The sequence below is a fragment of the Desulfovibrio sp. genome (assembly GCA_016208105.1).
In the GTDB taxonomy this organism is placed as follows: Bacteria; Desulfobacterota; Desulfovibrionia; order Desulfovibrionales; family Desulfovibrionaceae; genus Fundidesulfovibrio.
Genome location: JACQYS010000022.1, coordinates 286490 through 401832, shown reverse-complemented (window position 1 = coordinate 401832; position 115343 = coordinate 286490). Strand labels below are relative to the sequence as shown.

The following is a 115343-nucleotide window of genomic DNA, read 5'->3' as shown; positions in this document are numbered from 1 at the left end:
TTCTCCGGCCAGTAAACGCAAGAAGGTGGACTTGCCGCAGCCGTTGGGCCCGACCACGGCCAGACGCGTGCCGGCCACGGCTTCCAGGCTGAAGTGCGCGAGCAGGTCACGTCCGCCGAGCGACTTGGAAAGATTCTGAATGGTGATTTTGGACATAGCGGCAAATTGCGGGCGGAATATGCGCCCACCCAGAGCCCTTGTCAAACTCCGAAGCTTCAAAAATTATTCGTCTGGAATTCAGGTGGTTCGGTGCCGTTCGAGCGCCCGACAGCTTCAAATTTGTAACATTGGCATTGCGTGAAACCCTCCCCCTCTGCTACGGGTAAATCGACTTCGGCTACATATGTAAACTGACCTTGAACCGGCACCGCTGCTGAAAAAGAAGTATGACGCAAGCATGCCCCGCCACATCATAATCCTTGTTAGCGCTGTCCTTCTTCTGGCCGTCTGGGCCGTCGAAGACAAGACGCACTTTATGTCAAAAGGGTTTAGCAGCCTGTCACTTCTGCTCGCCCCTTCATCCACCGGCTCGAAGATAACCAAGAACGGCCCGCCTTCTCAGCGCGATCGCCAGTTCTCCCCTGTGGAGGCGCCCCCAGGCGATCCCCAGGAGATGTCCCCCTTCCAGTTCGCCGAGGTTCTCGGCCCGAATTTCAACAAGAACGACCTGCCGCGCACACAGGCTTTGTTCGAGAGAGTCCGCGTGGTGCTGCGTAACTTCATGCACCAGCCAACAATGCCACCTCGCCAGCAGGACACCTGGCCTTCGAATAGCGCGAACCAGCCGCAGAAGGGCCAACCCGTCGTGGCCGTTGCCGACAAGCATGGAACCTGGGGACATTTGGTGGCCATCATCCTGGCCAACGAAGTGCCGGAAAAGGCCGATGAACTCCACATAAAGGCAAAAGCCCTGGCTTCCGGTCCAGCCTTGGATATCCCTCTCCAGGGGGAACCCGAAAGAGCGGGCAGGATTGCCGCATCGCTCATCGCGTCGTTTCTGTTTCAGGAGAACGATTTCTTGAACGATTTCGAGAAATCCAAGCAGGAAACACGCCTGGCTCTCGGCTATCTCTAGTTCTTTCTTCATCCCACTTCCGCTCACGTTTTTTACGTGCGGTCCTCCTGGCTTTTGTCATTCCCCTGGCCCGCCACTCCCCTTGCTTCGCTCCTTGCGCCATAAAGCCAACCGCCAAGGCCCGCCTCTGCCAAGAGTTCCGGATGTGACAGCCACTGTCACGCAGGTCACCACGTTTGCCTTCCCGTGCCCCTTGCCGGGCCGGAAAACGTGCGAAAGTCAATTGACTTTGAAAGTCATTTTCAATAGTCAAAAACAGACCTGTGAAAGGAGACACCATGACACCAACACGGCGTAAGCTCTGGGAACATGAAGACTACCAATGCCCTATTCTGGGTACATGCCTGAGCATGACGGAGCTTAAAAAACTGGCCAGGAAACTGAGCGTCATCGTGACGCCGGCGGCAAGCGACTACGAACTGCACGGCTTTTTCGTGCGCGAGTGCAGACAGGAAAACTCAGTATCCACTTTCATCAACAAGTATCTGGACAAGAAATACCGCAAGGACATCCGCAACTTCGCCAAAGCCACGGATGAGACTTCGCTGGAAGCGATGTGGAAACACTCGGTGAGCATCGGAGACATCCCCGGCCCCTTCTGGGCACTGATGTCGCACCCGGCGGCTGAAATGGCGCTCCGGCACCGGGCATTCGGGGAAATCCACATGCTTTCGCACCTCATGGGCGCGGCCAACCGCGCGGACATAAAGCGTCTCGGCAAGCTTGAGAACCGGGTGAATGAATTGAGCCAGGCCCTGTTCAGGGTTCAGGCCGCACGGAGCACCCAAAAACTGGAGTGGACGGTGCGCATGAAAGAGATGGAGGACAAACTGGAGAACGAACGCACCGAGCGTCTGAAACTGCTCAGGCAGGTTCGCGAGGCCGCTCTGCCAAAAACCAGCCCCAGCGTGGCTCCGGATGCCCACCGGGAGCAGCTTGAGACCATGCAGAACGAATTGCGGAGACAGGCGGCCATCATCGAGGAATTGTACACGGAGAACACCCGGCTGCGCGAGCGTCTGGACGAGACGACCGCCGACCTGGAGCGCGCTGAAAAGGAACTCGTGCGGGTGATGCCCTGCGCCCAGGGCGGGGGTTGCACGGAGTCCGGTGAATGCCGCGAGGGCGGAACCTGCCAGCATGCCCAGTCTTCCGGCAACGGCGACTCGTACTCCTGCCCGGCCCTTTCGGGAAAAAACGTGCTCTACGTGGGCGGGCGCTGCAATCTTGTGCGTCATTACCGGGAGATGGTCGAACGCAAGGGATGCAGATTCCACCACCATGACGGGGGCGTGGAAAATTCTCCCTCGGAACTCTACGGCAAACTGTCCTCGGCGGACGTGGTGATCTGCCCGGTGGACTGCGTGAGCCATGAAGCGTGCCTTTCCGTGAAAAAAGCGTGCAAGCACTGCATGAAGCCGTTTCTCATGTTGCGCAGTTCCGGGCTTTCCGCCTTGGCCCGCTCGCTGGATCAGCTGGAGACAGGCGTGCAGTGAACCGGCCTGGAACTGCCCAGGATTTCTCATGAACTTAGAGGGCAAAGACACCGAGAGCGATCGATTGGTTTTACAAGGTGCGCGCACATGCTGTAGTGGCTTGAAAAACCCTGGAGGGTCGCCATGCGCTTCGTAAACCGCCCGCTTCTGCTCTTTCTCCTGCTTCTGCTGCCCCAGCAAGGCTTAGCCGGGGAAACGTTTTTCGTCACCCGTGAGCAGATAGACTTCTCCAGGCTGCTGGCTCCCCCGCCCGCTGTCGGCTCAGCGCACCAGCAACAGGAAATGGCTTACCTTCTGGAGTTGCAGAAAAACCGGACCCAGGCGCAGGAGGCCTTTGCCCAGGCCGACATGGAGCGGTCGGTGTTTCGTTTCGCGGACGTCCTGGGAGAGGCGTTCACGGCTGAAAAGCTGCCAAAAACCAAGGCCTTCTTTGACAAGGTGAAGAAGGACGGGGACTACCTCCTGGACCCGGCCAAGAAGCATTGGGACCGCCCCAGGCCGTACACTACCAACCCCGACATCCACCCCTGCGTGAGAAAACCGGAGAACACCTCCTATCCCAGCGGACATTCCACCTTCGGAACCCTCACGGCCATCGTTCTGGCCAACATGGTGCCGGAAAAGAACGCCCAGCTCTTTGCCCGCGCCGAGCTGTACCGGAAGAACAGGGAGATCGGCGGGGCGCACTACCCGAGCGATGTCGAGGCCGGGCGCATCTGCGGCACGGTCATCGCGGCCTTCATGCTCCAGAGCCCTGCCTTCCTGGAGGAGTTCGCCGTTGCCAAGGCCGAATTGCGAGGCGTTCTGGGACTCAAGTAGGAAGCATCGCACATGCGATCATCCAAAAGCCATCCCGGGATGGACTTTTAAATGAAAAAGGGCCGTCTGGCCCTTTGTCATTTTGCGTTCCGCTGAAAATCCGCTTGACCGGTGTGGCCAGATTCGCCCGCGCCGGTATTCGCCGACTGGCCGCCTCCCCGCTCAGCGGGCAGCCTGCCGGTTCCTGGTCTTGTATTTGGGGTCGATCACCTCTTCCAGCCTGTCCGTGGCCGTAGGGGGCGCAATGGAAAGCCGGGTGATCTCGTCGTACATTTCAGGGCTCATTTCGAACTCGGCGGCGGCCAGGGAATCCTCCAACTGGGCGAGGTTCCTGGCCCCGATGATCGGCGCGGTGACCGCCGGATGGGACTTGACCCAGCTTACGGCCAGGGTCACCGGGTGCATGCCCTGTTTGTTGGCATACTCCACGAACCGCTCGGAGACTTCGTAATAGACCGGGTCGCTGTAGCGGGTGTTGTACATCTTGTTTTCGACGATCCGCCCCTCATTCGGCAAGGCATCCTTCAAATACTTTCCGGTCAAAAGCCCTGCCGCCAGGGGATTGTACGGTATCACGCCCAGCTGTTCCTAAGCGGCCATGGGGAGTATCTCCACCTCGGCCTGGCGCTTCACCAGGTTGTACATGGGCTCGATACACTCGAACCTGGCAAGCCCCAGCATGCCCGATATCCCGAGCGCCTTGGCTATCTGCCAGGCGGCCCAGTTGCTGGCTCCGAGCGAGAGCACCTTCCCCTGGCGCACCAGGTCGTCCAGGGCCCGCAGCGATTCGTCCATGGGGGTCAGGGGATCGAAATGATGGATGAAGTAGAGGTCGATGCGGTCGGTATTTAGCCTGGCCAGGCTTTTGTCCACTTCGAGCATGATGTGGCGCCTGGACGCTCCCAGGGCGTTGACGTCCTTGCCCGCGAGCTGGGCGACCTTGGTGGTTATCACCAGGTCGTCCCGGCAGCCTGACATGAGCTTTCCCAGTATCTTTTCCGCCAGGCCGTCGCTGTAGACGTTGGCGCAATCGAAAAAATTGATGCCCACGTCCAGGCACCGGCGAAACATCCGGGCCGACTCCGCCTCGTCTGCTTCCTTGCCGAAGGTCATGGTTCCAAAGCAGAGCTCGGAAACAAGCACGCCCGTTCTTCCCAACGTCTTGTACTTCATACGGCCTTTCCCCATTCGGACTGATCGTGGAGAACCAGAGACAAGGGGCTTTCATTCAAGCCGCCCTTGCGCGGCATCTCGCTCATACGGGCGCCCCCGGCCAACCGAAGGCGCCCGTACGAACAGACGAGAATGCAATACTCATTTGTTGCAGGTTTGGCTTACAGCCCCTTGTCCGCCATGAGCTTGATGAGGTCCGCCACGCGGCAGGAGTAGCCCCACTCGTTGTCGTACCAGGCCACCACCTTTGCCAGGACCCCGTCCTGGACCATGCAGAATTCAGCCTCCACGATGCCCGAGCGAGGATCGCCCTTGAAGTCGGAAGAAACCAGCGGGTCCTCGCTGTAGCCCATGATGCCCTTGAGCGGGCCATCAGCCGCAGCCTTCAGGGTGGAGCGCAGGGTTTCTGTGTCCGTGGGCTTTTCCAGAATGGCCGAGAAGTCCACCACGGAAACCGCCGGGGTGGGCACGCGCAGGGAATAGCCGCTGAAGCGCCCCTTGAGTTCCGGAATCACCAGGGCCACGGCCTTGGCCGCACCCGTGGAGGTGGGAATGATGTTGCAGGCGGCGGCCCTGGCCCGGCGCAGGTCCTTGTGCGGCAAATCCAGAATGCGCTGGTCGTTGGTGTAGGAGTGGATGGTGCACATGGTGCCGCTTTTGATTCCGAAAGCGTTGTGCATCACCAGGGCCACGGGCGCCAGACAGTTGGTGGTGCAGGAGGCGTTGGAAATGATGTTGTGCGCGGCTGGGTCGTAGGCATCGCCGTTCACGCCCAGCACCACGGTGATGTCCTCGTCCTTGGCGGGCGCACTGATGATGACCTTCTTGGCTCCGGCTTCGCGGTGCATGTTGGCCTGGGGCCCGGCGCGGAAAATACCCGTGGATTCCACCACCACGTCCACCCCGGCCGCAGCCCAGGGGATGTTGCGCGGATCACGCTCCTTGGAGTTGGCCACCCGCCAGTCGCCGACCACCATGTCTTCGCCATCCGTGCTCACCCCCACGGACCAATGGCCGTAGTTGGTGTCGTAGGCCAGAAGATGGGCATTGGTGGCGGTGTCGAAGAGATCGTTGACCGCGACCACCTCCGCGATGTCGTGGTGGCGTTCGTACAGAGCCTTGAGGACCTGTCGGCCTATGCGGCCGAACCCGTTGATACCGACTTTAACTTTGTTCATGTCAGCTCCCTCAATCCTCGAAGGTTTGGTACTGGAAAGCGGTCAGCAGTTCGTAGTCGGACTTGAGAGCCTGATGAAGCCTGGCATTCTCAATGGCGATGGCCGAGAGGTTGGCCATGATGATCAGAAACTCCACCTCGGAGTCGCAGAAGGTGCGTTCCGTGCCTGAGTACACGCGCATAACGCCTATTATCTTGTTGTCCTCGATCTTTAAGGGCACCACCAGGATGGAGATGATGCCCTCGGTCTTGGCCGCTTCCTGGTATTGAAAGCGGGGATCGGTGGCCGCGTCCTTCACGTACACGGTCTTGCCCTGCAGGGCCTCCTTATCCAGCTTGCTTTTGGCCACCTCCACCTTGCCCTTGCGCAGATACCCCTTTGAAAGCCCGAAGGATGCTCCGGGAAGAAGGTTGTGCTTGGCCTTGTCCAACAGGCGCAGCGAACAGGCCTTGACCTCGAGGGCCTTTGCCGTTTGTTCCGCGATCTTGTTAAGCAGATCCATGGGTTCCAGACTGGAGTTGATTACCCGTACGGCTTCGTAAAGGCTACGGTAGTAGTTGCGTTCGCAGTCGCTCATTCGTGGCTCTCCTTGGGATTAAGCCAGTGTTGTACCGGTCCGCTTCACACGCGGCCCGAAACGGTCACAGCATGCTTCTGGTTCCAGATGTCCAACCGGGGGGAATTGACGTTTAGCCTCCCGGATGCGCCTTCCGGCTTGCCCTCAGGGTGCTTCAACGCCTGGGGTTAACAGCTTGATAATCCATAACCAATTCTAAAGTAAAATGTTTCCGTTCAAACTGCGTAAAAATATCCTGGCCATACCACCGGACAAAGAAAAAGGGGGCCGCGGGGCCCCCTTCAAATCGCATGCAATCGGCTGTTCTTACAGGCGTTCGGCCACCAGATCGCCCATCTTGACGCAACCAACCAAAGTTTTGCCGGGCTCCATGATGTCGCCGGTGCGGTAGCCTTCCTTGAGGATCATGGACACGGCGTTCTCGATGGCGTCCGCCTCGGCGGCCATGGAGAACTGGTAGCGGATCATCATGGCCACGGACAAAATGGTGGCCAAGGGGTTGGCCTTGTCCTGGCCGGCGATGTCCGGAGCGGAGCCGTGGATCGGCTCGTAGAGTCCCGGCCCGGAAGCGCCCAGTGAAGCCGAGGGCAGCATGCCGATGGACCCGGTGATGACCGCGGCCTCGTCCGAGAGGATGTCGCCGAAAAGGTTCTCGGTGACGATGGTGTCGAACTGGCCGGGGTTGCGCACCAGCTGCATGGCCGCGTTGTCCACGTACATGTGGGAGAGCTCGACGTCCGGATACTCCTTGGACACTTCGATGACCACCTCGCGCCACAGCTGGGACACGTCCAGCACGTTGGCCTTGTCCACGGAGCAGAGCTTCTTGCCGCGCTTGCGGGCGGTCTCGAAGCCTACCTTGGCGATGCGGCGGATTTCGGTCTCGGAATAGATCATGTTGTTGTAGGCCACGCGTTCGCCGCCGCGTACTTCCTGGCCCCTGGGCGTGCCGAAGTAGGCGCCGCCGGTGAGTTCCCGGATGACCATCACGTCAAGACCCTGGCCGATGATGTCCGGACGCAGGCAGCAGGCGGCCTTGAGCTCGGCGAAAAGCTTGGCCGGGCGCAGGTTGGCGAAAAGCCCCAGTTCCTTGCGGATGCCCAGAAGGCCGCGCTCGGGGCGGATGGACTTCTCAATGGTGTCCCACTTGGGGCCGCCCACCGCGCCCAGGAGCACGGCGTCCGCTTTCTTGCAGGCGTCCACCGTGGCTTTGGGCAGAGGGTTGTTTTCGGCGTCAATGGCCGCGCCGCCGATCAAATGATAGCTGGTCTTAAATTCGTGGCCGAACTTCTCCCCGATCTTGGCCAGGGTCTTCTCGGCCTGGACCATTATCTCCGGCCCGATGCCGTCGCCAGGCAGGATGACGATATTCTTGATCATCTTCTTCATCGCTCCTTCACGTCGCTTATAAAAATCTACGCAAACATTCTCAAAAAAACTATGCCTCGTTATCGACAACCATGATGCAGGCAATGTTCGAATACGGAATGAACACACCGGCCAGAGAGATTCCATTGACCATGACGTCTATGATGATGTCATCGTCATCACAGACATAGTCAATCTCGTGAATCAGGGTAATCTCCAGCAGATCGTCATCTTCAATGAACAGTCCAAGATGCTCCGAAATACGATCCTGCATGATCTTGTCTGTTTCCGGCTTGTATTTCCAGCCAACGCGGATCGTTTTCATGGAAGTTTCTCCTGAACCTGCGTTTCACATGCTTGTCAGAAAAAAGGCCACCCTCGCGGGCGGCCTTTGGCTGTCCACTGTCGCTTACTTCTGGCGATCCTTCACGTAATTGACCAAGCCGCCCTTATCCAGAATCTCCTGCATGAAGGCAGGCACCGGAGCGGTCTTGATGGTCTCCTTGCTGGTCAGGTTCTTGATGAGGCCCTTGTCGGCGTCGATCTCGAGCTCGTCGCCGTCGTTTATCTTGGCCGCGTCGTCGCCCACTTCCAGGAGGATGAGCCCCATGTTGAAACTGTTGCGGTAGAAGATGCGGGCGAAGCTGTGGGCCACCACCACCGGGATTCCGGCGCCCAGAATGGCCAGCGGCGCGTGCTCGCGCGAGCTGCCGCAGCCGAAGTTCTCTCCGGCCACGATGATGTCGCCCTTCTTGACCCGTCCCACCCAACCGGCTTCCAGGCCTTCCATGCAGTTCTTGCCCAGTTCCTCGGTGTCCGTGGTCACCAGGAAGCGGGCCGGGATGATGGCGTCCGTATCGATATGAGCGCCGACTTTATGCGCGCGTCCCTTGTACATGATCGTTATCCTCTTACAGCTTGCCCGGATGGCGGATTTCGCCCGCGACAGCCGAAGCGGCGGCCACGGCCGGGTTGGACAGGTACACCTCGCTCTCCAGGGAGCCCATGCGGCCCTTGAAGTTGCGGTTGGTGGTGGCGATGGAACGCTCTCCGGCGGCCAGGATGCCCATGTGGCCTCCCAGGCAGGGGCCGCAGGTGGGCGGGCCCACGATGCACCCGGACTCCATGAAGATTTCCAGCAGGCCTTCCTTGAGCGCCTGCTTCCATATGGTGGGCGTGGCGGGCAGCACGATGCAGCGCACGTGCTTGGCCACCTTTTTGCCCTTGAGCACCTTGGCGGCCTCGCGCATGTCCTCGATCCTGCCGTTGGTGCAGGAGCCGATGATGGACTGGTCGATGCGGATGCCCTTGCACTCGTCCACGGGTTTCACGTTGTCGGGCAGGTGCGGGCAGGCCACGCGGGGGGTGAGTTTGGAGCAGTCGATGACCACCTCGCGCTCGTAGTGGGCGCCCTCGTCGGCGTGGACTTCCTTGTCCCCGGTGCGGCCAGCGGCCTTGGCATAGGCCAGGGCCTTGGCGTCGGCCGGGAAGATGCCCACCTTTCCGCCCGCCTCGATGGCCATGTTGGACATGGACAGGCGCTGCTCGATGGAGAGCTGGTCCACCACGGGGCCGGTGAACTCCAGGGCCTTGTACAGAGCCCCGGACACGCCGATCATGCCGATGAGCTCAAGGATCAGGTCCTTGCCCACCACCCACTCGGGCAGCTTGCCGTCCAGCACCACGCGGATGGTGGGGGGCACCTTGAACCAGGTTTCGCCAAGCACCATGGCTCCGGCGATGTCCGTGGAGCCCATGCCCGTGGCGAAAGCGCCCAGGCCGCCGTAGGTGCAGGTGTGCGAATCCGCTCCGACCACCACGTCGCCAGGGCCCACCAGGCCGATCTCGGGCAGCAGGGCGTGCTCCACGCCGCAGTCGCCGCCTTCGTAATAGTGGGTGACGTTCATGAGCTTGGCGAACTCGCGGACCACCTTCACCTGTTCGGCGGAGTCGATGTCCTTGTTGGGGGTGAAGTGGTCGCAGACCAGGGCGATCTTGTCCTTGTCGAAGACCTTGGTGGCGCCCATCTTGGTGAAGCTCTTGATGGCCAAGGGGGCGGTGATATCATTGGCCAGGACGAGGTCCACCCGGCAGCGGACGATCTGTCCGTCCTGGGTGATGGTCTCGTCCGTGTGGCTCTGCAGGATTTTCTGAGCTAAAGTCTGGCGCATTCCCTCTCTTCCTCCTTTTTGGCCAACCGGTTGAGGGCGTTGACGAAGGCCTTGGCGCTGGCGACGATGACGTCAGCGTCAGAACCACGGCCCACGGACTTGTGTCCGCCCTCCTCCAGACGCACGGTCACCTCGGCCTGGGCGTCGGTGCCGCCGGTGACTGCGTTGACCGCGTACTGCTTGAGCACGGGGCTGCGGCCCGTGAGTTGGCTTATGGTGTTGAACACGGCGTCGATTGGTCCGACGCCGAAACTCGAAAGCTTCTTCTCCTCGCCGTCGATCTCCATGACCAATGCGGCCATGGGCTGCATGGCCAGGTTGCCCGAGAGCACGGTGAGGAACTTGAATTTGTACTTGTCCGGCAGGCGGTAGATCTCTTCCAGAACCAGGGCCTCCACGTCCTCGGAGAAGATGTGCTTCTTCTTGTCGGCCAGGTTCTTCACGGCCTCGGTCATCTGGGTGACCTGCTCCTCGGTGAGGGCAAACCCCAGTTCCTCCAGGCGCGCCTTCACGGCGTTGCGCCCGGAATGCTTGCCGAGCACCATCTCGTTGCCTGCCCGGCCCACGGACTGCGGGGTCATGATCTCGTAGGTCTCGGCGCACTTGAGCACACCGGCCTGGTGTATGCCGGACTCGTGGGCAAAGGCGTTGCCGCCGATGATGGGCTTGTAGGGCGGGATGGGCTGGCCGATGATCATGGAGAGCAGGCGCGAGGAGGGATAGATCTGCTCGCCCTTGATGCCGGTCTCCAGGTTGTAGTAGCAGGCCCTGGTTTTAAGGGCCATGACCACTTCCTCGATGGAGGCGTTGCCGGCGCGCTCGCCGATGCCGCACAAGGTCACCTCGGCCTGGCGGGCTCCTGCGGACAGGGCGGCCAAAGTGTTGGCGGCGGCCAGGCCCAGGTCGTTGTGGCAGTGCACGCTGAAGATGGCCTTCCCCGCGTTGGGCACGGTTTTTATAAGAAACGAGATGAGCTCGTAGAACTCCTGCGGCTGGGCATAGCCCACCGTGTCCGGGATGTTTATGGTGGTGGCCCCGCAGGCGATGGCCTTTTCCACGGCCACGGCCAGAAACGGCCGTTCGGACCGGGAGGCGTCCTCGCAGGAGAACTCTACATTGGGCGTAAGCTTCACCGCGAAGCTCACGGCCTTCTCTATCATGTCCAGGACCTGCTCGGGGGTCTTGTTCAGCTTGTGCTGCATGTGCAGGGGCGAGGTGGCCAGGAAAGTGTGGATGCGCGGATTGCGCGCCTCCTTGATGGCCTCGAAGGCCCTGGTGATGTCGGACTCCAGGGCGCGGCACAGGCCGGCCACCTGGACGTCCTTGACGGTGCGGGCGATGGCCCTGACCGACTGGAAATCACCCTCGCTGGCTGCGGGGAACCCCGCCTCGATCACGTCCACCCCGAGCTTTTCCAGCTGCTGCGCCAGGCGGATTTTCTCCTCCTGGTTCATGGTAGCGCCGGGGGACTGCTCGCCGTCGCGCAGGGTGGTGTCGAAAATGACGACACGCTCTGACATGGTCTTCCTCCGCTTGGAATGGAACAAAGTGGGGGTCAATGACCGGACACGCCTAGTTAGCCGAGACGCTTCCGGTTGACAATTGCCTAAATCGCAAAAAAGAGGGGTGCAGTTATGATGAGAGCTCTTCGGAGGGCTCTCGTAGCGCGGCGCGGCGGGGCAGAATCACATACGTGTAGACGATGCCGGAGAGGATGTATCCGGCAAAGATCACGAATCCAAGCAGCTTGGGCTGGGAAGCCACCAGGACGAAGAACAGTATGGCCGTGACCATCATGGAGAAGGGATGGGCCTTAATGAGCCCATACTCCTTGAAGGACGCGTAGCGCACCCGGCTCACCATCAAGAAGGACAAGACGTACACCATCCCAAGGCAGACCTTGGGCATGTAGGCCTGCCACTGCACGGGCAGGTACTGGGCGAAGAGGTAGAAAGTGGCCACGGTGCACGCCTGGGCTGGAATGGGCAGCCCCAGGAAAAATTTCTTGTTGCTGGATTTGGTGATCACGTTGAAGCGCGCCAGCCTGAGCGCTCCGCAGGCCACCAGCAGAAACGAAGCCATGAGCCCCAGGTGGCCGAACTGGGCCAACTCCCACTGGTAGACCATGATGGCTGGCGAAACGCCGAAGGCCACCAGGTCGCACAGGGAGTCGAACTGCACGCCGAAATCGGAGCTGGTGTTGGTCATGCGGGCCACCTGGCCGTCGAGCCCATCCAGGACGCAGCTGACCAGGATGGCCACGGCGCAGTTCTCGAACTGCCCGGAGATGGCCCAGAGAATACCCAGGAAGCCTGAAAAAAGGCTGCCGGTGGTGATCAGGTTGGGGAGGATGTACACTCCCCGCGCTGGCGGTTTGCGTTCAGGCTTATCCATATAGTGTGTGCAACCGGAATGATCCGGCTGGGCAAATGCTAGTCTATTTCATGTGAAGGTCAAGTGACAAAAGCGTCGGGATCGTCACACGCGTCTGGCGATCACCGTCTGCCCGGCGGCGGTCCTGTCGCCCACGGCAACGGCGGGCTCATACCCGGCAGGCAGGTACACGTCCACGCGCGAGCCGAACTTGATCATGCCGTAGCGCTGGCCGCGGGCCAGCTTGTCGCCCGCTTCGGCCCAGGGGATGATGCGCCGCGCGATGAGCCCGGCGATCTGCACCATGGTCCAGGTGGAACCGCCCTCGTCGGTCAGCTGCACGCCAAGGCGCTCGTTGTCCTCGGAGGCCTTGTCGAAGCTGGCGTTTATGAACTTGCCTTCCCAGTAGCGCATGGCGCTCACCGTGCCCTCCACGCAGGCCCGGTTCACATGGACGTTGAACACGTTCATGAAGATGCACACCACGGTCCGGGTTTCGCCGCTTAGGGGGTCCACGGCCGGGCAGACCTTGATGACCTTGCCGTCCGCCGGGGCCACGGCCAGGCCCGGTTCGCAGGGGGTGAACCGTTCAGGATCGCGGAAAAAATTCACGAGCAAAGCCAGGACCACAAGGCCAAGCACTGCCGGAACCGGCCAGCCGAGCAGCGCGAAGACGAGGGTGGCGGCCCCGGCAAGAATGATGGAAGGCCAGCCTTCGGGCGTCAGCGAAATGTATGGTCTACGCATCTTAATCCTTGTTGGTGAGAGCTATCGGGCACAGCCGCGCCATGTCCGCCTCGAAGCCTTCCCGGTTCGTGTAGAGCACGGCGTGCATGCCAAGGTCGCGGGCGCGCTCCACATTGCCTGGGTTGTCGTCCACGAACAGAGTCCGCTCCGGTGAAAGCTTCAGTTCTTGCAGGGCCAGTGAAAAAAAAGCCGGCTCCTGCTTGGTCATGGCGTGGTCGAAGCTGTTGAACACTTTGTCGAAATGCCTTGAAAAAGCGTGCCTTTCATCGAGAAGCCTGAGCCAGTCGGTCTGGTCCGAAAGGATGGCGGTCACCACGCCGAACTCGCGGAGCCTGTCGGCGAACCGGCGCATGAAGGGCCGCACCACGAAGAGCGACAGAATGTCCTCGCGCCAGCGGTTTTCATCGCCCTCTATGCCGGTGCGTGCCTTGAAGAGCTTCCAGAAGTCGCCCTCAAGGCAGCGGCCGTATACGTAACCGCTGTCCCACACGGCCTCAAGCCCCACCCGCCAGATCTCGCCCGGGTCCCGGCCGGCGGCGCTGGCGATGGCCTTCACGCCAGCGGCGAACCCTTCCTCGGCAACTACTCCGCCGAAATCCAGAAGCGCCGCATCGAACTGACAATTGCGCATCACGCTGTTTCACATTCCTCGGAAATGAAGTAAAGATTGGGCCAGTACCGCTTTCCACTAGCCTTTGCAAGGAGACCACATGGCATTTCTCCCGGTGCCCCAGGACCGCCTGCAGCAGTTCAAGGAACTGCTCGGCCTCTCCACCTCTCAAGATAATCCGCTGGCGAAATGGGCTCCTGTTTTCTTGCCCAAGGCGGCCGAACTGGCGGGCCGCGTCGAGGACTTCGTGCGCTCCAGGCCCCAGCTGCGCATCATCCTGGAGAACCAGCCGGCCGGCAAGCTCAACAAGAACTGGCGCAGCTGGCACACCCTCATATTCACCGCGGGCGTGGGCGAGGACTTCATGAACCACGTCTGGATAAGCGGCCAGGCGCACGTGATCCACAACGTGGACCACCGCTACGTGAACCTGGCCTACAACATCGCCAGGGCCTTCCTGCACCAGACGGCCATGGACAGTTTGGCTCTGGAAGAACAGCCCCTGGCCATCACCTCCATCGACCGGGCCGTGGACTTCTCCCTGCTGGTGGAGACCGACGCCTTCGTGACCTACGCCACCCAATGCGAACTGGAAGTCATCCAGGGGATTTCGCACCAGGTCCGCAATCCCGTTTCCATCATCGGCGGCAGCGCCCGCAGGCTGATGCGCCTGCACCCCGAGGACGACGCCAGCCGGGAAACCGCCGAGGTCATCCTTTCCGAGGCTATCCGGCTGGAGCACATGGCCAAGAACGTGAACGCCTATGTGGACATCACCCAGCATCAGGCGGCCTTCCAGCGCGCGGAGCTCGCCGCGCTCATCGAACGCGCGGCCGCCAAGGTTCAGCCCGCAAGTCCGGTGCCCGCTTCCGCCTTCCAGGTGTTTCTCTCGCCCGAGGCCAAGGTGTTATCAGGCGACCCGACAGAGCTGTGCATCCTCTTCGCCTGCCTTCTGGAAAACGCCTTCCAGTACGCCGACCCGAGCGAACCCAACGTGAACGTCACCTCCATGCCAAGCCCCACCCAGGCCGGCTTCGCAGTTATCACCATCATCAACAACGGGGTGAGCTTCGACCAGGACAAGATGGGCCAGGCATTCAGCCCTTTCCATTCCTCTCAGGCCACGGCCACCGGCTTCGGCCTTCCCATGGCCAGGGTTATCGCCAGCAAGTACTTCGGGAACATCACCCTGGCTCCGCTGGAAGGACACGGCACCCGCTGCGTGGTGACCCTGCCTCTGTACCACGACCTCAAGCATCAGGAATAAAACCATGGACAGCCCCTTACGCATTGGCGTGAGCGCCTGCCTGCTCGGCCAGCCCGTCCGGTTCGACGGAGGCCACAAGCACGACCGATGGATCACCGGCGAACTCGGCAAGCATGTGGAGTTCGTGCCGGTGTGCCCGGAAGTGGAAGCCGGGTTCGGGGTTCCGCGCGAGGCCATGCGTCTTGTCGGAGATCCGGACGCACCCAGGCTTGTCACCGTCCGTTCCGGGCGGGACATGACCGCCCCGATGGAGAGCTGGGCCGCCAGGCGGGCCGAGGAACTGGCCAGGGAAAACCTGTGCGGGTTCATCTTCAAGAGCAAGTCGCCCTCGTCGGGCATGACCCGGGTGAAGGTCTACTCCGAAAAAGGGGGCATGCCCGCGCACAAGGGCGTCGGGCTTTTCGCCAAGGCCTTCATGCGCCGCTTCCCGTCGCTGCCTGTCGAGGAAGACGGCAGGCTGTGCGACGCCAAGCTGCGCGAGAATTTCATCGAACGCATCTTCGTTCTGCGATCCTGGAGAAAGGTGCTGGAGAACTGCCGGGAGAACGCCTCCGCCCCACAAGCCAAGGACGACACTCCGGCCTGTTCCAACGGATCGCGCCCGGCAAAAGCCGTCATGGAGTTCCACGCCCGCCACAAGCTGCTCATCATGGCGCACAGTCCGGGCCACACGAAGCTTCTGGGGCAGCTGGTCGCCCATTCCAAGTCCGCCCCTGTGGGCGAGCTTACGGCCAGGTATGAATCCCTGCTCCTTGAGGCTTTGGCGAAACCGGCCACCGTGGCCCGCAACGTGAACGTGTTGCAGCACATGGCCGGCTACTTCCGCAAACTTGTCAGCCAGGACGAACGCCATGAGCTGGCGGAAGTCATCGAGGCTTACCGGACGGGCCTCACGCCGCTCATCGTGCCCATCACGCTCATAGGCCACCATGTCAGAAAACACGCTGTGGACTATCTGGCCGGCCAGGCCTACTTGAAGCCCCATCCCCTGGAATTAAAGCTCAGGAACTACTTCTGAAGCGGCGCCTCATAAGTACAACGCAAAAAAAGAAAGCCGGAGGGATGTTCCCCCGGCTTTCAATTCTTTCATCCCGCTGGTCGCTTACGGCGCGATCTTCAAGAGATACGCCTTGGACGGATCCAGGTATTTCCCGGCCACTTCGGTGATCTGCGCTCCCGTAAGGATACGGACGCGCGACAATATCTCTCGCTCGAAGTCCAGAGGATAGCCCATGGCCAGGTTCTGGGACGCTTCCTGGCTTCTGCTGCCAAGGCTCTGGCGCTCCTGGTAGTAGTCGCCTTCCAGGGAGCTCTTGGCTCTGTTGATCAAGGCGTCTTCCAGACCCTTCGAGGCCAGTTCGGCGGCCACCCGCTTGAATCCGTCCATTGCCTGGGCCTCCTTGTCCGGGGTGGTGCCTATGTAGAAGGCCAGAAACCCGGTGTTCGGGGACTGCCAGAGAAACGCGGTGACGGAATAGCCCAGGCCCTGCTTGTCGCGAAGGTCCTGGAACAGAAGGCCGCCCTGGCCGGCCAGCGCTGTTTTCAAGACCTCCAGCGCCGGGGTGTCGGAACTGAGCTTGCCCGGCAAGGGGAAAATCCAGAACAGATGGGTCTGGTTCCGTTCGGCAAGGGTCAGGCTCATGTCGTGCTTTGCAGACCAGGCCGGAGCGGGAAACCCCGGAGCGATGGCGGCCGGCCCGGCGGCAAGCTTGGAGGCCAGATCGAGCACGGCCTTGCGATCGAACACGCCGCACACGGCCAGTACCCAGGGCATGGCTCGCTGCTTTTCCCAGAAGGCGCGCGCGTTGCCCGGCGTGAAGGCGGCCACTTCCTCGGGCAGCCCGGCCCGGAAATACCCGTAGGTGCTCCCGGGATACAGGAAGGGAAACAGATGCCTGAAAGCCAGACTGGTGGGGCGGTCGCTGGCTTCGGCTATCTGGGCCAGCTGCATCTTCTTGGCGCGGTCCACCTCGGCCTGGGCAAAGGCGGGTTCGCCGACAACTTCCGCCAGAAGATTCAGGATGTCCTTGGAGAAGCGCTCAGGGTACCTGGCGCTTATGGAGAACGTGTCCCGGCTGGAAGATGCCGCTATAGAGGAAGCCCGGTCCTCCAGATAGGCGTTCAGTGCCGGTGCGCTCCGCTTTTGTGTGGACCGGGTGAGGGCCTTGGCCGTCAGTTCGCCCAGCCCTTGCTGTTCGGGAGTGAGGAGCCCATCGCCCCCCCTGTAGGTAAGGTTCACCGAAGCGTACGGCATGGTCGGGTCCGCCAGGAGCACCACGGTGCGCCCGCCTCCCAGGTCCACCACTTCGGGGGTCTGGGACGCTCCCCCGGCTTGCTTGGCGGCCTGGGCCACGGCCGGCTGTGGCCAGCCGCCCTTGAGTTCGGCCAGCATCGTTTCCGCGGCGGCGTCCGCGCCGGCCTGGTCGACTCCCGGCATGAGCAGGGACAGGCTCGCGTTGCCGGGCTTCAGATACGCATCCAGAAGCCCCTGGAGCTCCGCGGCGTCCGTGTGGCGAACGTTGTAGAGAGCATTGGCTTCGCCTTCCAGGCCGAAGCCGAAGAACTGATAGTAGGCCAGTTTGGTGGCCAGGCCACGCAGCGTTTCCTTGGCCCGGAAAAGCTGGTCCTCGATGTTCAACTTGGACCGCTCCAACTCCTCGGGGCCGAAGGTCTTGGCAGTAAGCCCGGCCAGTTCCTTGACCAGCGCCCCCCAGAAGGCCTGGACCTTGTCCTGGTCGAGCGTGGCCTCGATGCTGAACATGCCGCCGCGTTCAAGCGTGATGGCGGAGACGTCCAGGCTGTCGGCCAGCTGCTCTTCGTACACGAACTTGCGATAGAGCGTGGACGTTTTGCCGCCGCCCAAGAGGTCGGAGAGGACTTCCAGGGGGACGTCCTTGGCCGAGTGCATGCCCGGGACAGCGAAGTCCAAACGCAGGTAGCACTTGTTCCAGTTGCCTCCTGCCGCCTTGGCCGAAGGACCGGCCGTGTTCGCCGGCAGGTCCTGGATGTCCGGGGGAATCACCGGGCGGTCGTTACTCAGCCCCCCGAAAACGGCCACCGCTTCCTTGTAGACGTCCTGCGCGTTCACGTCGCCCACAACCACCAGAAGCATGGACTGGGGCTGATAGAGGCGCTTGATGTACGCCCGCATGTCTTCAGGTGTGACAGCGTTCACGGTTTCCCGGAAACCGATGATCGGGTGTTTGTAAGGTATAGAATGCCACACCTGCCCCTGGCTCATCTGGAACAGGCGTTGCCCCGGCTCGTCCTGGCCCCGCTCCAGTTCGGAGATGACGACTTTCTTCTCCTGCTCGAGTTCGGCCGGGTCGAACTTCGCCCCGAAGATCATATCCTGGAGCACGTCCAGGCCGAGCTTCCAGCTGGCGCTGGGCAGATCGGCCATATACTGCGTGTAGTCGAAACTGGTGGCGGCGTTGGTGTCGCCGCCGGCGCTTTCGATGGCGCTGGCCACTCCGCCCTTGGGGCGCTTGGCCGTGCTGTTGAACACCATGTGCTCCAGAAGGTGGCTTATGCCCTCCTGCCCCTTGGCTTCGTACGCGGACCCCGCCCTGACGTAGAGGCGTTCGGCCACCAATGGGAAACGTTTGTCTTCCAGCACCAGCACCGTAAGGCCGTTGGGAAGCTTGGCCAGAAGACGCCCGTCCTTTACCGGAATCCCATCCTGCTTCGCCTGGCTTTGCTGGACACCGGCAGGGGCGTTGGCGGCCGTTTCCGTGCGCGGCGGCCCTTGCTGAACCCGGACATGGTAGAGGTAGCCCGCAACGAGAGCGGCGGCCAAGAGGATGTATCCAAACAACTTACGCGTCATGATTCCAACCTTATGTTTTGGACATACCACACGATTCCCGCGCGAAATGGCGGGCCGGGCGTCCTGTCTAATTAGTCATCCTTTTCGATCAGGCTAGGGCGTGGGAGGAAAAACCATGCGAGCGGTCATACGCCTCACTGGGATGTCCGGATAAACAGGCTCTCCATCTTCTTCTGGGTGGACGCGAGAATCTGTTCCATCTGGTCGGGCTGGCGCATGAAGGCCGCGAAAGAACCCAGCCCTATGTCGGCCGCCTGGGGCGGGGTGGCCAGATCGTAATTGAACGCCCAGTTCGGTGTTTCCTGGACACAGAGCAATATCCTCTGTCTGAGACCGCTGTAGAACGTCCGGGGGACCTGCACATTGGGAGCAAGCGCTCCCGAGCCCCTGCTCATCTCCATCTGCGGTTGTGCTCCCGAAAAGAAGGACAAGGCCTTTTTGCTGGCCACGGCGCCGTCCGCTCTGGATGCGACAAACACGTCAATCGGCCCAAGCGCGGTTGGCGGCACTCCCTTCTCAATCTCCGGAAACGGGAAGAAATCAAAACCGGTCTCCTCGTCCCATTTGAGCTGCCCGGTGTAGAGCCCGATGATCCAGGTGCCCATGAGCGTCATGGCCGCCTTCCCGTCGCGGACCTGGGCGGCGGCTCCGGCCCAATCGGTCTTCTCCGGTGCCGCATTGAAATATCCATGTTGCAGGAGATCACGCCACAACGTGAAAGCCCTTTGAACCTGCGGATCTGTGAACGAGGCCTGCCCGTTCACCAGCGCTTGGCGGTAGGCGGGGCCCGCGGTGCGCAGCAAGAGATAGTCAAACCAGAATTGCGCGGGCCACAATTCGCGAGAGCCGATAGCCACAGGGGTGATTCCTGCCAGTTTTATGCGGGCGCAAACCTCGAGAAAGTCCTTCCAGTTTGCCGGGACTTTCAACCCCAAGGCTTCGAAGATGCTTTTGTTATAGAAAAATCCCACCACGTGTTGCGTCACGGGCACGGCGTATTTGTGCCCGTTATACGTGCAGGCTTCGGCGACCGAAGGTGAAAACCGCGAGTCGAGTCCGGAGGCGGACCAGACGTCGTCTAAGTTTTCCAAATAGCCGGAATCCACCAGGGACTGAACCCGGGCACCCGCCCAATACGAAAAGACGTCAGGAGCCTTGCCGCTGTGCAGCATCCCTTTGATGCCCACCTTGAAGGACTCGTGCTCCATCCCTGAAGCCGATACTTTGTCAGCGGGATTCTGCTGGTTGTAGGCGGCTACCAAGGCATCTATGCCGCCACTCATGGCACCGGTCCAATAGTGAACCAGGCTCACCGGGGCTGCTGGTTCCACGGCCTCACCGCGACCGGGCCCGAGAACAAAAAACACGGCGAACAAGAAGGGGAGAACCGCCACGCCGCGTGCAAAAAACCGCCCGATCCCGGCACTCCTCATCGCCACCTCACATTCATAAGACATGTACCACCCTTGCCAGTACCCCGATAAACCCTAGTGACCGCAGTGGCGCATACGGACCGGCGAGAAATACCGGCCAGCCGTACCAGCTGGGTTTCTCTTCCAGCTGGCAATCTAACACAGCAAAACGGGAATGCAAGCGAAAGACTCCCGCATCATACGTTCGGCAGGTGCTCGCCGCACACAACTTTCAGCCCCCCCTTTCGCTGCGCGGCCTCTAAAAAACTTTCTTATCTTCGTATCTTGATTTTTCCCATTGCATCATCTACCCATTCGATAGAGAATCAGTTTATACAGTACACTTTTACTTCGCCACATTTATCGTACCATGAAGAACAGAAGGCCTTCCGTCCCCCTCATAATAAATCTCAGCCTCATTGCTGTGACGACAGCAGTTCTTGTAACTTTTGGATTTGTCGATTTCACACAACAGCGCGACAAAAGGTTCCAAGACCTTCAAACAGACCTCGCGACCATAACGGAGCAGCTTGGTTCAAGCCTTGCGCTGCCATTCTGGAACTTTCAAGACGATCAAGCCATAAAGATCGTCGAGAACGCCATGCGGGACAAGTATGTCGCGGCGATAGTCGCCAGAGATACCATTACGCAACGTGTTGTTGTCGCAAGAATGCGAACGGCTGACGGCACTCTGGAACATGCTGAATTACCCTTTGCCACAGATGACTTGATACACAGACAGGGAAACATCACTTTTAATTCTCGCGATATCGGCCTTGTCGATGTCTATGTCACCCCACAATACGTCCGTCTTGCCCTTAAAGAGACATTGTTTCGTCTGGTGTTAAGCATTGCGCTGGTCAACGCGATAATGGTCTTACTGCTTTATTTCATTCTCAGCCGCAATGTCATGCTCCCATTGAAAGCGGTGGAAACATATGCGCTTACCGTGAGTTCCGAAGAATACGCCGATGCCAGCGTGCCGCATGGAAAATTTCTCCAGGAAATCGGGAATCTGCGCGATTCCATCGTCATCATGGTGGAAAAGCTCCGGCATAGGTATGAGGAACTGAAGCAATCCCAAATCGGACTGGCCGAAGCCGAAGCAAGATACCGCAATCTCTACGAAAATGCCCTGGCAGGCATATTCAGATGCACTCCTGACGGACGTTTTTTGTCAGCGAACTCCGCCATGGCCAGCATTCTTGGCGTGGAGCCGCCCCTTACTGTAATCGACAGCGCCACTGATTTTTTCGGCAAGGTCCTCATCGACGATCCCGAGAGAAAAGAGTTCATCTATCTCCTGGATATTTACGGCGAAGTCTCCAAATTCCTGGTGCACTTCAGGCGTTCGGACGGAGACGTCAGGATCGGAACCCTCCACGCCAGGACCGTCACCGACGATAAGGGCGTCCCCCTGCACATAGACGGCATGCTCGAGGACATAACTGAACGCACCCGTGCCGAGGCGTTACTGCTCGATGCGCACGAGTTCATCCAGAACATCCTGGACTCCATGCCCTCCATGGTCATCGGCATCGACGACGCCATGCGCATCACCCATTTCAACAGGACCACGGAGACCTCCACCGGCGTGGGACATGGCCACCTGCTCGGCATGACGCTGACCGAAGTGCTCCCCCGGCTGTCTTCCCAGGCCGAGGCCATACGATCGGCCCTTCAAGAGGGCGTTCCGGTATCCTTGCCGAACCAGCCCTACATCCTGGACGAACAGATCCGCCAGGAGAACATACTGATATTTCCCATTGTCCGGGAGGGCGTGCGCGGCGCGGTCATCCGCCTTGACGACGTGACGGACCAGGCACGCATGGAAGAACTGATCCTGCAGACCGAGAAGATGATGTCGCTCGGTGGCCTGGCAGCGGGCATGGCCCACGAGATCAACAATCCTCTGGCGGGCATCCTTCAAAGCGTCCAGAACATCACCCGCAGGGTTTCTCCCGGCTTCAAGGCCAATGTACAGGCCGCGGAGGAGTCAGGCTGCCCCTTGGACTCGATACGCAGCTACATGGAAAAGCGAGAAATTTTCGATTTCCTGTCCGGCATCAAAGACGCCGGAGAGCGGGCCGCCAAGATCGTCAACAACATGCTGAGCTTCACGCGCAGCGCATCGCTCCAGTCCACCCCCACCCGGCTCGACGAACTCCTGGATAAAAGTGTCGAGCTGGCCTCAACCGACTACGACATCAAGAAGAAATACGATTTCAAGCGGATACGCATAGAGAAGGATTACCCTTCAGAGGTCCTCACGGTCCCCTGCGTTCCCATGGAGATCGAACAGGTGGTCATCAACCTCCTGCGTAACGCCGCCCAAGCCATGGCCTCGCACCCGAATCCGCCCTCGGACCCGCGCATAGTCTTAAGGCTTCGCCCAGAGGGGAAAATGGCGGTCATCGAGGTTGACGACAATGGGCCCGGCATTGCGGAAAAAGACAGGCGAAAAGTTTTCGAGCCCTTCTACACCACCAAGAAGCCGGGCGAAGGCACCGGGCTTGGACTTTCCGTTTCCTATTTCATCATCACCCGAAACCACGGCGGGACCATCCGGGTCGAGTCCGAACCAGGAAAGGGCGCCAAGTTCATCATTACGCTGCCCATGCTTTCCGGAACGAAACCAGACGGTGCCGACACCTCGCAACCGGCCTGATCATTCGCGCTTCCTGATCATTTTCAAGAGCCATCTGAAAACACTGTTCGATGAGAAATCCCACACAGATTATTCTAAGCGTTTGCTTCCTTGCCTTGCCCCTCTTTGTTTTCCAAGGCTTGGCCATGGCCACTTCCGTAAAGCTCATGCCCCTGACCGAGGAGCTCCCGCCGTTCAACTTCATGACCCAGGACGGCGCCCGGGGTATATCCACCGACATTCTCCGGCTCATGATCGAGCATTCCGGCCTTGAGGACCAGACCGAAGAGATACAGGTGCAACCCTGGGCCAGGGCGTACAACACAGTTCGCAACAAACCCTGCACCATGCTTTTTTCCGTAACCCGCACCCCGGAAAGAGATCCGCTCTTTAAATGGGTCGGCCCCATCATTTCCAACCGCAACTCGCTCATTGCCCGCAAGGACAAACACATCCGCCTCCATTCCGTGGAAGACGCACAGAAACACACACTGGGCGCCATTCGCGATTACGCGCCAACCCAGCTTCTCCTCTCAGGAGGCTACCCCGCGGACAAGATCGAAACCACTCCGGATGCGAAATCAAATCTTATCAAACTGGAGAAAGGGCGGATCGACCTCTTCGTCTACAATGAGGTCGCGTTCCAATGGATGGTGGCAAAGCATGGATTGAACAAGAACGACTTCGAAACGGTCTTCGTTCTCCATGAGGGACAACTCTACTACGCTTTCAACAAAGACACCCCTGACAGCATCATAGCAAAACTGCAAAGCGCCCTGGACTCGTTGAAGAAATCCGGAGATGTACAACGCGTTATCGACGCTTATCTCAAGTAGCCAGCACAGCAGACACATTCCAGCCTTCACGGCCTTTAAGACCCAGAGCCAGCACGGCCAAGCCGGAAATTTTCTTACATATGTCCCTGTGAGATTATTTAGGGTATCATTTCCTTCATCGCACATGAACAACCGGATTTGAGCTTTCAAATCACGCGGCCCGCAAAATCTTTGCCGCAACGCCCAGGGAGAATACGTTCCTGATGAGAAAGGCCACGCTGCTTGCCCTTGCCGTTCTTCTCCTGCCTGCGCTCCTGGCCCTTTTCCCCGGGCGGGCCAAGGCCGCACCCGACAAGTTCGTCATCCTGACCGAGGAACTCCCGCCGTTCAACTTCAAGACCCAGGACGGGGTCCGAGGAATATCCACCGATATACTCCTGCGCATGGTAGCCTTTGCCGGCCTCAAGGGCCACATGGGGGACATCCAGATACAGCCCTGGGCCAGGGCGTACGATACCGTTCGCAACAAACCGGGCACGCTGCTCTATTCCGTTGCCCGCACGAAGGAGAGGGAGGACCTGTTCAAATGGGTCGGCCCGATAATTTCGGTCCGCAGCTCCCTTATCGCCCGAAAGGACCGAAGAATAAGCCTGCAGACCCTTGATGATGCCCAGAAGTATTCACTCGGGGTAATCCGCAAATATCCAACTACGCAATTCCTGCTCGCAGCCGGCTACCCCGCCGAAAAGATCGAGACCGCCCCGGATGCCAAGGCGAACCTTATGAAACTGCAAACCGGACGAATCGATCTTTTCGCCTACAACGACATGGCATTCGAGTGGATGATAACGGAATTGGGCCTGGATAAAGATGATTTCGAAGCGGTGTACCCCCTGTATGATGTGCAGTTCTATTATGCCATCAACAAGGACACGCCGGACGAACTGGTCTCGAAGCTTCAGGAGTCACTTGATACACTGAAAAAGACTGGCGAAGTTCAGCGGATAATAGACGAGTATCTGAAGTAGAAAGCCTCTAAACGCCCTGCGGGCATCCGTGGCGTTCGGGGAGAGAAGACTAGTGTCTCAGGCGAAGATCTGCCTGAGCTTGGTCAATGTGAAGTCTTTCAGGGACATCCCGTCGTTCACCGCCCCTACCAGTTTCAGGGGGCTCGTGTAGCGGTTGTCGCTCCAGGAGAAAGTCAGGGCCAGCTCCGACGGGGAACGCTCGGAAATGGAGACCAGAAGCGGCCTGATGTCCACTGTCCTGGCTCCCCTTTTGGTCACCGAGAACCAGGGGAAATGGTCCTTGGCCATGAGTTCCCGCCACTGGGCCATGCGCCGCGCCGTTTCGTCCGCAGGAAGCAGATAGCTTAAGAGAAATTCCTCGGCTACCGGCTGGGACACCTTCTTGCCCATTCCCAACTCGTCCACCTTGAGCACGCCAAGCCCGTCCGGCAGCGCCGCGTCCAGCCTGGACGCAATATCTCCAGTACTAGCGAACTTGCGCAAAAAGAGCGCGAACCACTCTTCGCGGCTCTCCACTCCCACGGGCAAGGCCCAGCCGAAGGTGATCAAGGGCATGGGATGGTATCCGGCGGAAAAGGACGGCTTGAGCCCGGAGCGGCGCAGGGCCCGTTCCAGCACATTGTTCAGCTCCAGCTGGCTTAAGTAGGCGGCGGGACCGGTTTTCGAAAACCACACCCGGTAATGGCCGGCCTTATGGGTCAGTTCCTCGCGGGATTTGGGCGGTGCGTTGAGTGGGGTTCCACCGGAAGAAGCCGAAGCCTTTCCATTTTCCAGGCCAGAGTCCGGGCCTTCCGGCTCGGCCATGGCCGCCTTCCACTCGGGCACGGAGAGGTTCACCCTGGGCCGGATTCCGGGGGTATGGAGCTCAGGCGCCTTGCACAGCTCCGAACACGCTCCACACTGCATGCACGCGCCGAAGCGGCAGTCCGGGGTGTTTTTTTCTTTCAGTGCGCGTTCGCGCTCCAAGAGCAGATACGCCTTGGAAACGCCGCAGCTCAAATGGTCCCAGGGCAAGGCCGCCGCCGTGTCGCGTTCTTCGAGATACGGGTGCGGATCAACCCCGCACTCCTCGAAGGCCTGCATCCAGGGAGCAAGATCGAGCATGTCCACCCAACTGGCGAACAGGGCGCCCAGGCGGTAGGCCCGTTCGACCACGGGCGCAAGAGCCCTGTCGCCCCGGGAAAACACGCCTTCAAGCCAGCTCATGCCCGGCTCGTGCCAACGCACGGTGATTTTCTTGTACGCCGCCAGTTTGGACCGGATGATGCCAAGGCGGCGCTCGGTCTCTTCCCGGCCTATCTGGGCGTCCCACTGGAACGGCGTATGGGGCTTGGGCACGAAGGTGGACACGGAAACCGTCACCTGGAGCCGCTTGGCCCCCTGGGGAGCGCACCGGAGCACCTTGACTGCCAGGTCGGCAATGGCCTCCAGGTCTTCATCCGTCTCCGTGGGCAGGCCCATCATGAAATAGAGCTTGATGGACTGCCAGCCCGAGGCGAAAAGCCGGGTGGCGTGGTCCAGTATGTCCTCTTCGGTGATGCCCTTGTTGATGACGGCGCGAAGCCTGGCGCTTCCTGCCTCCGGAGCCACCGTGGCCCCGGTTCGGCGCAGTCTGGACATGAGCGAAAGCATGCGCGGGGTGAGCGTTCCGGCGCGAAGCGACGGCAGGCTGATGGCCACCTGGTCGGACAGGCAGCGGGCCGCGGACTGCTCGAAAAGGCTCTCCAGGGCGGAAAAATCTCCGGAAGAAAGCGAGAGGAACGACAATTCCTCGTAGCCCGAGGCCGAAAGCCCGGCGTCGGCCAGTTCGGTAAGCTTGGTAAGGCTCCTCTCACGCACCGGGCGGTAGATCATGCCTGCCTGGCAGAACCTGCAGCCGCGCGTGCAGCCGCGAGCGATCTCAAGGCTCAGCCGGTCGTGGATGGCCTGGCCGCAGCTCACAGCGGGCAGAAGCGGGAACGGGGCGTCGTCAAGGTCTGCCACTATGGCCTTTTCCACCCGGTCGTACCCCGGGACCAGCGGAATGAGCCGACCAGGAGCCTTACTCTCCACTTCAAAGAACGAGGGGACATAGACGCCGGGAACGTCTTTGAGCGTAAGCAGCAGCTCCCGGCGCGAAAGCTTGTCGCGCTTGGCCTGGGCCACTCTTTCAAGCACGCGGGGCAGGGCCTCCTCGCCGTCGCCCAGGACCATGGCGTCCAGAAACGGGGCCAGAGGTTCAGCGTTGAAGCAGCAGCCCCCACCGGCCAGCACCAACGGGTGGGACTGGTCCCTGTCCGCCGCATGAAGCGGCAGGCCGGCCAGGTCGAGCATGAAGAGAACGTTGGTGTAGCAGAGCTCGTGGGTAAGATGAAAAGCCACGGCGTCCATCTCTGCAAGCGGCGTGTCGGACTCCAGGGTGCACAGCGCGGCGTCGTGCTCGCGCATCACCTCGGCGGCTTCCTTGGTAGGGGCGTAGACCCGCTCGGCCCAGAATTCGTCCCGGCGGTTCACGGCCTCGGCCAGAATCTTCTGCCCAAGGTAGCTCATTCCCACTTCGTAGAGATCGGGAAAAGCGAGAGCCACGCGGGCCGAGACCCTCTCCGGGTTCTTGCGGACCGCGCCCCACTCGGCCCCGGCGTAATGGCTGGGCTTTGGCAGAAGACGCAGGATGTTGCGCATGGAAAAAAATGGACCGGCCGCACCTTGAGCGCGGCCGGTCCTTTGTTTACGTGTATCGTTATTTCAGGATGAGCCCGGAGCCGCCCTTGCCAGCGGGGGCCATCCGGTTGAGCGCGCTCAAGTCGCGGGCGGAGGAGATGGTCAGGTTCGAGGTGGCCTCGAGATACTTGTTCTTGAGCTCCTCGGGGAAGGTCTTGAACGTGTAGAGGATGTGCTCGGGCTTTATCTCGCCGCCGATCTCGGTCTCGAAGGGATAGCCGAAGGGCAGAAGAACCATCTGCACGCCCTGCTGGGTGGGCACGGTCTGGAGGATGGCCACTTCCTTCAAGCCCTGGGTGGCTTCGTCGAACTTTCCGAGAACGGTCTCGCCGTTTATAATCTTCACCAGGCGGATGTCGTAAGGCATATGGGGACTCCTTTGGAGGATCGGTTCGCGTAAAGGCAGGTTAAGTCGGGGTTAGTTATGTTCGCTTACCTGCGCTGTCAAGGCTGTTAGGACTGCGAGGCGTATTTGGGCAAAGCAAGCACCCGGTCATAGGCCTCAGCCGCGACCTGGGCCGCGCTCTCCCAGCTGAAACTCGCCGCCCGTGCCAGGCCAGCCTCACGAAGCGAAGCTCGAAGCGAACCGTCCCCTTCCAGCCTGGCCATGGCGGCCGCGATGGCTCCAGTATCCAGCGGATCGACCAGAATCGCCGCGTCCCCGGCCACCTCGGGCAGGCTGGACACATTGGACGTTATCACCGGTGCGCCCAGGCTCATGGCCTCAAGCACCGGCAGCCCGAACCCCTCAAAGAGCGACGGATACACGAAGCCCAGGCAGTTGGCATAGAGCCAGGCCAGCTCCTCGTCGTCCACGTAGCCCGTCAATTTCACCCGGGAGGCCACGCCCAGCTCGCTCACCATCCTGGCCATGTCGTCCATCAACCAGCCGCGCCCCCCGGCCAGCACCAACTGCCGCTTTCCGGGCAGAGCGGCCAGGGCCTCGAACAGGGCTTTCTGGTTCTTCCTGGGCTCTATGGTGCCCACGCACAGCCAGTACTCCCCGGGCGTCACCCCGCGCAGGCGCTTGGGAGCGCGCCGGGGGCTCTGCTCGCCAAAGCGGCTGGCCAGATGCATCACGGCCGTGCGCTCGCGCGGATAGTGCGGATAGATCCGCAGGAAATGTTCAAGCGTCGCCTGGGAGATGGACAGCATGAAATCGGCGCGCAGGCTGGCCCCGAACACGCCCTCCAGGCAGCCCACCCGGTTCTGCTCGGTGGTCCACTGGGGGTTCTCCATGAAGGAGAGGTCGTAGAGGGTGTAGACCAGCCGGGCCTTATGAAGCCCCGTTGGACAAAAGAAATTATTGGAATGAACGATGTCCGGGTTGCCGAGCCTGGCCTCGAAGTCCGCCGGGGGCTTTCGCCAGAAGGTCTTGCTCTTTTCGAACCAGCGAAACGTGGGGCCTAGCGTGCAGCCCGAGCCGGGGCATGAACACGCCTTGGGGTTGGGCTCCCAGTAGAGGTCGCCGAAATGCGGATAGAACACGAACCGGGTGCCGCGCGTGGCCAGGGCGTTCACCAAGCCATGGGCCAGATAGCCGCATCCGGCCTTGCCCGCGCCGGTCTGGCTGACGTCGAAGCCTATAAGCATGGGGGGAGGCCTCCGGCGGCCAGAGAGGGCGCCGCCCTCTCTGGACTCTCCGGCCAGGGAACTTCGTTCCCTGGACCCGTTACCGCTTCGCGTTCATCGCGGGTTTCCCGCTGATGAACGCGAAGCCCATTGAAAGTTTTTGAAGGAGAGCCCAGAGAGGAAACTTTTTTGGGAAAGTTTCCTCTCTGGCCGCCGGAGGCTTCTCCGAAATACATTCTTACATCCAGCCCTTCACGGTCCGCCACAGCCCACCGGAAATCCCCCGGTTCCACCATAGGCTCGCGCCGAGCGACGCCGCCGCGATAAGCACCGTGGTGTACTTCTTGGCCGGGTCAAAGCCCAGCTTGTCGCGCAGGAGCGTGTGCGCCCAGTTGCACAACCATTTGTCCGGCACATAGCCCAGGGTTGAGGCCATCATGTTGTTTATTTCCGAATGCACCTGGAGGCGCTGGCCCAGGGTTTTGGTGTCCGGGTAGAACCTCGATCCGGCCAGTTTCACGGGCAGATAGTCGAAACGGGCTCCGGCCAGTCCCAGGCGCAGCCAGAACTCATAGTCCATGGAGTAGCGCAGGGTAACATCCGGCAGCCCCCAGCGTCCGATCACCCGACGGCGGAAAAAAAGGGCTGGCTGGCAGATGAAGCACACCTCTTCCAGCCGGTCCAGGTCGAACGGCTCGACCGGATAGTCCTCGATGAACAGGTCGTTCACGTCGATGTGGTCGGCCTGGCCGTACACCACGTCGCACTCGGGGTTGGCTTCGAAGTAATCTAAAACGGCCTTGAAGGCGCCGGGATAGTACACGTCATCTGAGTTGAGCCAGCCGATGATTTCGCCGGTGGTCACGGCGATGCCCTTGTTCAGGGCGTCGGTCTGGCCCCTGTCGCTCTCGGACACGAAGTGCAGGCGGCCTTCATAGGGTTTGACCACGTCGGCTGTCTCGTCGCAGCTGCCGCCGTCCATGACCACGTACTCCACGGGCACTCCCTGGGAGAGCACGGATTCAACTGTGCGGCTGATGAAGCGCCCCTGGTTGAACGACGGGGTGACTACGGAGAGCGTAAGCATTAGGACCCCCCAAGAAAATCGTGATTTTCTCTGCCCGCAAGCGAGAGTTTCAGGCATTTGAGCCCTGGCACCACATCATGGCCGGCTGGAACATCGAAGACGATTTCCAGGCAGCCGCCATACGGGCTGGCCAGACGCTTGAGGGCGAACGTTGCTCCGTTGGCCAAGAGGGCCTTGGGCCCCAGGAGCTTGCCGTTCAGATAGGCCTCGTAGGCGACGGGCGCGTCCCCCTCGTTGCGGAAATGGGCCTCGATCCATTGCCTGCCCGAAGCCGGGCCGAATGCCGCGAAGACCCGGCCGGAGACCGAATCTCGGGAAACGCCCTCGCAGGCGCAGCTTTGCGAGCCGAGCCCGCGCATGGCCTCGTCCAAAAGGTTCAGGTAGGCCTGGGCCATGTCCTGCGGCCCGCCCAGGGAGGCGGCACGGGCCTTGCCCTTGACCGCCAGTTCGGCCCGCAGGTCCGGCTGCGTGGCGATGCGGGCGATGGCCGAGGCCACGTCCTCCGGCTTTCTCGGATCGAAATAGAGGGCCGCGTCGCCGCCCACCTCGGGCAGGCTGGTGACATTGGAACACAATACCGGCACCCCAAGGTGCATGGCCTCGGCCACGGGCATGCCGTATCCCTCGAAAAGCGACGGGAAGATAAGGGCCAGAGATCCCGTGGTGAGCGCCGCCAGGTCCTCGTCGGACACGTAGCCGGTAAACAGCACCTTCTCCCCGAGCCCCATGGACTGCGCCGCAAGCCTCAGTTCGGGCGCCAGGCCGGTGTCCGCGCCGGTGAACACCAGCTTGAGCGCCAGGTCAGCATGGGCCTTGGCGAAGAGGCCGAAGGCCGTGAGCAGAACGGCGTGGTTCTTGTGCGGCCAGAAGTTGGCCGGGAAAATAAGGTACCCCTGCCGGGCGAGGCCTAAACGCTTAAGGACCGCCGCCACCTCATGGTCCGAAGGCTCGCTCAAGCGCTCGGGCAGGCAGATGTGCACGGTGCGTACCTTCTCCGGGGGCAGGTTTCCGTATTCGAGCACGGTCTGGCGCACGAAGTCCGAGATGCAGGCCAGCCGGGCCGAACGCCTGGCCGCCAGCTGGAAGGTCTGGTCGCGACCGCGCGCCTCGGCGTCGGAGAAGAACTGCGGGTAATAGTGGTACTGCAGGTCGTAGATGATGGACACCAGGGGGATGTCCTGGTGCTGGAAATAGGGGCGCGTGAACGGGCAGAACCAGGCGTCTATGGGCCTGCCCAGGAGCTTGCGCGGCGGTTTCAGCTGCCACTTCTTATCCGCCGGAATCACCTTGAGCGTATTGGTTTCGTATTCCTTGAGCTCGGGCAGGGTTTCCGGGTTGGCGGCCAGCACGAAGGCCCAGTCCGGAGCCATGGACGCCATGGTTTCCAGAAGATTCAGGGTGAACACCTTGGCTCCGCCGTTGGCCCCGCCGGGCAGAAGCGGCAGAAGGTCCACGGCAATGAGCGGGTTCTGGCCCGGCCTGCGGTCCACGGCCAAAGCCGGGGTAAGCCTGCGCAAGGCCCGCCAGCCCAGGTCCCACCAGCGCCAGAGCTTGGGACTAAGCATGAGCATCCGCTCAAAGAGCGCCGGCAGCGGCGCCTCGGCCTTGAACCCGGAGGAGATGTCGCGGATGACCGCCTTAAGATCTTCGTTCTTCATTGTATGCGCCCATTCGATGCGGTCGTTTCAGCCCAGACTGCGAGTCGTCACTTCGGGGAATCACCTTCGGCGGGAAGAAAGGCCATCCGGGCCGAGCTTGGCAGGTTGGCCACGCCGTGGTGGGTGAGCTGCACCGGGGATGTGTCCGCGCTCCGGAAGGTGACGGCCAGGCTGCCCGCGTTGGAGAGGATGGAAAGGATAGTGTTTTTCGAATCGAGCTCCGGGTGGGTCATCTCGGCGCGTCGGGAGAAATCCTGGGCGGACATGGTGGTGAGCCCCGCGCCGAAGGTGTATTCGCCCACGGCCAGGTCGAGCTTCACCTCGAAAACGAAACGCAGCAGGGACCCGGCCGGAACGTACTCGGGCACCCGGCAGTCGAACTGCAGGGTGTTCTTTCCGAAAACGATCACGCCCTTGTCGCTAATAAGCTCCACCCCGGCCACGGGCACTTCCATGTCCGCGTTCACCCGGTACTCCACGTAAAAGAGCGCCGTGTCGCCCTGTTCGAAGGCCCGGCCCGGCAGACCCTGGCAGTCCATCACGGCCAGGCGCACGCACTCGGCCATGCCCGATTCGGCCCGCCCGGCCGAAGAGATGTCGACAAAGGCATCGTCACCGGGCCAATGGTCGTCCTGGCCGAACCCTTCAATGGCCGTGGCGGGGGCGGCCAGGGAACACGAACCCGAGGCGCCCGGGGAGGCAGAAAGCATGTAGAGCTTCACCGCGTCCATGGAGGGCCCCAAAAACTTCACCTGGCCGCGTTCCAGATACAGGGCTCGGGAGCAGAACTGGGCCACGTCGTTCATGGCGTGGGAGACGAGCACCACGGCCACGCCCTTGTCCATGAGGCTCTGGAGCCTGGCGTAGCACTTCTGGCGGAAGAACACGTCACCCACGGCCAGGGCCTCGTCCACGATGAGGATCTCGGGTTCCAGGCAGATGGTCACGGCAAAGGCCAGGCGCAGAAACATGCCCGAGGAGTAGGTGCGCACGGGTTGGTCGATATGCACCCCGATGTCCGCGAAGGCCAGGATGTCGTCCATGCGCTCTTCGGCCACCTTGCGGGGCACGCCAAGCACTGCGGCGTTGATGAACACGTTCTGTCGGCCGGTGAAGTCCGGTTTGAACCCGCTGCCAAGCTCCAGAAGGGCGGCCACGCGCTCAGGGGTTTCCACGCGCCCGGCCGTGGGCGAAAGCACCCCGGCCATGATCTGCAAGAGCGTGGACTTGCCCGCGCCGTTTCGGCCGATGATGCCGAAGGCCTCGCCGGGTTCGATGGTGAAGGAGACGTCCCTGAGCGCCCAGTGTTCCTTGTAGTACTTACGCCCGCCCACGGCCAGGAGCTGGCGCAAACGGTCCTGGGGCCGCTTGTACAGGTTGTAGACCTTGCTCACGCCCTCAACTGAAACCAGGGGGCTAGAGGACATCCGCGAACACCTTCTTTAACTGCATGAACCAGGCAAACCCCAAGAGCATGAAAACCAGGGCAAAGAGGGTCACCAGCCCCAGGGCGGTCCAGTCCGGAGCCTGGCCCCATAACAGGGTGCGCCGGAAATGCTCGATGACAACGTGCAACGGGTTGGCCGCCAGGATGGGCTGGTAGCGCTCGGGCACGGCCGAAAGTGGATAGACGATGGGGGTCAGGAAGAAATAGAGTTGCATGAAGGCCGTGATGATATGCCCCACGTCCTTGGCGGCCACGCCCACCGGAGCCAGCCACAGTCCGAGCCCGGACGCGAAAAGCACCAGGGGGACATAGCCCAGGGGGGCCAGCATGGCTGTCTCAGGCAGACCGGCGCCCGTGAAGATCCTGACCGCGCAGACAAGGCCCAGGGACAGAAGCGATTGCGCCGACAGGGCCAAGGCCACGCTGACCGGCAGCACCTCCAGCGGGAAGACCACCTTTTTCACGAAGTTCACGTTCTCGGCCATGACCGTGGCCCCGCGCGCCGCCGCCCCGGACACCACCTCGAAGCAGGCCAGGCCGGTAAGCAGCGACAGGGCGAATTCAAGAACACCGCCCGTGCCCGACCCGCTCCAGGAGGTCTTGAACACGGCTGAAAACACGAAGGTGTAGACCCCCAGGGTGACAAGCGGAGTCACCAGGCTCCAGAGCATTCCAAGCTGCGTGCCCTGGTAGCGGCCCGAGAATTCCAGACGCGTGAATTCGCTCAACAGCTCGCGCCGCCTGAAGAAATGCGCGAAGACCCCGGCCGGTGAGGCCAGGCTCGCGCTTGCGCGCAGGGTGGATGCGAGCCCCGCCGGGGGCTGTGCCAGTATGACTTTACGCATGAACTGACTTGCCTATTCCACAAATTTGGCGCATGTCAACGCGCCGGAGCCCCCCGCATGCCCAAGGTACTGCGCGTCGGCATAGACGCAAGCCCTCTGGCCTATCCCTACAGAACCGGCATCGGCCGATACCTGGAATGCATCCTGCCGCAGCTGGTGGAGGCATCGCAAGGCCAGGCCGCGTTCACCCTTTTCGCCGGGAACCCGTTGGTGAACCCCGTGGCCCTGGCCCTCGTCGAGCAGGGCAAGGCCAGGGCCGTAACGGCCAAGTTCCCCTCGCTCTACGCCTGGCAGCAGACCGGGATGTTCCTGCAGCGGCTCGCCCACCCCCAGGACGTCTTTTTCTCACCGGACGGCCTTTTCCCGCCCATGCTTCCCGGCAAGGCCGTGGGCATGTACCACGACGTGCTCTGGGACGCCTATCCGAACACCCTGGCCTGGCACATCCGAACCGTGTTCCGGCTTCGCCACAAGGCGGGACTAAAAAGGGCTAACAGGGCCATCACCGGAACCAGGGCCTCCAAGAACGAGATGCTGCGTGTATTCGGCAAAGTAGCCGAGAAACTGGAAGTGCTGCCCAGCTACGGCGTGGACATGGCCCATTTCCGTCCGCCCCGCGAGGATGAGGGGCATCAGGCCGAGGACTTCCGCGCCCGCCTGAACCTCAAGGAAGATTTCCTGCTCACCGCCGGGAACCTGCAGCCCCACAAAAATTTGTCCGTGGTTCCCCGGGCCCTGGAAATACTCCTGCAGCAGGGACGGGACATCCCCCTTCTGGCCGTGGCCGGTTTCGGGGACCAGGAGGCCCTCAAGGCCTCCCTGCCCGAGGGATTCCCGGAAGAGAAGGTACGGTGCCTGGGCTACCTGCCCGAGGCCGACTTGTGCCAGGCCTACCGCCTGGCCCTGGCCTACGTTTTCCCCTCGCTCTACGAGGGGTTCGGCCTTCCCGTGGTGGAGGCCCAGTCCAGCGGCGCCCCAGTGATCTACGCCGACGCCACCAGCCTGCCTGAAGTGGCCGGCGACGCGGGCATCGCCTTCTTCCCCGACTCCCCGGAGGACCTGGCCGTGAAGATAGCCAGCGTGCTGGACGATGTGGACCTGCGCAAGCAGATGGTGGCCAGGGGGTTCGTGCAGTCGGCCAAGTACCGCTGGGACCGGGCCGGAGAAACCCTGTGGCGCTGCTTAAGCGAAACAGCCGGGGATTGACCGTGGCCGCGCTTCCCAGCATCACCATCGTCACGCCTTCCTACAACCAGGCCCCGTTCCTTACGCGCAACTTAAAAAGCGTGGCCGGGCAGGAAGGGGTCAGCGTGGAGCACATCCTGCTCGACGGCGGCTCGGACGACGGCACGGTCAACGTGATCCGCGCCCAAGGCTCGCACCTGGCCTATTGGCGAAGCGAGAAGGACGCGGGGCAGACCGCCGCGCTTATTGAGGGATTTTCGCGGGCCAGCGGTCAGATTCTGGGCTGGATAAACTCCGACGACTACCTCTGGGACAAACAATCGCTGCTACGGGTGGCCGAGGCCTTCGCCGCCAACCCGGACGCGGCCATGGTCACCGGGGACACCGTGCTCGTAACCCACGACGAGACTCCGGTGATGATGGACATGGTGCTTAACCCCAGCGCCAGGCAGATGCGCCACAACATGGCCGTTCCCCAGCAGTCCACCTTCTGGCGGGCCGACGTGTACAAGGCCGTTGGCGGCATCGACCCGAATTTCAAATACTGCATGGACTTCGACCTGTTCCAGCGCATGAGCCAGGGCCGAAGAATGGTGCGCATTCCGCACATCGTGGCCGCGTTCAGGCTCCAGCCCGCCTCCAAGACCGCCACCTGGGGCGACGTGTTCCGCCGCGAGGTAGCCATCTGCCAGACCCGCTTCGGCCGGGGGATTCTGCATTACCTGGCCGTGAAGGCCGTGACCATGGAGATCCGCCTGGGCTCCGCCCTGGCCGAACTGGCGGCGGTACTCTCGCTTCGTGGCCTGCCCTGCCTGGCCAACGCCCGCTGGGAGCCCTGCCGGGCATACGTCCGCAAGAAGTTCGGGCTTCAGTTCTAGCTTCTCTGCCCTATAAATGCTCCCGCCCGCATAAATCCGCCTGTACACGGGTTCCCTCTTCCCCCCGAAGCCCGGCGCGGTTATACCCCCGCCCATGCGCATCGCAATCAGCTGCCGCAGCCTGGAATACGCCTCGGGCGGCGTGAAGGAATACCTGGTCAGCCTACTGAGCGAGCTTCTTCGCTTAGACACCACAAACACCTACGTGCTGTTCCACTCCCAGGTGCAGTACTTCGGCTCCTTCCCCGGGGCCGAGGAAGTGTCTCTGTACTCTTCGAACCGCTTGATTTTCGACTGGCTCAAACTGCCCGGCGCGCTTGCCGCCCACGGCATCGACGTGGCCTTCTTCCCCTCCTCCAACATGCCGCCGCGCGTGCCCTGCAAGGCCGTTGCCGCCATGATGGACCTGGGCTACTTCCATGGCCGCTACCGCATGTACAAGCTCGCGGACACCCTCTACATGAAGCGGGCCATGGCCTACACCGCGCGCCGGGCGGACAGGCTCCTGGCCATCTCCGAACACACCAAGAAGGACCTGACCGGCATCCTGGGGGTTCCTCCAGAGAAAGTTACCGTCACCCACCTGGCCGCGGACGATCTGTACCGCACGCCAGTGGCGGACGAAGAGATCCTGCGCTTTCGCAAGCGCCACGGGCTTTTGCGCCCGTATTTTCTCTACACGGGCAACATCTCGCCCCGCAAAAATCTTAAGCTCCTGCTTGAGGCCTTCGCCCAGGTGAAGGACCGCGTGGACGCGGACCTGGTGGTCACGGGCGGGCTCTCCTGGAGCGACTCCTGGACCAAATGGGTGCGCGGGCTTGGCATCGAGGACCGGGTGCGCCGGTTGGGCTATGTGGAGCGCCAGGACATGCCCGTGCTCTACGCCTCGGCCATGTCGTACGTTTTCCCGTCGCTCTTCGAAGGGTTCGGCCTGCCTGTGCTTGAAGCCCAGGCCGTGGGTGTTCCCGTCATCTGCTCCAACGCCACCAGCCTGCCCGAGGTGGCCGGGGACAGCGCCCTGATGGTGGACCCGGCCGATGCGGACGGACTGGCCCGAGCGCTCGAACAGGTGGCGAACGACGTCGGGCTCAGGCAAAGATTGTCGGACAAGGGGCGCGAAAACGTGCGGCGCTTCTCCTGGCGGGAAACGGCCCAAAAGACTCTCGAGGTCTTTGAACAGGCGTACAAGGCGTGATCTGACTTCTCGTGCGGGCAGCTTTCGCCCGGGCCTGCAATTGATCCCTCTCGTCCCGCCCATTTCGGGCCACGATCGCCTCTTTCTGACAATCTTGCCAATTGCCGTGCATGCGGGTAATCATCCCCCCTCACTTCCACGGTAAGGAGCGGGTTCGCGGCATGGCCCATCTGGTGTTCGAGGATGTTTCCGTACAATTCGGAGGGCTCCAGGCCCTTTTCGAAGTGAGCTTCGAGCTTAAGCCCGGCGAGATACTGGGCCTTATAGGCCCCAATGGCGCGGGCAAGACCACGGTGTTCAACGTCATCACCGGGGTGTACCAGGTCAGCGCCGGGCGGGCCGCCTACGACGACACGCCCATCCAGGGCGTTCCCCCGCACAAAATCCTGCGCATGGGCCTGGCCCGCACCTTCCAGAACATCCGCCTGTTCCAGAACATGACCTCGCTTGAGAACGTCATGATCGCCCAGCACGGGCGCACCAAGGCCGGAGTGGTGGGAGCTGTTCTTCGCCTGGCCTCGCAGCGGGCCGAAGAGGCCCGCATCCGCGACAAGGCCCGCTGGGCGCTCGACTTCATGGGACTTCTGGACCTGGCCGACGAAGAGGCGCGCAACCTGCCCTACGGCCTGCAGCGCCGCCTGGAGATTTCGCGCGCCCTGGCCAGCGAGCCCCGGACCATACTGCTGGACGAACCGGCCGCAGGACTAAATCCCACCGAATCCGCCGCGCTGATGAAAGATATCGAACGCATCCTTGAGCATGGGGTGAACGTGCTCATGGTGGAGCACGACATGAAGGTGGTCATGGGGCTGTGCTCGCGCATCGTGGTGCTGGAGCACGGGGAGAAGATCGCCGAGGGTTCCCCCTCGGACATCCGCAAGGACCCGAGGGTGATCGAAGCTTATCTTGGCACGTCCCACTGACGGACGTGCCGGCAGCGCTCCACGTTCAGGCAAGCTCTTAACAAGAAACACATAGCAGACTGACACCAACCCATCAGGAGGACGACATGGCGAAACGGATCATTTGGCTTCTAGCCCTGGCTCTCACCCTGGGCGTGGGCATGGCCCAGGCCGCCCCGCTCAAGATCGGCGTGCTGGCCCCCATCTCCGGCTCCTCGGCCGCTGACGGGAACGACATTGTCAAGGGCGTGAAGACCGCCGTGGAAGTCATCAAGGCCGAAGGCGGCATTCCCGGATACGACGCCATCGAGGTCGAGGTCCAGGACGGCGCCTGCGATCCCCGCCAGGCCGTGGCCGCCGCCAACAAGCTGGCCAACCTGAAGGTTGCGGGCGTTGTCGGCGAGTACTGCTCCTCCGCCACCATCCCGGCCTCGGAAGTGCTAAACGAGGAAAAGATCACCATGATCACCCCGGCCTCCACCAACCCCAAGGTCACCCAGCGCGGCTTCAAGTACATGTACCGCATGTGCGGCCTGGACATCCACCAGTCCGCCGCTGCCGGCAAGTTCATGAAGGACCAGCTGAAGGCCAAGAGCGTCTACATCGTCGACGACAAGACCACTTACTCCCAGCATCTGGCCGAGTTCGTTGCCGAAGAGGCCAAGAAGGCGGGAATCAACGTGCTGGCCCACGAACACGTCAACGAAGGCGACATGGACTACTCGGCCGTGCTCACCAAGGTGAAGCAGGCCAACCCCGACGTGTTCTACATGAGCCTGCAGAACAACTCCGCCGGCATCCGCATGATCAAGCAGCTGCGCCAGATGGGCATCAAGAGCGCCGTGCTGTCCCAGGACGCCGTGTACCACCCGAACTTCATCAAGGAAGCCCCCGAGCAGTCCCAGGGCGTGTTCTTCACCTTCGGCTACGCCGACAAGAGCGCCCCTGTGTACAAGAAGTTCCTGGAGAAATACACGGCCATGCACGGCGAGCCCGGCGCCTATTCGGCCTACGCCTTCGACTCGGCCTACGCCCTGCTGACGGCCATCAAGAACGCCAAGAGCGTGGATGCGGACAAGGTCCGGGCCGAGATGATGAAATTGAATCTGGTGGGCGCGTCCAAGACCATCAAGTTCCAGGACAACGGCGATTCCGGGTCCAATTACGTGATCTACAAGGTCGAGGGCGACAAGTTCAAGGAGTACTACAACCCCGACACCGGGAAGCTGTTCTAGTCTCACGACTTGAGGGGCCGACGCCTGCGTAAGCACGGCGAGCCTCCGTATGACCGCCGCTCCGGGCAACCGGGCCACGGTTTTGGCCACACGACACTATGCGACTCTGCGCGAGGGGAAACACGGGACGCCCTGTTTCCCCTCGCCTTTTCCTCTCATGGCTTACAAAGATCCGATCATGTTCAACAAGACCATCCTGACAACCGTGGGGCTGCTCGTCGCCTCCAACGTGTTCATGACCTTCGCCTGGTACGCCCACCTGAAAAACCTGCATTCGCGCCCTTGGTGGATAGCGGCCGTGTTCTCCTGGGGCATCGCCCTGTTCGAATACATGCTCCAGGTTCCGGCCAACCGCATGGGCTACGGCACCCTCTCTTTGCCCCAGCTGAAAATCATGCAGGAGGTGATCACCCTGTCCGTGTTCGCCCCCTTCTCCATCTGGTACATGAACCAGCCCTTGAAGCTCGACCACCTCTGGGCCGGGCTGTGCCTGGTGGGCGCGGTCTACTTCATCTTCCGGTCGTAGCCCGGGTTTGGTCAGCAAAATAATACCGGCCGGACGGCCTCCCAGCCTTGACGAAGACTCACTTCGTCTGCTCAAATAACAGGTTCGCGATTTCAGTGGGCCATCCACTCCGCAACCCTGTAACAAAAAGACAGAGTACACCGGGATCATGGACTTTTTTCTCCAGCAGCTCATAAACGCCATCACCCTCGGCGGCTTCTACGCCCTGATCGCCCTTGGCTACACCATGGTCTACGGCATCATCCAGCTCATAAACTTCGCCCACGGCGAGTTCTTCGCGGCCGGGGGCTACATGGGCGTGGTCCTTCTGGCCTGGATGAATTCCCAGGGTTACATGGAAACCCACCCCTGGCTGTGCCTGTCCATCGCCTTCCTTTTGGCCATGATCTACTGCGCCGTGCTGGCCATGGGTGTGGAGAAGGTGGCCTACAAGCCGCTTCGGCGCGCCTCCAAGCTCTCGGTGCTTTTGTCTGCCCTTGGCATGTCGATATTTTTGCAGAACGGCCTCATGCTCACCCAGGGCGTCTACGACAAAACCTACCCCGGCGTGTACGCCAAGGGCGCGGTGGAGGTTGGCGGATTCAACTTCACCTACCTGCAGATCATTGCCATAAGCACCACGGCCCTGCTCATGGTGGGCTTGAACCGGCTGGTCTACAAGACCCGCCTGGGCAAGGCCATGCGGGCCACGGCCCAGGACCGGGTGATGGCCACCCTGGTGGGCGTAAGCTCGGACCGCATCATCTCGCTTACCTTCGCCATCGGGGCCGCCCTGGCCGCCGCCGCGGGCATCCTGGTGGGGCTCTATTACGGCTCGGTGCGCTACGACATGGGCTTCGTTCCCGGCATCAAGGCCTTTGCGGCCGCCGTGCTCGGGGGCATCGGCTCCATCACCGGGGCCATGCTCGGCGGGCTCATCATAGGCCTTACCGAGATATTCACCGCCGCCTATATTTCCGGCGAATACAAGGACGTGTTCGCCTTCATAATCCTCATCGCCGTGCTCTACTTCATGCCCACCGGACTCATGGGCGAAAACATCAATGACACCCGTGTCTAAGTCCCTGGCCTCCAAGCTCCTCATCGCCGCCCTGTGGCTCTTTGTGCTGGTCTGGCCCATGACCGGAATCTCGCCGGAAGGGTTGGACTTCGCCAAGGCCGCCCGCCTGGTGGGCGGGGCCATCATTGGCGTGCTCCTCTGCCTGGGCGCCTGGAAATTAAACCGCACAGTGAACCTGGGCGTGGGCCGGGCCGTGGGCAATGCCTTCGCAGGGTTGTCGCGCCTGCCGAACTGGCTTTTGATGGGCGTGGGGTTCGCCGCCCTGCTGGCCTTCCCGATTCTTTCCTCGCGCTACGGCCAGGACGTGGCCATAAACGTGCTGGTCTACGTCACGCTGGGGCTTGGACTGAACGTGGTGGTGGGCCTGGCAGGGCTTCTGGACCTGGGCTACATCGCCTTCTACGGCGTGGGAGCCTACACCTACGCCCTGTTCTCCGTACACTTCCAGATGCCCTTCTGGGTGGCCCTGCCCCTGTGCGCCGCCTTCGCGGCAGCGGCCGGATGCTTCATCGGCTACCCCACGCTTCGCATGCGCGGGGACTATCTGGCCATCGTCACCCTTGGGTTCGGCGAAATCCTGCGTATCATCTTAAATAACTGGATGAAGCTCACCGGCGGCCCCAACGGCATTCTGGGCATCAAGGCCCCGGCCATCTACTGGCCCGACCCCGAGCAGGGCTTCGAAATGACCCGTTTTCTCATACGAAGCCCCATGGCCCAATACTATCTTATCCTGGCCATCGCCCTGATCACGGTGCTGGCCGTTCGCCGCCTGGCGGATTCGCGCATCGGCCGGGCCTGGGAGGCCATACGCGAAGACGAGACAGCCGCCAGCATCATGGGCGTTAACACCTTTGCACTCAAGCTTCTGGCCTACGCCATGGGCGCGGTGTTCGGCGGCTTGGCCGGGGCGTTTTTCGCGGCCAAGATGCGCTTCGTCTCCCCCGGATCGTTCACCTTCATCGAGTCGGCCATGGTGCTGGCCATGGTGGTGCTGGGAGGCATGGGCTCCATTCCCGGCATCGTGCTGGGAGCCGTAGCGCTCATCGCCCTGCCTGAATTTTTCCGCGACTTCGAAAGCTACCGCATGCTGGTATTCGGCGCGGCCATGGCCGTCATGATGCTCTTCCGCCCTGCCGGGCTCATCCCCGCCAAGCGCGTGGGCAAGCGCTCCGAGGAGTCACATTAATGAACACTCCTCTGCTCGAGCTTCGCAATCTGAGCGCCGGATGGGGCCGGGCGCCTGCCATCCGCGACATCTGGCTGAGCGTTCAGCCGGGCGAAATCGTGACCATCATCGGAGCCAACGGCGCGGGCAAGTCCACCACGCTCATGACCATAAGCGGCATCCTTCGCCCCATGTCCGGCCAGGTGTTCTACGCCGGCCAGGACACGGCCACCATTGCCCCGGAAAAGCTCCCGGCCATGGGTTTGTGCCAGGTGCCGGAAGGAAGGCGCATCTTCCCGCGCCTGACCGTGGCCGAAAATCTGGAAATGGGCGCCTACTTCCGAAAGGACCACGCCGCTGCCCGCAGGGACCTGGACCGGGTGTTCGAGCTCTTCCCGCGCCTCAAGGAGCGCCGCGAACAGAAAGGCGGCACATTGTCCGGGGGAGAGCAGCAGATGCTGGCCATCGGCCGGGCGCTCATGGGAAGGCCAAAGCTTCTCTTACTGGACGAGCCGTCTCTGGGGCTCGCGCCGCTCATCGTGGAGCATATTTTCGCCATCATCGCCCGGGTGAACGCCGAGCAGGGCATGACCGTGCTGCTCGTGGAGCAGAACGCAAACCTGGCCCTGAAGCTCGCCCACCGGGGCTACGTGATGGAGACCGGCCAGATCGCCATGACCGGCACCGGGGCCGAGCTCCTGGACAATCCCGAGATTCGCAAGGCGTATTTGGGCGAGTAGCCCCATCCATAAAACCAGCTCCGAATACAGGCGGAGAGGGCCGCAAGATCGCCTCCGGCGGCCAAAGGGCTTAAGCCCTTTGGAATCCCTTTCCGCTTCGCGTGCCACCTCGTGAGTATGTAAGACATGACCCAAAAATCAGCCGCCCTGGCCCTGGTGTTCACGGCTTTCCTCTGGTCCATCGGCGGGGTGTTCATCAAATCCGTCGACTGGAACCCCCTGGCCATTGCCGGGGCGCGTTCCGGTATCGCGGCGCTGTTTCTGCTCGTCATACTCGGAAAGCCCAAAATCCGCTTGAGTTGGCCCCTGGTGGGAGCTGCCGTTTCCACCGCCTCCTGCATGCTTCTGTTCGTCACGGCCACCCGCCTGACCACTGCGGCCAACGCCGTGGTGCTCCAGTACATGGCCCCCCTGTACGTGGCCATCCTGGCGCCGAAATTTCTTGGCGAGCCCACCAAAGGCCGCGACTGGATCGCCCTGGCCCTGGCCCTTGGCGGCATGGCCCTCTTCTTCTGGGACGAAGTGTCGCCCGAGGGCCAACTGGGCATCTTCCTGGCCATTGGCTCAAGCGTCGCCTTCTCGGGCATTCCGCTCTGCCTGCGCAGATTGGGCGACCGGGGCGGCCAGACCGAGGCGGTGCTTCTGGGCAATGCCCTTTTGGCAGTGGTGTGCCTGCCGTTCTATTTCCAGGGCGGACACCCAGACCTGAAAGGCGTGGGCGCGCTTCTTGTTCTGGGGGTCGTCCAGACCGGCTTCGCCTACTTCATCTTCACCAAGGCTATCCGCCACGTGCGGGCCCTCCCGGCCATGCTGATCCCGGTGATCGAACCCATCTTCAATCCCGTCTGGGTGTTTCTCTTCATCGGCGAGCGCCCCTCGTTTCATGCCATGATCGGCGGGGGCATCGTGCTTGGGGCGGCCATCATGCAGTGCCTGCTCGCCGCGAGGGGCAGATGAGCCTGACCACGGTCAAGCTCTTTGTCACAGCGGTCATCTGGGGCGGCACGTTCATTGCCGGGCGACTGCTTGGCCCTGAATGCTCGCCATTTACCGGAGCGTTTCTACGCTTCGTGGCTGCCAACGCCGTTCTGCTCCCCTATTGGCTCCTCACCGAAGGCAAAGCTGTCCGCATGGACACCAGGCTCCTCCTGCTGGTGGCCGGGCTCGGCGCCTCGGGCGTGTTCGCCTACAACGCCTTCTTCCTGTGGGGCTTAAAGCACATCCCAGCCGGACGGGCCGCCATCATCGTGGCCGGCAACCCGGTGTTCATCGCTCTGCTCTCCCGGGTGTTCTTCAAGGAGCCCCTGGGCAGAATAAAGATTCTTGGCGTTATCCTGTGTTTGTGCGGAGCGGCGGTGGTCATCGGAAGAGGCAATCCCCTGGGACTCTTTTCCGGGGACTTAAGCCTTGGCGACCTGGCCATTGCCGGGGCCATGTTCTCCTGGGTGACCTATTCGCTCTTGGGCAAGAAGGTCATGGGCAGGCTTTCGCCCCTGGCCGCCGTGACCCTCTCCTGCCTGGCGGGCATGGTCATGCTTTTTCCTCCCGCGCTGTCCGAAGGGCTCATGCATGAGGTCGCCGGGTTGTCCTTCACCGGCTGGTCCGCCATCGTCTACCTGGGCGTTCTGGGAACGGCCGTGGGATTTTTGTGGTTCTACCAGGGCATACAGGCCATTGGCGCGTCCAAGGCGGCGGTGTTCATCAACTTCGTGCCGGTCTCGGCCGCGATCATGGGCGCCCTGCTTCTGGGCGAGCCCATCGACGCGTCCATCCTGGCCGGAGGCGCGCTGGTGCTTACGGGAGTGGCCCTGACCAACAGGCCTGTCAGGTAAAACTTGCATAGGCGGGGATCATCCTTATATGCTGTGGGACACGAAGGAGTGCCCATGGCCGCACCCAAAGTTTTACGCCCCAAGGCTTCAGCCTCCCTGCTCGCATGCGCGTTCCTGCTTATTCTCTCCACCACTGTTTTTTCTCAGTCTCCCCAGACGACCGACGCCAGCGGGCAAGCCGCCACAAACGGCCAGAGCGCCCCGGCGGATAAAATATTGCTCCCTGACGGCGCGGCCGCTTCACCCTCCGCAGCTGTGACCAGCACTCCAACCAAGCGCTCCAAGCCGAAGGCCCAGACGCAGGAGAGCCCTGTTGCCCCCAGCATCACCCAACAAGAGACGAACTCCTCGGAGCTTGGAAACAGCCAGCCCATGGTCAACGGCATCAAGGACTTCGGTTCCAAGGCCAGTACGGAGCCGCCTTCCAAACAGCCGGGCATGTTCCTGTCTCCGGAATTCCGCTCCCCGGTGAACGCCCTGACCCCGGCCGATCCCATCGGCCGCGAGCCCATCTACGACCGCAACGCCCCGGGTATCTCGGCCATCATCCATTCGGGAAAGAACACCGAGATTCGCGGCATGTTCAGCCTGCCCGGCTCGCACTCCGGAACGGCCCGCCCCTACGGACAGGAGCCCGGCGGCAAGGATGCCCCCTCGGGCGGGGTGATGCTCAAGCAGACCTTCTGATCCTAATGGTATTTATCTTCAGAGACGAACCCACGTTATGCATCTGGATGTAGAAGATAAAAGACGAATCCAGAGGATCGTCAGTGGCCATTTGGACTACGCTGACTTTAATATCTCCCCAGAAATACTCAAAGACCTCTTCCGCAAGGAGCACCCTGGTTTTTTGTGGGAGGCTGGCACTGGCGTGACATATACAATTTCCAAAAAATGCATTGATTTTATTGAATGTTATGTTTCGACCAACAAAGACGTCCATCTGGTTATTGGCCGTCAAGATTCACTTGAGAGAACAACCTTGGGAAATAGTATCCTTCTACAAAAAGAAATTATCACAGATCTGTGATCTAATTTCTTTGACAATTTCAAGACCGAATATCTTGTAATCTCGCCCGATAACATACTTTGCCGATGGTGGTTACACCCCCGCGCAACTATATTTCTTTCCTTCCCGCCGCGTTGCCGCTACGAATTTCCCCGCCATGTTCACCGGATACGCACTCGTCGCCCTGGCCGCGCTCTTGTGGGGCCTTATCGGGCCATTGTCCAAGATCGCCTTTCAGAACGGCATGTCCCCCCTGGAGGTGGCCTTCTGGAGGGCGTCCATGGCCTGGCTGATCTATGGTGCCCATGCGATCTCCATCAGGCGGGTGAAGCTGGACGCTGTCGACCTGCCCTGGGTTCTCGGCTTCGGCGTGGTCTGCATCGCCGGGCTTTTCGGCAGCTACGTGTTGGCCGTGCGCGAGGGGGGAGCCGCCCTGGCGTCGGTTCTTTTGTACACCGCCCCGGCCTGGGTGGCCCTGCTGGCCTGGAAGATCCTCAAGGAACGCCTCGGGCTTTCGAAGATAGCCGCCGTGGCCCTGACCATACTGGGAGTGGCGGGCGTGAGCCTGGGCAACGGCCTGGACGCTCCCCTGAACATATGGGCCATCGTCTGGGGCCTTGTGTCCGGACTCACCTACGCCCTGTACTACATCTTCGGGAAAGCCTTCCTCTCGCGCTACGCCACCCCCACCATCTTCCTCTACTCCCTGCCGGTGGGCGCGGCCTGCATGCTTCCCTTCTTCAGCTTCGGAGAACGGCCACCGTCGGCCTGGCTCGCCTGCATCGTGCTGGCTGCGTGCAGTACCTACGGGGCCTATTCCATCTACTACGCGGGACTGCGGCGCATCGAGGCCAGCCGGGCGGCGGTGATCGCCACGCTCGAGCCGGTGGTGGCCGCGCTGCTGGCCTTCTCGCTCTTCGGCGAAAGCTTCACCAGCCTGGGCTACGCAGGGTCCGGGCTGATCCTGGCCGCCGTGCTCATGACCATTCTGGGAGCCAGACGCTGATGTACATCACCCACCCCGTTCCCGATTCGTTCACGATTCAAGACAGCATGGCCAGCCCGGCGTTGTCCCCGGAAACCAGGGCCGAGGTCCAACGTATCTGGGAGAGCGAGAAGGCTCTGCGCCCAGGTCTGTTCAATGGCCATGTTTTCAGCCTGGACCGCATCGAGGCAGGCGTGGCCCATGGGTTCATGGCCGAATACGCCTGGTATGTTGCCCAGCTTCAAAACCCCACGCTCTACGACAGCCTCCTGATAAGGTCCCTGGCCGTGAGCGGCCTGGTTGTGGCCAGCGGGCACCTCATCTTCGGGCTACGCAAGGCATCTCTCGCCGTGGAAGGCGGCCTGTGGGAACTGGCCCCTTCAGGCACCATGGACGGGGCCCTGCGCGAGCCGGACGGCTCCATCTCCTGGAGGAAGCTCTTTACCGAGGAACTGCGGGAAGAGCTGGGAATCGACGTGAGCCCGGCCATGGCGCGCCCCTTCGGGCTGATCGAAAACACCGACACCCACATTTGGGAATTGGGCATCGCCGCGGAACTTCCCATCAGCTATCAGGAGATCCTGGCAGCGTTTGCGGCCAGCCCAAGCCCGGAGCACACGGAGATGGCCGCCGTGCCGCTGGCGGACGCCGCCCGTTTTTACAACACCCGCAAGGACCTTATGGTGGGCGCAACAGGACCTCTTTTGAGCGCCTACGGAGTGAAGCTCTCCTAAAATGCCTCGGTTCCTGATGAGGTGCTCTGGCCGCTTGCGGCGCGGAACCCCGAACAGCCGGATTTCCTGAGACAATCGCGTGACAACCGGTTGAAACTGTTGCCGCCAGGGCCTCCTTGGGCTACGCCAAGGCCTTCAGCCAAACCACGGCCGCTTCGGGCAAGGGGCACCCCATGAGCACATCCAGCGCCGCCTATTTCGCCAGCAACTTCCTGGGCAAGACCGTCATCGACAAGACCGGCGAGCCCCTGGGGCGCCTGCACGACCTGGCCATGACCAGAGGCGACGGCCTCCCGCACATCTCGAGCCTCATCGTCAAGAAGGGCAAGCTCCTGTCCAACATCCCCTGGGCCGGGGTGGACCTGTTCAACGTCTTCGTCATCGCCGTGGACCTGGAGCGGGCCCCGGCCGAGCCGTTCGACCCCGCGGAACAGGGGAATATCCTTGTGCGCCGCGACATCCTGGACAAGCAGATCGTGGATGTGGAAGGCGCCCGGCTGGTGCGCGTGAACGACTTGAAGATCGAAGGCTGCCGGGACGCCCTGTGCGTCACGGCCGTGGACACCGGCGTGCGCGGTCTGGCCCGCAGGCTCAAGCAGGAGCGCGTCTGGTCGTTCGTCACCAGTATCTTCAAGCGCCAGCTGCCCCACAAGGAAATCGGCTGGCAGTTCGTGCAGCCTCTTGACGACAAGATGACATCACTCTCGCTCACCGTGACCCGCGACAAACTGGGCGACATGCACCCGGCGGACCTGGCCGAAATTATCGCCCAGCTGCCCCACGGCGAGGCCGAGAAGATGTTCCTGTCGCTCAACACCGAGACAGCGGGCGAGACCCTGGCCGAGATGGAACCCGAGGTGGGCACCAGACTCTTAAGCAGCCTGGAGAAGGAGCACGCCTCGGACATTCTGGAGGAGATGGCCCCGGACGAGGCCGCCGACGTGCTGGCCGACCTGCCCGACGACACGGCCAAGGAACTGCTCGGGCTTATGGACGCCGAGGACGCCGAAAAGGTCCAGGAACTCCTGGAGCACGAGGAGGACTCGGCCGGCGGCCTCATGATCAACGAATTTCTGGCCCTGCCCCCCTCCATGTCCGCCGAGGCGGCCCTGACCCGGATTCGGACCAAGGCCCTGGAAATGGAGATGATCTACTACGTCTATGTTCTGGACGAGGCCTTGAAGCCGCTTGGCGTCGTCAGCCTGCGGGAGATTCTTGGCGCAAAGCCCATGGAATCGCTCGAACAGATCATGAGCCAGAATTTGAAGACCGTGAACGTGGACACCTCCGCCGACGACGTGCTGGAGATCGTGGAGAAGTACGGGCTGTGGGCGGTGCCGGTGTTGGACGAGGACGGGGCCATGGCCGGAGTGGTCACCGCGGACGACGTGCTCACCCATTCGCTGCGCTTCGCCCTGCGCTGGAAGCGTTTCAGGGCCAAGCGCCGTTTCTAGCGGCCCGTTGAAAAATTTCCGCTGGCGGCGTTGCCGCGCAAAAGTCAAACCTTCGCGTATGTCAAATACGCTTCAGCCTTGACTTTTTTACGCGCCTTGCCAGCCGCTTTTTTGAACGGGCCGCAAAGATAGGCCTGTGCACCGGGCTTATTGGCCCCAAGCGCATCATACGCTGAAAGGACTTTGCATGCCGTTTCGCTTCATCACCAGGGCCGCGGGCAAACTGAACAGGCGCAACCTGTTTCTTTTTCTCTCCATCCTGGGCCCCGGCATCATCACCGCCAACGTGGACAACGACGCCGGAGGCATCACCACCTATTCCCTGGCCGGGTCCCGGTTCGGCTACGGCCTTTTGTGGATGATGCTCCCCACCATGGCCGCCCTGGTGGTGGTGCAGGAGATGTGCTCGCGCATGGGCGCGGTGACGGGCAAGGGACTGTCGGACCTCATCCGGGAACGCTTCGGCGCGGCCGTCACCTTCTACGTGATGATCGCCCTGTACTTGACCAACCTGGGCAACACCGTTTCCGAGTTCGCGGGAATCGCGGCCAGCCTGGAGATATTCGGGGTGAGCCGCTACGTCTCGGTACCGCTCTCGGCCCTTCTGGTCTGGCTGCTCATCGTCAAAGGCTCCTACAAGATCGTGGAGAAGGTCTTCCTGGGGGCCTGCCTCATCTACCTAGCCTATCCCGTTGCCGCGTATCTGGCCAAGCCGGACTGGGGCGAGGTTCTCACCGCGTCCGTGGTGCCTTCCTTTAAGTTGGACGGCTCCTACCTGGCCATGATGATCGCCGTGGTGGGCACCACCATCGCCCCCTGGATGCAGTTCTACCAGCAGGCTTCGGTGGTGGAGAAGGGAATCACCAAGGAGCAGTACAAGTTCGCCAGGCTGGACGTCATGGTGGGCTGCGCCCTGGCCATTGCCGTGGCCTTCTTCATCGTGGTTTCCTGCGCGGCTGCCATCCATCAGCAGGGGCTCAGCATCGAAACCGCTGCCGACGCGGCCGAGGCCCTGAAGCCCGTGGCCGGCCCCTACGCCTCGGTCCTTTTCGCCATAGGGCTTTTCAACGCGTCCATCTTCGCGGCCTGCGTGCTGCCCCTGTCAACGGCCTACTACATCTGCGAGGGCATGGGCTGGGAATTGGGCGTGGACAAGAACTTCACCCAGGCCCCGCAGTTCTTCTGGCTCTTCACCACCAGCATCATCTTAAGCGCCGTGTGCATCATGATTCCAGGGGTTCCGCTGCTTGGCATCATGTACGTCTCCCAGGTGGTCAACGGCGCGGTGCTGCCCGCCGTGCTCATCCTCATGCTTCTCATTATAAACAACCGCCAGCTCATGGGCGAGTTCGTCAACGGCCCGGTGTTCAACACCGTGGCCTGGGTCACGGTGATCGTGGTCATCGTTTTGACCGTGCTCATGACCGTGGACGCAGTTTCACCAGGAATCATAAGCCGCCTCATCGGGACGCCATAGCCTTACACCTTGCAACGAGGCGTTCAGACACGCCTAATGGCCTAAGCTCATTGCCAGAGTCTGCCGTATGCCCGGAAGAGCTTTCCGCAGTGGGCGTTGGCCTGAGTTTTGCTATATTCTGGCCGAATCTTCAGGGAGGAAGAATCGTGCAGAACAACTACCTCATAATCGGCGCGGGCCCCACGGGCCTTGGCGCCGCACGCCGCTTGTCCGAGCTTGGCGTCAAGGATTTCCTGGTCCTGGAAGCCAACACCTATCCCGGGGGTCTGTCCGCCAGTTTTGAGGACTCCAAGGGCTTCACCTGGGACGTGGGCGGCCATGTGGTGTTCTCCCACTACGACTATTTCGACCGCATGCTGGACGAAGCCCTTGACGGCAAGTACCTGGAGCACCAGCGCGAGGCCTGGGTGCGCATCGCCAAGACCTGGGTTCCCTACCCGTTCCAGAACAACATCCGTTACCTGCCCAAAGACATGGCCTGGGAATGCGTACACGGCCTTCTTCCCGGCATGCGTCCCTTCGGGGACAACGGGTACCAGCCGGCCGACTTCAAGGAATGGATCGAGCACGTGTTCGGCCTGGGCATCGCCAAGCACTTCATGATGCCCTACAATTTCAAGGTCTGGGCCACGCCTCCCGAGCTCATGAGCTACAAGTGGATCGGCGAGCGCGTGAGCGTTGTTGGCCTGGAGAAAGTGGTCAAGAACATCCTTTTGGCCCTGGACGACGTCTCCTGGGGACCCAACAACACCTTCAAGTTCCCCCTTTACGGCGGCACGGGCGAAATCTACCGCCGGGTGGCGGCCAAGTTCGAGGACCACATCCGCTACGGGCGCGGCGTGGTGGGCATCGATCCGGACAAGAAGGAAGTTACGTGTTCCACTGGCGAACGGTTCTCCTACCAGAACCTGCTCTTCACCGGCCCCCTGGACATCCTGGCCCAGAAGCTCCTGACCAGCGTGCCGGACCAGGTGCGCAAAGCCGCTTCGGAGCTCAAGCACAGCGGCGGCTACATCGGCGGCGTTGGCGTGGACGGAGCCAAGACCGATTCGCGCTGCTGGATGTATTTCCCCGAGTCCGACAACCCCTTCTACAGGGTGACGAATTTCCATCACTACTCGCCCAACAACACTCCCGACCCCGACGGCATGACGGTCAGAAAGCGCGCCTACATGACCGAGGTGAGCTTCTCCGAGCACAAGGACGAACCGGCCTCGCACCTGGACAGCGTGGTGGACGGTCTTGTAAACGTCTCGCTGATGTCGGAAAAGGAACGGGAAGCCGTCGTCTCCACCTGGGAGATGCGCCTCGACTACTCCTACCCCATCCCCACCCTGGGCCGCGACGCGGCGCTCAAGGCCATCCAGCCCTGGCTGGAAACCCAGGCCATCTTCAGCAGGGGGCGTTTCGGCGGCTGGAAGTACGAGGTGAGCAACATGGACCACTCGGTGATGCAGGGCGTGGAGTGGGCCGAACGCATGGTGACCGGCAAGGCCGAAACCACCTACGCCCTCTGAGGATTTCTGTGACAGACGCTCCCTTTACGCCGGAGGTGTATTCCGCCCGGCGCGAAAAGCTGCGCGCCCGAATGCGCAATGCCGGGCACACGGCCCTTCTCGTTTCCCACGCCGCCAACCGCTACTACCTGAGCGGATTCGAACTGCACGACTCCCAGTGCAACGAATCCTCCGGCATGCTGCTGATAACCGCCAACGGACGCGACAAGCTGCTCACGGACCCCAGATTTCTGGACGCGGCCCGGCGGCTCTGGCCTGAAGAGGACATCTTCATCTACACCGGCCAGCGCTACACCCAGATAGCCGATTTTCTTTCAAAGAATCATTCCGGCCCCTTGGCTTTCGAAAGCCGGGCCATGAGCGTGGATACGCACGAACGCCTGCGGGCAAACCTGAACCTGGTGCGCTCCAGCGGCCTTGTTGAGGAGCTGCGGCGCATCAAGGAACCCGCTGAAATCGAGCGGCTGGACCGCTCCTGCGCCCTGAACGAGCGGGTGATGCTGGCCGCTCCGGATGTGCTCGTTCCCGGGCGCAGCGAAGGGGAGATCGCCTGGAGGCTCGAGCAGCTTTTCAGAGATTTCGGCGCTTCCGAATTGGCCTTCGCCCCCATAGTGGCCGTGGATTCCAACGCCGCCCTGCCCCATGCCGAACCGGGCCGCGACGAGGTGAAAGAAGAGTCCATGGTGCTGGTGGACATGGGCGGACGCCTTGGCGACTACAACTCGGACCAGACCCGCACCTTCTGGGTGGGCAACCGTCCGCCCGACCACTTCCGAAAAGCGCTGGAACTGACCCAGATGGCCCAGGCCAAGGCCATCGCGGCCATCCGCCCCGGGCTTCCCATCTCGGAGACCTACCGCACCGCCCGGGCCTACTTCGAAGAGTTCGGCGTGGAAAAGGCATTCACCCACGCCCTGGGCCACGGCATCGGCCTGGAGACCCACGAGGCCCCCAGCCTCTCGCCCATAGCCGACGGCCTTCTGGAGCCGGGCATGGTGATCACTGTGGAGCCTGGCCTGTACTATCCCGAATGGGGGGGCATCCGCTGGGAGCACATGGTGGTGGTGACCGAGGACGGCCACAGGATACTGGGCCAGAATGGGGTCTGAGATCGAATCCCCAAAGTGCTCTCCGCCGGAACCTCGCCCGCGCAGACGCAAGACGCCCTACACGCCGCCGCGCTGGTCGTCCCGGCTGTACGTCAGGCTCAGGCAGGAGCACATCGCGCTTTTCAAGTTCCTGCTCGAGGCCCACGGCCACCTGGGGTACATGAGCGTGGTTGACCGCCACGCGGCCATATTGAAGCTCAGTTTCTCGCCTGATTGCGAGCGGGAGATGCGGGGGTTTCTGCGCGAGGCGTTAGGCACCCTACCGTTTGACCTTATTAACGTTTCAGTATCGTCATAATTTTATTGCCAGCTTTCAAGAAATGCACATTCTAATACATGATGATTGAGCACATCGAACACAATTTAACTTTTTTCATTAATCACACACCACATCGAGTAACGACATGGTCACAGGCTGGTACGCTGACTACCCGAGGCTGCACAAGAAGATTGTCACCGGACAAAAAGATGGCAACATCCTAGTATCATGCTGTAGCAGTGGAGCTGGTGGCTATATTGACCGGATGAAAGGGATCGTATCATCGCTATTATTAGCGATGATTACGGACAGGGCATTGCTTATTGACTGGGTTGCTCCAGCCCCCCTTCTAGATATACTCGCTCCAAACCATATAGACTGGAGCCATGACCCATGGAATACATTCTCGCGAGCTTCCTGTTTGATGCTTAATACTAAGGGGGCTCTTTTTGAACGATTTAATAATATGTTTTACGAGGACAACATTGAAGAATCTCTTTTCATGAACGTCCCTGTAGTCTTCTTTAAGGCACATCATCTTTCTGAAATAATTGAGTCAGTGAGTGCAAACCCTCATTGTCGTGACAAAATCATGTCACTGGGTCTGGACCGCATCGACTTGGACAAGCTTTTCTTCAAGATCGCCTTTGAATTCCTTTTCAAACCGTACATCAAGGATGGCATTCTTAGGGACCAGTTTGAATTATATTCTGCCATGCTTTCAAATCACCATGTAGTTGGAATACAAGTGCGCACGGGCGGTGACGGACGATGGGACGATCCGGAGTTTGCGAAGCCTGAAGAAGTGTTCAGATTCGTTGAAAAAGCCAAGGTAGATTTACAAGAACAATCCACAGAGAAACCTGTGTTATTCTTTCTCACCACAGATTCAGAAACTGCACGTGATATGGCCCTTCAACGATATGGCAACGAAGTATTTGTCACCGGCTGGCCAATTCTCCATTTGGAAAAATCTGAATCGCATCTTTCTGCTGTGGCAATGAAAAACATCATCGCCGAGCATCTTCTCTTCTCACGGTGCCAACGGTATTACCTCAGCCCTTCAGGTTTTGGAGCGGCGGCTTCCTGGCTTTCCAAGGCCCCAGCCCTCTATTGGCCGGAATTTAAGCCAACTCCGTATCGTTGGGGTGGGGCGCGGTTATAACGTGCACAGGGTTTTGATCTCCCGTAACGTTTCCACCTTGTCCCTGCGTTGCGGAAAGGCTTCTTAGGGAGTCAATGTATCTACGCATGTCAGGACGGCACCCTCAAACATACTACACTGAATCCACTCCGTTATACGTTGCCAGAAAAGCGATCTTTGTTCTTCATCCGGATGCAAAGAGAAAAGCACTCAATTAAGACACGTTCTCAACCACCTGGGACGGGAATGACCCGCTCGGAGCCCTCCAGCCATCCGCCCGTGGCGTGGTCCCAGGTCTTCACCACTATCCTGCCGGGATACAGAAACAGGGAATTGGTCCAGATGGTCTTGCGTTTCAGGTCACTGTTGTGGATGTTGGTCACATGCCCCTGGTACACGTTCACGGGCGAATTGAAGCTCACGTTGGTGGCCGGGGTGTGGGTGTGCCCCGAGACCCAGAGCAGAACCTGGGGGTTGGCCCTAAGCAGGTCGTCCAGCTTCCTTTCCGGCTGGGCGATGCGCATGTCCCCGTTAATCTTGGGGCTGTAGTTCTCCAGGGTTCCCTTCAACGGGGCGTGGAAGAATATGAGCGTCGGTGTCTTCCGGTGCCTGCGAAGCGTGTCCTCAAGCCATGAGAGCGTCCGTTCGGAGATCTCCGTGGTGAATGTGCCGCCCACCGCGTCGGTGGACAAAAAGACCAGCAGGTAGTTCCCGAGCTTTTTTGTGAAGTGAAGCTGTGGCACCCCGAAGGTTCGCTTGAACCGCTCAAGCTTCTCCCTCTGCAGTTCGGGCGGGGCCCCGCGCAGCTTGCCGTCCTCCCCGGGCTGGTCGGCATACTTGTATTCGTGATTGCCCGCGACAACGGCCCTGTGCTTGCGGATTTCGTCCACAAACGCCTTGGCCTGAGCGTATTCCTCCGGGCTGCCGTACCGGGCCACAATGTCGCCCAGCACCGCCACAAGGTCCACGTCCTTCCAGCCGTTAATGTCCTCCACCGTTTGGCGCTTGCGCGTGGCCTGCATGACCTCGGCCTGCGAGGCGGAACCGGACGACATGTCGAGGCCGTAGTGCGGGTCTGAAAGCACGACGACCCGCTGGTAGGAGCGATCCTTGGCCTGCCCCGCTTCCTGGGGCAGGCAAACACCCGAGTTCCACGTTCCCAGGAAAGCAAGAACCAGAACAGCCAGGAAGACGCGTTTGATCTTTAGTATCATCATCGCTCCAGGAGGTTCATCTCTCGTAAGCTCAGGGAAAACCGGATACTAGAGGGGATCCAATCCGAAGAATCGCTTGGCGTTCTGCCCGGTCACCCGCCATATCTCGGCCGTGTCCACCCCCTTCACACGGGCCACGGCCTGGGCCGTGAACACGTTGTAGGAAGGCTCGTTGGGCCGCCCACGATAGGGCTCGGGAGTGAGGAACGGGGCGTCGGATTCGATCACCATCCTGTCCATCTCCAAAATGGACACGGCCCGGCGCAAGTCCTCGTTTTTCGAATACGTCACCGGCCCCGGGACGGAGACGGTGTAGCCGCGGTGGATGAGTTCCACGGCCTGGTCCGGCCCGCCTCCGAAGCAGTGCCAGAGAATGAGCTCCCCCGGCAGGCCGGAATCGTCCAGAACGCGCAGGGTGTCGGCAAAGGCGTCCCGGCTGTGCACGGCCACGGGCAGATTCATCTCCCGGGCCAAGGCCAGCTGTTCCCGGAAAAACCGCTCCTGCACCTCGGGCGGGGTGTCCTTCCAATAGAAATCGAGCCCGATCTCTCCGATGGCCTTCAGGTTGGAGTCGGCCTTAAAGAGCGTCGCCATATCGGAAACATGGCGGATGTCCGCCTGGGCCGAATCGTTGGGGTGGATTCCCAAAAGGAAAAACACCTGGGGATGCTGGCGGAAAACCGACGCGTTGGCCGCGTAGGCCTCCACGCCCAGAAACACGTTGCCTATGCGTTCGACGCCTGCCTTAGCGGCGCGGCCAAGAACCAGAGGCAGCTCGTGCGGGTCCAGCCGTTTGTAGTCCAGGTGGGCGTGGGTCTCAACGCCGCACAGCGGCAGGCCAAGCGACTCCGGCAGGGGACGGTCTTTTTTCTTGTTGGACACGCCGGGCGGGTACCGCACCCGGCATTTGCGGGCAAGCAAAAAACCTTGGCCTTGGCTAACAGTGACGATACACTCCGCCCCCATGATCACTCCCACAGCTGATCTCATCAACGCGTTTGAAGCGGCAAAAGCATCCGATCTTTTTATCATAGGCGCCCTGCTGGTTCTCTCGGGCCTTCTGCAGGTTTTGCAGGCACGGCTCAAGGGCAAGGGCGCGGCAGGCCCCGTGGCCCTCTGCAAATGGCTGATCGTCTTTTATGCGTTGCGCCTGATGGATATCCATGTCCTCAAAGACGTCTGGGCCACCCCGTCGCTTATCCTGCATGGAATCGTGGTGTGGATGGCCTTTCGCACCATCCTGCACGACATCTACGCCGACCTGTATCTGACGCGGCTTAAACAGCGCCCGGTCAACAAGATACTGCTCAATCTGTTGTCCTTTGGCGCGGCCCTGGCTTTGGTTGGCTACGGGCTGCGCCAGGCCTTCAACGTGGACGTGGGGTCCATACTCACGTCGTCCGCCATTCTCACGGCGGTCATCGGCTTCTCCATGCAGGACACCATCGGGAGCCTCTTCTCCGGGCTTCTCATCCAGACCGAAAAGCCCTTCAAGCTGGGGGATTGGATCAAGGTCGGAGACATCGAGGCCCAGGTGACCGAGATCACCTGGCGCTACACCAAGCTGGTCACCTTCTCGCAAAACCAGATACTCATTCCCAACAACGCCATCGTGAAGGAACGGCTCACCAACATATCCGAGCCAATCAAGCAGGTGAACATAGTGGTTCCGGTCCCCGCCCCCCTTTCAACCTCGCCGGTGAAAGTGAAAAGCGCTCTGGAGGAAATACTCAGGAAGTCGCCGCTGGTCGCGCCATTTCCCGAACCCAGGGTGCGGCTTTACGAGTTCGGCCTGGACCACGTCACGTATCGCATGGTGTTCTACGTGGAGGATTTCGAGAATCAGGTGGCTGCCCGCAGCGATGTGCTCTCGGCTGTGTGGTATGAATTCCGCAAGCAGGGCATCGACTTCCCCATGAGCAGGCAGATGGTGGTCTCCGGTCGCAGAATGACTGGCGCAACAAACCAGGAAATATCGAAATTGGTTACGGGTGCAGGGCTGTTCGAGGGCATGCTCCCGGACGAGATCGATCTTCTGATGCAGTGCGCGGCAATCCGTACCTATGTGCCGGATGCGCGCATAGTGGAACGCGGCCAGGGAGGCACCACCATGTTCATCATCGCCTCGGGGCATGTGGCCGTTCGCCTGGGCGAGACGGAGCTTTCCCGCCTTGGGCCGGGAGACGTGTTCGGAGAGATGGCCCTTCTCACCGGGGAACCCAGGCAGGCGGACGTGGTGGCGGTGGAACCCGTGTCCTGCCTGGAGGTGGACCGGGAGGCGTTCCGGGTTGTGCTGGAGAAAAACCCGGTGCTCATGGGCAATGTCACCAGGATATTCAAGGAGCGCGAAGAAAAGATGCGCGGCACCGCCCTGCGAAGCGGCGAAGAGTCCGAGACGGGGCTTCTGGAGCGGTTCCGGAAGATCTTCTGGTGAGGTGTTCCTGGACTCATAGGGGCCTTTCCCCTACTCTCGCCCAGCCATGAGCGGCCACGTCAGAAAAATCGCCAAGGACGCCTCCATTGTAGGCGCGGCCACCCTTCTTTCCCGCGTTCTGGGTTTTTTCCGGGACGTCATCGTCGCCTATGTGCTCGGCGCAGGCCCCGTGGCCGACGCCTTCTACGTTGCCTACCGGCTTCCAAACACACTGCGCAGGCTCTTTGCCGAAGGCTCCATGACCATGGCCTTCGTTCCCGTGTTCTCCGACCTGCGCGAGAAACAGGGCGACGAGGCGGCCTTCGCCATGACCCGCTCGGCCCTCATGTGGCTGCTCATCATTCTGGGCGTTATTACCGCTCTGGCCGTGGTTTTCGCCCGGCCCATCACCCTGATCATCGCCCCGGGGTTCGCTTCCAATCCGGACCAGATGGCCCTCACCACCGAGCTGGTGCGAATCGTCTTTCCCTACATCATCCAGATCTCCATCGTGGCCCTGTGCATGGGAGCCCTCAACTCCATGGGGCACTTTCTGGCCCCGGCCCTGGCCACCAGCGAGCTCAACACCGTCATCATCATCGGCTGCGGTGTGGCCTGGCTCTTCGGGCTGGATGTGTCCCACACACTGGCCTGGGCCGTTATCGTAGGCGGTTTCGGGCAGATATACATGCAGATGCCCGCCCTGAAACGATTCGGTTTTTCCTGGCGCGGCCCCTGGAAGCTCATGGACGAGGGCGTGCTGCGCATGGGCAGGCTCATGCTGCCCACTGTTTTCGGCGCCGCCATCTACCAGATAAACATCGTGGTGGGCACGCTCCTGGCCTCCTTTCTGGCGGCGGGTTCCATCTCAGCCCTGTACTACGCGGACAGGCTGGTGCAGTTTCCCCTGGGCGTGTTCGGGGCGGCCGTGGGCACGGTGGCCCTGCCGAGCCTGGCCAGGCTGGCCGCTGCCAAGGAGATGCCGGAATTCAAGCACACGCTCTCGGCCTCGCTTCGCTTAACGCTTTTCATCTGCCTTCCGGCCACGGCCGGACTCATGGCCCTGGCCGCCCCCATGGTGGACGTCCTGTTCGGCCGAGGCGCCTTCACTCCCGAGGCGGAGCAGGCCACCTCCGCAGCGCTCATCGCCTACTCCGTGGGCCTTCCTGCCTTCGCCTGCGTCCGGCCCCTGGTTTCGGCTTTCTACGCCCTGCACGACACCAAAACCCCGGTGCGGGCCGGGTTCTACAGCATGCTGGCCAACATCGCTCTGGGAGCGGCCCTCATGTTTCCCTTGAAGCACGTGGGGCTGGCCCTGGCCACCTCCCTGTCCTCGTGGCTGAACGTCTGGCTTTTGGGACGGGCTCTTGGCGCGAGCATCGGTCCGTGGTCGCAGCTTGGGCGCACCGTCTGGGTGAGCTCGGGCTTGAGCGTTCTCATCGGCCTTGGGGCCTTGCTCACGCCTGTGAACAAATACGCGGCCCTGGCCATGATCGCGGTCTGGGCCGTGGTGTACATGGCCCTGGCCGTGATCCTTAAGGTGGAGGAAGCCTCCATGCTTCTGGAATTCGTGAAGAGAAAGATCTTCAAGGCGCGCCAAGCTTCCTGACCCAAGGCCATGACCACGCCCGTGCCCAAGGCAAAAGCCTCCGATTCCGGCCAATCGCATACCCCAAAGCCTGACCGGGGACTCGCACCACCCATAGCGGCCGCCCGGGACGCCTTCCCCACCGGGCTCGCCCAGCCTGAAAACGGCTACCGGTTTTCCCTGGATCCGCTGCTTCTGGCCTGTTTCGCCCGGCCCAAAAAGGACGCCCGCCTGGCAGACCTGGGCACCGGATGCGGCGTGGCTGCCCTGGCGGCGCTTCTTCAGCACCCCAAGATTGACCAGGCCACAGGGATCGACATCGACCCGGCCATGGCCGGGGCCGCCAAACACAACGCCGAACTGTTGGGACTGGATGGGCGTTTCCAGACTCGGTGCGCAGACATTCGCCATATTCGCGAAGCCTTCCCGCCGCAATCCATGCACATCGTGCTCGCCAATCCCCCCTACCGGAAGCTGGGTACGGGGCAGACCTGCCTCAATCCGGACAGAGACGTGGCGCGCTTCGAAGCGCATGCAAAGCTGGAGGACTTTTTGTCAGCGGCCTCATGGCTTCTGGCCAACCGTGGCAGCGCGGCTTTTGTGTATCCGGCCGCCCGGCTGGCAGACCTGGTGCTTGGCTGCCAGAAGGCCAAACTTGCGCCAAAGCGTCTGCGCTTCGTTCACTCCCGGGTGGACGAACCGGCGAAACTGGTTTTGATGGAAGCGGTGAAGCATGCAGGAGCAGGACTCACGGCCGAGCCGCCGCTCATACTCTACGAAGGGCGCGGGGATGATACGCGCCTGACCGGGCAGGCGCTGACATTCTGTCCGTTTCTTTCGAAAAATCCCTGACACAATGACGTAGCGTCCCTGACGATTCCAGGAAGCGCCGACGCCAGGCCGGCCCATGTCCCCCTGCGGCATGCGTCCCGCGCGTGACGCGAGACGCATGGTGTCTCCACAGTGTGCCGGTGTCAGCCAGCCGCTAGTCGTGCGGCAGACCGAGCACCTGGGCCCTGAATCCCGGAGCCTTCTCGATCAGGTCCAGAATGAGCATGGCCGCGAACATGTTCTTGCGGTTTGTGGCGTCCACTGCCTGGACCATATAGTTGCGAAGATGAGCGGCAGCTTCGGACAACTCCATATGGTCTTCGGGGGTGGAATGCGCCGACGCGTCCAGCAGATTGAGCAGCAGGTAGGCCCAGATATCCTCGTAGTAGAGGTAGTAGTTCAGGACCTCTCTGATCTTCAGCACCCCGAAGATGACGTTCTCCGGCTTGCTGTAGTCTTTCGACCAGACCTGGCTGTCGTTGATGAATGGTTCGCCGGCATCCGCTTCCGGCGCAACGGGCATGAGCGTCACCTTGTCGCGAACGTATTCGCGAAGCGAAATGACCTTGGACATGGGCAACTCCTTGGGCAATCGGACATCCGTGTCAACCGCGCCAAGAACGCGGTCCCTTCCCAAGGATTCTTGTCGGTAGCTGAAACGAAATCTTAAGGGTGCTAGCCGCCTGTTGTAAAAGTAGCTCGTCGCGGCCTGTTCAAAAAACCAGCTGGCAAGGCGCAGGAAAAAGTCAAGGCTGACGCGTATTTGACATACGCGAAGGTTTGACTTTTGAACGGCAACGCCGCCAGCGGGATTTTTTCAACAGGCTGCTAGCCCTTGAAGATTCCAGGAAGGCTGGACGAGGGCGTAAAACCGGGCAGAACCTGGGACACGGCCTCCTTGCCCAGCCCGAAGTGGGAGGTGGTTATCTGGGCGATCACGTCCCTGAAATCAACGGTCACGGCCAGATCAAGCCCGTCGGAGAGCTTGTCCGGAGCAAGCCCCGGCCAAGGGCCGTGCATGGTCCCGCCGGACACGGAGCCCCCAAGAAGCATGAATAGCGTTCCGTGGCCGTTCTCCGTGCCCGCGAACTCGTTCTCGCGAAGGCTGCGGCCGAATTCGCTCATCACCAGCACGGCGGTGTCCGACATGTTAGGCCCTAGGGCCTTGGCCAGCGTAGAAAGGCCCTTCCCCAGAGAGAAGAAGGCCTCGGACAGCTTGCCCTTGCCCGCCCCCTGCTCGAAATGGGCGTCAAGGCCTCCCAAGGCTGCGAAAACAAGCTTGGTGGCCGGATTTTTCTCAAGGTAGGAGGCTATCTGCCCTGCCAGGGTCGGTAGAGCGTGCACCGATGGCGCACCGGAAGCGGATACGGTGATTTCCCTGTCCAGCTCGGTCATTCTGTTGCGCAGCACGGTCTGCGACTGACGGTAGGACCGGCTCAAGGGATCGTTCCCGGCATAGATCGCGTCGAAGGACGAGAAAATACCCGGGCGCTCCAACCTCCACACCGAAGGCGGAAAATTCGTGGGGCGGACGTTCTGAACTCCGGGCTTCCCCTGTCCGATGAGCGGCGGCGTGGGGGACAGCGTAAGGGCCTTGGCGTCCTTGCCGATGAGCGGCAGAAGTCTTGCCAGCCAGCCGTCGCGGAAGTGGCGTTCCAAGGGCTGCCCGCTTTCCATGGCCCGCTGGGCTTCCGGATGGGTGCGCATGGGGCTTGAAAGGCCACACGCCGGAAGAAGCGCCAGGGAGCCGTTCCGCCAATACTCCAGAAGCGGCTCAAGAGCCGGGTGCAGGCCGAAGCCGGGAGCCAGGGGAAGCGTTCCGCCCTCCTGGCCCGGAGGGGGAAGGGCGATGGTGGGACGCGCCTGGAAGTACCAGCGGTCCTCCACCGGAGCCACCGCGGACAAACCGTCCAGGCCGCCGCGCAGAAACAGCACAATGAGCCGCTTGGACGAGCCCTGCTCCTGGGCCGCCAGCAATGAGGGCACAGCCGTTCCCAGGGCGGCCACGGCCATGGTCGAAAGAAATTGGCGGCGCTTCATTGTGTCACCTAGTATTGCTGGCCTTCAGGACTGCCAAGCAGAACCCCGGCCTTGAACCCGGGCTGCGCCGCTTCGACCGCTTGGCCCGTTACCGGGGAAAGGGTCAGCCCCATGTTTTTGGCCAGCATCTTCGCGTCCAATGGCTCGACAGCCTTATAGCTCCCCGGGGACCAGCACGGCAGACCGCCCCCTCCGGCCTGAGCCGCAAGGTTCAGGCGCTTGAGCATGGCGTCCGCGGCCAGCCATACGTCGCGCGTCTCTTTGTAGCCGGAGGCGCCAGGAGCGTCGTAGAGCGGCATGCCCAGCCAGTTCAGATGTTCCGTCAGAGAGAGCACCTCGTTCACGGGCCGTGAACTGGCCCGGACCATGGACGTAACGTAGCGCAGAGGGTTCTTGAACTTGGTTCCGGCGTATTTCTTGTCGGAAAACTCGGGGCTCGCGAACAGGGCCTTCAAAACGGCCCGGATATCGCCCTTGGTGTCGATGAACACCTTGGTCAAGGCCTCCTCCAAGGCCTTCGGGGGATCGTCCGCCAGGAAGAAACGGGCCAGCTTGGTGCTCACGTTCTTGGCGGTTTCCGGATGGGTCGCCAGCAGATGCAGGGCTTCCAGCCCTTCGTTCAGCCCCGCCCCCTTGATGGTCTTGCCCAGGAAAATCTTGTCCTTGCCGTCATGGCGATGTTCGTCGAACACGAATCCGTTCTTGTCCTGGGGGGTCCGGGGCGAGCCGACGCTCCACCCGGCCAGAATAAGAGCCAGGGAATTCACGTCCTGGGCTTTTACCTTGCCAGGCTCCAAGCCCGTGGTGTGGGACGTCAGGAGCTCCCTGGCGTGAATTTCCACCAGCGGGCGCTGTTTTCCCTTGCCCTGCTGGCTGTCCGGCGAGGCGCTCTGCCAGTTCTCCAGGTGAATAAGCATGGCGGGATGTCGGGTGACCGCCAGGAGCATGTCTTCGAAGCGGCCCAGCACGAAGGGGCGTATGGCCTCGCGTTCGAAGCTGCCCACCCAGAGGTGCGTGAGGCCTTTGCCCGCCGGGACATTGAAATGGTTGTACCAGAAGTCGCACAACAGCTCTTCCAGTTGCCTAGGCGAAAGAAGGGCCCGCCACAGTTTGGCTTGTGCCGCCTCCTGGTGGATGATGGCCGCCTTGCCTTTGGCGGCGTTTATCTCGTCCATGGTGGGATTCTTGCGCGGCCCGCCCGGAGCCTTGGGGCCGTATGTCCGGAAGAGCTGGACGGTATCCATGGAGTAGGTTTTGAGCGCAGCCAGCCGGTCCGTCAGGGCCTGGGGCTCGGGTAGCTTTTCCGGGGCCAGCTGTTCCTCGACGTAAGCCGAAAACCCCATGGCCCGCACACGGTCGATGTCTCCCGGGGCAGGACCGAAGGAGAGGCGGTTCACGCCGTGAACGGCCAGGGCCTCGGGGGACAGGGTCTGGGCAAGGGCCGAAGCGGCGATGGAGAGCCAGAACAGGCAGCAAAGGGCTGTCAGTCTCGCGAACATGTGCAGACTGTTACTCCGCGCGACGCGAAAACTCAATTTGTTTTGCGCTTTGTCATACTGAAGCTTATGACTCTACAATGAGTTCCCAAACAAAGGAGGCCCCCATGGTCCGCATGGCTCTTGCCGCCCTGATGCTGGCTGTTTGCGTTCTGCATGCCGACGATTCCTGGTGCAAGAAGAAGGATGCAGCGCCACCATACGACCAGGATGAGTTTCTTCCACCCGGGCAGGCAAAACCTAAAGGGCCGCCCCCCTGGGCTCCGGCGCATGGCTACCGGGCCAAGCAGCGCTATCGTTACTACCCCGCGCACAACATCTATCAGGACCCTGTTTCAGGTCTTTTTTTCATGTACCACGGGGGTGTCTGGTCCAAAGGCGGGTTGCCACCAGGGATGACCATTGAGGGGCTCGGGCGCCACCGCGACTTCGATGGCTACGTGGACGAGCCTTGGAAATCGAATCCGTACTCAAAGAAGAAAAAGAACAAAGAGTAGCGTCTGAAAGGACTGTGATGATGGGGCTTCCGGAAGGTCCTCCCCGGCCGGAACCGCCGAAATGACTTCGCGCCGTCGCCAAATCGTAACCCCCCGGGCCTAGGCATTACAAAACGCCCGGACCGGGGGTCTCATGTCACAATCCTGCGCTGGCCTGCTCAAGGCAGCCGTACGCCAAAGCCCTGCCTTCTCCGGGCAGGGCATCCTGGAACGCCTCTTCTGTCACTGGTTTTCCGGCTTCGTCTACAACCAGATATGGGAAGACCCCCGCACGGACATCGAGGCCATGGCATTACAGCCTCACCACCGTGTCCTGACCATCGCCTCCGGGGGCTGCAACATCTGCCACTATCTGCTTGAGGGGGTTGAGTCTGTCACCGCGGTGGACTTGAACATCCACCACGTCCACCTGAGCCGCTTGAAGCTCGAGGCGGCCCGGCGCCTGCCCACCCACGAGGCGTTTTTCAGGTTCTTCGGCCATGCCGACGACAACGCCAACATATGGGCCTTCACGCGCCACATCGAGCCCCATCTCCCCGCAGACACCGCGAAGTATTGGCAAACAAGCGCCTCGCCGTGGGGCGGGCCGCGCATCACCATGTTCGCGCAGAACCTCTACGAACACGCCCGCATGGGGCAGTTTCTCCGGATGCTGCGCAACGTCTGCCGCTTGAGCGGGCGCAACCCCGAGCGCATTCTGGAAGCAAAGAACAGAGAAGAGCAACGCGCAATATACACAAGAGAGCTTGAGCCCCTGCTCACCGGAAGGCTGGCTAAATTTTTCTCCAAGTATGCGATCGCGGTGTTCAGCCTCGGCATCCCGCCTCAACAATACCGGGCGCTCGCAAGGGAATACCCCGACGGCGTTCTTAAGACCTACCGCAAGCGGGTTGAAAAACTGGCCTGCGGCTTCGACTTAAGCGACAACCCCTTCGCCTGGCAGGCCTTCGGCCGCCGCTACGACAAGATCAAGCGCCAGGCAATTCCCGACTACCTGCGCCAGGATAATTTTCAGGCGCTCAAATCCTCGGTTGACCGGGCCAGCGTGGTTCACGACAGCCTGGACAGCCACCTTCGCAAACAGCCCGCCCGCAGCCTGGACCGCTTCGTCCTCCTGGATTCGCAGGACTGGATGACCCCGGAAGCCTTGCGGGTGTTGTGGGGCGAGATGGAACGGACAGCCAGGCCCGGGGCGCGGGTTATCTTCCGCACGGCCGGGAAACAATCGCCGGTGGAGACCACCATCTCGCATCCCCATCGTAGCCGATTCCATTACCAACAGGCTCTGTCACTCGACCTGACCCGGTCGGACCGCTCCTGCATCTATGGAGGCTTCCACCTCTACGTCATGGAGGATTGACCCATGGATCAGGCGCTTCGCATGGACCGGATGTATACCGTCCAGCGGCACTTCTACGACGCCACGAGGCGGTACTACCTGCTCGGCCGCGACAGGCTGCTCCAAAGGCTGCCTGTGCCCCTTGGGGGATCGGTATTGGAGCTTGGCTGCGGCACGGGACGCAACCTGGCGGAACTCAGGCAACTTCGTCCCGACCTCCGGCTTTGCGGCCTGGACGTATCCGAGCGGATGCTGGAAACGGCGCAACGCAAGCTGTCGGGGCAGGATGTGAAGCTGGCCACGTGTCCGGCCGAAGAACTCGACCCCAAATCCCACTTCGGCTCGGAAGAACTATTCGACGCGGTGTTCTACTCCTACTCCCTCTCCATGATCCCCAACTGGAACAAGGCGCTGGAAGCCGGTTGGGCTGCCCTCAAAACCGGCGGGACTTTGGCCGTTGTGGACTTCTGGGGCCAGGGCGGCCTTCCCGCCTGGCTGGAATGGATGCACACGCGCTGGCTGGGGCTCTTCAAGGTGCAATTCAGGCCGGAGCTCATCACGTATCTTCGGGAAATGGAGAAACAGGGTCGGGGCTGGATGGAGCTAGAATCCGTGCGCAAGGGCTACGCATTTCTGGCCTGGGTCAGAAAGCTCACGGCCTGACCCGCGCTACTCACCGCCCCGCAGGGCATCGATAGGGTCCAGGGACGCGGCCTTGCGCGCGGGTTTGAGCCCGAACACCAGGGCTATGGCAATGGCCGAAAGAAGGGCCAGAACAAAGAGCTTCACGGACAATTGGATCTCCAGAAAACCCAGTTTGGCAAGAAGCTGGCCCATGCCGATGCCGATGCCGATGCCGATGAACGCGCCCAACAGGGTGAGCAACACCGCCTCGCTTAAGAATTGAATCGTGATCGCGGCCGAAGTGGCGCCCATGGCTTTTTTGAGTCCGATCTCCTGCTGGCGCTCGCTCACCGAAAGAAACAGCAGATTCGCCAGAACGAACCCGCCAACCACTATTGCCGCTCCGGCCGTGATGCCCAGAAACACCATGATGCCGCCGGTTATCATGGTCAGGAACTTGAGGATCTCGCTGGCCGAGAGAATGGAAAAATCGTCCGGATCTTCAGGTTTCAGCTTGTGGTTATGGCGCAGAAGCGACCGGAGATTCTCCATGTGGTCGTCCATCAGCTCCGGTTCGATGAACTTCACCCGCAACGCCCGGAAGAACCTCCGCTCCAGGTGGAATCGCTGGGTCAGGGTGGTAAGCGGCATGATGATGCGGTCGTCCACGGAGACACCGCCGCTGCCGGGAGAGAATCCTCGATAGGCCAGGCGGCCGATGACCTGCACCGGGAGGTCCTGAACCAGGATCACCTGCCCGATGGGCGATTCGTCCCCGAAAAGCTCCTTGGCCGGATAGTCGCCGATGATGCAGACCTTGGCGGAATGCTTCACGTCGTCCTCGGTGAGATCCCGGCCCTCGGCCAGGGGCCAGTTCCAGGCCTTGGCGTAGTCCGCCGTGGCGCCCACAACAACCGGAGTCACCATGTTGCGGTTTTCAAAGCGCAGGGTGACGGAGCTTTTTGAGCGCATGGGCACCACCATGTAGGTCCCGGGCAGGGACCGCTCGATGGTCTGCGCGTCGTTCCAGGTGAGCGTCAAGAACCGCTGGCCCACAGCCCTGGTCTCGATGTTGCCCCCGAACACCAGCACGGCGTCCGGGCCGAACCACTCCACTATTTCCAGGGCTTTTCTCCTGGCGCCGTCCACCGAGGCGATGATGATGGTCAGGGCGGCTATGCCCAGAGCCACGGCCAGCACGACGAAGAAGGAACGGAGCTTGAAAGCCCACAGCGCCCCCAAGGCCATGCCCAGGATGCGCCAGACCATCTTGGCCCGGCGCGCCGCGTCATGCGACAGTGCCGTCCAGGACCAGGACGCGGCGTTTGGCATAGCTGGCGGTCTCCTCGTCGTGGGTGACGACGATGATGGTCTTGCCCAGGGCATTGACCTCGGCGAAGAGGTTCATGATTTCCGCTGAGGTTTTGGAATCGAGCTGTCCGGTGGGTTCGTCAGCCAGGATGAGGTCCGGGTTGTTGAGCATGGCCCGGGCCAGGGCCACGCGCTGCTGCTGGCCGCCGGAGAGCTGGGAAGGTTTGTGGCGCATGCGGTCGGCCAGGCCCACCTGGCCAAGAAGCGTCTGCGCCCTTTCGCGCAGCTCGGCCTGGGGCGTGTCGCTGTAGAGCCCGGGCAGCATGACGTTGTCCAGGGCGGTGGCATAGGGAATGAGGTAGAAGCTCTGGAACACGAAGCCGATGGCCCTGTTGCGCAGGTCCGAGAGGGCGTCGTCGGTAAGTTCCGAAACATCCTGGCCGCGAAGGAAATACTGCCCGGAGGATGCACGGTCCAAGAGGCCGATGATGTGCAGAAGAGTGGACTTGCCGGAACCGGAGGGGCCCTGGAGAGCCACGAACTCCCCGGCATCGATGGTGAGGTTTATCCCCTTGAGCACCTGGGTGTTCATATCGCCTTGGGAATAGGACTTGGCGATGTTTTCGAGACGAATCAAGGGAATGCTGTTCATTGCAGGCGGGAGAATGCCAGAGAGCGGAGATTAGGTCGAGCCTCTTGATTGCCGAAAAACCAAGAAACCCGCCGGGAACCGGAACAGCACGGTGCTCTCCGAATCCTGGCGGGTCTCTTCAAAATGGACAGATAATTTCAATCAGCTAGTTCTTTACGTCGCCGGCAGCTTTCGGGTCGCCCTTGTGGACGCCCTGGTCCGCTTTGTCATCCACTCCGCCAGTGGCGCCAACCGGAGCACCCTCCACGGCGGGAGCGGGCTGGCCCGATCCCGTTTCAGAGCTGGCCGGAGTTTCGGTGAACACTGCGGCCTCGCCGCACGCCGCCGGGGCGGCGGCCTGAGCCTTGTCCTGGGCCTCAGCAGCGGGTTCCAAAGCCGGTGTTGCCTCGGGAACAGATGCGCCGGCGGCCTGCTGAGCGGGAGCGGCCTCAAGAGCCGCATCCTGGACAGGTGCATCCTGGGGTGCACTTCCCTTCTCAAGGTCGTGCCCCAGGGCCGCCTGCTCGTGGGCTTCGCGCTCGGCCTCGTGCGGGTCAGCCGGAGCATCCACAGCGGGTGTGCTCCCTGCATCGCCACCAGGATTTTCCGAGGCATGGGCTTCATCAAGGGCCGCGTCGGACGGCGGGGCCGTTCCGGAAGCACCGCCCGGGCCGGCATCATCCGGAGTTCCGCCCTCCCCGGCCCCATCTTCGGGGACGGCGGGCAGGTTCTCGTCAGCGGACTTTTTCTTGCCGAAGAAATAGGCCACCCAGATGCTCACTTCGTAGAGAACCACCATGGGGGCGGCCATGAGAATCTGGTTCACTGCGTCCGGAGTGGGAGTGAGAATCGCGGCCACGATGAAAAAGACCACGATGGCCCATCGGCGCTTTTTCCTGAGCCAGATGTGATCCACAACGCCGAGCCGGGCCAGGAAGAAGATGAACACCGGCATCTCGAAGATGATGCCGAAGGCGAACAGAAGCCCCATGCAGAACGAATAGTATTCTGAGAGCTTGGGCATGAGCGTGACAACGTCCGCCGCATAGTTGGCCAGGAAGGTGAAACCGTAGGGAAAGACCACGAAGTAGCCGAAGCAGGCCCCGGATACGAAGCAGAGCGCGGTGAAGAAGGCCACGGGAATGGCCAGCTTGCGCTCGTTCTCATAGAGCCCGGGCGCTATAAAACTCCATATCTGGTAAAAAATATAGGGGCTTACCAGGAAAATGCCCGCCACAAAAGCGGCCTTCATGGAGATGAAGAACCCTTCGGTCAGGGCGGTGGTGATAAGCTCGCTCTTGGGAGGCAGAACAGTCTTCAACGGGTGGAGCAGAATCTCCAGGATGCGCTCGGCAAAGGCGAAGCTGATCCCGAAGCCCACCAGGGCCGCAAGGATCGCGCGCGTCAGGCGCGAACGGAGCTCTTCCAGGTGTTCCAGGAGGCTCATTTCATGCCCGGGCCCAACCGATCCGGGGGCTGCGCTCACGCCTTTCCGCCCTTGAGCTGTGGTTCGTCCTGCTGAAGCGAGTCAAGACCCGACCCCAGGTCCGCCAGAATCGGACTGGCTATGAAGACCGAGGAATAGGTGCCGGTGACCACGCCGATGATCATGGCCAGGGCGAAATCTCTGAGCACGCTGCCGCCGAAGAGGAAAAGGGCGACCACCGTGAACAGGGTGATGAGCGAGGTGAGCATGGTGCGCGAAAGGGTCTGGTTCACGGCGCTGTTAATAAGCGAGATCAACGGTTCATCCTTGGAGCCGTGCAGGCGTTCGCGGATGCGGTCGTACACGATGATGGTGTCGTTAAGCGAGTAGCCAAGAATGGTCAGCAGCGCCGCCACCACGGTCAGGTCGAACTCCAGGTCGAAAATGGAGAAGAAGCCGATGGTGAGCACGATGTCGTGGATGTCCGCCACCAGCGCGCCTAGGGCGAACTTGAGCTTGAGCACCCAGCACAAGATGAGGGTGATGGCCATCGCCCCGATGATCAAATAGCCGGAGGAAAGGCCCAACTGCCGAAAGGCCCAGACGCCAACGCCCAGACCCGCGGCCATGGAAATCGCGGCCACCAGCCCGCGTTGCTCGAACCGCCATGAAATGTAGACGGCAATGAGGAGCACGGCCCAAAATATGGCGTTGAGCGCCCCTGCTTTCAGGTCCTCGCCCACCTTGGGTCCGACCACTTCCAGACGCTGCACTTCAAACGCGCCCTCGCCCATGCTGGCCTTCAGAGCCTGGTCGACCTTCACGCGCACCTGTTCCAGGGGCTCGCCCTTTTCGGAGGCGCTTATCAGAAAGGAGTTATCCTTGTCCTGGCCCATGCGCTGCACCGTGAGGTGGGGAAGCCCGGCGGAGTCCAGGGGCTTCTTGATTTCGTCCGGGGTGACCGTCTTGGCGAATTTGAGCTGGATGGTCATGCCGCCGGCGAAATCCACGCCGTAGCGTGGTCCGCCCTTGATCACCAGGGATGCGATTCCGGCCAGCACCAGCAGGGCCGAGAGTATGTAGGCGTACTTGCGGTAGCCGAGAAAATCGAAGTTGACGTTCGGCTTGATGAGCTCAAATCCCATGGATTCCCCCAAAACGGAAAGTGGCGCCTGAAGCGGCGCAAGTGGAGTGAAATCGGCCTTTTCGCGAGTGTTGTCAAGCCTTGGAAGGGCCGCCCCGCCCGTCAATGCGGATGCCATTCGCCGGGCGGGCATACCAAGGCAAATCCGCCCGGGGATGCATGCGGCGCACATCCGCGCCGGCAATGCCGCGCTGAAGCGCCAGACACGGGAGCAGCGCCACGGGCGCCTGCCAGCTCAGCTTTTGCCGGGTGATTTTTTTGAGGTGTCTTTTGCCGATGTACTCGGTTTCGACACTTTACGCGTGAGCTTCTTGGCTGGCTTGTCCACCTTCCTTGCGGAAGGGGTGATATCGGTGAGAGCGGGAAGCGGGCTCACCCCTCGGAAGTCCTCTTCAACAGAGCGGATGGGCAGCGGTTCCACCGGAGCCACACGCTCTTTCACAACCAGGTTGGGCATGGCCTGAACGCCGTCAGGAGAACAGAGTTGTCCGCCCTTGACGACCAGAGCCACAAAAAGTCCCACAAGGAGGATGAGCTTGAAGTTGAAGATCCGCATCGTACTCCTCAAGAAATTCGGCGTGAGGTAGCGCCTCACGGGAGGTCTCGATCGGATACACCCAGCCAAATCCTTTGGCAAGCGATGCACTGACACTCTCCATTATTTTATACATGAGGTGGAGCGAGCCTGAACGGCCAACGCGCGGAAACTTATCTTTTTCATCAATAAATTCAGTGACAAAGGCAACAAAAAACGCGGGAGACAAAAAGCTCCCGCGTTTTTCCGATCAAGGGGCAAGCTCAATCGCTATTTGATGTAGCGCATGAAGCCGGAGCCCGGGGTCATGATCACCCTGCCGTTGTCGTGCAGGGATTTCTTGTAGGCCTCCATGCTGCGCATGAAGCTGTAGAACTCGGGAGACTGGCCCAGGGACTCGGCGTAGGTCTTGGTGGCCTCGGCGTCGCCCTGGCCGCGCAGGACCTCGGACTCACGCTGGGCCTCGGCCAAAAGCACTGTCCGCTCCCTGTCCGATCCGGACTTGATCTTGGCCGACTCCTCCTGGCCCTCGGAGCGGTAGAGCTTGGCCTGGCGCTCGCGTTCGGCCTTCATGCGCCCGAAGATGGCCTTCTCGTTCTGGGCCGGAAGGTCCGTGCGTTTGACGCGCACGTCCATGATCTGCAACCCGAAGTTCTTCACGGTCTCGTTCACGTTGCTGGTGACGATGGCCATGATTTCGGCCCGGCGCGAAGAGACCACCTCCTCCATGGAATAGCTGCCGATGGCCACACGGACTTCGGCGTAGATGAGGTCGTCCAGGCGGGCCTTGGCCCGTCCTTCGGTGCGCAGCGTGCGGTAGTAAAGCAGCGGGTCCACGATGCGCCACTTAGCGTAGTTGTCCACCACCAGGGCCTTCTTCTCCTTGGTGAGCACCTCGGCGGGGTTGGCCTCGTAGTTCAAGACCCGCGAATCGATGTAGACCACGTTCTGGATGAAGGGCAGCTTGAAGTGCAGCCCAGGCCCCAGGGTGCCGCCTATGGGCTTGCCCAGTTGCAGGACGATGGCCTGCTGGGTTTCGTCCACGGTGAACATGGACTGCATGACCAGGATTGCCGCGACCAGGCCCGACAGGGCGAGAATGACTATTCTGCGCATGGCTATTTCCCTCCCTTGTCGCCGGCTTTCACACGGCCCTGGCGGTCCAGGGGGAGGTAGGGCACGGCATGCTTGAGCGCCTCGTCCGACAGGATGATCTTCTCAAGCTCGGGATTGGCGAAGATTGTCTCCATGGTCTCGATGAACATGCGTTCCTTGGTGATGTCCTTGGCCTTGTTGTATTCGGCCAGAATGGAAAGGAACCTGGCCGCTTCGCCCCTGGCCTTGCGCACCACGGATTCCTTGTAGGCCTGGGCGTCGTTCAGCATGGACGCCGCCTGGCCGCGGGCCTTGGGAATGATGTCGTTGGAGTAGGCCTCGGCCTCGTTTATCACCCGGTTCTTGTCTTCCATGGCGCTGGCCACGTCCTTGAACGCCTCCATGACGTCCTTGGGAGCGTGCACGTCCTGGAGCTGCACGGCCACCACCGTGACGCCGGAGTTGTAGCGGTCCAGGATGGACTGCAGGAGTTCCTTGGTGGTGTTCTGGATTTCGAGCTTTCCGGATGTCAGCACGGAGTCGATGGTCTTGTTGCCGATGACCTCGCGCATGGCCGCTTCGGCAGCCGCCTTCGTGGTTCCCCTCGGGTCTTGTATACGGAAGAGCCACTCGCCGGGCTCGCCGATCTGGTACTGCACGATGAACTGCACATCCACGATGTTGTCGTCGCCCGTGAGCATGAGCGCTTCCTCGGGAACGGCTTTGTACTGGAAGGCTCCATCCTGTTTCTGGCCGATGGTCTTATAACCGATTTCCACCTTTTGGATTTCCGCCACCTTGGGGGTCAGCACGCTTTCCACCGGAAAGGGTATGTGGTAGTGCGGCCCAGGCCCGGTGGTGCGGTCATAGGCGCCGAAGCGCTTCACCACGCCGACCTCGCCCGGTTCGACGATGTAGATACCCGAGAGTAGCCATAAGACTACCACGACAATAGCAATCAACTTCGGCCCGCCGGGGACTCGGAAATTGAAATCGGTTAAGCGTTTGAACTCATCGCCCAGGTTCTTGAAATCAGGCCCCGAGCCGAATTGCCGCTGCCGTTTGTCCTGCAGTTTTTCCCAATCCCAGTTCATCCAGTAACTCTCCCGTGCAAAACGGACGATGAAATCATGAAGCCCATCTCGCCAGACATTTTTCGTGCATACGACATCCGAGGGATCGTGGACAAGGACTTTGATCCCGAATGGGTGGAAGTTTTCGGCCGCGCATGCGGCGCATACTTCCTCAAACACGGTTTTCCGCGAGCCGTCATCGGCCACGACACCCGGCTGTCATCCCCTGAGTATCAGGTACGCCTCGCCAAGGGAATGGCTGAAACAGGTGTGGACGTCATTCTTGTGGGCATGGTCTCCACCCCCGTGTGCTATTTCGCGGCCAAGCATCTGGACGTCAACGCGGGGGTGATGGTCACCGCCAGCCATAATCCGCCGGAGTTCAACGGATTCAAGGTGATAGCCGGGCCGTCCACAATCTATGGCGATGAGATCCAGGACCTCTACCGGATCATGGCCGAAGGAAATTTCCCCAGCGGCAAGGGGCTTATCACCCAGCACGACATCACGCCCAGCTATGTTTCCGCCCTCTCCTCCCAGGCCAGGCTCTCGCGTCCGCTGAAGGTGGTGGTCGACGGCGGCAACGGCGCGGGCGGCCCGGTCACGGTGGACGTGTTAGAGGCCATCGGGGCCCACGTGGTGCCCATTTTCTGCGAACCGGACGGAACCTTCCCCAACCACCACCCGGACCCGGTGGTGGAGAAATACATGACCGTGCTCATAGACAGGGTGAAGGCCGAGGGGGCCGCCTGCGGCATCGGCCTGGACGGCGACGGCGACCGCCTGGGCGTGGTGGACGAAACCGGCAGGCTCATGTTCGGCGACCAGCTGCTGGCCATCTACGCCCGCGAAGTGTTGAAGGACCACCCCGGGGCCACGGTCATCGGCGAGGTGAAGTGCTCGCACCTGACCTACAAGGACATCGCGGCCCACGGCGGCAATCCGGTGATGGGAGCCACGGGGCACTCACTCATAAAGGCCCGCATGCAGGAAACCGGGGCCAAGCTCGCGGGCGAAATGAGCGGGCACATGTTTTTCGCTGACCGCTACTTCGGCTACGACGACGCCACCTATGCGGCGCTCAGGTTCCTGGAAGTGCTGGACCGCAACCCGGACAAGACGGCCGGGACCCTGCTTTCGGACTGGCCTAAGACCTACAACACCCCGGAGATCCGCTTCGACTGTCCGGAGAAGATCAAGTTCGAGGTGGTCAAAAGGGCTCAGGAGCATTTTCGCGGTCTGTATGAGATGATCGACGTGGACGGCGCTCGCATAGTGTTCGACGACGGCTGGGGGCTTATCCGGGCCTCCAACACCCAACCAGTGCTGGTGCTTCGCTTCGAAGCGCAAAGCCCCAAACGCCTCGATGAAATCCGCGCCCTCATCGAAACGCCCCTGCGATCCTGGATCAAGGAAATGAGCTGACCATGCGCAAACGCTGGAAATGGATTCTGGGCCTTGCCCTGGCCCTTGTCGCGGTGGCTGTGTTCGTCAAGCAAGGCGGGGGGGACAAGGAACCCAAGGTTCTGGCCACGGCCGAGGTCAAGACGGGAGACGTGCGCAAGGTGCTCCAGGCCACGGGCATCGTGAAGGCCCAGGTGGGGGCCATCGTGCGCATAGGAGCCAGGGCCACCGGCACCATAAAGGAGATGCGGGTGCGCGTCGGCGACCTGGTCACGGCCGGGCAGACCATCGCCCTCATCGACGACCGCGAGCTCCAGGCCCAGCGCGACCAGGCAGAGGCCACCCTGCAAAAAGCCCGGGCCGAGAAACAGCGCGTGGACGACGTCTACCCCAGGCGCATCGCCGAAGCCGACGCGCAATTAAAGCTGGCCGAAGCCCAGCACGACTACGCCAAGGCCAACTCGGCCCGGCAGACGCAGCTCCTCAAGCAGAACCTGGTCTCTCGCGACACCCAGGAAGCCGCCATGCGCGAGGAACTGGTAACGGCAAACACCGTCCGGGCCAGAAGAGCCACCCTGGACCTCACCAAGACGGAATTTTTGAAGGAAAAGATCAAGGCCGAAAAGGCCGTGGAAGAATCGGACGCGGCCCTGGCCACCATCGACACCCGCATCACCTACACGAAAATAGTAACGCCGATTAACGGCGTGGTGAGCCAGGTGACCACCCAGCAGGGTGAAACCGTGGTCGCGGGATTGCAGGTGGCCAACCTCATCACCGTGCTCGACCCAACGCGCCTTGAGATGTGGATCTACGTGGACGAGACCGACGTGGGCCAGGTGAAGCCGGACATGCCCGTGGACTTTCGCGTGGACGCCTACCCGGACACCGTTTTCAAGGGCGATGTGGACACCATCTACCCCCAGCCGGAAATCCGCGACAACATCGTCTACTATCAGGCCCTGGTGCGCTTAAGCCCCGAGGAAGCCACCAAGCTCAGGCCCGAGATGACCACCCAGTGCCAGATCGTGGTGCAGGAGAAGGCCGGGGTGCTGGTCATCCCCAATTCCGCGCTCAAATGGGTGGACAACCAGCAGGCGGTCTTCTTGGTGGAAGGCGGCAAGGCCGTGCGGGTTCAGCCCGAACTCGGCCTGTCCGGACTGCACGACACCGAGGTTCTCTCCGGGCTCAGCCAGGGCCAGAAAGTGGCCACCCAGATTCTTTTGCCCTCAAGCGGCAAGAAATCGTCGGCGCCCGCAAGCGGAGGCCCTCCGGGCGGCGCGCCCAGGGGCCGGTGACCGGACCGTCGCGTTCATACACTTGACCGGCGGGCAGGCCTCCCCTGGGAGCCTGACCCGCCGGTCATTTTGTGTCCCTCAAGCATCGCGTCCCTGCCTGCTTTCGGGCCGGGCGGCCACGCTGCCACCGTCTCCCATTATCCGAGCCTTGACAGGGTTTCCCCATCGCGGCCACGGTACGACTCCGGCCTAGGCGTAGTCGCGTCTGAACCGGTGCAGGCCTTCCGTGACCATACCGGCCAGATAGAGCACTCCGTTGAGCATCACCGGGATCATGTCCGGGAACATGCTCTTTTCATCCATCAACACTTCTTCGGGCTCCTGTGCCTCCTCTCCCCAGACCCGGCCGGTCCAACGCTCGTAAAGGTCGTGGGCCTCGGGTTCGTGGCTGGAGAGGGTGAGCGCCTGGCTGACGCTCCGCTTGGCCAACTCCGGATCGCGCTTGAAGTGGTACGCCTTGGCAAGCTCCAGGTGCGCCTTGGCATCGTCCGGGCAGAGCCAGATGGCGTTCTTGAGCGCCATGAGCGCTCCGTCCCAGTCCCTCTCCCTGGCCAGGCGCATCCCCAGGGTGACGAAGGGGTTGAATCCGTACGGATCAGCTTTGAGTATGGCCAGAAATTCATCCTTATACCGCTCGAACCGGGCACCTTTGGCGCTTATGTCCGCTGCCCGGGTGAGCGCCTTGCGGTAGCGGACCTCGTCGCCAAGGGCCAGCCAGCAACGCGCTAATCCCAAATGCGCCTCGGCCAGCAGCGCGTTTATCTGTACCGCCCTGGTGAAACACTCCACGGCCTGGCCGTATTCCTTCGTGGCCATAAGGCGCATGCCCAGCTCGTAATGGTGTTGTGCGTCATCGGGTGTTTCCAGCGCCTTTTCAAGTTTCGGCAGAGCTTCCTCCGCCCTGCCCTGCTCGGCCAGTTCCCTGCTCTGCGCCACATCCCCCATTTCCTCGCGCAGAAAACAGGCGGCCTGGCGGGCCAGTGTCAGGTGCTTGAAAAAGGTGTCCAGCGAGTACGGGCGAACCAGAAAACCGGCGCAGCCAAGCCTAATGGCTTCCATCACCCTGTCCCGCCCGGCCGAAGACGTGGCCAGGATGACCGGGATATGGCGCAGCACGTGATCGGATTTGAGCGACTGGACGAAATCCCAGCCCGCTCCGTCCTCCAGAATATCGTCCACGATCACCACGTCCGCACCGTATTTGAGCAGATGCTCGCGGGCGGCCCTGCCGCTCTGGACGGCCCGTGACACGTGAATTTTGGCGTTTTTTAAGCTTATGCGGTCTACCCTGGCATGCCCCTCGTTGGCGGAAACGACCAAGGCCGTGCGCAGGGGGGCTTGGAGAGCGGCGTTCCGGACAGCGTTCATAGTGGACCTCGCGTCGTCGGATGCGGCGGATGAAAGTGTCCGCCGATTGCGAAACGGTATCTTTCAAAGGCTCAAGATATCCGCTCCGCAATCTCCTCTCCCTGCCAAGGGTATCGGAGGGTTCCGGAAATGCTTTAGGGCTTAAGTGAGTTTGACCGGACCAACTTAAACGCCCCGGAAGGACTCGCGTGACGCGCTGTCACGTTTACCTCCGGGGCGTTCAAGCCTCGGCCATCACGGCCAGGCGAGGGATGCTGAGTCTTAAAAATACGGGGCGAGCAGATTTCCCCATATCTTATATCCGCTCTGATTCAAATGCATACCGTCCTTGCTGATTTCCTTTTTCATGTTTCCGTCTGAATCCGTAAACGAAGCGTTGAAATCGAGTAAAACAACATTCGGATGGGTGCTGACCACACCACGAATGGCGGAGTTAAAGGAAGCTACTGATGCGTTGTCTATTGCTTGCAGCTGGGGGAAAGCCGTCCAATTCACCGGGAAAAGAGTCTCGGCATATATCTTTGTACCAGGAGATTCCACCTCGATTGTCGACAAGATGGAATCATAGGTTTTTGAAAACAAATCGACTGATCCAGACTGAATGTCATTTGTGCCTGTCATGATGAACACGGACTTGGGATGAATGCTTGCCGCTTTTGATGCACTTTGCAGTGCGCTTGATGACGTTGATGCTGTTACGGCAAGGTTCGTAACGCTCCCTGGAAGATAGTCAGGAAAGTTGTTGAATCCATACAACATCGAATCCCCTATAAACACAGTTCCAGCCGATGATGTTGTTTGAGCACAGACTCCACTCTGGAATAAAGCAAATACTAAAAACACAAATGACATTGCAAAGTATTTCAATTTTGCCCCTCCTGTGAAATGAATTCCAGCGTACAGTTCTCTGTGCAGACACAAACAACCCTCGGCGTGCTGCCGCCACAAACCTCCAATATAAAATACTAAAAGCACAAGGATTTTCCTGGACAAAACCTCTCCAGAGACAGTTAGTCCATCCTGTTAATCGAATATATCAATCATATCAACACCAAAATCTTAATATCAGGAAAAGTAGGGAAATGCGCAGTGACCATTCGCTCAAGCTCAACAGAATGTCTGTCGCAAAGTTGAATGAGACACATTGAGTACTCCCACACTCCAAACTTGATCTACAAACTATTCATTTTATATTTACTACCACCCGTATCTATACAACATCCAACAGCAAGCATGTGCGTCAACATACTCGCTACGCACCACAAAAAAACATTGCAACATCTCAATCAACAGTGCGCTGCCAATTCGTTGAAAGAGAAGAAACAGCCTGATGCTGGCCTGGTGGACAACCATGAAGAGTGGCTGCCTCGCCACGCGAGAGAAGAGAAGTTGAGCTGCTAGACGGATGAATTGAGGACAAGCCCAGGCTTCAACCCGGACTGTTCATAGCCTGAAGTCTGGCCGGTGCGCCTGCGGGACAGCGAACGCTTCGAGCGTGGGGAAACCGCGGGGTTTGAGGCAATCTGAGCCTGGGCATCCTGGCCTGAGGTGAGCGTCTGTTCGGTGGCGGAAGTGCCCGAGCCAGTGGAATATTCGGTGATCAACCTGCCGTTCTCGTCCACCAGGGCTCTTGACCCCGACGCGGCCTCATCGAGCATGTCCTGCAAATCCTCGCTGGCCTGGTCCATGAGCGATGCACCCTCATCGGTGCTGCCCGCCTGGAACGTGTCCGCCAGCGAAGAGAGTGCCGTACCAACCGTAATGTTCAGATCATTCGTGGCCTGTTCGACGTCCGCAGCCAGAAAGGTCTCGTCCTTTCCGTTCTGGAAGTAGCCGTTGATGGCCTGATTCAGCTCGCCGTTGAAATAGGCCATGGCCTTGTCGCCGGCCGCGATGCCGAAGGAGCGGTCGATGAACTCCAGCGAGTCCACGAAGCCCTGGCCGATCTCGTCCTCGCTTAAAGGCCCGGAACCGGCCCGGTTGGTGACAATGCCCATCACCGTGCGCGCTGCCTGATCCCCGAAGTTGTCCTTCACGAAGTCCACCGCGTTGGTGATGGCCGTCTCCAGGCCAGCGTCCTCCACGGTGCGCTTGGCGCCGTCCTTTGTGGCGCTCTGGGCGGAGCGGCGGGTCAATTCGTGGGCGAAGCCCTGCACAGCCTCTGCTTTCAGAGGATTGTAGGGCGTAAGCGAGATGCCCGTAAAAAGGGCGTTGTTCACCTGCGTGATGCTCATAATCGTATCTCTTCAAAGATATTCGGCATAACCCGCGTGAACTTTAGGGTTGCCCCCCTCCCCTGGCGCGGGTACACACCGGCACCATGAACGGCTGGACGGGCACCATATTGCGGGTGGACCTCTCGACGGGAAGCGTCACCAGGGAAGCGTCCGACAGCGAGGTCTTGCGCCGAAACATCGGCGGCAAAGGCCTGGCCGGGCATTATCTGGACCCCTTCATCCACCTGCCCTGGAACCATCCGGACATGCCCTTGTGCCTTTTCACCGGCCCCCTGGTGGCCACCATAGCCCCCACCTCCGGCCGGGCCTGCCTGGCCACCCGCTCCCCCCTCACCGGGACCTTCAGCGACGCCTCCGTGGGCGGCAGCCTGGGCACGCAGCTGAAAAAGGCCGGACTCGACGGAATCGTCATCACCGGCCAGGCAAAGCACCCTATCGGTATCGTCATCGAGGACGGCTCCGTCCAGCTCCGGGATGCATCCTTCCTTTCCGGCCTCACCCGCGCCCAGGTGCGTCAGTCCCTGGACTTCAAAGGATCAATGGCAGTTGTGGGACCGGCCGCCGAATCGGGCGTCAAGTTCTCCTGCGTCATGGTGGACGAACACCATGCCTTCGGGCGCGGCGGCATGGGCCTTTCCTGGGCGGCCAAGAACCTGAAGTACCTGGCTGTCAAAGGTTCGGGCAAGGTCCGCGTGGCCGACCCGGAAGGCTTGAAGAAAGCCCGCGAGGACATCTTTCGCCTGGTGGCCGCATCCCCCGTGCTCTCCGGCGGACACGGCTTCTCCTGCTTCGGCACCGGCGCCCTCTACGACCTGATGGATTCGCGGCGCATGATGCCCACGGACAACTTCAGGGCCTCACACTTCGACCCGGCCGGAAACCTGAACGCCGTGCGCTACAAGGAAACCTACCACACCAGCAAGCACGGCTGCCGGGGCTGCCACATCCAGTGCAAGAAGGTGGCCGAGGACGGGCGTTCCATGCCCGAATTCGAGACCATGTCCCACTTCACGGCCCTGATCGGCCTTGAGGACATGGAGCTGGTGGTCGCGGCCAACGCCCTGTGCAACGACCTGGGCATGGACACCATCTCCAGCGCCGTGACCCTGGCCTGCCACGCCGAAATCACCGGCGAGCGCCTTACCCCCTCGCGCGTACTCGAACTGCTCAACGAAATCGGCCACGGCCGCCTTCCCGAACTGGGCCTTGGCGCCGCCGGGTACGCCGCCGCCAAGGGGCGTCCCGAAACCGCCATGACCGTCAAGGGCATGGAACTGCCCGCCTACGACCCGCGCGGGGCCTACGGCATGAGCCTGGCCTACGCGCTGTCCACCCGGGGGGGCTGCCATCTGCGCGCCTATCCGGTCAGCCACGAAATACTTCGCAAGCCCGTGGCCACGGACCGCTTCAGCTTCCTGGGAAAGGCCCGCATCATAAAGATAGCCGAAGACGCCAACGCCGTGGTGGACTCGTTAACAGCCTGCAAGTTCATCTTCTTCGGCGCCTCGCTGGAAGAATACGCCCACGCCTACCAGGCCGTCACCGGCGAGCCGTCCTCGGCCCAGGACCTCCTGCGCCTGGGCGAGCGCATCTACTACCGCGAACGCATCATGAACGCGCGGTTGGGCTTCACCAGCGCCCACGACGACATACCGGCCCGGTTCTTCGAAGCCCCCGGCGAACACGGCCTAGCGCAAGATATCCGCCCCGTGCCCCGCGAAGAATTCCTGGAGGCCAGGGCGAAATATTACGCCATACGCGGGCTGACCGAAGACGGAATGCCGAAGGAAGAGAAGGCGAAAGAATTGGGATTGGAAGAGAGTTTCCGGGGGAAACCCCTTTTGTGAACAAAAGGGGTTTCCCCCGAGCCCCCTTCCCCAAAAAACTTTTATGGGCTTCGCGTCCGTGCCCGGACGTATTGCCATAGAGCGACGCGAAGCAGTTGCGGGTCCAGGGGGATCATCCCCCTGGCGGGAGAGTCCAGAGAGGGCGGCGCCCTCTCTGGCCGCCGGAGGCATCCAAACTCTTCAACGCCCTCTCTGGCCGCCAGAGGCACCACATGAAACGACTGCTCACGAAATACGCCGACAAAATCGCGGCCGCCCGCCTGGCAGCGCCTGGAACTCCGCTCCTGGCCGGCCTGGACGACGCCCTGGTGTTCAGCAGGGAAGCGCCGGAAGCCGAGGTCCTGGCCGGGGTCTTTGCGCGCATGAGCATCAACTCCCTGCTCTTTCTGCCCCCGGCCGAGCCTTACGCCACCATCGTGGACTTCCTGGCGGCCCGCTCAGACGGGGCCATAACGCCGAGCGATTGCGAAACCCGGACATTTTTGCACGACCTGCCCGTGGTGGCCGAGTTCACTGCCGAGGCCATCGCCTCCGCACTGAAGCGCCGCAAGAGCGTCATCGTGCCGGGCGTGGGCGTGGTGGCCCATGGAACAGTGAGCCCCGAGCAGGCCTTCGTGAGCGCAAGCTCCGTGTGTTTTGCCTGCTTCGTGAAGTTCTTCGCGGACTACCTGTCGCTTTGCCGCTGCGACAAGCCCGACGAGGAATACACGGCAGCCTTCAAAAGGGCCGCCCAGTTCCTGCCCCCCATGCACCACCGTGCGCCGGACTTGCTGGCCGGGCCTTTCGAGAACCGCGACGCCATTGTCAGGGCCATGGATCAGGCCGGCAAGGCGACCGTGGGTTTCGGGCTGGTGGACTCGTTTTTCGGAAATATTTCGTACTGCCACGACGACGTGCTCTACATCAGCCAGACCGGCTCCTCCCTGGACGAGCTGCCGGACTGCGTAGACCCCTGCCACCTGGACGGATCGACCTGCGCCGGACTCACCGCATCGAGCGAACTCATGGCCCACCAGGGGATCGTGCTGAAAACCAGGGCCAGGGCCATCCTGCACGGGCATCCCCGCTTCGCCGTAATCATGTCCATGGACTGCGACAAACAGGCCTGCGACAAGATCGGTCGCTGCCACATAGAGTGCACTGAGCCGAGATTCGTCTGGGACGTGCCTGTTGTGCCGGGCGAAGTGGGCACCGGGCCACGGGGGCTGGTGAACACCCTGCCCCCAGCCATGACCGGCAGGCGCGGCGTGATCGTCTATGGGCACGGGCTGTTTGCCGTGGGCCGGGAGGATTTCCGCGAGCCTTTCGCCACGCTCTTGGAAGTGGAGAACTACTGCCGGGAGGAATATTTCAGGCGCGTGGAGAAGTTAAGCGCCTGAGCGATGAGGGTTTAGAGGGGATCTGGACCGCCGCCGTCTCAAATCACTTTTTCTTGTCGTTCTTTCTTCCCACCGCCCATTTCACCTGCCGGCAGAACCCCATGAGCAGGTTGAACTCGTTGCGCTTCAACTTCACGCGTTCCACAAAGGCCCGAATCGGCAGCATCCAGTAGTCGGGATTGTCCTCCTTCAGGAAGTCTATGGCCAGCAGGGTTTCCCTGAGTTTGGCGAACAGGGCCTCGCGCTCCTTGTGCGTGGCCGCCCGAGACGTGCTTTGGGTTGCCCCGGCATTGCCCACCTGCCCGGCTGGGATTCTGGTTGCTGGCGAGCACAGCGCATCGCTTCCGGGATGCTCCACAGAGTTTTCCAGGCCCATCGACTCGCCTTCTGCCGCCTGGCTGGCCGCGCCTCGCCTCGGTTTCGCCAGGCTCGCCTTCATGAATTCGTACAGGAGAATGAGCACTGCCTGGGCCAGATTGAGCGAGCTGGCCTCCTCGGCTGTTGGGATGGTGACCAGGCGGCCGCAGACCTTGGTTTCGTCGTTGGTGAGCCCCTTGTCCTCCGGGCCGAAAAGCACCGCCACTTTGGCGCCGGATTTGAGTTCCGCGACGGCCCGGGAGGCAGCTGTCTCGGGAGTGAGCAACCCCTTTCGCCAGCCGCCGACGCGGGCCGTTGTGCCGTAGACCGTCTCGAACGGGGCCAGGGCCTGTTCCAGGCCCTCAACAACCTTCATCTTGTCGAGGATGTCCTGGCCCTTGGCCGTGGCCAGGGCGCGGGCCCGGCCTTCGTCCCACTCCTGGGGGCTCACCACGATAAGCTCGCAGCACCCCATGTTGGCCATGGCCCTGGCGGTTGACCCCACATTTTCCGAGAACTTGGGCCGAAAGAGCACTACGGCCAGATTCGTAAGCATTGTCTCGCCTCCGTGGCCGGGGGCTGTAGCGCCACCCGGCTTGGCTTGCAAGCCCAGTGATGGTACCAGCTCTTTTTTCAGTTACCCTGGCGAGCCATCGCCCGCCAGCAAATCGTCTTGCGAATGCCCGGCTGCGCCGTTTGAAGCAGTATGCGGTGCGGGCGTTTTCATATTCCCGGAGGAACCATGGCGGTATCAGCGGAAAAGAACATCTACCTGGTGGGTCCCAGGGCCTGCGGCAAGACCACCATCGGCAGGATGCTGGCCAAGGCTCTGGGGCGGCCCTTCATGGATCTGGATGAGGAGTTCGTGGAGACCACCGGCCGCACCATCGCCGACGTGGTCGAAACCGAGGGTTGGGACAGCTTCCGTGAGCTGGAGACGGCCGTGCTGGCAGCGGTGGCCGAAACCCCGGGCAACGTGGTGGCCACTGGCGGCGGCGCGGTGCTCAAGGCGCGTAATCGCGAATTGCTTTCGGGCGGCGTGGTGGTCTATCTGCAGACGGACCCTGAAAAGGTTGTGGAGCGGCTCATGGCCGAATTAAAGCCCGACCAGCGTCCGGCCCTGACCGAGCTGTCGCTTGAAGACGAGGTGCGAAAGACCGTTCTCGACCGCGAGCCCTACTACATGGCCGTGGCCCATCTTGTAGCGCCGGACCGCCCCCTGGAAGAGCTGGCCGAACGCCTGGCCCAGGAGCTCAAGGATTGGCAGGAGTGATCTCCAGGCCGGAGATAGTCACGGCCAGGGGTTCCTTGTCCTCCGGGGCAAAGGTGTCCTCGGCTGAGCGGCGATTGTAGCGGGTGAATTCCAGGGCGATTTCCACGGTTCCAGGCGGCGCATCGAAGGGGACTTCGTAGCGCCTGAAGCCGGTGAGGCGCGCGGCCGTGGGGATATTCTCAAATTTCTCAACCGCACGCCCGTTCACAAGCACTGTAACGGTCTGGCCCTCGAGGGGGTTGGAAGCGGTCAGGGAGAGAACAAGGCGCTTTGGCGCCGCGAGGTTCAGCACAACAGAGGCCCTTGGCCCGAGAACCCATCTGAAATCCATGCCCGCAGCCCTTTCCACCGGCCTGAAACCGATGGCCGGAACGGCTGGCGGGTCCACAACCATAAGGTCAACCGGGAGAGCCGACGGGGCCTCCGCCCGATTGCCCGAGCAACAGGTGAGCGTGACCACTACCGCCAACAACAGCGATACTCGCAGCGTCATCAATACTGTCGTCCTTTGTGCCATACTGGCCATTGGAACCGGTTTGCGCTTCTACGACCTGGGCGTCCCGTCCATGTGGTGGGACGAAATCCTCGTGCCGCTCATCAGCCGTTTTCCGGCAACGTCCATTCTGGAATGGCTCCGCTTCGTGGAGGTGCACCCGCCGCTGTATTACCTGCTGACCAAGCTCGTAATGAACGTGGACGCGTCGGACCATGCGCTGAGGCTCTTGTCCGCCCTGCCGGGCGCTCTTTCAATATACGTCCTTTACCGGATGGGCAAAGAGCTTTTCGGTTCTCCCGCCGGGCTCGTGGCGGCCGGGCTTCTGGCCGTTAATCCCTACGCCATCTGGCTCTCGCGAATCGTAAGGCCCTACAGCCTTTTCCTGTTTCTTTTTCTTGTTTCGCTGTGGGCGCTTGGCCGCTGGATGCAGCGCGGAGGCGGCAGAGCCCTTCTGTGCGTGCTTGCCGCGAACCTGCTTCTATTCTGGACCCATTACATGATGGTGGTCTTAACCCCGGCGTTCGGCCTGGCCGTGCTGGCACGGTCATGGCCAAAGCTCAAGGATTTCTGGCTGTTCGTGGTTGGAACCGGCGCGTCCTTCCTCTCCATCCTTCCTTTTTTTCTACAGAACTTCGGCAAGACGCATTGGCTGGGCATCGCTTCTCCCCTGACCATCCTGGCCGGAGTGGGCGAAAACGCCCTGAAGCTGGCCTGGTTCTTCAAGGGTCCTCTGGGTTGGGGGCTCATCGCTCTGGCGATAGTTGGTTCCTGGCAGTGCGCCAGGCGTTTCAAAGCCTCGTTCTGGACAGGAATGGCCTTTGCCGTAATTCCTGTGGCAGTTGTCATGGCCGGGAAACTGGCATGGACCCATGAACCCCGATATTTCATCTTCCTCCTTCCCCTGTTGCTTCTGGCAATTGGAATTGCCATCCAGACGTTCTGCGGCTTTGATCGGCCCAGACTCGCTGTTTGGGCCGGACTGGGATTGACCGTGCTTATCGGGCTGGCGACGCTGTCGCACTCGGGTTCGCTGTATTCCGACAAGACGCTCTTCGGGCTCGATTGGATAAAATACAAGGTCGTGGCCCGGATGATTCCGCCCATAGTGAAAAACGGCGAGCCGGTCATTGTTTCCGAAGAAGGTTTGCAAAACGCCCTGGACTGGTACCTGGAACGCCAGGCAGGGCCGAATCCTCTGCGAAACGTACGGATTACGCCCCAGGACAAGGACATCATCGTCAATTTTCTCTGGTTCGAACGCCTGGGGCATCTCGCAGTAACCAAAGAGGAACTCGCGGATAAATTCCCGGGTTTGGTCGACGTGGGCACGGTGGACATGCTCACGTTCTACAAGGCGGTCCTGCCGCGCGACCCGGTACAGAAAGCCGTCACCCTGCCCTGGGAACGCGCTTTCTCCGGCCCGAAGGACGCATTAGGCGCAAGCCACGCCCTTGAGGGGCTCACCATGACGCCCTTCTGGGGAGGGGAACTCCAGCCGTCGGTAAATGGCGTTCCCGGATTCGTGGAATACGCGGTGGACACCCTTGCCCAGCAGCCGGTCGGGAAGATCGAGATATCCTACAGGTACAGCAATACCGGCCAGGGAAATATGATTCGCGTCATGGCCCGCTTCGACGACGAACCCTGGGTTCAGGCCATGGAAAGCCACGGGCCCGACCCGCACTTTTACCGCCGGACGTTCCTGGAAAGGACCGCTCCTTTCAAACGGTTGACCGTGCGGGTGGAAATGACCTGTTCCATGATCACCGCCCAGTACCCCGGCGGCAATCTCGGCTCGCTCACCTTGAAGGAAGTCCTGATCGCCCTTGGCGAGAAGTGATCCTCGCGCCCTACCTAATTCATATGCACTGCGCGGCCCCCTGACCCCGCATGGGCGACACCTCGAACTGCCCGGTGGACTCCAGCACCGCCCGCCAATAATCCGACCCCAGGTCGAGCTTCTTGCGCTTTCTGGTCACCAGTTCCAGGGGCAGGTGCACGAACCGGCCGTATACCTTGCTCACCACCATCCCGGTTTTTCCGGCCATGGCCGCGTGCACCGCGAACTGCCCCAGAAAGCCGCAGTAGACGCGGTCGTTGGAGTTGGCCGGCACGGAGCGGATCATGTAGCTGGGGTCGATGTATTTGAGCGTCAGCGGCATGCCGCGCTCTTTGGCATAGGCTGTAATTTCGCGCGAAAGAAGCGTGGCGATGTCGCCCAGCACCAGATTGCCCGATGCGTCGGTGTGGCCGGACTGCTGCAGCAGGTGCTGGCCCGCCCCCTCGGCCACCACGATCAGGGCGTGTTTTCTGGCCTTGAGGCGTTTCTCCAGGGAAGGCAGCAGGCCGTTCTCGCCCAAAAGCTGGAACTGGTCCTCGGGCACGAGCACGTAGTTCACCTCTTTGAGGGCCAGGGTGGCCTGGGCCGCAATGAAACCTGATTCGCGGCCCATAAGTTTCACCAGACCCACGCCATTGAGGGCGGCCAGGGCCTCGGTGTGAGCGCAACGGATGGCCTCGGTGGCCTTTTCCACGGCCGTGTCGAAGCCGAAGGACTGGGTGACCAGGTTGACGTCGTTGTCGATGGTTTTGGGAACACCGATGACCGATATCCTGGAACCTCGCCTGGCCACTTCCTCATGGATCTTCTGGGCGGCTTTCAGAGTGCCGTCGCCGCCGATGACGAACAGCACCCCGATGTTGGAGCGCTCCAGGGCGTCCACGATTTCCTCGGGCTGCTGCGGCCCGCGCGAGGACCCGAGCATGGTGCCCCCGAACTCGTGGATGTTGGCCACGTTCTGGGGGGTGAGCTCCACTATCTCGTGGCCGTATTTGGGTATGAACCCCTGCAGGCCGAAGCGGATGCCCAGGGTGGCCGCCATATTGTAATTGTGGTGGGCCTCCATGACGATGGCCCGGATCACGTCGTTTATGCCCGGACACAGCCCGCCGCAGGTGACGATGGCCGCCTTCACCTTGGAGGAGTCGAAATAAATCCGTGAGCGGGGCCCGGCCGGTTCGAACAGGACGTCGTTTTCCTGGTCGCCCTCGTCCAGATCCTCGTCCGAGACCCGTATGGGAATGAGCTGGTCGTCAGGAACGAAATGGCAATAGGTGAGCGGCGAGGGGATGGTGGCAGCCCCAAGCGTCTTGATGCGGGTGTCGAGTCCTTTTTTCCTGGCGCGAGTGGGCATGGCTCCTCCGGTGCGTTTGGTCCTGTTCGACCAACGCTATAGCCCATCGCGCCACGAAATCAAAGGTTCGGGCGAAAATCATCACCTGGCACAGCCGATGTACATTTTTGTAGCATTGTCGCAAAATGCACATCGCTTCCTACAAATTTGTAGCGGCATAGTTTTCCCGCTCCCGCCTAGCGCTTAATCAGATGTTTCCGCACATGCGGCGGTAGTTGTCACACTCGGCCTTGCAGGTGAAGGGGCAGGGTTCCTTGGAGAACCATTTCCTGCCCGGGCACCAGAAGGAGCCCTTGAACGGTTCGTTGCACCCGCGCGAAGTGACCATCTTGCGCGACTTGGCGCCGAAAGTGATGTTGCCCTTGCTGGTGGAGACTGTCCACAGTGGTGCCATGGTCATACCCTCCGTTTTCAGGAGGGATTGTGCATAAACCGGACCATCTTGAGGGTGCTGGCGCGCCAGAAAAAAAGAGGATAGGTGTTTCGCCGCGTGGGCGCTTTGCGGCTCTGCTTGGCGCACCCATCACTTTACGGAGGTTTCCGTGGGCATACTCTCCTCAAGCGGCAGCTTCACCCGCTACGCGGTGCTCGAAGAACTCACCGGGCAGCTGACCGCGGAACTGCCGGAACGGCTGGCCAGGCATTCGTTCCGTGACATCGACAACACGACGGACGAACGCAGCTTCGGCTGGGTCTGCCTGGATGACTGGCTGGACAGCTTCTGGCGCGCCGCCCCTCCGGAAAAGGCCCACTACCTGGCCTTTTCATTAAGGCTCGACACGCGCCGGGTGCCCCCGGCCGTGTTCAAGAAGCACTTCCTGCTGGCGGTGAAGGCCGAGAAGGAAGCCATGAAGGAAGCGGGCAAGACGTTCATCACCAAGGACCGCAAGCAGGAACTGAAGGACCAGGTGATGCTCAAACTGCGCTCCAGGTTCCTGCCCATACCCGCGGTGTTCGACGCCGTGTGGAACCTGCGCACCAACCGGGTCTACCTGGCCACCACCAATTCCAAGGTGCGAAACCTCTTCGAGGACCACTTCGTGGCCAGCTTCGGGCTGAACCTGGAACCGCTGACTCCGTATTTCCTGGCCAGGCGCACCGTGGACGCTTCCCGCCACGCCCTGTTGGACGACCTCGAACCCAGCGCCTTCGCGGCCCCATAAGGAGCGCATCATGGACCTCATCAAGGCCGCATTGCAGGACGTGGTTCTGGGTCAGGATTTTCTGACCTGGCTGTGGTTCCGCTCGGAAAAGAGCGGCTGGCTCTTCAAGATGCCCGGCGGCGGGGAATTCAACGTCTATCTGGAGCAACGCATGTCCGTGCGCGGCGGTTCCGGGGACAACGTGGAGAAGGCCGTGGTCACCGGCCCCCACGCCGAATTCACCGAAGCCAAGCTGGGGCTTCGCAACGGCAAGCTGGTGGACAAGGCCGTGGTGCGTTTCGAGCGCGACGGCGCCACCTGGATGGTGCTTTTGGGATCGGACGATTTTACCCTGTCCGGCCTCAAGACCCCCAAGATCGAAACCCGCCTGGAAGAAGGCGACGACCCGGACGCGCCGTTTCTGGAGAAGATTCTCCTGGTGGAGCAGTGCATGGAATTCGTGGACGAGCTGTACAAACAGTTTTTGGAAGTGCGGCTTTCCACCAACTGGACCGACGAACTGCGGGCGTTCAGGAGCTGGCTGGCCGAACAATAGCCAGGACCATACTCAAAACCAAGCGGGGTTCACCGACTATTCGGTGGGTCCCGCTATTTTGTTGGAATCAATCGAAACGAAAGGTCGATCAAGTTCCGCTACAGCACTCACGCTTCTTGGGGGGTCGCCCTACTCGTTTCGCAAATACGGCCAGGCCTTGCCCGACAATATCCGCCACACTCCGGAAAGCGACATCACCAGGGTCAGCACGATGGCGGTCCCAAGCGTAATAAGCACCGGCCCGGCGAAGAAGCTCCACTCCACCTGCATGTAGCGGGTAACGAAAAACCACGACAACCCGGCCCCCAGAACCAGCGCCGCCACCCCTGCGGCCAGCCCGGCCAGCCCGTGCTCCCAGAGCATGATGGCCATCACGTCCAGGCGCGTGGCCCCGCAGACCTTGTAGATAACCGTCTCGTACACCCGTCTGGCCATGGCCGCCCGCAGGCTCTGGGCCAGCACCAGAAGTCCGGCCAGAAGGGTGACCACGGCCGAGGCCCGCACCGCCAGGGCGATCTGCCCGGCCAGCTTGCCCACGTCGGCCAGGGCCTCGTCCACCCGCTGGATGCTTATGTTGCCGAAACGCGAGCTCACCCGGTCATACACCTGGGAGACCGCGTCGGGCTTTGAGGAATCCACGTAGGCCGTGGCCAGGTAGCTCATGGGGTCGCTCTCGAGAACACCGGGGGAGAGAATAAGCGCGTAGTTGAGCGACAGGGAGAGCCAGTTGATGCGCCGCAGGCTGGCCACGGTCAGTTCCACCTCTCGCCCGAGGATGCTCACGGATAGAACGTCGCCCACGCCAAGCCCCAGCCCCTTGGCCACCTCGGCGTCCAGGGATACGAGCGGCGGCCCGGAATAGTCCGTCGGCCACCATGTGCCCGCCGTCAAAACCGTGCCGGAAGGCATCTGGCCGGAGTAGCTCAGGCTCCTGTCGCCGCGTACGGCCCAGGCCACGTTTTCCGGCACGTTCAGGTTCTCGGCGGGCACCCCCTTCACCTTCACGATGCGTCCGCGAAGCGACGGGGCGGTCTCCACCCGCGTCACTCCCTCGACAGAGGCCAGTATGTTTTTGAATTCGTCCAACTGGTAGGGCTGCACATCCAAAAAGAAGAATGACGGAGCCTGGGCCGGAAGTTCCTCGCGCATGGCGTGCTGGAAATTGGCGTCGGACAGGGCCACGGCGGCCAGCACCGTAAGGCCAAGCCCCAGGCAGGCCACCACCGGGCCGGTGGGATTGCCGGGCCGGTACAGCCCACGGATGGCCAAAGCGGCCCTGGGGTCGCGAGGGGCGGGCAGCAGGCGGGCCACAAGGCTTAAGGCCTTGGCCAAGAGCCAGAAGGCCACGGCGCAGGCTGCGGCGGAGCCGAGAAAGCCCCACCCCAGGCGGGAGTCCGGGGCGCTCATAAGCACCAGCCAGGCCAGGCACAAACCCATCAGTGCGGAAATCGCCACAGCAGCCAGACCCGCCCTGGAGCGCATGGGCGCGGCGTACCCCCGAAAGAGCGTCAGGGGCGACACCCTGGTGCGCGAGGACAACGGCGGCAGGGCGAAGGCCACGGCCGTGAACAGTCCGAACAGGCCGGCCACGCCAAGCGCCCCGGGATAAAGCCCGGCCTTGGGGGTTACCGGCAATATTGGGGCCAGGGCCGGGGCGCCGAAATAGCCCACGCCAGCTCCGGCAAGAAGCCCCAGGGCTATGCCCGCCACGGCCAGAAACATGATCTGCGGGAAAAACACCCAGAAAATGAGTTTGCCCGAGGCCCCGATGGCCTTGAACGTGGCTATGGTCCTGGTCTTTACTTCCAGATACCCGGCCACGGCTTCGGAAACGCCGAGCCCGCCTAAAAGAAGGGCCGACAAGCCCACCAGGGCCATGAGCCCGCCCAGGCGTGTAAAGCCCTCTTTGATGGTGGGGGCGGCTTCGTCCGCCGTGCGCACCCGGATGCCCGGGTCGTCGAAGGCTTGCTTGAGGATTTGCGCCGCCGCCTCGATGTTACGGGCGTCGGGCAGGGCCAGCCGGTACTCGTAGCGGACCATGCTGCCGGGCCGGGCCAGCCCGGTGCGCTCCATTCCAGTAAGGGACACCAGGAGCCTCGGGCCGAAGGCCAGCAAACGGAAAGCGCGATCCGGCTCCTGCAAAAGGACTCCGCGAACCTGGAACTGCGCGTCGCCCACGCCGATGGTATCACCCAGTTTCGCGCCGATTCTCGTCAACAAATCCGGATGGACAACGGCGCCAAACACGCCGTCCCGCTCGCCCAGAGCTTCGGCCAAGGGGATGGCCGGTGAGAGCGTCAAGGAACCCAGCAGCGGATAGGCGTTGTCCACGGCTTTGAGCGAGGTGAGCGCTCTTTTCCCGCCGGGAACCGAGTCGTTGAAGGCCATGGCCCTCATTTCCAGGACCTCGGAAACCCGGCCCAGTGGATCGACCAACCCGCGTTCCTCGGACTTCAGCGGCTTGTTGCTTAAGCTTATCTCGATGTCGCCGCCCGTGATGGACGCAGCTTCGCTGGTCACGGCGGCTCTGAAGGCCTCGGAGAGCGTGCCCACCGAGGCGATGGCGGCAACGCCGAGGGCCAGGCAGGAGAGGAAGGTCCACAGGCCGCGTATGCCGCCCCGCATCTCGCGCCGTGCCAGGCGAAGGGCAAGGGGCATGGGCATCATTTCCCCTGGCAGACCGGCTGCCCGTTCCAACACGAGAAGAGGCCACCTCTGGCCGAACACCAACGCTGAAGCCCAAAGCGCCACCCGGGAGCCGGCTTCCAGCCGTTCGCGAGCCTGTGCGCCGGGAACCGGGCCACAAGGTTCATCCCATTTGTTAGAAGTGCGACTGGCATTCGTAGAGTTCGTTGTTGCTGTTGGCTATGCAGGCCGCCCGCTGGTAGGGATCGCGGATGGTATTGCAGTAGGAGACGGCTCTGTTCCAGCGGATGTTGCACTGGTTGCGCACTCTGGCGGCATAGGCCTCGGGGCTTTCGTAGGGGCGCGGCTGTATGACCGTTCCCCCGAAATAGCGCTCATGGTGGCGGCGCCACTCCTCGGCCTCCCAGGCGCGGCGGGCGTCCTCGCGTGCCTGCCATTTCTGGCGTTCGCGCTCCTCCCTCCGCATCTCGCGTTCCTCGCGGCGGCGCTCGCGTTCGTAGTCGTCGCGCGAGGGCGGCGGACCGTACGGGTAATACGGCCCCTGGGCCAGAGAGGCCCCTGCCGGCAGACACGACGAGACGAGAATGGCAATGAGAAGAAACCTGCGGAAGCGGATAAACATGATTTTCTCCAAAACCGATATGTCGCCTTGTATTTCAGCACCACACTCCGGCGCGGGCAAGACAATTTTCGCTGGCTCCGGCAATCTGGTCGTCCGGCTTGACCTTGCGGTTACCCGGAGTCAAAATGGCACCGCCTGACGAATCGTTTTCACTGCCAACCGTTTTCAAGGAGCCTTACATGGCCGCCAAAACAAGCACCGTCTATTTCGCCAACCTCCGCGCCAGGGGCCCCAAGGAAAACAAACTCGCCCGCATAGGCAAGCTCTTCGAGCTGGCCGGGTTCAAGAAACTGGCCGGCAAGGAGGCCCTGGCAGCGGTCAAGGTCCACTTCGGGGAACTCGGCAACGACACCTTCGTGAGCCCGGTGCTCATTCGGGCCATCGTGGACAAACTGAAAAAATACGGGGCCAACCCGTTCCTCACCGACACGGCCACCCTGTACTCCGGTTCACGCCACAACGCGGTGGACCACCTGCGCACCGCGTTTCTGCATGGTTTCGGTCCTGAGACCTCGGGTGCCCCGATGATCATCGCGGACGGGCTGCGCGGCAACGACTGGAAAGAAGTGAGCGTCAAACTCAAACACTTCAAGAAAGTGAAGATCGCCTCCGCCATACTGGAGGCGGATTCGCTTTTGGCTGTCAGCCACTTCAAGGGCCACGAGATGGCCGGTTTCGGTGGCGCCATTAAAAACCTGGCCATGGGCTGCTCCCCTCCGGCCGGAAAGCGCGACCAGCACTCCCCCAGGTTCCAGGTCAGCCAGGGAGCGTGCATCGGCTGCGCCGAATGCCTGAAGGTCTGCCCGGAAAAAGCCGTGACGGTTGCCGCCAAGAAGGCTTCCATCGACAAGAAGCTGTGCATCGGCTGCGGCGAATGCCTGACCGTATGCCAGCCCAAGGCCATAAGCATGGACTGGGCCACGGAAATCGGCCCGTTCACAGAAAAAATGGTCGAGTACGCTTATGGCGCGGTGAAAGGCCGCAAGGCCCGCACCGGCTACTTCAACTTTCTGGTGAACATCACCCCGGATTGCGACTGCGCCTCCTGGTCCGACGCCCCCATCGTGCCCGACATCGGCATTCTTGCCTCCTCGGACCCCGTGGCCATTGACAAAGCCTGCCTTGATCTGGTGAATCAACAGTCCGGCTTGTCCGGTTCGCTCTTAAGCGCCAACCACGGTCCGGGCGAACACAAGTTTCAGGCCCTTTGGAAGCACACCATGGGCGATCTCCAGCTGACCTACGCCGAGGAGATCGGCCTGGGCACTCAGAGGTACGAACTCCACGAAGTATAGGGCCACCACGCCTGTTTGTGCCTGCAAGCCGCACGTCTGACCTTGCGATCCATGCCCTGCCGTTAAAGGAGGGCATGCGGGCAATCCCATTCACCCCCGCGGTGTGGAAGCTCTGGTATTCGCTCCAGGCTTCCCCGCCTTCTCCCCAGGGAAGGACTGAAGCATGAACAGAGGTTGGATCGTCACATTCTCGGGCATGGGCTTAAACATCGCCCTGGGCGTGCTCTACGCCTGGAGCGTCTTCGCCAAGCAGCTCACGGAACCCTTGGCAGCCGGAGGGTTCGGCTGGAACAAGACCCTGGCGTCTTTGCCGTATACCACGGCCATCGCGGTTTTCGCGGTCATGATGATCCCGGCCGGACGGCTCCAGGACAGGTTCGGCCCACGGCTGGTGGCCACGTCCGGGGCGCTGTTGACCGGACTCGGCCTGATGGTGGCCGGGTTGGCCACTCCGGAAGCTTCCCTCCCCGCGCTGCTCGGGTTCGGCGTATTGGCCGGGGCCGGCATCGGCCTGGGCTATTCGTCCACCACCCCGGCGGCGGTGAAGTGGTTCCCGCCCGAGAGAAAAGGCCTCATCACCGGTCTGGTGGTCAGCGGATTCGGCGTGGCACCGGTTATCATAGCGCCGTTGTCCAACTATCTGCTGGGCGAGTATGGGGTTGGAAAATCCTTCATGATCCTGGGGGCGGCCTTCGCAGTGTTCGCAGGCCTGCTCGCCCAGATGCTGGTCAATCCGGCTGTGGCCGCCACGTCGGCAAAGACGTCTGGCCGGGCCGCGCCCGCTTCCGGTTCCTGGCGGGACATGCTTGGCACCGCGAAGTTTTATATCCTCTGGCTCCAATACGCCTGTGCGGCCATGGCCGGTCTCATGATCATCGGCCACCTCTCCCGGATCGTGGCCACCCAGTCCGGAGGCGCGGTCAAGGCGGGCTACCTGTTCGTGGGCGTGCTGGCCGTGTTCAACGCCTCGGGCAGGATCGTGGCGGGCATCGTCTCGGACAAGATCGGACGCGTCTGGACCATCGCCCTGGTCTGCGTGATGCAGGCGGCCACCATGAGTTTCTTCGGCTCCTTCGCCACCAGCGAGGCCTTCTTCATTGGGGCGTCCCTGGTGGGATTCAGCTACGGGGCGTGCCTGTCGCTTTTCCCGGCTGTGACCGCGGACAACTGGGGCACGGCCAATTTCGGGCTCAACTACGGAATAATTTTCACGGCCTGGGGCGTGGGCGGGGTTTTCGGCCCGCTGCTGGCCGGAAGGATTGCCGATTCCACAGGCTCCTACACCGCGGCCTACGAGGTGGCGTCCATGCTGATGATCGCCGCCGCCCTCTTGAGCCTTGTCCTCAAATATTTGCAGAAGCGGAAAGGGGCGGTCCCGGCCTAGGCCGACGGCTGCTCAATGGGGTGCTTTTTCAGAAGAACCCCGCGTTACAACATTCAACCCGAGACCAAAGGACGTACGAAGGACTCACGAATGGATCAGAAAACAGCCAATCCAGCCCCGGTGGGGCTGCTCGGCTTCGGCATGACCACAATCCTGCTCAACATCCACAATGCCGGCTTCTTTCCCGTAAGCGCCATGATACTGGCCATGGGAATCTTCTACGGCGGCATCGCCCAGGTTATCGCGGGCATACTCGAATACAAGAAGGGCAACACCTTCGCCTACACGGCCTTCGTAAGCTACGGCATGTTCTGGCTGACCCTGGTGTTTCTCATCGTGGCCCCCAAATGGGGCATCACGCCGCCCACGGAACACGCCTTCATGGGCTGGTATCTGTTCGTGTGGGGCGTTTTCACCCTGTTCATGTTCATCGGCACCTTGAACAAAGGCCCTGTGCTCAAGTTCATCTTCGGCTCGCTCACCGTGCTCTTCTTCCTTCTGGCAGTGCGGGACTGGACCGGGTCGCAGCTTGTGGGAACCATCGCCGGATGGGAGGGCATCGTCTGCGGTGCTTCAGCTTTCTACCTCGGCGTGGCCGAGGTCCTGGAGGAGGCGCGCGGCCGCAAGATACTGCCGTTCTAGCACCGCATCATGGTTAGCCTGCGCTCGTCGCATGCTCCCATGAGCGGACTTTGAAAACCCAATACATGCTCCTCAGGACGCCCCGCCAGCCGACTCCCGGGCGGGGCGTCCTCTCTTCAGGGCACCGGTGCCTGCGGCCCTCGACTCCCGGAGGCCCCCATGCTAGAGGCCCCGAAAAAAGGGGAGTGCTTAAAGGTATTTCTCTTTTCCGCCCGGTTTGTCCTTTGATGGTCAAAGGCCATTTCCCCCCGGGCGGTTTTTGCACCACCACACTACGGAGCACGCCGTGGACAAGATACAGGACAAGGCCTTGCAGGTGGCCAAGGAGATCGTGGTCAAGTTCGTTGAGACCGGGCGCATCTCCCCATCCAACTTCACCGACCATTTTTCGCGGATATACCTGGAAGTGTTGCGCACCATAAGCGAACACACACCCTACCCTGGCCCGCCCAAAGACCTGGACTAGCCGATGAGTTCGGATCATGGCCAGCGCGTGGCATCCATGTTCGGGCGCATCGCGGGCTGGTACGACTTTCTCAACCACTTTCTGAGCCTGGGCCTGGATATCCTCTGGCGAAAACGCCTGGTTGACCATCTGAACCTGCCTCTAGGCCGTAAAAGCCGCCTGCTTGACCTGGCGGCCGGAACCCTGGACGTGTCCCTGGAGGCGTCCGGCAGGCATCCCCAATGCCGCATCGCGGCAACAGACTTCTGCCTTCCCATGCTCACCACGGGCAAGGCGAAGCTCACACGCAAAGGCGTCACCGCCATCGACCCGGTCCAGGCCGACGGGCGCGTCCTGCCCTTTTCGGAAAACAGTTTCGAGGCGGCCAGCATCGCCTTCGGCATCCGCAACATCAAGCCGCGAAGCGAGGCCTATGCGGAGCTTCTGCGTGTGCTCAAGCCGGGCGGGAGATTGTGCATTCTGGAGTTCGGGTCAGGCAGGCAGCGCATTCTGGGGGGAATCTACAATTTCTACCTGAACCAGCTGCTCCCGGCCATAGGCCGCCTTTTTTCCAAGGACGACGGGGCCTACAAGTATCTGGCTGACACTATCATGGAGTTCCCGGACGCGGACAACCTGGCCAAGGAGCTGCGCGACGCCGGGTTCATGGACGTTTTTTGGGAGAAACTGGCTTTCGGAATCGTGGTCATCCACGTGGGAGTGAAAAAAACCTAGACCAAAGCATCAGTGCTTCATCAGCCAGACCAGCACCAGACCGATGGTCATGGAACTGGCGCCGATGAGGCGCAGCGGCCTGGGTCCCATGGCGGATAACGTCCGAAGAACCTTCGGCATTTTTTCAGCGAAGAGAAAATACGGCATACCCTCTATGACCAAGGCTATGCCCAGTGCCATGGCGATGAGCTTCCAGTCGATGTTCATGCGCCCAAACTAGTCCCGGTCCGGGCTTCTGTCCAGCCCGCTTGATGCCGGGGGGAAAGTCCGGTAGTGACGCTTCTCCCGGGAGAGTATTTGGAGGATGCTTTGGTCACGTTTGAAGCATTGAAATCCGGCCAGGCCAAAATCGCGGTCGTGGGCCTTGGCTATGTGGGCCTGCCGCTGGCGGTGGCCCTTGCCGAACATTTTTCCGTGGTGGGATTCGACATCTCACAAAAACGCATCGAGCGCCTCCGCGCGGGCTTCGACGACACAGGTGAAGTCGAGGCCCAGGCATTGTCGAACGTGTCCGTCGAGTACACGCACGACCCGGCCAAGCTCGCGGAGTGCAGGCTCATCATCGTCGCCGTCCCGACCCCCATCGATTCCCACCGCAGTCCGGACCTCACCCCGGTCCGTTCCGCGTCCGTCACCGTGGGCAAGAACTTGAAGCCCGGCAGCGTGGTCGTCTTCGAGTCCACCGTGTACCCGGGGCTGACCGAGGAAGTGTGCCTGCCCCTTCTCGAAGAGCATTCTGGGCTCACCGGAGGCCAAGATTTCTTCATCGGCTACTCCCCGGAACGCATCAACCCCGGCGACAAGGTCAACACCCTGACCACCATCGTGAAGGTGGTGGCCGGACAGACGGACGCCGTGCGCGAGATGCTGTGCGCGGTGTACGGCACTGTGGTGAGCGCCGGAGTGCACAGGGCCAGCTCCATCAAGGTGGCCGAAGCCTCCAAGGTGATCGAGAACACCCAGCGGGACTTGAACATCGCCCTCATGAACGAGCTGGCGATCATCTGCGAGAAAGTGGGGATCGATACCCTGGAGGTGTTGGAAGCGGCCGGATCCAAATGGAACTTCCTGCCGTTTCGGCCTGGTTTGGTCGGAGGCCACTGCATAGGAGTCGACCCCTACTACCTGACTTTTCTGGCGGAAGGCCTGGGCCTGCACCCGCAGGTGATCCTGGCCGGACGGCGCATCAACGACTCCATGGGAAAGCACGTGGCAGAGGTGTGCATCAAGCGCCTGATCGCGGCCAAGCGTCCCATCAGCGGCGCCACGGTGGGCATTTTGGGACTCACTTTCAAGGAGAATGTCCCCGATCTGCGCAACACCAAGGTAGTGGACGTTATCCGGGAACTGGAGGAATACGGTGTCCGGGTGATCGTGCACGATCCCATGGCCGACCCCGAGGAAGCCATGCATGAGTACGGGCTCACGCTCTCGCCCCTTAGTGCCTTCACGGGGCTTGAGGCGCTCATTGTGGCCGTTGGCCACCAGGCATATAAGGACATGCCCTTGGCTTCTCTCGCCTCCCGCTTCGCCTCGAAGAGCGGCGGTCTGGTGATGGACATCCGGGGCACCCTGGACAAATCTTCAGTTTCAGACGCGGGACTCTCTTACTGGAGGCTGTAGCGTGGTACAGATACCTCGCCTCAACTGCGCGGGCGATTGCTGAAAGGGCTTTCTGGAAGCGAGTTCGCTTCTCAAAGCTCTTGATAGCGGCGGGGTAATCGAAGTGGAGATTTGCCTGGACCAGCGCCGCAAGCTCGAGCTGGTGGCCGCCCACCGCCAGTCCGACATTGCCCAGTTGTGCGATATCGGCGACGGAAAATTCGTGGCCCTGGTCAGGAAGCGCTGAAATGCCCCTGGCTTTGGTCACGGCCACGGCCGCCGAGATGCGCTCCGCCCTTGCCGGCCTTGCCGTGGACGCGAGCATTCCTGGCCGGGGAGTAAGCCCGGCCCGTATTTGCGGCCGCGACATGCTCCTGGTGGTTACCGGCGTCGGCCCTGTGAACGCCGCTCTGGAGACCGGAGCCTGTCTGGACCGGTACGGCATTGCCGGAGTTCTCAATGCCGGTGTGGCCGGCAGTTTCGATTTGAAACGGGCGCCACTTCGCTCTGTAGCGGTTGCCACCGCGGAGGTGTATGCCGAATACGGCGTCGTGGATGACGGCGGTTTGGCCAGCACGGCGCGATTCGCATTCCCGCAGTGGGAGAAGGGCGCGCTACGAGTGGCGCAGCGCCTGGAACTCAGCCCGGAGGATGCGGCTAAGGACATGACGCTTTGCCTGCCGCAAGGCGCGGTTTTCGGGACCGGCCTGACCGTGGCCGGGGTGACGGGGACACCAATGAGGGCACAGGCGCTTTCGGCACTCCACGGAGCGCTCACGGAAAGCATGGAAGGGTTCGCCTTGGCTTTGGCTTGCGTAACGAGGGGCTTGCCTTTTTTGGAAGTCCGGACCATCTCAAACGGCGTAGGGGAAGCGGACCGAACCAATTGGAAGCTCAACGAGGCCATGACCGGCCTGGGGACGGTGCTGGCCGGCATGCTGTCCGGCGGGCCTGCATAAACCGGGGCATACCCGTGAAGATCATATCATCATGAATTCATTCGCCACATATCTGGAACGAGAGCTTCCCAAGATCGAAGACTGCCTGCGACGCCACGTGGCGGAGCTCAACCCGTACGTACGGCCCACCGCCGAACACGTCCTCAAGGCGGGAGGCAAGCGCCTGCGCCCCCTGCTGACCATCCTGACCGCCAGAGCCCTCGGATATTCCAGAGAGGACATATATCCCCTGGCCTGCTCGCTGGAACTGTTGCACTCGGCCACCCTGCTTCACGACGACATTCTGGACGGCGCCTCGCTTCGCCGGGGACAACCAGCGGCGCACACCCTGTTTGGGACCACCCACACCATTCTGGCGGGCGATGTGCTCCTGGCCCTGGCCAACACCATGGTGGCCTCCTATGACAAGCCCGTCCTCACGGCCTGCCTTTCAGACGCCATCATGCGCACGGTGAGCGGCGAAATCCAGGAAATCTCCCACATCCGCGACGTTGACCTCACCATGTCGGACTATCTTGAGATCATCATCGGCAAGACAGCCTGCCTCATCCAGTCCGCCTGCCAGGCCGGCGCCCTTCTGGCCGATGCTGAACCTTCCCGGGTAAAAGCCGCCTCCGAATTCGGCATGAACCTGGGCGTGGCCTTTCAGTTGGTGGATGATGCTCTGGACTATACCTCCCCCAAAGAAGTCTCTGGAAAGCCCAAAGGGTCTGACATACGCGAAGGGAAACTCACCCTGCCCCTTATTCTTCATATCCAGAATCTTTCGCAAGAAGAGCAAAAAGTATTTACAAAGGCGTTCAAAGAGAACACATTAACAGAAGATGCGCTGGAGTCTGCCCTGCTGGCTGTAACCACCAGCGGCTATGCGGACAAGACCAGGGACATGGCCGTCTCTTACTTGGACAGAGCCAAGCAATGCCTGGACGCTTTCCCCGCCACGGAAGAGACGGAGCTTTTGTACACTGCGTTGGAGGGGATGGCCCGGCGAGACAAATAACTTCAACCCCGTAGTGACATGACCACTCCCATCGCGTCTCTACGCCAATGCATGAAGATCACCTTCCCGCCGGTGATGCTTCAGCTCTTGGAAGAAGCGGTTAAGCCCACAGCCGACTTCGATACCATCTCGAAAATCCTGGGCATGGACCCGATTCTCACCGCCACGGTGCTCACCTTGGCGAATTCTCCCTATTACGGTTCTGGGCAGAAGGTCACTGACCTCAATCGTGCGGCAACCATCCTCGGAACCAAGGAGATTCTCAAGCTCGCCCTGTCCGTCACCTACCAAAAACACCTGCACAAGGCCTTCGAGCAACGCGGCATCGACTTCTTCGCCAACTGGCGCCTGACCATCTGGTCGGCAATTGCGGCGGAACTCCTGGCGGAGCGCCTCTGCCCGGATATGGCGGACCAAGCCTACCTCTCCGCGCTTCTCAAGGACATCTCCCTGTTGCTGCTGGTGTGCGCCGCCCCTGAAAGATTGAAGGAAACCGCCCATGGACCGGTGATCATCGCCTACATGCCCGGTCAGATCGAAGAAGAGCGTGGAATATGGCGGACAGACCACTGCCAGCTCACCACGCAGCTCCTGGAGGATTGGCACATCCCCCTGCCCAGTCCGGATTGCGTGGACAGCCACCATGATTTCGAAGGTTTGGACAGCCATCCACCTCTTACCCAATGCATCATACTGGCCACACGCTGGTCCGAGATGGAATTGAATTCCCCGGAGAACCCAACTGCCGTCATCCATTTCCGGGGCATGCTCCAGCATCGGCTGGGCATGAACAAGCAGGAGGTGGAGGAACTCGTCTGCCGGTGCACCCAGCGGTTCCAATCCGTGCTTTCCACCCTGGGCATCGCGGAGTCCGAGCCAAACGAACGCTATTACCAGCACACGCTCAAACTCATGCAGGAATACCATTTCCTCGCCTCCGAAATAACCCACGCCGATGGCGGCAAGGAGGAAGTGGCCAAGATCATCGGCCGGCACCTGCGCTGGGAATGGGGCCTCGACAACTGGGAGCTGGCCCTTGGCATCCCTGAATACGGCGACTGGGACCTCTTCTCATCAAACGAAACCGCAGGGATCACCCGGATCAAAGTCGAACAAGGTCCGGAGGCCTTGCCCTGGAGCGCTTCAAAAAAAGCGAGCATCCCTCTCAGCGCTGATGGCCGCTTCTACGGGGAGCTGAGATTTCCGGGCAAGGCCGTCGCCCCTGAAATGGCCAAGCAGATACACCTGTACATGCTCTTTGTGAGCAAGTGCTACGCGAACTTCGCCATCCGCCAGACCGTCCTGGAGCTCAAGGCCCACACGCTGGATCAGCTTCCCGTGGGCGTGGCCCGTCTCTCGCCCAAGGGCGCCATCATGGAAATCAACGACCGCTTACGGACTTTCCTTTCCATCCAGAAGGACTGTCACGGCATGGACCTCTGGACCGCGCTCGGCGAAGGGCGGGATTTTTCACGCGATTCGCAGTGGGACAGCTTTATTTCGGACGACTCCATCACATCCCTGCGTAAGATCTTCTGCCTCTGGAAAGAAGAGCACCATGACTCGGACGCCTGCGTCTACCTGGCCGCCGAGAAGCGCGAGTGGCAGGGGCGCGCCGAGATACTCATGTTTCTCGAGGACGTCACCCTTGTATCGGGATGGGAATTCAAAACCCTCAAGCAAGGGGAATTCCTGGAAAAACTCATCAAATCCATGCGCGACGCGGTTTTCACCATCGACACGCTGGGGCGCATTCTTTTCGCTTCGCCAAGGATTTCACAGCTGCTTGAAAAGAATCTCTTCCAGATCGCCAAACCCGTAGCCAGCTACCAGGGCACATGGGGGCCGGAGTTGCTGGCCGGAGCCCCCTCCCCCGTGGAAGCGATGATCGCCACGGGTGAAGATTCTGTGCACACACTGGAACTGGTGTTTTCTCCCCTGCCCAAACCGCCCAAAGGCCAGAAACAATGGTTGGTGGTGGGGCGCGACATCACCGTGGTCCGCCGTCTGGAGGACAAACTCAAGCGCCTGGCCCTTTTCGACGGGCTTACCGGCCTCTTGAACCACTACCAGTTCCACGTCGTCCTGGACCGGGAGGCACAGCGCTCCAAACGCACAGGCCGCCATATGGGACTCATGTTTTTTGACCTGGACAACTTCAAGGCCATCAACGACACCCAGGGGCATCAGGCCGGGGACAGCGTGCTAAAAACCGTTTCCAAGCTGCTCAAAGCCAAACTCCGCCAGGGCATGGACTACCCGTGCCGGTACGGTGGGGACGAATTCGCCGTTGTGGTCACGGAGATCGACACTGCCCAGCTGGAGCATTTGGCCACGCGCCTGAGCCGGGCCGTGGCCGAACATTTCAAGGGTTCCATCGGGATGAGCATCGGGCTGGCCATTCTTGGCGAGGACGAGTCGTCGTCCTCCCTGCTCAGGCGCGCGGACAAGGCTTCCTATGTAGCCAAGGCCCAGGGTGGAAGCCGAATCCTTTGGGCGCAGGAGGAACAAGCGTGAACCCATCGCCAGGTTTGTCCGGGTAAGACGCTTCTCCCCAATATAGGACTCTCTCGCTCAGGCGGCATCAAACACTGGGAATCCCTGCGTATGGATCGGTCATGCATTTCATAGAACATGGTTCCTCGCCGCAACGCCATCTCCCCGGATGGATGCGCAACGTGTTCACCGCTCTCGCAGCCGTTTTTCTCCTTCCTGCCACCGCCCTCTCCCACCCCCTGCCTCAGGAGATGGTCATCGTCAGCAGCATCTTCCCCCCCTACTCCAGCGGTGGTGAAAACGAAAAAGCCGAAGGCATCTACATTGCTATTATGGAAGAGCTTTTGAAGCCCCTAGGCGCGGTTCCCAAATTCCACATCTTACCTTTCAAACGTGCCTTGGCTCTCTTGTCCGACGGCCAAGCCGATGCGATGGTTGGTCTCTTCCGCACACCGGAACGGGAAGACTACCTGCATTTCCTGGAGCCGCCGTATCGCACCAATTCCTGCAAAGCATTCTTCGTGGCCAAGGGCCGGGGAGGCGATGTCAAAACCTATCAGGACCTCTCCAAGCTCCAGGGAATTGGAATCGTTTCAGGATACAAGTACTTCTCTCCGTTTGAAGAAGACACCACCCTGAAAAAGGACGAGTCTCCAAACAGCCTTACGACGTTGCAGAAACTGGTCAACGGCAGGTTCGATGCAGCACTGCTTCATGAAGATATCGGTGACTACCTTATCGCCAACTTCAATCTTCAGGACAAAGTCGAGAAAGCGGAGTTCAAGCACTCCGAGGTTGCGCCAGCCTACATCTGCCTCTCAAAGAAATCCCCCTGGATTGCTCGTGAGAAGGAACTCTCCGACAGGATAAAGCAGATGGTCAACAGCGGCAGAATGGAAAACATTCGGCAGGACTATCTGAAACAACTGCCCGTTGGAAAGTGATCATGGACATCTGCTGATAATATCTATATTTACAAGTCTACACAACAGGGATTCGATTCCTCCTGGAATGCAGGTAACTCCAGGATGATGAAGGTCCCTTCCCAGAAGAACAACAAAACCTGTGTCCGTTTCGTTTCTCGACAACCGGAGCTGATACATTCGTGTCCACGTACTCTTCGAAATACTTCCCCGTACGCAAGCACCGCATTCCGGATTCTGTTCTGGCCCTCTTGTTTTCTCTCGTGGCCGTCCTGGCCATGCCCACACAGGCGGTTTCCCAGGAATCTCTTCGCGAGATGGTCGTCGTCAGCTCGACGTTTCCTCCGTATTGCATAGGGGGTGAAAACGATAAGCCCGATGGTATCTACATAAAGATTATGGAAGAGATTCTTCGGCCATTAGGCGCTGTTCCCAGATTCCACATCGTGCCTTTCAAACGCGCCCTGGCCCTGTTGGCCGACGGCCAGGCCGACGCCATGATCGGCCTTTTTCGCTCTCCCGAGCGGGAGAAATACTACCATTTCCTGAACCCGCCCTACAATACGAAGTCCTTCAAGGCCTTCTACGTGGCCAAAGGCAGGGGAGCGGAGATCAAAACTTACCAGGACCTTTACAAGCTTCAGGCCATCGGCGTGGGTGCGGGAGCCAAATTTTTCTCGCCCTTTGATGAAGACACCAAATTAAAAAAGGATGAAGCGCCAAACGGACTGATCGGACTGAAAAAACTCGTCAGCGGCCGCTTGGACGCGGTGCTGCTCACTGAGGATTCCGGTGACTACCTCATTGCCAACTTCAATCTTCATGACAAGGTCGAAAAGGCCCACTTCAAGCACTCCGATGTTGCACCCGCCTACGTCTGCCTGTCCAAGAAATCGCCCTGGGTGGCTCGCGACAAAGAACTCTCCGAGCAAATAGCGCGGATGGTCAAAAGCGGACGGATGGAAGAAATCCGTCTGGAGTACTTAAAGCAGCTGCCCGCCGCAAAGAGACCGTAGACATCAGAGGGCCAACTCTTTACCTAGAAGCCTTCCGCCTGTACTGATCCTGCTCTTTGTCCAAACACCGGACATCCCCTGGACCAGCACACGCGCGAACGGCTTTTACAGTATCAGGACCGGCCTTCACCCGTTCATCTCCCCGGCCGGGACTGATCAGCGCGTACCATTTGAATAACTAAACAAGAGAGAATGAGTCATGCTCTTTCGCGTGGAAGTAGCTCCCAAGCCCCACGTTCCGGATGTGCCCGGCCGCCGCGCGGCAATGCGCATAACCCATGAGCTGGGCGTGCCCGTGGACGACGCCTCCGTGGTCAAGACCTACACAATCGCAGGCCTTGCTGAGAAGGACCTGGACAAGATCCTGGACGCGGCCGCGCTGCACGACCCCGTTTCCCACATCGCTTCCCTGACCCCTTTGGCCAGGGACTTCGACTGGATCGTCGAAGTGGGACTGCGCCCGGGCGTGACCGACAACGAAGGCCGTACCGCCAAGGAAACCCTGGCCCTGGTGCTTGGCCTCACCAAGGAGCAGGCCAGGGAATTGGCGGTGTACACCTCCACCCAGTACGCCCTGAAGGGTGCGCTTGACCGCTCACAGGCCGAGCACATCGCCCGGGACCATCTGTGCAACGAGCTGATCCAGCGTTTCGAGATCAAATCCGGAACGGACTGGGCCAAGGAACCTGGCTTTAGCGCCAAGGCGGCCCAGGTGACGGGTATGTCCTCGGACGAAGTGCTCGAAGTGAATCTTTCCGCCATGAGCGACGAGGAACTGACCGCGTTTTCGCGCGACAACGTGCTGGCTCTTTCGCTCGAAGAGATGCGCGTCATCCGCGACCACTACGCGAACCCGGCAGTCGCCTCCGCCCGGGCGTCCGCAGGGCTTGGCAAGCACCCCACCGACGCGGAACTGGAAGTGCTGGCCCAGACCTGGTCCGAGCACTGCAAGCACAAGATCTTCTCCGCCGACATAGACTACCTGAACACGGAGACCGGCCACCGCCACGCCATTTCCAGCCTGTACAAGACCTTCGTGCAGGGCTCCACGGCGAAAATCCGCGAGAACATGGGCGCTGGCGACATCTGCCTCTCCGTGTTCAAGGACAACGCCGGCGTGATCCGCTTCACCGACGAGAGCCACCTCTGCGTCAAGGTGGAGACCCACAACTCCCCGTCCGCCCTGGACCCCTACGGCGGAGCGCTCACAGGCATCGTGGGCGTCAACCGCGACCCCATGGGCACGGGCATGGGCGCGAACCTTCTGTGCAACACCGACGTGTTCTGCTTCGCCTCGCCCTTTTACGACAAACCGCTACCGCCCAGGCTTTTGCACCCCAGGCGGGTGATGGAAGGCGTGCGCGAAGGCGTGGAGCACGGCGGCAACAAATCCGGCATCCCCACAGTGAACGGTTCGGTGGTTTTCCACGAACGGTTCCTGGGCAAGCCCCTGGTGTTCTGCGGCACCATCGGCATCATGCCGGCAACGCTTAACGGCAAGCCCAGCTACCAGAAGAAGGCCCTGCCCGGGGACTACATCGTCATGACCGGCGGGCGTATCGGCAAGGACGGCATCCACGGGGCCACCTTCTCCTCAGAGGAGCTGCATGAGGGTTCCCCGGCCACGGCCGTGCAGATCGGCGACCCCATCACCCAGCGCAAGATGTATGATTTTCTCATGCGAGCCAGGGACCTTGGCCTCTACCACGCCATCACCGACAACGGGGCGGGCGGCCTGTCCTCTTCCGTAGGCGAGATGGCCAACGATTCCGGCGGCGCGGAGCTTGATCTGGCCAAGGCCCCGCTCAAGTACGACGGGCTCCGCCCGTGGGAGATCCTCTTGTCCGAAGCTCAGGAACGCATGACCGTGGCCGTCGGGCCGGACCAGATCGAACGGTTCATGGCCCTGGCCGCCGAGATGGACGTGGAGGCCACCGCGCTCGGGCGGTTCACGGACTCAGGGCAATTCAAGGTGAGCTTCGCGGGCAAGCCCGTGGCCCTTCTGGACATGGACTTCCTGCACGAGGGCACCCCCCGCATGGTCCTGGAGGCGGTGTGGGAGCGCCCGGCAATCAAGGCCACCCCCATTCCTGCCGTGGCCGACCAGGCCGGACTTCTCAAGCGCATGTTGGGCCGCCTGAACATTTGCAGCAAGGAATACATGATCCGCCAGTACGACCACGAGGTGAAGGGCGCCAGCGTGGTCAAGCCGCTGGTCGGCGCCCTGCGCGACGGTCCGGCCGATGCCGCGGTCATGCGCCCGGTGATTTCGCGCAAGGAGGCTCTGGTCGTCTCCCACGGCATCTGCCCCAAGTACTCCGACCTGGACGCCTACTGGATGATGGCCGGGGCCATCGACGAGGCCGTGCGCAACGCCGTGGCCACCGGAGGCGACCTGGAGCACATGGCCGGTGTGGACAACTTCTGCTGGTGCGATCCGGTCCAGTCGGAAAAGACGCCGGACGGCCGCTACAAGCTGGCCCAGCTGGTCCGCGCCAACCAGGCCCTGGCCCACTTCTGCCACGCCTACGGCGTTCCCTGCGTTTCAGGCAAGGACTCCATGAAGAACGACTACACCGGCGGCGGCGAAAAGATATCCATTCCGCCCACGGTTCTTTTCACCGTCCTTTCCGTGATCCCCGACGCCGCCGAGGCCATGACCTCCGACTTCAAGCAGGCCGGTGACGTGATCTACGTGCTTGGCATAACCCGGAAGGAACTGGGCGGATCTGAGCTCGCCGACGAACTCGGCATAAGCGACGACAACGTCCCCCAGGTGGACGCATTGTCCGCCATCAAGCGCTACGAGTGCATGCGCAAGGCGGCCAAGGGACGGATCGTGAATGCCTGCCACGACTGCTCCGACGGCGGCCTGGCCGTTGCCCTGGCCGAAATGTGCATCGGTGGACGTCTGGGAGCGGATGTGGACCTCTCCCGCGTGCCAACGAGTCCGGATTGCACTTCCGCAATGGAAATCCTCTACTCGGAAAGCCACTCCCGCTTCATCGTGGGTGTCCCTTCCGGTAATGTGGTCAGTTTCGAAAAGCTCTTCGCCGGGCAATGGATGGCCCCCATCGGCCGGGTAACGCCCGAATCCAGGCTTACCATCCGAAACTCGAAAGAGCTGGTCCTGGAGGAGGACGTGGAGAGCCTGGCCGAGGCCTTCAAGGCCACCCTCGACTGGTAGCCTTTTGAATCAGGGCGGCGGGGACCACCCCGCCGCCGCAACCGTCCCTCCCCCATTGCGGACATCCGATGGCGCTTGCTGGAAGATTTTCCCGGGTGAGAGACTCCTGGGCCCACTTCGCTCTTGACATCGCCCTGTCCGTGGATCGATATGTCGCAATAATGAACAGGGCTTGCCATGGAATTGTTCACCGGATGATTCAAAAGCCCATTCACAACGGCCGATAAACCGGGTATATCCCGATTCGCCCGGGTGCTCAGATCGCCCTGGCGATATGTCCGGACGCTTAGTCCTCTTTGCCGCTCAGGCAAGGCCCCCCGACACACGCGGGACCGGCGCTGAGGGCTAAAAGAAGGCGCAGCGCGTCCGCCACATCTTCATGGAGGCATCATGGACAAGTACGTCTGCAATGTCTGCGGCTATGTTTACGACCCAGCCGAGGGCGATTCCGAAAACGGAATCTCCCCGGGCACCTCTTTCGACAAGGTGCCGGACGACTGGACCTGCCCGGTCTGCGGCGCTCCAAAGAGCGAATTCACCAAGGAATAGCCCCCCTTTTTCAAAGGCCCGCCGGAACTGACGGCGGGCCTCTCCTTTTTTCCCACAGAGGTATTCGATGACCGCTTGCGAGATAAAAAAAGATATTTATTGGATTGGCGCCGTCGACTGGGACAGGCGCAACTTCCACGGCTACTCCCTGTCTCCCCAGGGTACAACCTATAACGCGTTTCTCATCAAGGACCAGAAGAACACCATAATAGACACCGTGGAAGACCGTTTCGCGGGCACTCTTCTGTGCAACGTCGCCCACGTGATGCCGCCTTCAGAGATCGACTACATCGTGGTCAACCACGTGGAACCCGACCACTCGGGCGCGCTGCCCGCGCTGGTAAAAGCCGCCAAGCCTGAGAAGATCATCTGCTCCGTCATGGGCGAAAAGGCCCTCAAGGAATACTACGACACCACGGACTGGCCGCTGCATGTGGTCAAAACCGGCGACAGCCTGTCCATCGGCAGCCGCACCCTGCGCTTCGTAGAGACCCGCATGCTGCACTGGCCAGACTCCATGATGACCTACGTGGAAGAGGACAAGCTCCTGATCTCTTCCGACGCCTTCGGCCAGAACTACGCCAGCTCCGCCCGCTTCGCCGACGAGGTGGACCAGGCCGAACTGGCCAGGCAGCTCTCACGCTACTACGCCAACATCGTGCTGCCCTTCTCCTCGGTGACGCTCAAACTCCTGGATGAGTTCGGCAAGCTGGGCTGGCCGGTGGACATGATCGCCCCGGACCACGGGCTCATATGGCGCGGCGAGGGCGTGGCCCGCGTGCTTGAGGACTACCGCCGCTTCGCCCTGCAAAAACCCGTCAACCGCGCCGTGGTGTTTTACGACACCATGTGGCGCTCCACCGAGAAAATGGCCCATGCCATAGCCGAGGGGCTTTTTGAGGCCGGTACTCCCGTGCGGGTGATGTCGCTCAAGTCCGACCATCATTCCGACGTGATGGCCGAGGTGTTCGAGTCCGGAGCGGTGCTCGTGGGCTCAGCCACCCACAACAACGGCGTCCTGCCCCTGGTTTCGGGTATGCTCACCTACATGAAGGGGCTTAAGCCCCAGAACAAGGTCGCCGCAGCCTTCGGCTCCTACGGATGGAGCGGAGAGGCGCTCAAGCACGTCACTGAACTCTTGACCGCCATGCATTTCGAGGTGGTGGAAGGCGTGCGCGCCAAGAACAGGCCCACGCACGAACAACTCAAAGCCTGCGTTGAACTGGGACGGACCGTGGCCAAGGCCCTGCAGGCCAAAATCGCCGCATCCTAATTCTGCTCGTAGAAATCTAGAGGAGCGGCCCCGGCCGCTCCTTTTTCATTGCACAAGCCGCGTTGACCGGACGCGCGTTATTTGGTAATCAGTTAATTGTACAAACATGTTCTGTAAGTTCGAGCTGTTGCGAAACCGTAACGGATACGCGCTCCTTCGCATCTCAATACAATGACCTACACCCTTATTCAGGCGCTTCGCGGAATCTTGTGCGTGTGTGTGGTTTTCATGCACATCAAGATCTACCTCACCCACTACGGTTCACCATCTATATTCGAGTATACGCCCTATATTATTGGCGGAGTCCCCTGCGGATTTTTCGCCATCTCCGGGTATTTCATGGCTTTTTTGGTGGACCGCAACGCCCCCAACTTCCTGATCCAACGCCTGGTGCGCGTCTACCCCATGTACTTCGTGGTGGTGGCCATGGCGTTTGTCATGCGCGCGTTCACGTCTATCCCTCTCAACTTTGACGACATGCCCCAGGTGCTCTCTCTTCTGCCCTTCGGGATGGGCAAAAGCTACAAGCTGGGCATAGAATGGACCCTGGTCTACGAAATCTGGTACTATTTCATTTGCGCACTCTTCTGCCGTCCCAAATGGAACAGGCATTTCCCGGCCTTTCTGCTGGTTTGGCTCTTCGCCGTCATCATCCACGACACCGTGGCATTCTCCGCGCCCAAGCCCCTGCCGAACGTGTTCTCAATATGGCTCTCCATCTGGAACTACTCGTTCATCCTGGGCGCCCTCACCTTCTACTTCATTCAGCGCCGGCAGGAACCTGTGACCATGGCCTGGGCCGGACAGGTCATGTTCGCCTCGCTCTGCGTGATGAGCGTGCTCTACAGGCAGGCCTACAGCATACTGTACCTGCTCGGGATCATCTCCTGCCTGCTCATCTACTGGCTTATTCAGCTTGAGAGCCGCATCCGCTCGCCCAAACTCCTGGCCCAATTGGGCGACTACTCCTACGCCCTCTATCTTGTTCATTCCACCATCATCATCCTGGTGCTGGACCGCTGGAAGCCCATCACCGGGGAGCTTCCCGGGCTCGTGGCCGGGCTTATGGCACTCGTGCTCTGCCTTGGCGCGTTCTGGTTTCTCGGCCAGCTCGACGTGGCCCTGCACAAGCGGTGCAAGGGCTTTGTGAACAAGCATATGGCAGGCGGCTTCATGGCCACCTGGCGGCGCACCTTCCCCTGGCCAGTGGCCGCCCCCGCCTCGGCCGATCGCGAAAAGCACTAAGTTTTTTCCCTCGTTGCTCATTTTTTTATCTGACCGTGTTGACAGCTTCGGCGTGTCCACATATAGGACAAATCAGCTCTTAATTATCCCTGTTGTAGGTAGCCATGAGACTGACCCGCGCCGCTGAATACGCCATCCGCTGTGTGCTCTACCTGGCCAAACATCCGTTCGGCCAGACTGTGAGCCGCCGCGAAGTGGCCCAGACCATGGACATACCCATGGCTTTTTTGGGCAAGATAGCCCAGGGGCTGGCCAAATCCGGTGTTCTGGTTGTGCGGCAAGGGGCTCATGGCGGCTACGAATTGGCGCTTCCCCCTAGCCAAATTTCTCTGCTAATGGTGGTGGAAGCTATCGATGGTGAAATTTTGGTCAACGAGTGCCTTTCCCGCCCCCAGGACTGCGGCCGAAGCTCCTTCTGCGCGGTCCACAAGGTGTGGGAAAAAGCCCGGGACCAGTTCAGGGAGACACTTAACTCCGCGAGCTTCGAAGAGCTCGCCCGGGCGGACGTCTGCCCGGAACGCGCCGCTCTTAAGCGGCGAGTTCCGGCGGCCCGTCTGCCTTAACCTCTAACTGGCCAGGCACAGGAGAGAAGGCGCATGGACACCTTGATGCTTTCCCGTTTGCAATTTGCCGCAGCCACCTTCTTCCACTTCATCTTCGTTCCGCTGACCCTTGGGCTCTCCATCATCGTGGCCCTCATGGAGACCAAATACGTCCGCAGCGGAGATGAAATCTACAAGAGGATGGCGAAATTCTGGGGCAAACTTTTTCTCATCAACTTCGCGCTCGGCATCGTCACGGGCATAACCTTGGAATTCCAGTTCGGCACCAACTGGTCGCGCTACTCGGCCTATGTGGGCGACATCTTCGGCCCGCTTCTGGCCATCGAAGCCTCCGTGGCCTTCTTTTTGGAGTCCACCATGGTCGGGGTGTGGGTCTTCGGCTGGGATAAACTCTCAAAGAAAATGCACGCCGCAGCCATCTGGATGGTGGCCATCGCCGGGAACCTTTCCGCCCTGTGGATCATCATCGCCAACGGCTTCATGCAGAACCCGCTGGGATACGTGATGCGAAACGGCAGGGCCGAACTGGACGACTTCTGGGCGCTTATCACCAACCCCTACGCCTGGGGCGAGTTCGCCCACGTGCTCACGGCTGCGGCCATGCTGTCGGGCTTTTTCGTGATGGGCGTTTCCGCCTGGCACCTGCTGCGCAAGAACGAAGTGGATTTCTTCACCCGTTCCTTCAAGTACGGCGCCGTGTTCGGCCTTATCTTCTCCGTGGCCGTGGCCCTGGCCGGCCATGCCCAGGGCAACCTGGTGGCCAAGCTCCAGCCCGCGAAGCTCGCGGCCCTGGAAGCGCAGTGGAAGACCGAAAAGCGCGCCCCCATCCACCTCCTGCTCATACCAGACGAAGCCAATCAGAAAAACGCGGTTGAAGCCCTGCCAATTCCGGGCGGACTTTCCTTCATCGCCTACAACGACATCAACGCGGAGGTGAAGGGCCTGCTCGACTTCAAGCCCGAAGACCGGCCGCCCGTGACCATCACCTTCTGGGCCTTCCGCATCATGGTGGCGCTTGGCACCATCTTCCCGCTCCTGGCCATCTTCGGCTGGTTGAAGCTCAAGAGGCTGACGGAATACCCGCTGTACTTAAAGGCCATGATCTTAGCCATTCCGCTGCCGTACATCGCCATAGACTGCGGCTGGGCCGTGGCCGAAGTGGGACGCCAGCCCTGGATCGTGCATGGGCTCATGCGCACCAAGGACGCCGTGTCACCGGTGGACCCCTCCCAGGTGGCCATCTCGCTGGCGGCATTTATTATCGTGTACGCCTTCCTGGGCGCCATCGACATCTACCTTCTGGTGAAATACGCCAAGAAGGGCCCGGTCCACTAACACGGAGGGAACGGACATGGAACTCGGAACCATATGGTTTCTGCTGTGGGGCGTGTTATGGGCCGTCTACTTCGTGCTGGACGGCTTCGATCTGGGCGTGGGCATGCTCTCGCCCGTGATCGCCAAAAACGACACGGAAAAACGCATTCTTCTCAACTCGGTCGGCCCCTTCTGGGACGGCAACGAAGTCTGGCTCATCACCGCCGGCGGCGTGACCTTCGCCGCGTTTCCAGGAACATACGCGGTGATGTTCTCTGCCCTGTACTCGGCGCTCATGCTGCTTCTGTTCGCGCTCATCTTCCGGGGCATCTCCTTCGAGTTCCGCTCCAAGATGGAGTCGGAGGCCGGGCGTAAACTCTGGGACAACATCCACTTCCTGGGCAGCTTCCTCCCGGCGCTTCTCTTGGGCGTGGCCTTTGCCAACATCTTCAAGGGCATTCCCATCGCCAAGGACGGCATCTACCAGGGCACCCTGTTCACTCTGCTCAATCCTTACGGTTTGTGCGGCGGCGTGCTGTTCGTGTGCGCCTTCCTGATGCACGGGGCACTGTATCTCTCCTGCAAAACCGAAGGAGCGCTTCGCGACAGGGCCGTGAAGGTTGCGGAAAAGATCTGGCCCGCCCTGCTGCTGGTGGCGGTGCTGTTCCTCCTGTACTCCGCCGTGGCCACCACGCTCTTTAAGAACTACCTGGACAACCCGGTGCTGTTTATAATCGTGCTGCTGCCCGTGGGTGGGCTTCTCATGCAGCGGGTGTTCATCGGCCAGCGCCGCATGTTCGCCGCCTGGGTGGCCAGCGCCGTGACCATCGCCGGGGTGGCCTTGTTCGGGGTCATCGGGCTGTTCCCGGTGCTTCTGCCCTCAAGCATCGACCCGGCCTTCTCCATGACCATCGCCAACAGCTCATCCTCGCCGCTCACCCTGAAGATCATGCTCACGGTGGCCCTGACCTTCGTGCCCATCGTGATCCTGTATCAGGCCTGGGTGTACAAGACCTTCAACCACAAGGTGACCGAGAAGGACGTGGAGTACGACGAAGCGTACTAAAAAGAAGAACAACCTCGAGACAAAAGCCCTTGGAGCAGCCGCTCCAGGGGCTTTTTTTTGTGGACCATGCTTTACCTGACCGTGGCCCGGGTGTACTTTGCCTGGCAGAGTACAGGAGGCCCCCATGCCAACGCGCCTGCTTGTCCTTGCCCTGTTGGTCCTTGTCTGCCTGCCCGCCCCCACCTCGGCCGAACCCGTCCTGGTCATGGTGGATACGGCCAATCCCCCCTTCATGTTCCTTACGTCCGAGGGCAAAGCCTCGGGAATCTATCCGGCTATCATAACCGAAGCCTTTGAACGCATGAAACT

Annotated in this window: 102 protein-coding genes and 4 pseudogenes (2 of these 106 running past the window's edge); 61 read left to right on the top strand and 45 right to left on the bottom strand. The window is 61.1% G+C overall.

Translation table 11 applies throughout. From position 1 onward, the window contains the following. Positions 1-156: the 5' portion of an ABC-F family ATP-binding cassette domain-containing protein gene (locus HY795_14440; protein ID MBI4806428.1), read on the bottom strand. It extends 1809 nt beyond the left edge of the window; only the first 156 of its 1965 coding nucleotides appear in the window; its start codon is at positions 154-156; the stop codon falls past the left edge of the window. A gap of 241 nt (positions 157-397) precedes the next feature. On the opposite strand from HY795_14440, the gene HY795_14435 reads away from it, so the two are divergent. The 3 genes from HY795_14435 (at position 398) to HY795_14425 (ending at position 3390) form a co-directional block, all read left to right on the top strand. Beyond that, the gene (locus tag HY795_14435; GenBank protein MBI4806427.1) at positions 398-1075 is read left to right on the top strand and encodes a hypothetical protein; all 678 of its coding nucleotides are present in this window, start codon (positions 398-400) and stop codon (positions 1073-1075) included. Between the two features lie 278 nt (positions 1076-1353). Next, entirely contained in the window at positions 1354-2571 is a 1218-nt protein-coding gene (locus tag HY795_14430; protein MBI4806426.1) for a DUF2325 domain-containing protein, read from the top strand. Between the two features lie 123 nt (positions 2572-2694). Beyond that, positions 2695-3390: a phosphatase PAP2 family protein gene (locus HY795_14425; GenBank protein MBI4806425.1), complete on the top strand. Its 696-nt coding sequence runs from the start codon at positions 2695-2697 to the stop codon at positions 3388-3390. Positions 3391-3552: 162 nt separating this feature from the next. Here the strand turns inward: HY795_14425 and HY795_14420 are convergent. From HY795_14420 to HY795_14370, 11 genes and pseudogenes are all read right to left on the bottom strand, one after another. Then, positions 3553-4563 (bottom strand): annotated as a pseudogene (locus HY795_14420) (aldo/keto reductase). A gap of 161 nt (positions 4564-4724) precedes the next feature. After that, entirely contained in the window at positions 4725-5741 is a 1017-nt protein-coding gene (gap, locus tag HY795_14415) for a type I glyceraldehyde-3-phosphate dehydrogenase (GenBank protein ID MBI4806424.1), read from the bottom strand. Positions 5742-5751: 10 nt separating this feature from the next. Further along, entirely contained in the window at positions 5752-6318 is a 567-nt protein-coding gene (locus tag HY795_14410) for a GAF domain-containing protein (GenBank protein MBI4806423.1), read from the bottom strand. Positions 6319-6624: 306 nt separating this feature from the next. Next, complete coding sequence (gene leuB / locus HY795_14405; GenBank protein MBI4806422.1) at positions 6625-7698, bottom strand: 3-isopropylmalate dehydrogenase; 1074 nt, start codon at positions 7696-7698, stop codon at positions 6625-6627. 58 nt (positions 7699-7756) lie between these two features. Further along, a complete protein-coding gene (locus HY795_14400) occupies positions 7757-8011 on the bottom strand; it encodes a hypothetical protein (protein MBI4806421.1) in 255 nt (84 codons plus the stop codon). 84 nt (positions 8012-8095) lie between these two features. Then, entirely contained in the window at positions 8096-8584 is a 489-nt protein-coding gene (locus tag HY795_14395) for a 3-isopropylmalate dehydratase small subunit (GenBank protein MBI4806420.1), read from the bottom strand. Between the two features lie 13 nt (positions 8585-8597). Further along, on the bottom strand, positions 8598-9857 hold the full coding sequence (gene leuC, locus HY795_14390) for a 3-isopropylmalate dehydratase large subunit (GenBank protein MBI4806419.1): 1260 nt from the start codon (positions 9855-9857) through the stop codon (positions 8598-8600). Further along, positions 9842-11377, bottom strand: a complete 1536-nt coding sequence (locus HY795_14385) for a 2-isopropylmalate synthase (protein ID MBI4806418.1) — start codon at positions 11375-11377, stop codon at positions 9842-9844. Before HY795_14385 ends, leuC begins: the two co-directional genes overlap by 16 nt. A gap of 112 nt (positions 11378-11489) precedes the next feature. Further along, positions 11490-12251 carry a CDP-diacylglycerol--serine O-phosphatidyltransferase gene (gene pssA / locus HY795_14380; GenBank protein ID MBI4806417.1) on the bottom strand — a complete coding sequence of 254 codons (762 nt, stop codon included), beginning with the start codon at positions 12249-12251 and terminating at the stop codon, positions 11490-11492. 84 nt (positions 12252-12335) lie between these two features. Next, entirely contained in the window at positions 12336-12977 is a 642-nt protein-coding gene (locus HY795_14375; protein MBI4806416.1) for a phosphatidylserine decarboxylase family protein, read from the bottom strand. A 1-nt stretch (position 12978) separates the two neighbouring features. Then, positions 12979-13611 carry an HAD family phosphatase gene (locus HY795_14370; protein MBI4806415.1) on the bottom strand — a complete coding sequence of 211 codons (633 nt, stop codon included), beginning with the start codon at positions 13609-13611 and terminating at the stop codon, positions 12979-12981. A 76-nt stretch (positions 13612-13687) separates the two neighbouring features. Here HY795_14370 and HY795_14365 point away from each other — a divergent pair, with 76 nt between their 5' ends. Both HY795_14365 and HY795_14360 read left to right on the top strand, forming a co-directional pair. Next, positions 13688-14854 carry a GHKL domain-containing protein gene (locus tag HY795_14365; GenBank protein MBI4806414.1) on the top strand — a complete coding sequence of 389 codons (1167 nt, stop codon included), beginning with the start codon at positions 13688-13690 and terminating at the stop codon, positions 14852-14854. Positions 14855-14858: 4 nt separating this feature from the next. Continuing rightward, complete coding sequence (locus HY795_14360; GenBank protein MBI4806413.1) at positions 14859-15872, top strand: DUF523 and DUF1722 domain-containing protein; 1014 nt, start codon at positions 14859-14861, stop codon at positions 15870-15872. Positions 15873-15956: 84 nt separating this feature from the next. Here the strand turns inward: HY795_14360 and HY795_14355 are convergent, their stop codons facing one another. The 3 genes from HY795_14355 to HY795_14345 all read right to left on the bottom strand — a co-directional run bounded on the left by HY795_14355 (position 15957) and on the right by HY795_14345 (position 20795). Beyond that, a complete protein-coding gene (locus HY795_14355; protein MBI4806412.1) occupies positions 15957-18683 on the bottom strand; it encodes an insulinase family protein in 2727 nt (908 codons plus the stop codon). 134 nt (positions 18684-18817) lie between these two features. Beyond that, positions 18818-20077, bottom strand: coding sequence for an extracellular solute-binding protein (locus HY795_14350; protein ID MBI4806411.1), 1260 nt, complete (start codon positions 20075-20077; stop codon positions 18818-18820). A 553-nt stretch (positions 20078-20630) separates the two neighbouring features. Then, positions 20631-20795 (bottom strand): hypothetical protein, encoded by a 165-nt coding sequence (locus tag HY795_14345; GenBank protein MBI4806410.1) that lies wholly within the window; start codon positions 20793-20795, stop codon positions 20631-20633. Between the two features lie 210 nt (positions 20796-21005). Here HY795_14345 and HY795_14340 point away from each other — a divergent pair, with 210 nt between their 5' ends. From HY795_14340 to HY795_14330, 3 genes are all read left to right on the top strand, one after another. Continuing rightward, on the top strand, positions 21006-22763 hold the full coding sequence (locus HY795_14340; protein ID MBI4806409.1) for a PAS domain S-box protein: 1758 nt from the start codon (positions 21006-21008) through the stop codon (positions 22761-22763). A gap of 125 nt (positions 22764-22888) precedes the next feature. Beyond that, a complete protein-coding gene (locus HY795_14335; protein MBI4806408.1) occupies positions 22889-23578 on the top strand; it encodes an ABC transporter substrate-binding protein in 690 nt (229 codons plus the stop codon). A 203-nt stretch (positions 23579-23781) separates the two neighbouring features. Next, positions 23782-24546 (top strand): ABC transporter substrate-binding protein, encoded by a 765-nt coding sequence (locus tag HY795_14330; protein MBI4806407.1) that lies wholly within the window; start codon positions 23782-23784, stop codon positions 24544-24546. A 57-nt stretch (positions 24547-24603) separates the two neighbouring features. On the opposite strand, the gene HY795_14325 is transcribed toward HY795_14330, so the two are convergent. The 7 genes from HY795_14325 to HY795_14295 form a co-directional block, all read right to left on the bottom strand. After that, positions 24604-27207, bottom strand: a complete 2604-nt coding sequence (locus tag HY795_14325) for a TIGR03960 family B12-binding radical SAM protein (protein MBI4806406.1) — start codon at positions 27205-27207, stop codon at positions 24604-24606. Positions 27208-27265: 58 nt separating this feature from the next. Beyond that, a complete protein-coding gene (locus HY795_14320; protein ID MBI4806405.1) occupies positions 27266-27613 on the bottom strand; it encodes a hypothetical protein in 348 nt (115 codons plus the stop codon). An 86-nt stretch (positions 27614-27699) separates the two neighbouring features. After that, the gene (locus HY795_14315; GenBank protein ID MBI4806404.1) at positions 27700-28839 is read right to left on the bottom strand and encodes a glycosyltransferase family 4 protein; all 1140 of its coding nucleotides are present in this window, start codon (positions 28837-28839) and stop codon (positions 27700-27702) included. Positions 28840-29056: 217 nt separating this feature from the next. Beyond that, entirely contained in the window at positions 29057-29905 is an 849-nt protein-coding gene (locus tag HY795_14310; protein MBI4806403.1) for a glycosyltransferase, read from the bottom strand. Next, positions 29905-31563, bottom strand: a complete 1659-nt coding sequence (locus HY795_14305; GenBank protein MBI4806402.1) for a glycosyltransferase family 4 protein — start codon at positions 31561-31563, stop codon at positions 29905-29907. The genes HY795_14310 and HY795_14305 overlap by 1 nt, the downstream gene beginning before the upstream one ends. A gap of 47 nt (positions 31564-31610) precedes the next feature. After that, a complete protein-coding gene (locus tag HY795_14300) occupies positions 31611-32990 on the bottom strand; it encodes an ABC transporter ATP-binding protein (protein ID MBI4806401.1) in 1380 nt (459 codons plus the stop codon). Then, positions 32980-33855, bottom strand: a complete 876-nt coding sequence (locus HY795_14295; protein MBI4806400.1) for an ABC transporter permease — start codon at positions 33853-33855, stop codon at positions 32980-32982. Before HY795_14295 ends, HY795_14300 begins: the two co-directional genes overlap by 11 nt. A gap of 69 nt (positions 33856-33924) precedes the next feature. On the opposite strand from HY795_14295, the pseudogene HY795_14290 reads away from it, so the two are divergent. The 20 genes and pseudogenes from HY795_14290 (at position 33925) to HY795_14195 (ending at position 54285) form a co-directional block, all read left to right on the top strand. Further along, positions 33925-35918, top strand: a pseudogene (locus tag HY795_14290) (glycosyltransferase). Positions 35919-36012: 94 nt separating this feature from the next. Further along, positions 36013-37113, top strand: a complete 1101-nt coding sequence (locus HY795_14285; protein ID MBI4806399.1) for a glycosyltransferase family 4 protein — start codon at positions 36013-36015, stop codon at positions 37111-37113. A 161-nt stretch (positions 37114-37274) separates the two neighbouring features. Further along, positions 37275-38036 (top strand): ABC transporter ATP-binding protein, encoded by a 762-nt coding sequence (locus HY795_14280; GenBank protein ID MBI4806398.1) that lies wholly within the window; start codon positions 37275-37277, stop codon positions 38034-38036. A gap of 86 nt (positions 38037-38122) precedes the next feature. After that, on the top strand, positions 38123-39250 hold the full coding sequence (locus HY795_14275; GenBank protein ID MBI4806397.1) for a branched-chain amino acid ABC transporter substrate-binding protein: 1128 nt from the start codon (positions 38123-38125) through the stop codon (positions 39248-39250). Between the two features lie 178 nt (positions 39251-39428). Then, a complete protein-coding gene (locus tag HY795_14270; GenBank protein MBI4806396.1) occupies positions 39429-39776 on the top strand; it encodes a DMT family protein in 348 nt (115 codons plus the stop codon). 148 nt (positions 39777-39924) lie between these two features. Further along, entirely contained in the window at positions 39925-40836 is a 912-nt protein-coding gene (locus HY795_14265; GenBank protein MBI4806395.1) for a branched-chain amino acid ABC transporter permease, read from the top strand. After that, the gene (locus HY795_14260) at positions 40820-42025 is read left to right on the top strand and encodes a branched-chain amino acid ABC transporter permease (protein MBI4806394.1); all 1206 of its coding nucleotides are present in this window, start codon (positions 40820-40822) and stop codon (positions 42023-42025) included. The genes HY795_14265 and HY795_14260 overlap by 17 nt, the downstream gene beginning before the upstream one ends. Continuing rightward, positions 42025-42744 carry an ABC transporter ATP-binding protein gene (locus HY795_14255; GenBank protein MBI4806393.1) on the top strand — a complete coding sequence of 240 codons (720 nt, stop codon included), beginning with the start codon at positions 42025-42027 and terminating at the stop codon, positions 42742-42744. The genes HY795_14260 and HY795_14255 overlap by 1 nt, the downstream gene beginning before the upstream one ends. Before the next feature lie 126 nt (positions 42745-42870). Next, positions 42871-43701 carry an EamA family transporter gene (locus HY795_14250; protein MBI4806392.1) on the top strand — a complete coding sequence of 277 codons (831 nt, stop codon included), beginning with the start codon at positions 42871-42873 and terminating at the stop codon, positions 43699-43701. Beyond that, positions 43698-44576, top strand: coding sequence for a DMT family transporter (locus HY795_14245; protein ID MBI4806391.1), 879 nt, complete (start codon positions 43698-43700; stop codon positions 44574-44576). Before HY795_14250 ends, HY795_14245 begins: the two co-directional genes overlap by 4 nt. 54 nt (positions 44577-44630) lie before the next feature. Next, a complete protein-coding gene (locus tag HY795_14240; protein ID MBI4806390.1) occupies positions 44631-45263 on the top strand; it encodes a hypothetical protein in 633 nt (210 codons plus the stop codon). A 37-nt stretch (positions 45264-45300) separates the two neighbouring features. After that, a complete protein-coding gene (locus HY795_14235) occupies positions 45301-45606 on the top strand; it encodes a hypothetical protein (protein MBI4806389.1) in 306 nt (101 codons plus the stop codon). Between the two features lie 136 nt (positions 45607-45742). Further along, on the top strand, positions 45743-46591 hold the full coding sequence (locus tag HY795_14230) for an EamA family transporter (GenBank protein ID MBI4806388.1): 849 nt from the start codon (positions 45743-45745) through the stop codon (positions 46589-46591). Beyond that, the gene (locus tag HY795_14225) at positions 46591-47304 is read left to right on the top strand and encodes a hypothetical protein (GenBank protein ID MBI4806387.1); all 714 of its coding nucleotides are present in this window, start codon (positions 46591-46593) and stop codon (positions 47302-47304) included. The genes HY795_14230 and HY795_14225 overlap by 1 nt, the downstream gene beginning before the upstream one ends. A gap of 173 nt (positions 47305-47477) precedes the next feature. Further along, positions 47478-48758 (top strand): CBS domain-containing protein, encoded by a 1281-nt coding sequence (locus tag HY795_14220; GenBank protein MBI4806386.1) that lies wholly within the window; start codon positions 47478-47480, stop codon positions 48756-48758. A gap of 187 nt (positions 48759-48945) precedes the next feature. Further along, on the top strand, positions 48946-50235 hold the full coding sequence (locus HY795_14215) for an Nramp family divalent metal transporter (GenBank protein ID MBI4806385.1): 1290 nt from the start codon (positions 48946-48948) through the stop codon (positions 50233-50235). A gap of 146 nt (positions 50236-50381) precedes the next feature. Then, positions 50382-51752, top strand: a complete 1371-nt coding sequence (locus HY795_14210) for an FAD-dependent oxidoreductase (GenBank protein ID MBI4806384.1) — start codon at positions 50382-50384, stop codon at positions 51750-51752. A gap of 71 nt (positions 51753-51823) precedes the next feature. Beyond that, complete coding sequence (locus HY795_14205) at positions 51824-52861, top strand: aminopeptidase P family protein (protein ID MBI4806383.1); 1038 nt, start codon at positions 51824-51826, stop codon at positions 52859-52861. Next, positions 52851-53159 carry a DUF4911 domain-containing protein gene (locus tag HY795_14200; protein ID MBI4806382.1) on the top strand — a complete coding sequence of 103 codons (309 nt, stop codon included), beginning with the start codon at positions 52851-52853 and terminating at the stop codon, positions 53157-53159. The genes HY795_14205 and HY795_14200 overlap by 11 nt, the downstream gene beginning before the upstream one ends. A 106-nt stretch (positions 53160-53265) precedes the next feature. After that, entirely contained in the window at positions 53266-54285 is a 1020-nt protein-coding gene (locus HY795_14195) for a hypothetical protein (protein ID MBI4806381.1), read from the top strand. 206 nt (positions 54286-54491) lie between these two features. Here HY795_14195 and HY795_14190 read toward each other — a convergent pair whose 3' ends face one another. Then, a complete protein-coding gene (locus HY795_14190; protein MBI4806380.1) occupies positions 54492-55478 on the bottom strand; it encodes a metallophosphoesterase in 987 nt (328 codons plus the stop codon). Between the two features lie 48 nt (positions 55479-55526). Beyond that, complete coding sequence (locus tag HY795_14185; GenBank protein MBI4806379.1) at positions 55527-56360, bottom strand: TatD family hydrolase; 834 nt, start codon at positions 56358-56360, stop codon at positions 55527-55529. A gap of 82 nt (positions 56361-56442) precedes the next feature. Here HY795_14185 and HY795_14180 point away from each other — a divergent pair, with 82 nt between their 5' ends. The 3 genes from HY795_14180 to HY795_14170 are packed head-to-tail and all read left to right on the top strand — an operon-like array spanning position 56443 to position 60331. Next, positions 56443-57912: a mechanosensitive ion channel gene (locus tag HY795_14180; GenBank protein ID MBI4806378.1), complete on the top strand. Its 1470-nt coding sequence runs from the start codon at positions 56443-56445 to the stop codon at positions 57910-57912. 46 nt (positions 57913-57958) lie between these two features. Continuing rightward, entirely contained in the window at positions 57959-59500 is a 1542-nt protein-coding gene (gene murJ / locus HY795_14175; protein ID MBI4806377.1) for a murein biosynthesis integral membrane protein MurJ, read from the top strand. 9 nt (positions 59501-59509) lie between these two features. After that, positions 59510-60331, top strand: a complete 822-nt coding sequence (locus HY795_14170) for a methyltransferase (protein ID MBI4806376.1) — start codon at positions 59510-59512, stop codon at positions 60329-60331. Positions 60332-60464: 133 nt separating this feature from the next. Here the strand turns inward: HY795_14170 and HY795_14165 are convergent, their stop codons facing one another. From HY795_14165 to HY795_14155, 3 genes are all read right to left on the bottom strand, one after another. Beyond that, a complete protein-coding gene (locus HY795_14165; GenBank protein ID MBI4806375.1) occupies positions 60465-60884 on the bottom strand; it encodes a hypothetical protein in 420 nt (139 codons plus the stop codon). A 254-nt stretch (positions 60885-61138) separates the two neighbouring features. Beyond that, entirely contained in the window at positions 61139-62350 is a 1212-nt protein-coding gene (locus tag HY795_14160; GenBank protein ID MBI4806374.1) for a DUF1501 domain-containing protein, read from the bottom strand. A gap of 8 nt (positions 62351-62358) precedes the next feature. Further along, positions 62359-63849 carry a DUF1800 domain-containing protein gene (locus HY795_14155; GenBank protein MBI4806373.1) on the bottom strand — a complete coding sequence of 497 codons (1491 nt, stop codon included), beginning with the start codon at positions 63847-63849 and terminating at the stop codon, positions 62359-62361. A 104-nt stretch (positions 63850-63953) separates the two neighbouring features. Here HY795_14155 and HY795_14150 point away from each other — a divergent pair, with 104 nt between their 5' ends. The 3 genes from HY795_14150 to HY795_14140 all read left to right on the top strand — a co-directional run bounded on the left by HY795_14150 (position 63954) and on the right by HY795_14140 (position 66345). Continuing rightward, complete coding sequence (locus tag HY795_14150) at positions 63954-64343, top strand: hypothetical protein (GenBank protein ID MBI4806372.1); 390 nt, start codon at positions 63954-63956, stop codon at positions 64341-64343. A 133-nt stretch (positions 64344-64476) separates the two neighbouring features. Then, positions 64477-65703, top strand: coding sequence for a BtaA family protein (locus tag HY795_14145; protein MBI4806371.1), 1227 nt, complete (start codon positions 64477-64479; stop codon positions 65701-65703). A gap of 3 nt (positions 65704-65706) precedes the next feature. Beyond that, a complete protein-coding gene (locus HY795_14140) occupies positions 65707-66345 on the top strand; it encodes a class I SAM-dependent methyltransferase (protein ID MBI4806370.1) in 639 nt (212 codons plus the stop codon). Positions 66346-66351: 6 nt separating this feature from the next. On the opposite strand, the gene HY795_14135 is transcribed toward HY795_14140, so the two are convergent. From HY795_14135 to hflK, 7 genes are all read right to left on the bottom strand, one after another. Continuing rightward, the gene (locus tag HY795_14135) at positions 66352-67638 is read right to left on the bottom strand and encodes an ABC transporter permease (protein ID MBI4806369.1); all 1287 of its coding nucleotides are present in this window, start codon (positions 67636-67638) and stop codon (positions 66352-66354) included. Then, positions 67595-68254, bottom strand: a complete 660-nt coding sequence (locus tag HY795_14130; GenBank protein ID MBI4806368.1) for an ABC transporter ATP-binding protein — start codon at positions 68252-68254, stop codon at positions 67595-67597. The genes HY795_14135 and HY795_14130 overlap by 44 nt, the downstream gene beginning before the upstream one ends. Positions 68255-68414: 160 nt before the next feature. Then, positions 68415-69695 (bottom strand): twin-arginine translocase subunit TatC, encoded by a 1281-nt coding sequence (tatC, locus tag HY795_14125; protein MBI4806367.1) that lies wholly within the window; start codon positions 69693-69695, stop codon positions 68415-68417. Between the two features lie 35 nt (positions 69696-69730). Continuing rightward, positions 69731-70819 carry a protein translocase subunit SecF gene (gene secF / locus HY795_14120; GenBank protein ID MBI4806366.1) on the bottom strand — a complete coding sequence of 363 codons (1089 nt, stop codon included), beginning with the start codon at positions 70817-70819 and terminating at the stop codon, positions 69731-69733. 234 nt (positions 70820-71053) lie between these two features. Continuing rightward, a complete protein-coding gene (locus HY795_14115) occupies positions 71054-71374 on the bottom strand; it encodes a hypothetical protein (protein MBI4806365.1) in 321 nt (106 codons plus the stop codon). Positions 71375-71623: 249 nt separating this feature from the next. Beyond that, positions 71624-72469 carry a protease modulator HflC gene (gene hflC, locus HY795_14110; GenBank protein MBI4806364.1) on the bottom strand — a complete coding sequence of 282 codons (846 nt, stop codon included), beginning with the start codon at positions 72467-72469 and terminating at the stop codon, positions 71624-71626. Positions 72470-72471: 2 nt separating this feature from the next. Beyond that, positions 72472-73542: an FtsH protease activity modulator HflK gene (hflK, locus tag HY795_14105; protein MBI4806363.1), complete on the bottom strand. Its 1071-nt coding sequence runs from the start codon at positions 73540-73542 to the stop codon at positions 72472-72474. Between the two features lie 36 nt (positions 73543-73578). Between hflK and HY795_14100 the strand changes: the two genes are divergently transcribed. Continuing rightward, positions 73579-74946, top strand: a complete 1368-nt coding sequence (locus HY795_14100) for a phosphomannomutase/phosphoglucomutase (GenBank protein MBI4806362.1) — start codon at positions 73579-73581, stop codon at positions 74944-74946. Positions 74947-74948: 2 nt separating this feature from the next. Next, the gene (locus HY795_14095; GenBank protein ID MBI4806361.1) at positions 74949-76223 is read left to right on the top strand and encodes an efflux RND transporter periplasmic adaptor subunit; all 1275 of its coding nucleotides are present in this window, start codon (positions 74949-74951) and stop codon (positions 76221-76223) included. A gap of 189 nt (positions 76224-76412) precedes the next feature. On the opposite strand, the gene HY795_14090 is transcribed toward HY795_14095, so the two are convergent. The 3 genes from HY795_14090 to HY795_14080 form a co-directional block, all read right to left on the bottom strand. Then, positions 76413-77591, bottom strand: coding sequence for a response regulator (locus HY795_14090; protein MBI4806360.1), 1179 nt, complete (start codon positions 77589-77591; stop codon positions 76413-76415). Between the two features lie 261 nt (positions 77592-77852). Further along, complete coding sequence (locus tag HY795_14085; protein ID MBI4806359.1) at positions 77853-78566, bottom strand: hypothetical protein; 714 nt, start codon at positions 78564-78566, stop codon at positions 77853-77855. 422 nt (positions 78567-78988) lie between these two features. Continuing rightward, positions 78989-79825, bottom strand: a complete 837-nt coding sequence (locus HY795_14080) for a hypothetical protein (GenBank protein MBI4806358.1) — start codon at positions 79823-79825, stop codon at positions 78989-78991. An 86-nt stretch (positions 79826-79911) separates the two neighbouring features. Between HY795_14080 and HY795_14075 the strand changes: the two genes are divergently transcribed. Both HY795_14075 and HY795_14070 read left to right on the top strand, forming a co-directional pair. Then, positions 79912-81675 carry an aldehyde ferredoxin oxidoreductase family protein gene (locus HY795_14075; protein MBI4806357.1) on the top strand — a complete coding sequence of 588 codons (1764 nt, stop codon included), beginning with the start codon at positions 79912-79914 and terminating at the stop codon, positions 81673-81675. A gap of 212 nt (positions 81676-81887) precedes the next feature. Further along, positions 81888-83054 carry a class II aldolase/adducin family protein gene (locus HY795_14070; protein ID MBI4806356.1) on the top strand — a complete coding sequence of 389 codons (1167 nt, stop codon included), beginning with the start codon at positions 81888-81890 and terminating at the stop codon, positions 83052-83054. 43 nt (positions 83055-83097) lie between these two features. On the opposite strand, the pseudogene HY795_14065 reads toward HY795_14070, so the two are convergent. Both HY795_14065 and HY795_14060 read right to left on the bottom strand, forming a co-directional pair. After that, positions 83098-83322, bottom strand: a pseudogene (locus tag HY795_14065) (RNA methyltransferase). Positions 83323-83484: 162 nt separating this feature from the next. Beyond that, a pseudogene (locus HY795_14060) lies at positions 83485-83967 on the bottom strand (RNA methyltransferase). Between the two features lie 186 nt (positions 83968-84153). Between HY795_14060 and aroL the strand changes: the two are divergent. Continuing rightward, positions 84154-84684 carry a shikimate kinase AroL gene (gene aroL / locus HY795_14055; protein ID MBI4806355.1) on the top strand — a complete coding sequence of 177 codons (531 nt, stop codon included), beginning with the start codon at positions 84154-84156 and terminating at the stop codon, positions 84682-84684. On the opposite strand, the gene HY795_14050 is transcribed toward aroL, so the two are convergent. Further along, positions 84665-85177, bottom strand: a complete 513-nt coding sequence (locus tag HY795_14050; GenBank protein MBI4806354.1) for a hypothetical protein — start codon at positions 85175-85177, stop codon at positions 84665-84667. The genes aroL and HY795_14050 overlap by 20 nt on opposite strands. Here HY795_14050 and HY795_14045 point away from each other — a divergent pair. Next, the gene (locus tag HY795_14045) at positions 85137-87020 is read left to right on the top strand and encodes a glycosyltransferase family 39 protein (protein ID MBI4806353.1); all 1884 of its coding nucleotides are present in this window, start codon (positions 85137-85139) and stop codon (positions 87018-87020) included. The genes HY795_14050 and HY795_14045 overlap by 41 nt on opposite strands. A gap of 19 nt (positions 87021-87039) precedes the next feature. On the opposite strand, the gene HY795_14040 is transcribed toward HY795_14045, so the two are convergent. Both HY795_14040 and HY795_14035 read right to left on the bottom strand, forming a co-directional pair. After that, positions 87040-88374, bottom strand: a complete 1335-nt coding sequence (locus HY795_14040; protein MBI4806352.1) for an ATP-dependent 6-phosphofructokinase — start codon at positions 88372-88374, stop codon at positions 87040-87042. Between the two features lie 187 nt (positions 88375-88561). After that, on the bottom strand, positions 88562-88768 hold the full coding sequence (locus tag HY795_14035; protein ID MBI4806351.1) for a hypothetical protein: 207 nt from the start codon (positions 88766-88768) through the stop codon (positions 88562-88564). A 148-nt stretch (positions 88769-88916) separates the two neighbouring features. On the opposite strand from HY795_14035, the gene rdgC reads away from it, so the two are divergent. Further along, positions 88917-89537 carry a recombination-associated protein RdgC gene (gene rdgC / locus HY795_14030; GenBank protein ID MBI4806350.1) on the top strand — a complete coding sequence of 207 codons (621 nt, stop codon included), beginning with the start codon at positions 88917-88919 and terminating at the stop codon, positions 89535-89537. A 10-nt stretch (positions 89538-89547) separates the two neighbouring features. Continuing rightward, positions 89548-90072 carry a hypothetical protein gene (locus tag HY795_14025; protein ID MBI4806349.1) on the top strand — a complete coding sequence of 175 codons (525 nt, stop codon included), beginning with the start codon at positions 89548-89550 and terminating at the stop codon, positions 90070-90072. A 129-nt stretch (positions 90073-90201) separates the two neighbouring features. On the opposite strand, the gene HY795_14020 is transcribed toward HY795_14025, so the two are convergent. Together HY795_14020 and HY795_14015 are read right to left on the bottom strand one after the other, a co-directional pair. Beyond that, positions 90202-92730, bottom strand: coding sequence for an ABC transporter permease (locus tag HY795_14020; protein ID MBI4806348.1), 2529 nt, complete (start codon positions 92728-92730; stop codon positions 90202-90204). 163 nt (positions 92731-92893) lie between these two features. After that, positions 92894-93340: a hypothetical protein gene (locus HY795_14015; protein ID MBI4806347.1), complete on the bottom strand. Its 447-nt coding sequence runs from the start codon at positions 93338-93340 to the stop codon at positions 92894-92896. A gap of 179 nt (positions 93341-93519) precedes the next feature. On the opposite strand from HY795_14015, the gene HY795_14010 reads away from it, so the two are divergent. The 5 genes from HY795_14010 (at position 93520) to HY795_13990 (ending at position 97841) form a co-directional block, all read left to right on the top strand. After that, a complete protein-coding gene (locus HY795_14010) occupies positions 93520-94635 on the top strand; it encodes a DUF362 domain-containing protein (protein MBI4806346.1) in 1116 nt (371 codons plus the stop codon). Positions 94636-94798: 163 nt separating this feature from the next. Next, on the top strand, positions 94799-96019 hold the full coding sequence (locus HY795_14005; GenBank protein MBI4806345.1) for an OFA family MFS transporter: 1221 nt from the start codon (positions 94799-94801) through the stop codon (positions 96017-96019). A 90-nt stretch (positions 96020-96109) separates the two neighbouring features. Next, positions 96110-96661 carry an acetate uptake transporter gene (locus HY795_14000; GenBank protein ID MBI4806344.1) on the top strand — a complete coding sequence of 184 codons (552 nt, stop codon included), beginning with the start codon at positions 96110-96112 and terminating at the stop codon, positions 96659-96661. A 286-nt stretch (positions 96662-96947) separates the two neighbouring features. Then, positions 96948-97127 carry a hypothetical protein gene (locus tag HY795_13995; GenBank protein ID MBI4806343.1) on the top strand — a complete coding sequence of 60 codons (180 nt, stop codon included), beginning with the start codon at positions 96948-96950 and terminating at the stop codon, positions 97125-97127. A gap of 3 nt (positions 97128-97130) precedes the next feature. Continuing rightward, the gene (locus HY795_13990) at positions 97131-97841 is read left to right on the top strand and encodes a ubiquinone/menaquinone biosynthesis methyltransferase (protein MBI4806342.1); all 711 of its coding nucleotides are present in this window, start codon (positions 97131-97133) and stop codon (positions 97839-97841) included. A gap of 9 nt (positions 97842-97850) precedes the next feature. Here the strand turns inward: HY795_13990 and HY795_13985 are convergent, their stop codons facing one another. Continuing rightward, entirely contained in the window at positions 97851-98048 is a 198-nt protein-coding gene (locus tag HY795_13985) for a DUF2065 domain-containing protein (GenBank protein MBI4806341.1), read from the bottom strand. A 102-nt stretch (positions 98049-98150) separates the two neighbouring features. Between HY795_13985 and HY795_13980 the strand changes: the two genes are divergently transcribed. The 14 genes from HY795_13980 to HY795_13915 all read left to right on the top strand — a co-directional run. Beyond that, positions 98151-99464 carry a nucleotide sugar dehydrogenase gene (locus HY795_13980; GenBank protein MBI4806340.1) on the top strand — a complete coding sequence of 438 codons (1314 nt, stop codon included), beginning with the start codon at positions 98151-98153 and terminating at the stop codon, positions 99462-99464. 227 nt (positions 99465-99691) lie between these two features. Beyond that, complete coding sequence (mqnB, locus tag HY795_13975) at positions 99692-100402, top strand: futalosine hydrolase (GenBank protein MBI4806339.1); 711 nt, start codon at positions 99692-99694, stop codon at positions 100400-100402. A gap of 31 nt (positions 100403-100433) precedes the next feature. Beyond that, positions 100434-101402, top strand: coding sequence for a polyprenyl synthetase family protein (locus tag HY795_13970; GenBank protein ID MBI4806338.1), 969 nt, complete (start codon positions 100434-100436; stop codon positions 101400-101402). A gap of 18 nt (positions 101403-101420) precedes the next feature. Then, positions 101421-103919: an HDOD domain-containing protein gene (locus HY795_13965; protein ID MBI4806337.1), complete on the top strand. Its 2499-nt coding sequence runs from the start codon at positions 101421-101423 to the stop codon at positions 103917-103919. A gap of 101 nt (positions 103920-104020) precedes the next feature. After that, entirely contained in the window at positions 104021-104842 is an 822-nt protein-coding gene (locus HY795_13960) for a transporter substrate-binding domain-containing protein (protein ID MBI4806336.1), read from the top strand. A gap of 161 nt (positions 104843-105003) precedes the next feature. Then, complete coding sequence (locus HY795_13955; GenBank protein MBI4806335.1) at positions 105004-105837, top strand: transporter substrate-binding domain-containing protein; 834 nt, start codon at positions 105004-105006, stop codon at positions 105835-105837. Positions 105838-106036: 199 nt separating this feature from the next. Next, complete coding sequence (locus tag HY795_13950) at positions 106037-109024, top strand: phosphoribosylformylglycinamidine synthase (protein MBI4806334.1); 2988 nt, start codon at positions 106037-106039, stop codon at positions 109022-109024. 390 nt (positions 109025-109414) lie between these two features. Continuing rightward, positions 109415-109573, top strand: coding sequence for a rubredoxin (locus HY795_13945; GenBank protein ID MBI4806333.1), 159 nt, complete (start codon positions 109415-109417; stop codon positions 109571-109573). A gap of 67 nt (positions 109574-109640) precedes the next feature. Then, positions 109641-110846 carry a flavodoxin domain-containing protein gene (locus HY795_13940; GenBank protein ID MBI4806332.1) on the top strand — a complete coding sequence of 402 codons (1206 nt, stop codon included), beginning with the start codon at positions 109641-109643 and terminating at the stop codon, positions 110844-110846. 171 nt (positions 110847-111017) lie between these two features. Next, a complete protein-coding gene (locus HY795_13935) occupies positions 111018-112091 on the top strand; it encodes an acyltransferase (protein ID MBI4806331.1) in 1074 nt (357 codons plus the stop codon). Positions 112092-112195: 104 nt separating this feature from the next. After that, positions 112196-112654, top strand: a complete 459-nt coding sequence (locus tag HY795_13930) for an Rrf2 family transcriptional regulator (protein MBI4806330.1) — start codon at positions 112196-112198, stop codon at positions 112652-112654. 33 nt (positions 112655-112687) lie between these two features. Further along, entirely contained in the window at positions 112688-113989 is a 1302-nt protein-coding gene (locus HY795_13925) for a cytochrome ubiquinol oxidase subunit I (protein MBI4806329.1), read from the top strand. 16 nt (positions 113990-114005) lie between these two features. Continuing rightward, positions 114006-115034: a cytochrome d ubiquinol oxidase subunit II gene (gene cydB, locus HY795_13920; protein MBI4806328.1), complete on the top strand. Its 1029-nt coding sequence runs from the start codon at positions 114006-114008 to the stop codon at positions 115032-115034. 124 nt (positions 115035-115158) lie between these two features. Continuing rightward, positions 115159-115343: the beginning of an amino acid ABC transporter substrate-binding protein gene (locus HY795_13915; GenBank protein ID MBI4806327.1), read on the top strand. The gene runs 565 nt beyond the window's last position; the window shows 185 of its 750 coding nt (coding positions 1-185); its start codon is at positions 115159-115161; the stop codon falls past the right edge of the window.

Bases quoted from the DNA above. Each gene is read 5' to 3' on its own strand.
- HY795_14320 (MBI4806405.1), bottom strand. From the start codon at position 27,613: ATGCCTTACGACATCCGCCTGGTGAAGATTATAAACGGCGAGACCGTT.
- HY795_14100 (MBI4806362.1), top strand. From the start codon at position 73,579: ATGAAGCCCATCTCGCCAGACATTTTTCGTGCATACGACATCCGAGGG.
- HY795_13990 (MBI4806342.1), top strand. From the start codon at position 97,131: ATGAGTTCGGATCATGGCCAGCGCGTGGCATCCATGTTCGGGCGCATC.
- HY795_13970 (MBI4806338.1), top strand. From the start codon at position 100,434: ATGAATTCATTCGCCACATATCTGGAACGAGAGCTTCCCAAGATCGAA.
- HY795_14005 (MBI4806345.1), top strand. From the start codon at position 94,799: ATGAACAGAGGTTGGATCGTCACATTCTCGGGCATGGGCTTAAACATC.
- HY795_14395 (MBI4806420.1), bottom strand. From the start codon at position 8,584: ATGTACAAGGGACGCGCGCATAAAGTCGGCGCTCATATCGATACGGAC.
- HY795_14310 (MBI4806403.1), bottom strand. From the start codon at position 29,905: ATGCTTACGCTCTCCGTAGTCACCCCGTCGTTCAACCAGGGGCGCTTC.
- HY795_14375 (MBI4806416.1), bottom strand. From the start codon at position 12,977: ATGCGTAGACCATACATTTCGCTGACGCCCGAAGGCTGGCCTTCCATC.
- HY795_14260 (MBI4806394.1), top strand. From the start codon at position 40,820: ATGACACCCGTGTCTAAGTCCCTGGCCTCCAAGCTCCTCATCGCCGCC.
- HY795_14245 (MBI4806391.1), top strand. From the start codon at position 43,698: ATGAGCCTGACCACGGTCAAGCTCTTTGTCACAGCGGTCATCTGGGGC.
- HY795_14010 (MBI4806346.1), top strand. From the start codon at position 93,520: ATGGCCGCCAAAACAAGCACCGTCTATTTCGCCAACCTCCGCGCCAGG.
- HY795_13965 (MBI4806337.1), top strand. From the start codon at position 101,421: ATGACCACTCCCATCGCGTCTCTACGCCAATGCATGAAGATCACCTTC.
- HY795_14035 (MBI4806351.1), bottom strand. From the start codon at position 88,768: ATGGCACCACTGTGGACAGTCTCCACCAGCAAGGGCAACATCACTTTC.
- HY795_14170 (MBI4806376.1), top strand. From the start codon at position 59,510: ATGACCACGCCCGTGCCCAAGGCAAAAGCCTCCGATTCCGGCCAATCG.
- HY795_14345 (MBI4806410.1), bottom strand. From the start codon at position 20,795: ATGTTCCAGAGTGCCGTCAGCCGTTCGCATTCTTGCGACAACAACACG.
- HY795_14400 (MBI4806421.1), bottom strand. From the start codon at position 8,011: ATGAAAACGATCCGCGTTGGCTGGAAATACAAGCCGGAAACAGACAAG.
- HY795_13945 (MBI4806333.1), top strand. From the start codon at position 109,415: ATGGACAAGTACGTCTGCAATGTCTGCGGCTATGTTTACGACCCAGCC.
- HY795_14430 (MBI4806426.1), top strand. From the start codon at position 1,354: ATGACACCAACACGGCGTAAGCTCTGGGAACATGAAGACTACCAATGC.
- HY795_14435 (MBI4806427.1), top strand. From the start codon at position 398: ATGCCCCGCCACATCATAATCCTTGTTAGCGCTGTCCTTCTTCTGGCC.
- HY795_14240 (MBI4806390.1), top strand. From the start codon at position 44,631: ATGGCCGCACCCAAAGTTTTACGCCCCAAGGCTTCAGCCTCCCTGCTC.
- HY795_14280 (MBI4806398.1), top strand. From the start codon at position 37,275: ATGGCCCATCTGGTGTTCGAGGATGTTTCCGTACAATTCGGAGGGCTC.
- cydB (MBI4806328.1), top strand. From the start codon at position 114,006: ATGGAACTCGGAACCATATGGTTTCTGCTGTGGGGCGTGTTATGGGCC.
- HY795_14160 (MBI4806374.1), bottom strand. From the start codon at position 62,350: ATGAAGCGCCGCCAATTTCTTTCGACCATGGCCGTGGCCGCCCTGGGA.
- HY795_14145 (MBI4806371.1), top strand. From the start codon at position 64,477: ATGTCACAATCCTGCGCTGGCCTGCTCAAGGCAGCCGTACGCCAAAGC.
- HY795_14425 (MBI4806425.1), top strand. From the start codon at position 2,695: ATGCGCTTCGTAAACCGCCCGCTTCTGCTCTTTCTCCTGCTTCTGCTG.
- HY795_14075 (MBI4806357.1), top strand. From the start codon at position 79,912: ATGAACGGCTGGACGGGCACCATATTGCGGGTGGACCTCTCGACGGGA.
- HY795_14385 (MBI4806418.1), bottom strand. From the start codon at position 11,377: ATGTCAGAGCGTGTCGTCATTTTCGACACCACCCTGCGCGACGGCGAG.
- HY795_14095 (MBI4806361.1), top strand. From the start codon at position 74,949: ATGCGCAAACGCTGGAAATGGATTCTGGGCCTTGCCCTGGCCCTTGTC.
- HY795_14220 (MBI4806386.1), top strand. From the start codon at position 47,478: ATGAGCACATCCAGCGCCGCCTATTTCGCCAGCAACTTCCTGGGCAAG.
- HY795_14300 (MBI4806401.1), bottom strand. From the start codon at position 32,990: ATGTCCTCTAGCCCCCTGGTTTCAGTTGAGGGCGTGAGCAAGGTCTAC.
- HY795_14250 (MBI4806392.1), top strand. From the start codon at position 42,871: ATGACCCAAAAATCAGCCGCCCTGGCCCTGGTGTTCACGGCTTTCCTC.
- HY795_14270 (MBI4806396.1), top strand. From the start codon at position 39,429: ATGTTCAACAAGACCATCCTGACAACCGTGGGGCTGCTCGTCGCCTCC.
- leuB (MBI4806422.1), bottom strand. From the start codon at position 7,698: ATGATCAAGAATATCGTCATCCTGCCTGGCGACGGCATCGGGCCGGAG.
- HY795_14180 (MBI4806378.1), top strand. From the start codon at position 56,443: ATGATCACTCCCACAGCTGATCTCATCAACGCGTTTGAAGCGGCAAAA.
- HY795_14360 (MBI4806413.1), top strand. From the start codon at position 14,859: ATGGACAGCCCCTTACGCATTGGCGTGAGCGCCTGCCTGCTCGGCCAG.
- HY795_14080 (MBI4806358.1), bottom strand. From the start codon at position 79,825: ATGAGCATCACGCAGGTGAACAACGCCCTTTTTACGGGCATCTCGCTT.
- HY795_14190 (MBI4806380.1), bottom strand. From the start codon at position 55,478: ATGATACTAAAGATCAAACGCGTCTTCCTGGCTGTTCTGGTTCTTGCT.
- HY795_14295 (MBI4806400.1), bottom strand. From the start codon at position 33,855: ATGCGTAAAGTCATACTGGCACAGCCCCCGGCGGGGCTCGCATCCACC.
- HY795_14070 (MBI4806356.1), top strand. From the start codon at position 81,888: ATGAAACGACTGCTCACGAAATACGCCGACAAAATCGCGGCCGCCCGC.
- HY795_13925 (MBI4806329.1), top strand. From the start codon at position 112,688: ATGGACACCTTGATGCTTTCCCGTTTGCAATTTGCCGCAGCCACCTTC.
- HY795_14140 (MBI4806370.1), top strand. From the start codon at position 65,707: ATGGATCAGGCGCTTCGCATGGACCGGATGTATACCGTCCAGCGGCAC.
- HY795_14020 (MBI4806348.1), bottom strand. From the start codon at position 92,730: ATGCCCCTTGCCCTTCGCCTGGCACGGCGCGAGATGCGGGGCGGCATA.
- HY795_14050 (MBI4806354.1), bottom strand. From the start codon at position 85,177: ATGACGCTGCGAGTATCGCTGTTGTTGGCGGTAGTGGTCACGCTCACC.
- HY795_14235 (MBI4806389.1), top strand. From the start codon at position 45,301: ATGCATCTGGATGTAGAAGATAAAAGACGAATCCAGAGGATCGTCAGT.
- HY795_14265 (MBI4806395.1), top strand. From the start codon at position 39,925: ATGGACTTTTTTCTCCAGCAGCTCATAAACGCCATCACCCTCGGCGGC.
- HY795_14330 (MBI4806407.1), top strand. From the start codon at position 23,782: ATGAGAAAGGCCACGCTGCTTGCCCTTGCCGTTCTTCTCCTGCCTGCG.
- HY795_13930 (MBI4806330.1), top strand. From the start codon at position 112,196: ATGAGACTGACCCGCGCCGCTGAATACGCCATCCGCTGTGTGCTCTAC.
- HY795_14325 (MBI4806406.1), bottom strand. From the start codon at position 27,207: ATGCGCAACATCCTGCGTCTTCTGCCAAAGCCCAGCCATTACGCCGGG.
- HY795_14275 (MBI4806397.1), top strand. From the start codon at position 38,123: ATGGCGAAACGGATCATTTGGCTTCTAGCCCTGGCTCTCACCCTGGGC.
- HY795_14135 (MBI4806369.1), bottom strand. From the start codon at position 67,638: ATGCCAAACGCCGCGTCCTGGTCCTGGACGGCACTGTCGCATGACGCG.
- HY795_14155 (MBI4806373.1), bottom strand. From the start codon at position 63,849: ATGTTCGCGAGACTGACAGCCCTTTGCTGCCTGTTCTGGCTCTCCATC.
- HY795_14015 (MBI4806347.1), bottom strand. From the start codon at position 93,340: ATGTTTATCCGCTTCCGCAGGTTTCTTCTCATTGCCATTCTCGTCTCG.
- HY795_14355 (MBI4806412.1), bottom strand. From the start codon at position 18,683: ATGACGCGTAAGTTGTTTGGATACATCCTCTTGGCCGCCGCTCTCGTT.
- HY795_13940 (MBI4806332.1), top strand. From the start codon at position 109,641: ATGACCGCTTGCGAGATAAAAAAAGATATTTATTGGATTGGCGCCGTC.
- hflC (MBI4806364.1), bottom strand. From the start codon at position 72,469: ATGCGCAGAATAGTCATTCTCGCCCTGTCGGGCCTGGTCGCGGCAATC.
- HY795_14285 (MBI4806399.1), top strand. From the start codon at position 36,013: ATGCGCATCGCAATCAGCTGCCGCAGCCTGGAATACGCCTCGGGCGGC.
- murJ (MBI4806377.1), top strand. From the start codon at position 57,959: ATGAGCGGCCACGTCAGAAAAATCGCCAAGGACGCCTCCATTGTAGGC.
- hflK (MBI4806363.1), bottom strand. From the start codon at position 73,542: ATGAACTGGGATTGGGAAAAACTGCAGGACAAACGGCAGCGGCAATTC.
- HY795_14025 (MBI4806349.1), top strand. From the start codon at position 89,548: ATGGACCTCATCAAGGCCGCATTGCAGGACGTGGTTCTGGGTCAGGAT.
- HY795_14305 (MBI4806402.1), bottom strand. From the start codon at position 31,563: ATGAAGAACGAAGATCTTAAGGCGGTCATCCGCGACATCTCCTCCGGG.
- HY795_14090 (MBI4806360.1), bottom strand. From the start codon at position 77,591: ATGAACGCTGTCCGGAACGCCGCTCTCCAAGCCCCCCTGCGCACGGCC.
- HY795_14115 (MBI4806365.1), bottom strand. From the start codon at position 71,374: ATGCGGATCTTCAACTTCAAGCTCATCCTCCTTGTGGGACTTTTTGTG.
- HY795_14365 (MBI4806414.1), top strand. From the start codon at position 13,688: ATGGCATTTCTCCCGGTGCCCCAGGACCGCCTGCAGCAGTTCAAGGAA.
- HY795_13960 (MBI4806336.1), top strand. From the start codon at position 104,021: ATGCATTTCATAGAACATGGTTCCTCGCCGCAACGCCATCTCCCCGGA.
- HY795_14215 (MBI4806385.1), top strand. From the start codon at position 48,946: ATGCCGTTTCGCTTCATCACCAGGGCCGCGGGCAAACTGAACAGGCGC.
- HY795_14230 (MBI4806388.1), top strand. From the start codon at position 45,743: ATGTTCACCGGATACGCACTCGTCGCCCTGGCCGCGCTCTTGTGGGGC.
- secF (MBI4806366.1), bottom strand. From the start codon at position 70,819: ATGGGATTTGAGCTCATCAAGCCGAACGTCAACTTCGATTTTCTCGGC.
- gap (MBI4806424.1), bottom strand. From the start codon at position 5,741: ATGAACAAAGTTAAAGTCGGTATCAACGGGTTCGGCCGCATAGGCCGA.
- HY795_14165 (MBI4806375.1), bottom strand. From the start codon at position 60,884: ATGTCCAAGGTCATTTCGCTTCGCGAATACGTTCGCGACAAGGTGACG.
- HY795_14195 (MBI4806381.1), top strand. From the start codon at position 53,266: ATGGTCACAGGCTGGTACGCTGACTACCCGAGGCTGCACAAGAAGATT.
- HY795_14340 (MBI4806409.1), top strand. From the start codon at position 21,006: ATGCTCCCATTGAAAGCGGTGGAAACATATGCGCTTACCGTGAGTTCC.
- HY795_14205 (MBI4806383.1), top strand. From the start codon at position 51,824: ATGCGCAATGCCGGGCACACGGCCCTTCTCGTTTCCCACGCCGCCAAC.
- HY795_14200 (MBI4806382.1), top strand. From the start codon at position 52,851: ATGGGGTCTGAGATCGAATCCCCAAAGTGCTCTCCGCCGGAACCTCGC.
- HY795_13950 (MBI4806334.1), top strand. From the start codon at position 106,037: ATGCTCTTTCGCGTGGAAGTAGCTCCCAAGCCCCACGTTCCGGATGTG.
- HY795_14225 (MBI4806387.1), top strand. From the start codon at position 46,591: ATGTACATCACCCACCCCGTTCCCGATTCGTTCACGATTCAAGACAGC.
- aroL (MBI4806355.1), top strand. From the start codon at position 84,154: ATGGCGGTATCAGCGGAAAAGAACATCTACCTGGTGGGTCCCAGGGCC.
- HY795_14040 (MBI4806352.1), bottom strand. From the start codon at position 88,374: ATGCCCACTCGCGCCAGGAAAAAAGGACTCGACACCCGCATCAAGACG.
- HY795_14150 (MBI4806372.1), top strand. From the start codon at position 63,954: ATGGTCCGCATGGCTCTTGCCGCCCTGATGCTGGCTGTTTGCGTTCTG.
- HY795_13985 (MBI4806341.1), bottom strand. From the start codon at position 98,048: ATGAACATCGACTGGAAGCTCATCGCCATGGCACTGGGCATAGCCTTG.
- mqnB (MBI4806339.1), top strand. From the start codon at position 99,692: ATGCCCCTGGCTTTGGTCACGGCCACGGCCGCCGAGATGCGCTCCGCC.
- HY795_14255 (MBI4806393.1), top strand. From the start codon at position 42,025: ATGAACACTCCTCTGCTCGAGCTTCGCAATCTGAGCGCCGGATGGGGC.
- HY795_14335 (MBI4806408.1), top strand. From the start codon at position 22,889: ATGGCCACTTCCGTAAAGCTCATGCCCCTGACCGAGGAGCTCCCGCCG.
- HY795_13935 (MBI4806331.1), top strand. From the start codon at position 111,018: ATGACCTACACCCTTATTCAGGCGCTTCGCGGAATCTTGTGCGTGTGT.
- HY795_14315 (MBI4806404.1), bottom strand. From the start codon at position 28,839: ATGCTTATAGGCTTCGACGTCAGCCAGACCGGCGCGGGCAAGGCCGGA.
- HY795_14000 (MBI4806344.1), top strand. From the start codon at position 96,110: ATGGATCAGAAAACAGCCAATCCAGCCCCGGTGGGGCTGCTCGGCTTC.
- tatC (MBI4806367.1), bottom strand. From the start codon at position 69,695: ATGAGCCTCCTGGAACACCTGGAAGAGCTCCGTTCGCGCCTGACGCGC.
- pssA (MBI4806417.1), bottom strand. From the start codon at position 12,251: ATGGATAAGCCTGAACGCAAACCGCCAGCGCGGGGAGTGTACATCCTC.
- HY795_14410 (MBI4806423.1), bottom strand. From the start codon at position 6,318: ATGAGCGACTGCGAACGCAACTACTACCGTAGCCTTTACGAAGCCGTA.
- leuC (MBI4806419.1), bottom strand. From the start codon at position 9,857: ATGCGCCAGACTTTAGCTCAGAAAATCCTGCAGAGCCACACGGACGAG.